At 63.4% G+C, this 86,197-nt stretch carries 88 protein-coding genes, 1 tRNA gene and 1 riboswitch (1 of these 90 running past the window's edge); of the genes, 42 read left to right on the top strand and 47 right to left on the bottom strand.

The annotated features are described in order from the left end of the window. Nucleotides 1–127: 127 nt before the first annotated feature. On the top strand, nucleotides 128–826 hold the full coding sequence (gene sfsA / locus GT748_RS05965) for a DNA/RNA nuclease SfsA (RefSeq protein WP_021660622.1): 699 nt from the start codon (nucleotides 128–130) through the stop codon (nucleotides 824–826). Between the two features lie 78 nt (nucleotides 827–904). On the opposite strand, the gene GT748_RS05960 is transcribed toward sfsA, so the two are convergent. Together GT748_RS05960 and GT748_RS05955 are read right to left on the bottom strand one after the other, a co-directional pair. Next, nucleotides 905–1,453 (bottom strand): helix-turn-helix domain-containing protein, encoded by a 549-nt coding sequence (locus GT748_RS05960; RefSeq protein WP_161213304.1) that lies wholly within the window; start codon nucleotides 1,451–1,453, stop codon nucleotides 905–907. A gap of 764 nt (nucleotides 1,454–2,217) precedes the next feature. After that, nucleotides 2,218–2,463, bottom strand: coding sequence for a helix-turn-helix domain-containing protein (locus tag GT748_RS05955; RefSeq protein ID WP_021660731.1), 246 nt, complete (start codon nucleotides 2,461–2,463; stop codon nucleotides 2,218–2,220). A 176-nt stretch (nucleotides 2,464–2,639) separates the two neighbouring features. Between GT748_RS05955 and GT748_RS05950 the strand changes: the two genes are divergently transcribed. Further along, nucleotides 2,640–2,870 carry a helix-turn-helix domain-containing protein gene (locus GT748_RS05950; RefSeq protein WP_052537707.1) on the top strand — a complete coding sequence of 77 codons (231 nt, stop codon included), beginning with the start codon at nucleotides 2,640–2,642 and terminating at the stop codon, nucleotides 2,868–2,870. 4 nt (nucleotides 2,871–2,874) lie between these two features. Here GT748_RS05950 and GT748_RS05945 read toward each other — a convergent pair whose 3' ends face one another. The 10 genes from GT748_RS05945 to GT748_RS05900 form a co-directional block, all read right to left on the bottom strand. Beyond that, nucleotides 2,875–3,141, bottom strand: coding sequence for a chorismate mutase (locus GT748_RS05945; RefSeq protein ID WP_021660734.1), 267 nt, complete (start codon nucleotides 3,139–3,141; stop codon nucleotides 2,875–2,877). Between the two features lie 42 nt (nucleotides 3,142–3,183). After that, on the bottom strand, nucleotides 3,184–4,254 hold the full coding sequence (gene aroC / locus GT748_RS05940; RefSeq protein WP_021660735.1) for a chorismate synthase: 1,071 nt from the start codon (nucleotides 4,252–4,254) through the stop codon (nucleotides 3,184–3,186). Next, on the bottom strand, nucleotides 4,244–5,521 hold the full coding sequence (gene aroA, locus GT748_RS05935) for a 3-phosphoshikimate 1-carboxyvinyltransferase (protein WP_073261069.1): 1,278 nt from the start codon (nucleotides 5,519–5,521) through the stop codon (nucleotides 4,244–4,246). Before aroA ends, aroC begins: the two co-directional genes overlap by 11 nt. Continuing rightward, nucleotides 5,518–6,576: a 3-dehydroquinate synthase gene (gene aroB, locus GT748_RS05930; RefSeq protein WP_044993093.1), complete on the bottom strand. Its 1,059-nt coding sequence runs from the start codon at nucleotides 6,574–6,576 to the stop codon at nucleotides 5,518–5,520. The genes aroA and aroB overlap by 4 nt, the downstream gene beginning before the upstream one ends. Beyond that, nucleotides 6,539–7,402 (bottom strand): prephenate dehydrogenase, encoded by an 864-nt coding sequence (locus tag GT748_RS05925; protein ID WP_021660739.1) that lies wholly within the window; start codon nucleotides 7,400–7,402, stop codon nucleotides 6,539–6,541. Before GT748_RS05925 ends, aroB begins: the two co-directional genes overlap by 38 nt. Next, nucleotides 7,399–8,415 carry a 3-deoxy-7-phosphoheptulonate synthase gene (gene aroF, locus GT748_RS05920; protein WP_073261161.1) on the bottom strand — a complete coding sequence of 339 codons (1,017 nt, stop codon included), beginning with the start codon at nucleotides 8,413–8,415 and terminating at the stop codon, nucleotides 7,399–7,401. Before aroF ends, GT748_RS05925 begins: the two co-directional genes overlap by 4 nt. Nucleotides 8,416–8,739: 324 nt before the next feature. Beyond that, nucleotides 8,740–9,879, bottom strand: a complete 1,140-nt coding sequence (locus GT748_RS05915) for an AI-2E family transporter (RefSeq protein WP_021660742.1) — start codon at nucleotides 9,877–9,879, stop codon at nucleotides 8,740–8,742. A gap of 191 nt (nucleotides 9,880–10,070) precedes the next feature. Then, nucleotides 10,071–11,240: a M20 metallopeptidase family protein gene (locus GT748_RS05910; protein ID WP_021660743.1), complete on the bottom strand. Its 1,170-nt coding sequence runs from the start codon at nucleotides 11,238–11,240 to the stop codon at nucleotides 10,071–10,073. Nucleotides 11,241–11,364: 124 nt separating this feature from the next. Next, a complete protein-coding gene (locus tag GT748_RS05905; protein WP_021660744.1) occupies nucleotides 11,365–12,531 on the bottom strand; it encodes a M20 metallopeptidase family protein in 1,167 nt (388 codons plus the stop codon). Nucleotides 12,532–12,593: 62 nt separating this feature from the next. Then, nucleotides 12,594–13,760 (bottom strand): M20 metallopeptidase family protein, encoded by a 1,167-nt coding sequence (locus tag GT748_RS05900; protein ID WP_044993098.1) that lies wholly within the window; start codon nucleotides 13,758–13,760, stop codon nucleotides 12,594–12,596. A gap of 243 nt (nucleotides 13,761–14,003) precedes the next feature. On the opposite strand from GT748_RS05900, the gene GT748_RS05895 reads away from it, so the two are divergent. Next, on the top strand, nucleotides 14,004–14,162 hold the full coding sequence (locus GT748_RS05895; RefSeq protein ID WP_021660747.1) for a hypothetical protein: 159 nt from the start codon (nucleotides 14,004–14,006) through the stop codon (nucleotides 14,160–14,162). A 70-nt stretch (nucleotides 14,163–14,232) separates the two neighbouring features. Here GT748_RS05895 and GT748_RS05890 read toward each other — a convergent pair whose 3' ends face one another. The 3 genes from GT748_RS05890 to GT748_RS05880 are packed head-to-tail and all read right to left on the bottom strand — an operon-like array spanning nucleotide 14,233 to nucleotide 16,658. Further along, a complete protein-coding gene (locus tag GT748_RS05890; protein WP_021660748.1) occupies nucleotides 14,233–14,970 on the bottom strand; it encodes an RsmE family RNA methyltransferase in 738 nt (245 codons plus the stop codon). Nucleotides 14,971–15,018: 48 nt separating this feature from the next. Beyond that, on the bottom strand, nucleotides 15,019–15,936 hold the full coding sequence (gene prmA, locus GT748_RS05885; RefSeq protein WP_044993095.1) for a 50S ribosomal protein L11 methyltransferase: 918 nt from the start codon (nucleotides 15,934–15,936) through the stop codon (nucleotides 15,019–15,021). A 59-nt stretch (nucleotides 15,937–15,995) separates the two neighbouring features. Continuing rightward, nucleotides 15,996–16,658 carry an HAD family hydrolase gene (locus GT748_RS05880; protein WP_021660750.1) on the bottom strand — a complete coding sequence of 221 codons (663 nt, stop codon included), beginning with the start codon at nucleotides 16,656–16,658 and terminating at the stop codon, nucleotides 15,996–15,998. Nucleotides 16,659–16,933: 275 nt separating this feature from the next. Between GT748_RS05880 and GT748_RS05875 the strand changes: the two genes are divergently transcribed. The 12 genes from GT748_RS05875 to GT748_RS05820 all read left to right on the top strand — a co-directional run bounded on the left by GT748_RS05875 (nucleotide 16,934) and on the right by GT748_RS05820 (nucleotide 29,136). After that, complete coding sequence (locus GT748_RS05875) at nucleotides 16,934–18,364, top strand: amidohydrolase (protein WP_021660751.1); 1,431 nt, start codon at nucleotides 16,934–16,936, stop codon at nucleotides 18,362–18,364. Between the two features lie 70 nt (nucleotides 18,365–18,434). Then, entirely contained in the window at nucleotides 18,435–19,172 is a 738-nt protein-coding gene (locus GT748_RS05870; RefSeq protein ID WP_021660752.1) for a DUF5058 family protein, read from the top strand. 21 nt (nucleotides 19,173–19,193) lie between these two features. Further along, entirely contained in the window at nucleotides 19,194–19,928 is a 735-nt protein-coding gene (locus tag GT748_RS05865; protein ID WP_021660753.1) for a hypothetical protein, read from the top strand. Nucleotides 19,929–20,088: 160 nt separating this feature from the next. Beyond that, nucleotides 20,089–21,237 carry an aldo/keto reductase gene (locus tag GT748_RS05860; RefSeq protein WP_161213305.1) on the top strand — a complete coding sequence of 383 codons (1,149 nt, stop codon included), beginning with the start codon at nucleotides 20,089–20,091 and terminating at the stop codon, nucleotides 21,235–21,237. A 3-nt stretch (nucleotides 21,238–21,240) separates the two neighbouring features. Next, entirely contained in the window at nucleotides 21,241–21,735 is a 495-nt protein-coding gene (locus GT748_RS05855; RefSeq protein ID WP_161213306.1) for an HNH endonuclease, read from the top strand. After that, nucleotides 21,732–22,283, top strand: coding sequence for a pyruvate kinase alpha/beta domain-containing protein (locus GT748_RS05850; RefSeq protein ID WP_021661014.1), 552 nt, complete (start codon nucleotides 21,732–21,734; stop codon nucleotides 22,281–22,283). Before GT748_RS05855 ends, GT748_RS05850 begins: the two co-directional genes overlap by 4 nt. A 429-nt stretch (nucleotides 22,284–22,712) precedes the next feature. Then, complete coding sequence (locus GT748_RS05845; RefSeq protein WP_073261075.1) at nucleotides 22,713–23,795, top strand: BMP family ABC transporter substrate-binding protein; 1,083 nt, start codon at nucleotides 22,713–22,715, stop codon at nucleotides 23,793–23,795. A 359-nt stretch (nucleotides 23,796–24,154) separates the two neighbouring features. After that, a complete protein-coding gene (locus GT748_RS05840) occupies nucleotides 24,155–25,237 on the top strand; it encodes a BMP family lipoprotein (RefSeq protein WP_073261077.1) in 1,083 nt (360 codons plus the stop codon). Between the two features lie 107 nt (nucleotides 25,238–25,344). Next, nucleotides 25,345–26,043, top strand: a complete 699-nt coding sequence (locus GT748_RS05835; RefSeq protein ID WP_021661007.1) for a formylglycine-generating enzyme family protein — start codon at nucleotides 25,345–25,347, stop codon at nucleotides 26,041–26,043. 1 nt (nucleotide 26,044) lies between these two features. After that, nucleotides 26,045–27,871, top strand: a complete 1,827-nt coding sequence (locus GT748_RS05830; protein ID WP_021661006.1) for a hypothetical protein — start codon at nucleotides 26,045–26,047, stop codon at nucleotides 27,869–27,871. A 199-nt stretch (nucleotides 27,872–28,070) separates the two neighbouring features. Beyond that, nucleotides 28,071–28,733: a tRNA (guanosine(46)-N7)-methyltransferase TrmB gene (gene trmB, locus GT748_RS05825; protein WP_021661004.1), complete on the top strand. Its 663-nt coding sequence runs from the start codon at nucleotides 28,071–28,073 to the stop codon at nucleotides 28,731–28,733. Between the two features lie 22 nt (nucleotides 28,734–28,755). Beyond that, nucleotides 28,756–29,136, top strand: coding sequence for a cytidine deaminase family protein (locus GT748_RS05820; RefSeq protein WP_021661003.1), 381 nt, complete (start codon nucleotides 28,756–28,758; stop codon nucleotides 29,134–29,136). Nucleotides 29,137–29,329: 193 nt separating this feature from the next. Here GT748_RS05820 and GT748_RS05815 read toward each other — a convergent pair whose 3' ends face one another. From GT748_RS05815 to GT748_RS05795, 5 genes are all read right to left on the bottom strand, one after another. Then, entirely contained in the window at nucleotides 29,330–29,668 is a 339-nt protein-coding gene (locus GT748_RS05815; RefSeq protein WP_021661001.1) for an ABC transporter permease, read from the bottom strand. A 227-nt stretch (nucleotides 29,669–29,895) separates the two neighbouring features. Then, nucleotides 29,896–30,681, bottom strand: a complete 786-nt coding sequence (locus GT748_RS05810) for a BtpA/SgcQ family protein (protein ID WP_021660999.1) — start codon at nucleotides 30,679–30,681, stop codon at nucleotides 29,896–29,898. Next, nucleotides 30,682–31,665, bottom strand: a complete 984-nt coding sequence (locus GT748_RS05805) for an initiation factor, subunit 2 family protein (protein ID WP_021660998.1) — start codon at nucleotides 31,663–31,665, stop codon at nucleotides 30,682–30,684. A 97-nt stretch (nucleotides 31,666–31,762) separates the two neighbouring features. After that, complete coding sequence (locus GT748_RS05800) at nucleotides 31,763–32,728, bottom strand: carbohydrate kinase family protein (protein WP_021660997.1); 966 nt, start codon at nucleotides 32,726–32,728, stop codon at nucleotides 31,763–31,765. A 34-nt stretch (nucleotides 32,729–32,762) separates the two neighbouring features. Continuing rightward, the gene (locus tag GT748_RS05795) at nucleotides 32,763–34,124 is read right to left on the bottom strand and encodes an aldehyde dehydrogenase family protein (RefSeq protein ID WP_021660996.1); all 1,362 of its coding nucleotides are present in this window, start codon (nucleotides 34,122–34,124) and stop codon (nucleotides 32,763–32,765) included. Between the two features lie 220 nt (nucleotides 34,125–34,344). Between GT748_RS05795 and GT748_RS05790 the strand changes: the two genes are divergently transcribed. Genes GT748_RS05790 through GT748_RS05780 form a run of 3 tightly spaced genes read left to right on the top strand, consistent with a single transcriptional unit; the run spans nucleotide 34,345 to nucleotide 38,572 of the window. Then, a complete protein-coding gene (locus GT748_RS05790) occupies nucleotides 34,345–34,851 on the top strand; it encodes a MarR family winged helix-turn-helix transcriptional regulator (RefSeq protein ID WP_021660995.1) in 507 nt (168 codons plus the stop codon). After that, nucleotides 34,848–36,584, top strand: coding sequence for an ABC transporter ATP-binding protein (locus GT748_RS05785; RefSeq protein WP_021660994.1), 1,737 nt, complete (start codon nucleotides 34,848–34,850; stop codon nucleotides 36,582–36,584). The genes GT748_RS05790 and GT748_RS05785 overlap by 4 nt, the downstream gene beginning before the upstream one ends. Next, a complete protein-coding gene (locus GT748_RS05780; protein WP_021660993.1) occupies nucleotides 36,581–38,572 on the top strand; it encodes an ABC transporter ATP-binding protein in 1,992 nt (663 codons plus the stop codon). The genes GT748_RS05785 and GT748_RS05780 overlap by 4 nt, the downstream gene beginning before the upstream one ends. A gap of 125 nt (nucleotides 38,573–38,697) precedes the next feature. On the opposite strand, the gene GT748_RS05775 is transcribed toward GT748_RS05780, so the two are convergent. From GT748_RS05775 to GT748_RS15165, 4 genes are all read right to left on the bottom strand, one after another. Next, complete coding sequence (locus GT748_RS05775; RefSeq protein WP_021660992.1) at nucleotides 38,698–39,099, bottom strand: RrF2 family transcriptional regulator; 402 nt, start codon at nucleotides 39,097–39,099, stop codon at nucleotides 38,698–38,700. Nucleotides 39,100–39,253: 154 nt separating this feature from the next. Continuing rightward, nucleotides 39,254–39,979, bottom strand: a complete 726-nt coding sequence (locus GT748_RS05770) for a hypothetical protein (protein ID WP_044993227.1) — start codon at nucleotides 39,977–39,979, stop codon at nucleotides 39,254–39,256. A gap of 105 nt (nucleotides 39,980–40,084) precedes the next feature. After that, nucleotides 40,085–40,435 (bottom strand): helix-turn-helix transcriptional regulator, encoded by a 351-nt coding sequence (locus GT748_RS05765; RefSeq protein WP_021660990.1) that lies wholly within the window; start codon nucleotides 40,433–40,435, stop codon nucleotides 40,085–40,087. A 239-nt stretch (nucleotides 40,436–40,674) separates the two neighbouring features. Continuing rightward, a complete protein-coding gene (locus tag GT748_RS15165) occupies nucleotides 40,675–41,082 on the bottom strand; it encodes a hypothetical protein (RefSeq protein WP_021660989.1) in 408 nt (135 codons plus the stop codon). A gap of 155 nt (nucleotides 41,083–41,237) precedes the next feature. Here GT748_RS15165 and GT748_RS05755 point away from each other — a divergent pair, with 155 nt between their 5' ends. From GT748_RS05755 to GT748_RS05745, 3 genes are all read left to right on the top strand, one after another. Beyond that, nucleotides 41,238–41,555, top strand: coding sequence for a helix-turn-helix domain-containing protein (locus tag GT748_RS05755; RefSeq protein ID WP_143161591.1), 318 nt, complete (start codon nucleotides 41,238–41,240; stop codon nucleotides 41,553–41,555). Nucleotides 41,556–41,737: 182 nt separating this feature from the next. Next, the gene (locus tag GT748_RS05750; RefSeq protein ID WP_052537714.1) at nucleotides 41,738–42,067 is read left to right on the top strand and encodes a helix-turn-helix domain-containing protein; all 330 of its coding nucleotides are present in this window, start codon (nucleotides 41,738–41,740) and stop codon (nucleotides 42,065–42,067) included. A 121-nt stretch (nucleotides 42,068–42,188) separates the two neighbouring features. Next, the gene (locus GT748_RS05745) at nucleotides 42,189–42,344 is read left to right on the top strand and encodes a hypothetical protein (RefSeq protein ID WP_021660986.1); all 156 of its coding nucleotides are present in this window, start codon (nucleotides 42,189–42,191) and stop codon (nucleotides 42,342–42,344) included. Nucleotides 42,345–42,740: 396 nt separating this feature from the next. On the opposite strand, the gene GT748_RS05740 is transcribed toward GT748_RS05745, so the two are convergent. The 7 genes from GT748_RS05740 to GT748_RS05710 form a co-directional block, all read right to left on the bottom strand. Then, a complete protein-coding gene (locus GT748_RS05740; RefSeq protein WP_021660984.1) occupies nucleotides 42,741–43,808 on the bottom strand; it encodes an NAD/NADP-dependent octopine/nopaline dehydrogenase family protein in 1,068 nt (355 codons plus the stop codon). A gap of 17 nt (nucleotides 43,809–43,825) precedes the next feature. Further along, nucleotides 43,826–45,502 (bottom strand): methionine synthase, encoded by a 1,677-nt coding sequence (locus tag GT748_RS05735; protein WP_044993225.1) that lies wholly within the window; start codon nucleotides 45,500–45,502, stop codon nucleotides 43,826–43,828. A 391-nt stretch (nucleotides 45,503–45,893) separates the two neighbouring features. Further along, complete coding sequence (gene rbr / locus GT748_RS05730; RefSeq protein ID WP_021660980.1) at nucleotides 45,894–46,436, bottom strand: rubrerythrin; 543 nt, start codon at nucleotides 46,434–46,436, stop codon at nucleotides 45,894–45,896. 243 nt (nucleotides 46,437–46,679) lie between these two features. Then, nucleotides 46,680–47,207 carry a DUF4358 domain-containing protein gene (locus GT748_RS05725; RefSeq protein WP_021660978.1) on the bottom strand — a complete coding sequence of 176 codons (528 nt, stop codon included), beginning with the start codon at nucleotides 47,205–47,207 and terminating at the stop codon, nucleotides 46,680–46,682. A gap of 141 nt (nucleotides 47,208–47,348) precedes the next feature. Beyond that, nucleotides 47,349–48,350, bottom strand: a complete 1,002-nt coding sequence (locus tag GT748_RS05720; RefSeq protein WP_021660977.1) for a nucleoside hydrolase — start codon at nucleotides 48,348–48,350, stop codon at nucleotides 47,349–47,351. 204 nt (nucleotides 48,351–48,554) lie between these two features. Further along, nucleotides 48,555–49,499, bottom strand: a complete 945-nt coding sequence (locus GT748_RS05715; RefSeq protein WP_161213308.1) for an AEC family transporter — start codon at nucleotides 49,497–49,499, stop codon at nucleotides 48,555–48,557. 68 nt (nucleotides 49,500–49,567) lie between these two features. Then, entirely contained in the window at nucleotides 49,568–49,816 is a 249-nt protein-coding gene (locus GT748_RS05710; protein ID WP_185915526.1) for a YdbC family protein, read from the bottom strand. A gap of 1,339 nt (nucleotides 49,817–51,155) precedes the next feature. On the opposite strand from GT748_RS05710, the gene GT748_RS05705 reads away from it, so the two are divergent. After that, a complete protein-coding gene (locus GT748_RS05705; protein WP_205301319.1) occupies nucleotides 51,156–51,737 on the top strand; it encodes a helix-turn-helix domain-containing protein in 582 nt (193 codons plus the stop codon). A gap of 5 nt (nucleotides 51,738–51,742) precedes the next feature. Next, nucleotides 51,743–53,395, top strand: a complete 1,653-nt coding sequence (locus GT748_RS05700) for an AMP-binding protein (protein WP_052537715.1) — start codon at nucleotides 51,743–51,745, stop codon at nucleotides 53,393–53,395. Between the two features lie 72 nt (nucleotides 53,396–53,467). Here GT748_RS05700 and GT748_RS05695 read toward each other — a convergent pair whose 3' ends face one another. Further along, nucleotides 53,468–54,847: an alanine/glycine:cation symporter family protein gene (locus GT748_RS05695; RefSeq protein ID WP_044993223.1), complete on the bottom strand. Its 1,380-nt coding sequence runs from the start codon at nucleotides 54,845–54,847 to the stop codon at nucleotides 53,468–53,470. A gap of 383 nt (nucleotides 54,848–55,230) precedes the next feature. After that, entirely contained in the window at nucleotides 55,231–55,401 is a 171-nt protein-coding gene (locus tag GT748_RS05690) for a hypothetical protein (protein ID WP_021660968.1), read from the bottom strand. Nucleotides 55,402–55,481: 80 nt separating this feature from the next. Between GT748_RS05690 and GT748_RS05685 the strand changes: the two genes are divergently transcribed. The 13 genes from GT748_RS05685 (at nucleotide 55,482) to GT748_RS05625 (ending at nucleotide 64,476) form a co-directional block, all read left to right on the top strand. Next, nucleotides 55,482–55,871 (top strand): hypothetical protein, encoded by a 390-nt coding sequence (locus tag GT748_RS05685; RefSeq protein WP_021660967.1) that lies wholly within the window; start codon nucleotides 55,482–55,484, stop codon nucleotides 55,869–55,871. 155 nt (nucleotides 55,872–56,026) lie between these two features. After that, nucleotides 56,027–56,353: a hypothetical protein gene (locus GT748_RS05680; RefSeq protein ID WP_161222318.1), complete on the top strand. Its 327-nt coding sequence runs from the start codon at nucleotides 56,027–56,029 to the stop codon at nucleotides 56,351–56,353. Nucleotides 56,354–56,423: 70 nt separating this feature from the next. Continuing rightward, a complete protein-coding gene (locus GT748_RS05675) occupies nucleotides 56,424–57,029 on the top strand; it encodes a major tail protein (RefSeq protein WP_021660964.1) in 606 nt (201 codons plus the stop codon). 12 nt (nucleotides 57,030–57,041) lie between these two features. Next, nucleotides 57,042–57,431, top strand: coding sequence for a hypothetical protein (locus tag GT748_RS05670; RefSeq protein ID WP_021660963.1), 390 nt, complete (start codon nucleotides 57,042–57,044; stop codon nucleotides 57,429–57,431). Between the two features lie 29 nt (nucleotides 57,432–57,460). After that, on the top strand, nucleotides 57,461–57,604 hold the full coding sequence (locus GT748_RS05665) for a hypothetical protein (RefSeq protein WP_021660962.1): 144 nt from the start codon (nucleotides 57,461–57,463) through the stop codon (nucleotides 57,602–57,604). A gap of 71 nt (nucleotides 57,605–57,675) precedes the next feature. Continuing rightward, nucleotides 57,676–59,727, top strand: a complete 2,052-nt coding sequence (locus GT748_RS05660; RefSeq protein ID WP_044993221.1) for a phage tail protein — start codon at nucleotides 57,676–57,678, stop codon at nucleotides 59,725–59,727. After that, nucleotides 59,724–60,569 carry a phage distal tail protein gene (locus GT748_RS05655; protein WP_021660960.1) on the top strand — a complete coding sequence of 282 codons (846 nt, stop codon included), beginning with the start codon at nucleotides 59,724–59,726 and terminating at the stop codon, nucleotides 60,567–60,569. The genes GT748_RS05660 and GT748_RS05655 overlap by 4 nt, the downstream gene beginning before the upstream one ends. Nucleotides 60,570–60,572: 3 nt before the next feature. After that, on the top strand, nucleotides 60,573–61,604 hold the full coding sequence (locus GT748_RS05650) for a siphovirus ReqiPepy6 Gp37-like family protein (protein WP_021660959.1): 1,032 nt from the start codon (nucleotides 60,573–60,575) through the stop codon (nucleotides 61,602–61,604). Between the two features lie 16 nt (nucleotides 61,605–61,620). Continuing rightward, complete coding sequence (locus tag GT748_RS05645; RefSeq protein ID WP_021660958.1) at nucleotides 61,621–63,153, top strand: hypothetical protein; 1,533 nt, start codon at nucleotides 61,621–61,623, stop codon at nucleotides 63,151–63,153. A gap of 12 nt (nucleotides 63,154–63,165) precedes the next feature. Then, nucleotides 63,166–63,450 carry a hypothetical protein gene (locus GT748_RS05640; protein ID WP_021660957.1) on the top strand — a complete coding sequence of 95 codons (285 nt, stop codon included), beginning with the start codon at nucleotides 63,166–63,168 and terminating at the stop codon, nucleotides 63,448–63,450. After that, the gene (locus GT748_RS05635) at nucleotides 63,450–63,683 is read left to right on the top strand and encodes a hypothetical protein (protein ID WP_021660956.1); all 234 of its coding nucleotides are present in this window, start codon (nucleotides 63,450–63,452) and stop codon (nucleotides 63,681–63,683) included. Before GT748_RS05640 ends, GT748_RS05635 begins: the two co-directional genes overlap by 1 nt. Before the next feature lie 13 nt (nucleotides 63,684–63,696). Beyond that, a complete protein-coding gene (locus tag GT748_RS05630; RefSeq protein WP_021660955.1) occupies nucleotides 63,697–63,885 on the top strand; it encodes a hypothetical protein in 189 nt (62 codons plus the stop codon). A 3-nt stretch (nucleotides 63,886–63,888) separates the two neighbouring features. Next, nucleotides 63,889–64,476, top strand: a complete 588-nt coding sequence (locus tag GT748_RS05625; RefSeq protein WP_021660954.1) for a M23 family metallopeptidase — start codon at nucleotides 63,889–63,891, stop codon at nucleotides 64,474–64,476. 74 nt (nucleotides 64,477–64,550) lie between these two features. Here the strand turns inward: GT748_RS05625 and GT748_RS05620 are convergent, their stop codons facing one another. Then, nucleotides 64,551–66,002: a TrkH family potassium uptake protein gene (locus GT748_RS05620; RefSeq protein ID WP_021660953.1), complete on the bottom strand. Its 1,452-nt coding sequence runs from the start codon at nucleotides 66,000–66,002 to the stop codon at nucleotides 64,551–64,553. Nucleotides 66,003–66,017: 15 nt separating this feature from the next. Further along, nucleotides 66,018–67,379, bottom strand: coding sequence for a Trk system potassium transporter TrkA (gene trkA / locus GT748_RS05615; RefSeq protein ID WP_021660952.1), 1,362 nt, complete (start codon nucleotides 67,377–67,379; stop codon nucleotides 66,018–66,020). A gap of 261 nt (nucleotides 67,380–67,640) precedes the next feature. Here trkA and GT748_RS05610 point away from each other — a divergent pair, with 261 nt between their 5' ends. Then, on the top strand, nucleotides 67,641–67,931 hold the full coding sequence (locus tag GT748_RS05610) for a hypothetical protein (RefSeq protein WP_021660950.1): 291 nt from the start codon (nucleotides 67,641–67,643) through the stop codon (nucleotides 67,929–67,931). Nucleotides 67,932–68,827: 896 nt separating this feature from the next. Here the strand turns inward: GT748_RS05610 and GT748_RS05605 are convergent. Beyond that, nucleotides 68,828–69,292, bottom strand: coding sequence for a hypothetical protein (locus tag GT748_RS05605; RefSeq protein WP_021660949.1), 465 nt, complete (start codon nucleotides 69,290–69,292; stop codon nucleotides 68,828–68,830). A 365-nt stretch (nucleotides 69,293–69,657) separates the two neighbouring features. Between GT748_RS05605 and GT748_RS05600 the strand changes: the two genes are divergently transcribed. Continuing rightward, nucleotides 69,658–69,918, top strand: a complete 261-nt coding sequence (locus tag GT748_RS05600) for a zinc ribbon domain-containing protein (protein WP_044993217.1) — start codon at nucleotides 69,658–69,660, stop codon at nucleotides 69,916–69,918. A gap of 59 nt (nucleotides 69,919–69,977) precedes the next feature. On the opposite strand, the gene GT748_RS05595 is transcribed toward GT748_RS05600, so the two are convergent. The 5 genes from GT748_RS05595 to GT748_RS05575 all read right to left on the bottom strand — a co-directional run bounded on the left by GT748_RS05595 (nucleotide 69,978) and on the right by GT748_RS05575 (nucleotide 77,463). Then, entirely contained in the window at nucleotides 69,978–71,090 is a 1,113-nt protein-coding gene (locus GT748_RS05595) for an ECF transporter S component (protein WP_073261081.1), read from the bottom strand. Then, complete coding sequence (locus GT748_RS05590) at nucleotides 71,009–72,715, bottom strand: ABC transporter ATP-binding protein (RefSeq protein ID WP_021657864.1); 1,707 nt, start codon at nucleotides 72,713–72,715, stop codon at nucleotides 71,009–71,011. Before GT748_RS05590 ends, GT748_RS05595 begins: the two co-directional genes overlap by 82 nt. Next, complete coding sequence (locus GT748_RS05585) at nucleotides 72,688–73,587, bottom strand: energy-coupling factor transporter transmembrane component T (RefSeq protein WP_021657865.1); 900 nt, start codon at nucleotides 73,585–73,587, stop codon at nucleotides 72,688–72,690. The genes GT748_RS05590 and GT748_RS05585 overlap by 28 nt, the downstream gene beginning before the upstream one ends. Beyond that, complete coding sequence (locus GT748_RS05580; protein ID WP_073261083.1) at nucleotides 73,584–74,924, bottom strand: DUF4430 domain-containing protein; 1,341 nt, start codon at nucleotides 74,922–74,924, stop codon at nucleotides 73,584–73,586. The genes GT748_RS05585 and GT748_RS05580 overlap by 4 nt, the downstream gene beginning before the upstream one ends. Before the next feature lie 94 nt (nucleotides 74,925–75,018). Further along, entirely contained in the window at nucleotides 75,019–77,463 is a 2,445-nt protein-coding gene (locus GT748_RS05575) for a hypothetical protein (protein ID WP_021657867.1), read from the bottom strand. A 146-nt stretch (nucleotides 77,464–77,609) separates the two neighbouring features. Continuing rightward, a riboswitch (cobalamin riboswitch) is annotated at nucleotides 77,610–77,811 on the bottom strand. A 174-nt stretch (nucleotides 77,812–77,985) separates the two neighbouring features. Between GT748_RS05575 and GT748_RS05570 the strand changes: the two genes are divergently transcribed. Beyond that, nucleotides 77,986–78,357 carry an iron chaperone gene (locus GT748_RS05570; RefSeq protein WP_044991680.1) on the top strand — a complete coding sequence of 124 codons (372 nt, stop codon included), beginning with the start codon at nucleotides 77,986–77,988 and terminating at the stop codon, nucleotides 78,355–78,357. A 198-nt stretch (nucleotides 78,358–78,555) separates the two neighbouring features. On the opposite strand, the gene GT748_RS05565 is transcribed toward GT748_RS05570, so the two are convergent. Further along, nucleotides 78,556–78,629, bottom strand: a tRNA-Gly gene (locus GT748_RS05565). Nucleotides 78,630–78,813: 184 nt separating this feature from the next. Here GT748_RS05565 and GT748_RS05560 point away from each other — a divergent pair. Next, on the top strand, nucleotides 78,814–79,254 hold the full coding sequence (locus GT748_RS05560) for an EamA family transporter (RefSeq protein WP_021657870.1): 441 nt from the start codon (nucleotides 78,814–78,816) through the stop codon (nucleotides 79,252–79,254). A 696-nt stretch (nucleotides 79,255–79,950) separates the two neighbouring features. Here the strand turns inward: GT748_RS05560 and GT748_RS05555 are convergent. From GT748_RS05555 to GT748_RS05545, 3 genes are all read right to left on the bottom strand, one after another. Next, entirely contained in the window at nucleotides 79,951–80,616 is a 666-nt protein-coding gene (locus GT748_RS05555) for a manganese catalase family protein (RefSeq protein WP_021657873.1), read from the bottom strand. 92 nt (nucleotides 80,617–80,708) lie between these two features. Continuing rightward, the gene (gene eno, locus GT748_RS05550; RefSeq protein ID WP_021657874.1) at nucleotides 80,709–81,995 is read right to left on the bottom strand and encodes a phosphopyruvate hydratase; all 1,287 of its coding nucleotides are present in this window, start codon (nucleotides 81,993–81,995) and stop codon (nucleotides 80,709–80,711) included. Then, the gene (locus GT748_RS05545; protein ID WP_021657875.1) at nucleotides 81,988–83,193 is read right to left on the bottom strand and encodes an amidohydrolase; all 1,206 of its coding nucleotides are present in this window, start codon (nucleotides 83,191–83,193) and stop codon (nucleotides 81,988–81,990) included. The genes eno and GT748_RS05545 overlap by 8 nt, the downstream gene beginning before the upstream one ends. A 145-nt stretch (nucleotides 83,194–83,338) precedes the next feature. On the opposite strand from GT748_RS05545, the gene GT748_RS15735 reads away from it, so the two are divergent. Further along, a complete protein-coding gene (locus tag GT748_RS15735) occupies nucleotides 83,339–83,467 on the top strand; it encodes a hypothetical protein (RefSeq protein ID WP_021657876.1) in 129 nt (42 codons plus the stop codon). A 147-nt stretch (nucleotides 83,468–83,614) separates the two neighbouring features. On the opposite strand, the gene GT748_RS15460 is transcribed toward GT748_RS15735, so the two are convergent. Beyond that, the gene (locus tag GT748_RS15460; RefSeq protein ID WP_368034021.1) at nucleotides 83,615–84,886 is read right to left on the bottom strand and encodes a LysM peptidoglycan-binding domain-containing protein; all 1,272 of its coding nucleotides are present in this window, start codon (nucleotides 84,884–84,886) and stop codon (nucleotides 83,615–83,617) included. A gap of 9 nt (nucleotides 84,887–84,895) precedes the next feature. Next, entirely contained in the window at nucleotides 84,896–85,030 is a 135-nt protein-coding gene (locus tag GT748_RS15725) for a hypothetical protein (RefSeq protein WP_279286051.1), read from the bottom strand. A gap of 542 nt (nucleotides 85,031–85,572) precedes the next feature. Here GT748_RS15725 and GT748_RS05535 point away from each other — a divergent pair. Then, nucleotides 85,573–86,197, top strand: partial view of a glycosyltransferase gene (locus tag GT748_RS05535; RefSeq protein WP_083546615.1) — the 5' portion only. Its footprint extends 194 nt past the window's final position; only the first 625 of its 819 coding nucleotides appear in the window; its start codon is at nucleotides 85,573–85,575; its stop codon lies off the right edge, out of view.

Below are 86,197 nucleotides of genomic sequence, written 5' to 3'. Positions count from 1 at the left end.
AAAACTGCTATTTTTTTCGGAAAAGCAGCGGAATTATGTACCTTGCACTAGCCGTCGCGCCAGCGACTTGGTACAATAAACACAGTCTGCCGACCGGCGGGAAGTACAGGAAAGAGGGGATGAGCGAATGCGCTATGAGACCGTCTGCCGCGCCACCTTTTTGGAGCGGCCCAACCGCTTTGTAGCCTGGTGTGACCTGGCGGGGGAGCGGGTGCGCTGCCACGTGAAGAACACCGGCCGCTGTGGGGAGCTGCTGCTGCCCGGGGCCCAGGTCGTCTTGCAGGACCGGCGGGGCCGGGCGGAGGGGCAGAAGACCCAGTTCTCCCTCGTCTCGGTCTACAAGGGGGGGATGCTGGTCAACATCGACTCCCAGGCCCCCAACGCCGTGGTGAAGGAGGCCCTCCTCTCGGGGGCCCTCGCCCTGCCCGGCTACCAGTCCCCCGACCTGGTGCGGGCCGAGTACCCCTTTGGCGCCTCCCGCATCGACTTCTACCTGGAGAAGGATGGCCGCCGTGCCCTGGTGGAGGTCAAGGGGGTCACCCTCGAGGAGGGGGGCGGCCTCTACTTCCCCGACGCGCCCACCCAGCGGGGGGTCAAGCACATCGAGGAGTTGGAGCGGGCCCATGCCCAGGGGTGGGACGCCTTTCTCCTCTTTGTGGCGCAGCTCTCCCCGGCCCGCTTCCTCTCCCCCAACGACCGCACCCACCCCCAGTTTGGGCAGGCCCTCCGCCGGGCCGCCGCGGCCGGGATCACCCCCCTCTGCTACGACTGCCGGGTGACGGAGGACAGCCTTGTGCTGGGCCGGCCGGTGGAGGTGCGGTTATAAAAAAACAGACAGCAAAAAAAGAGCGCCGGCGGCCAATGGGCCGCCGGCGCTCCTGCTTTTAAATCGCTGCAAAAAAGCCTATTTGAGAGGGAGGCCTTCCCCATCTGCGGACATCTCGCGCTGCGCCTCTAGCAGCTCTCTGGCAGATTTGACGAGATAGTCCTGCAAGGAGGGAGTGAGCTGCCCAAACGCTTCAAGGAGCTCTTTCTTCCGCCCTTCACCCGGCACAAACATCCCGCCACTCCCCGTGCGCAGCCAGGTTTCGCTGGCGCTGAACTGGCTGCAGATGGCCTTGATGTTCTGCTCGGTGACCGTCGAGCCGCTCTTTTCCAGATAGCTGACGGCGCTCTGCTTGCGCCCAATGCGCGCGGCGAATTCCTGTTGGCTGAGCCCCAGCGCCTTGCGCAACTGACGGATGCGATCGTTCACAGCATTTTCTCCTTTACTGTATCTCTTACCTGTCTTTGGGGTCATCCTCTCCTGCTTGACGACTTCCAGCCCCCAGCGAATCAGCTCCGCCGCGGTCTGTGAGCGGGTGGGGAAGCGCCGCTCAAAGCGAAAGGCCTCCATTTCTCGAAGCATCTCTTCGTCCACCGAAATCATGCAGCGGAGGCTCTTGGTCGCCATGTTGTCGCCTCTTTATATAGGCACCATAACACAGTGGGGTGCCGGTGTAAAGACCAGGGGGAAGGTGGTGGCGGACAGACTGGCGGTGCTTGGCATTCTGCCGCAGCGAGAGGACGCGCGGCGTTTTCACAGGGCGGAGAGGGGGTGTTCCAATGCGTACAATTGAAGTATCCCTGTCTATAAAATAGAGCCTTTCGCCCGGGCTGTCTCAAAATAATATTGTAAGTTTCTCCAGACCTCCTGTTCATGGAACATGGTGAGTAAAATTTGCCCCTCCAGTGCTTGAGAATCCTCTCTGTCCAATTCCTTCATAAAGAGCTGTAGAAATACCCTGTTTGCCGTCCGCCTAACAACAATGTCGCGGGAGAGCATCAGCAAGAGGGGGAGAAGCAGTTTGCTGTCACTAAGGGTCTCTCGAAAATACCGAACTTCTCGAAAGGTCTCCCCATCCCCCAATTGCAAAAAATCCTCCCTAAATTTTCGAGTTGCGACTTATGGGTCTCAATTATACCATTGAATCCCCTATATCATTAAGGAAAGGTTTGCGACTGATTGGTCACAACTGGTGAGAGGGGAAAAACTTGAAAAATATGATTATTCAGAATGTCAGTTTGTCTGACAATTTGAAGAGATTGCGCAAACGGGCAAACCTATCTCAAGAAAAGTTGGTGGGGAAGATGAACCTGTTGGGAAGTCGTCTGGACAGAAGTGCTTACTCGAAAATAGAAATAGGGATACTTCAATGGCGCACATCGAAATGTTTTTTACAGCCCCTCTTTTTCGGGGCTATTTGTCCCCTTTGCATTGCCGGGAATATAATTTATAATGCCTGATACATTACAAGCTAAAATGGAGCAGAGAGTATCCAGTGTCGTAGTTGTAATTGGCTTTCCTTGCTTTATGCGGTGTAGAGTATTGCTGGAGATTTTATAATAATGAATTAAGTCATATTCTTTTAAATTGCGCTTATTTAGCGTTTTGTAAAAAGGGGCATAGGAGATTATAAACATGCCTCCTTTCTAAATGAAACAATTTGTAAGTGTATTTAATATATTGAGCATATTTTGTAGATTGAGTATGGTGACCATGGGAACAAAAGTACCGGCTTTTGCCCCATCTGTGTATAGCGGCAGGACGAAAAGGCGCAAAAGTGAAAAACATGAACAGTGATAGGGAGGGAGCGCAGGTGAAAACCCAATACCCCGAAAATTTCAAGGCCCTGGGCCAGAACCTCGCCTATTACCGCAAGCGGGCGGGCTACACCCAGGAGGCCTTTGCAGAGTACATCGGCAAGAGCGCCAACTTTATCTCCCAGATAGAGGGTCCGGCGACCTTGAAGGGGGTGTCGCTGGAGACCCTCTTCAAAATGGCGGACACCCTGCACATCCCGCCCGGCCAATTGCTGGACGGGCGGTGAAGGGTTAGCCCCGCAAAATCTCCTCTTGGTAGGCCCGGCTCAGGCGGATGGCGGTGGACAGCAGTTCGCAGGCCGCGTCCCCCATCTCCGGCGGCACCTGGGCCCGGGCGCGGGCGAGGATAGCGTCCTCCCGCCCCTGGTTGAGCACCGGCAGCCCCTGCTCTTTTTTGTACTGCCCCACCTGGGCCACCACCGCCATCCGGCGGCAGAAGAGGGAGAGCAGCTCCCGGTCGATTTGATCGATTTCCTCCCGCAGTTTGTCCAGTTCCACGGCGTATTCCTCCCTGTTTGTTTTGGTTTGCCCCTCAGCCCTTTAGCCCAGCAGGTCTGCCAGGGCGATGGCGGCGGCCGCCTCCACGCAGACGGCGGCCCGGGGGACGATGCAGGGGTCGTGCCGCCCGCGGATTTCGGCGGTGAGGGCCTCTCCGGTGACAAAGTTGACCGTCTGCTGTGGCTTGGCGATGGAGGGGGTGGGCTTGAAGGCCGCCCGAAAGAGGAGCGGCATCCCGTTGGAGATGCCCCCCTGGATCCCCCCGGCGGCGTTGCGGCTGGTGCGGATTTTCCCCCCTTCACTGACAAAGGGGTCGTTGCTCTCGCTCCCCCGCATGCGGGCGGCGGAAAACCCGGCCCCAAACTCCACCCCTTTCACCGCGGGGATGGCGAAGAGGAGGTAGGCCAGCCGGCTCTCCAGGGTGTCGAAGAAGGGGTCGCCCACCCCGGCGGGCAGCCCGGTGACGGCGCACTCCACCACCCCGCCCACCGAGTCGCAGTCGGCCCGGGCAGCGGCAATGGCGGCCTGCATCCCCTCGCCGACGGCGGGGTCGAGCACCGGAAAGTCGCGGCTGTGCAGGGCGTCGAATTCCCGGGGCCCCACCGACACCGGGTCAAAGGGGGTGTCTGTCACCCCGGCGATCTCCGCCGCGTGGGCGCCGATGGCGATGCCCCGCTGCCGCAGCATCAGGCTGGCCACCGCCCCGGCGTAGACCAGGGGGGCCGTCAGCCGCCCCGAAAAGTGGCCGCCCCCCCGCACGTCGTTAAAGCCGCCGTAGCGCAGGTGGCCGGTGTAGTCGGCATGGCCCGGCCGGGCGATCTGCGACTGGGGGCCGTAGTCGCCCGAGCGAGTGGAGGTGTTTTCGATCACCACCGTCAGGGGGGTGCCGCAGGCCACCCCGTCCACCGCCCCGCTGACGATGTGGGGCAGATCGGGTTCGCGGCGGGCGGTGGAGTAGGCCCCCCGCGCCAGCCGCCGGGCGCAGTAGGCGCGGATGTACCCCTCCTCCAGGTGCAGGCCGGGGGTCACCCCCTCGATCACCGCGCCGATGGCCGGGCCGTGGCTCTCCCCAAAGAGGGTCACCCGAAACCGGCTGCCAAAACTAGAAGACATGAACGCTTCCCCCCAACATCTCGTAATCGCGGAAGAAGTCGGGGTACGACTTCTCCACGCACTCGGCGCAGTCCAGCTCCACCGGCCCCTCGCACCAGAGGGCGGCGATGGCCGCGCTCATGGCCATGCGGTGGTCGCGGTGGGTGGCGGCCGGCCCGCCGGGCCGCAGCCCTTCGGCCAGGGGTTGGCCCTCCACCGCGAGCAGGTCCCCCTCGCCCCGGCAGCGGCCCCCCAGGTCACTGATGAGGGCGGCGGTGGCGGCCAGGCGGTCGCACTCTTTGATGGTCAGGCGGGCGGCGCCGGTAAAGGCGGTCTCGCCCTGGGCGGCGGCAGCGGTCACCGCCAGGATGGACAGGATGTCGGGGATGTCCTCCCCCGCCACCGGGCCGCCGGTGAGGGGTGCCGACTGCACCCGCACAAAATCCCTGCCCCGGGTCACGGAGGCGCCCCAGCGCTCCAGCACGTCGCAGACCGCCCGGTCCCCCTGCAGCGAGAGGGGGGAGAGCCCCTCCACCGTCACGTCGCCGGAGATGGCCCCGGCGCAGAGGAAGAAGGCCGCGCCCGAATAGTCCCCCTCCACCGCGGTGTCGCAGGGGATAAACCGCTGTCCCCCGGGGATGAACCAGCCCAGGGGGGTGCGCCGGGCCCTCACCCCGAAGGCGGCCATGGCCTGCAAGGTCATCTCCACGTAGGGCCCGGAGTGCAGCGGGGTGGTGAGGAGGATCTCGCTGTCCCCCTCCAGGGCGGCCAGGGCGAAGAGCAGCCCGGTGATGAACTGGCTGGACACGTCCCCGGCGATCTCGTACCGGCCCGGTTTCAACTGCCCGCCCAGGGTGAAGGGGAGGGTGTTTTCGTAGTGGAAGGCGGCCCCGCCTGCCGCGAGGCAGGGGAGGATGGGGGAGAGGGGGCGGTTGGGCAGCTGCCCGGTCCCCGAAAAGGTGGTCTCCACCCCCAGGGCGGCGGCCACCGGCACCAAAAAGCGGAGGGTGGAGCCGCTCTCCCCGCAGTCGATGGCGGCCTGTCGGGGCCGCGTCCCGGTGGGGATGCCCAGGATGGAGTAGGCCCCCCCGTCCATCCGCCGCACCCGGGCCCCGAGGGCGGAAATTCCCCGCAGGGTGGCCTGCACGTCCTTGGAGGCGGGGACGTTTCGCAGCACCGTCTCCCCCTCGGCCAGGGCCGCGCAGAGGAGCAGCCGGTGGGCCATCGACTTGGAGGGCGGCGCGGCGATGGCCCCCCGCAGGGCCCGGGCGGCGACCCGCGCCCTCACGCCCGGCTCCCCCCGGCGGCCATGAACTGCGCGAAGGCGCCCCACTCCATCGACACCGGTTCACAGCGGCCGATGGCGCGGATGAGCACCGGGGAGATGCTCGTCCCGTCCCGCTTTTTGTCCCCGGCGGCGATGGCCAGCAGCCCTTCCAGGGGGGCGTCGTAGCGCCAGGCCAGGCCGTTTCGCTCCAGACAGTCGCGGATGGCGGCCGGCACCTCGGGGGCGCAGAGGCCGTTTTGAGCGCAGGCGTCGGCCATCATCTGCATCCCGATGGCCACCGCCTTGCCGTGGGTGACGGCAAAGCCCGAGTGCTTTTCGATGGCGTGGCCCAGGGTGTGGCCAAAGTTGAGGACCATCCGCTCCCCGGTATCCCGCTCGTCGGCCTCCACCACCGCCGCCTTGATGGCGATGCAGCGGGCGACGATGGGCAGCAGGTTGCGGCGAAAATCCCCCCGCATCTGCTCGAAGAGCTGCGCGTCGCGGATGGCGCCGTACTTGATGGCCTCCCCCACCCCGTCGGCAAAGGTCTCCTCCGGCAGGGTGTCGAAGAAGGCGGTGTCGCAGAGCACCGCCGAGGGCTGCCAGAAACAGCCCACCAGGTTTTTTCCCCCGTCGATGTTGACGGCGGTCTTTCCCCCCACCGAGGAGTCGATTTGGGCCAGCAGGGTGGTGGGGATCTGCACGTACTCCACCCCCCGCAGGTAGACGGCGGCGCAAAAGCCGGTCACGTCCCCGGGGATGCCGCCCCCCAGGGCCACCAGAAAGTCGCTGCGGGTGATGCCCTCACGGTGGAGAAACTCGCAGATTTCCAGGGCGGTCTCCATTCGCTTGTGGGGCTCCCCCCCGGGGAAGGCGAACTTGCAGCAGGGGATGCCCCGCCCCTCCAGTGCCCGGCGCACCGCTTCGCCGTAGAGGCCGTCCACCGTCTCATCGGTGACGATGGCGGCCCGCTTGCCCCGGTGGCGCGCGGCCAACTGGTCGTAAAAGGCGTCGGCGCAGCCGTGGCCCACCGTCACCTCATAGGCTCTCCCGGTTTTGACTGGTATGATTTCCAAGGGTCAGGCCCTCCTTTATTTTGCGCCCCTCCCGCAGTAGCCCCTCCAGGGCGCTGTCGTCCCCCTGGGCAAGGGCCGCCCGGTACCGGGCGAGGTTGTCGATGAAGATGTCCAGTTCGGCCAGCAGGGCCGCCCGGTTCTGGGAGAACAGGTCGGTCCACATGGCCTCGTTGAGTTTGGCCACCCGGGTCAGGTCCTTAAAACTGCCCGCTGAAAAGCCGCCGAAGTCCCCGGCGGTGGGGCTTTTGACAAAGCAGTTGCTGACGATGTGGCACAGCTGCGAGGTCAGGGCGATGATGCGGTCGTGCTCCTCGGGGGTGGAGAGGACCACCTGCCGAAAGTGCAGGGAGAGAAAGAGGGCCCGCAGCTTTTCGATCACCGCCTCGTCGCACCCGGGCCCGGGGGTCAGGATCATGCTGGCCCGGTGGAAGAGATCGGCCTGGCTGGCCCGGTAGCCCGAGAGCTCCCGCCCGGCCATGGGGTGGCCCCCCACAAAGGTGAACCCCTCCTCCCGGGCGATGGGCCAGACCTGGCGGCAGATCTCCCCCTTGACCCCGCAGCAGTCCACCACCAGCCCCCCTTTGGGGAAGGCGGCCCGGTTTTCCTCTATATAGTCTACCGTTTTTTGCGGCCAAAGGCAAACCAAAATCAGCTCGCACCCGCCAAAGCGGGCGGGGGTCAGCTCCCCCTGCGCCGCCCCGTCGCGCAGGGCGGCGGCCATGGTCTCGGCGTCCCGGTCGCAGGCGAGGACCCGGTGGCCGTGCTGGGCAAAGCACTTGGCCAGGCTGCCGCCGATGAGGCCCAGCCCCACGATCCCCACCGTCATCTGGCCCACTCCTTCCCGCACAGCTTCACAAAGGGCCGCAGCCCCTCCACCAAGTCGGCAAATTCCTGCGGGCGCAGGGACTGGGCGCCGTCGCAGAGGGCCTTTTCCGGCGCGTTGTGCACCTCGATGATCAGTCCGTCGGCCCCGGCGGCCACCGCCGCCCGGGACATGGGCTCGATCATCCAGGGGATGCCGGTGGCGTGGCTGGGGTCCACCACCACCGGCAGGTGGGAGAGCCGCTTGAGCAGGGGGATGGCCGAGAGGTCCAGGGTGTTGCGGGTGGCCGTCTCAAAGGTGCGGATGCCCCGCTCGCAGAGGATTACCTGCTCGCAGCCGCCGGCCATCACGTACTCGGCGCTCATCAAAAACTCCTCGATGGTGGAGGAGAGCCCCCGCTTGAGCAGCACCGGCTTGCCCATCTCCCCCACGGCCCGCAGCAGGGTGAAGTTCTGCATGTTGCGGGCCCCCACCTGGATGATGTCCACGTCGGCGAAGTGGGGAAGCTGCTCCCTGTCCATCACCTCGCTGACGATGGGCATCCCGGTCTTCTGGCGGGCGACCCGCAGCAGGTCCAGCCCCACCGGCCCCAGCCCCTGAAAGGCGTAGGGGGAGGTGCGGGGCTTGAAGGCGCCGCCCCGCAGCACACAGGCCCCGGCCCCCTTGACCGCCTGGGCCACCTCGGTGATCTGCTCAGCGCTCTCCACCGAGCAGGGGCCGGCGATCATGCAGAAGTGCCCGCCCCCCAGTTTGCGCCCGCTGACATCCACCACCGTGTCCTCGGGGTGGAACTTTCGGTTGGCCTTTTTGTAGGGCTCGGAGATGCGCTGTACCCGCTCCACAAAGGGGAGGGAGGCCAGCTGTTCGGCGTCGAGGGACGAGGTGTCCCCCACCAGCCCCAGCAGGGTGGTCCGGGCCCCCCGGGAGAGGTGCACCTCCATCCCCTGGTCGTGCAGCCAGTGGGTGAACTGGTCGATTTGTTCCTGGGTGGTTCCCTTTTTGCAGATGACGATCATCCTGTTTTCCTCCATTCTCGGCCGAGCCCGCTCCCCGCGCGGCGGCCCTCTTTGCGGCAAAGGCGCAAAAAAAGCCGGCACCTGGGAGGCGAAGCCCAGGTACCGGCAAAAAAATCGCTCTGTGGTTTTCTTTTACCCGCTCTACCCGCGGCCCCTCTTCACTTTTCCATACGACAAAACGCCCGCGCCATAAAAATAGCCCAGGTAGCGGTAGCCGTAATAGGAGACCGAAGAGAGGGAGACCGCGTTGTTCATGTTGCTTTACTCCTTTAAAGGGCGACTGCATCGCCTTTGTACTCAATATACGCCGCCGGCGGGGATTTGTCAACCGCCTTTTGCCGGTTTTTCCCCGCGCCCTTCCCGGTCGGCCCGGCCGCGGCGGCGCGCCTCCCGCACCCGGCCGGGCAGGCGGATCACCCCGTGGGCAATCAGATCTTGGGCGACAATGGCCCCCAGCGGCCCCAGGAAGATGCCCCAAAACCCCAGCACCGCCCCGCCCAGGTAGGCGCTGGACAGGGCCACCAGCGGGTGCAGCCCCACCTGGTTGCCCAGCACCTTGGGCTCCAGCAGGCTGCGCACCATCGAGATGACCGCGTAGAGAAGGGCCATCTGCAGCCCCAGCCCGGTGTTCCCCGAGAGGAGCAGGAAGGCCGCCCAGGGCACCAGCACCGCCCCGGTGCCCAGGATGGGCAGCAGGTCGACAAAGGCCACCAGCAGCGCCATCGAGACTGGGTGGGCGATGCCCAGCAGCCAGAACCCGGCCGCCAGTTCGGCGAAGGTCACGGCCATTAAAATCAGGTAGCTCTTGGCCATCTGTAAGGCCGAGCGCTGGACGCAGTCCTTCACCAGGTAGAGCACCTGCGCCAGCCGGGGCGGGGTGCAGCGGGCAAAAAAGCGGGTGATGCCCCGGTAGTCGGCGGCGAAGAAGAGCCCTGAGATCACCGCCACCGAGCACCAGAGAAAGACCGCGGGCAGGGCCGCGGCCAGCCGGGTCACCGCCCCCATGGCCCAGGCGGAGAGTTTTTGCAGGCAGGCGTCGATGGAGCCCCCCGCCAGGGCGAAAAAGTCCTCCCAGTAGACCGGGGCGCCGGGGGAGAAGCCCTCGATAAAGCCCAGCAGCCACTCCTGGAACCGGGACAGCAGGGGGGCTATCTCCTGGGCGTAAAACCCCGGCAGGGAGGAGAAGATGCTCCCCAGCGAGACCACCAGCCGCGCCCCAAAATACCAGATGGCCGCCCCCAGCCCCAGGTAGAGCAGGGCGGTGAGGGCGGTCTGGCAGCCCCGCTGGGGCAGGCGCCAGCGGCGGTGCAGCCAGCGGGCGGGCCGGGCGGCGACAAAGGCCACAAAAAAGCCTGCCAGCAGGGGGGAGAGCAGGGGCAGCAGCCAGTGCACCCCCAGCAGGCCGAGGGCCAGCACCAGGCCGAAAAAGAGGGTGTTTTCCAAAAAGGCGCGCCGCTTCTCCATTGCTATCCCCTCCTTTTTCCGCTTATTTTCAAGAGGATGGGCAGTTTTGGGTGGGATATGCAGGCCCGGCCCCCTGGCAGGATATGCGGGGGAGGGGGCAAAAAGAATCCCCGTGCGGCCGGAGACCGCACGGGGATCGCAAAAGCTATGTACGCGGGCGTGCCGCGCCCCAAAACCTGACGGAGGGGATCCTATTTGGTCAGGAAGTTGTAGGCGTACTCGCCCATAAAGGTGGCGCCCACCTTCAGGCTGGCCTCGTCGATGGCGAAGTTGGCGTTGTGGTGGTTGCCGGAGGTACCGGGCAGATCGCTCTTGGCGCCCACCACGCAGTAGAAGCCCTTGAAGGCGTGGACAAAGGCGGCGTAGTCGTCCGAGCCGGTGGCGGGGTCGCCCTGGGGCAGAACGGTCAGCCCCTGCTCGGCGGCCAGGGCGCGGCCAGCAGCGGCGGCCTCCTTGTCGTTGACCACCGGCAGCGGGGCCATGATCACCCGCTCCACCTCGGCGGTGCAGCCATAGGCGGCGGCCACGTTCTCGGCGATCTTGCGCATCAGGTCGATGACCTCAATGTCCTCGCCGGCCTTGAAGAAGCGCAGGTTGCCCTCGATCTCGGCGTCGTTGGGGATGATGTTGTTCTTGGTGCCGGCGTTGATCATGCAGGGGCTCACCACCACGGTGGAGAAGGGGTCGTGCCGGTTGACCGGGATGGCCTGCACCTTCAGCAGGATGTCGCAGGCCGGGCGGATGGGATCGACCGCCAGGTCGGGGCGGGAGCCGTGGCCGCCCACGCCGTGGACCTTGATTTTAAAGCCGGTGTTGCCAGCCATCATCGCCCCGTCGGGGATGCCGATGAGGCCGACGGGCATCTGGCCCATCAGGTGGGTGCCGATGGCCTGGTCCACGCCGCCGTGGGCCTGCAGGTACTCGACGCACTCCTCAGCGGCGCCGCCGCCGACCTCTTCCGCCACCTGGAAGCAGAGGTAGACCGAGCCGTTGAGCTCATCTTTGAGCTCGTTCAGGGACTTGGCGATGCCCAACAGCATGGCGGTGTGCCCGTCGTGGCCACAGGCGTGCATCACGCCGGGGGTCTGGGACTTGAAGGGCAGGTCGACTTCCTCGCAGACCGGCAGGGCGTCGATGTCGGCGCGGATGGCGATCTTCTTGCCCGCTTTGTTCTTGTTGATGATGCCGATGACGTTGCGGCGGCCGACGACCTCGTACTGGATGTTCATCTTCTCCAGCTCTTCGCAGATCCGGCGGGAGGTGCGCTCCTCCTGGTAGCTCAGCTCGGGGTGCATGTGGAACTCCCGGCGCATCTCGATGATGTAGTCCTCATTTTGGGCGATCAGTTCTTTAATGGTCATGGAAAGATACCCTCCTTGATGATGGTGAAATAGACTCACTACTTTGTATTATAGAGGCAAAAAATGGGGCTGTCAAACCAACTTTCTGTGAACAGCGCACAGAAACGGCGCGTCTGTTCCGGGGCTATTTCAAAAATGCAAAGGCGTATTCGGCCATGAAGGCAATGCCCAGTTTGATGCAGTCCTCGTTGAGGCAGAAGGTGGGGTTGTGGTGGTTGCCGGAGGTGCCGGGCATCTCGCTGTGGGCGCCCAGCATGGTGTAAAAGCCGGGGAAGGCGTTGAGGAAGTTGGCGTAGTTGTCCGACGCGGCCTGGGGGTCGGCGGGGGGCAGCACCGTCAGCCCTTGCTGGGCGGCCAGGGCGCGGCCCCGGGCGGCGGCTTCATTGTTGTTGATGACCGGGTAGGGGGCCATGGCCTCGCTGGTGACCTCCACCGTGCAGCCCTGGGCGGCGGCCAGGTGCTCGCTCATCCGGCGGATCTCCTCCACCGCGGCGTCGCCGTCGCCGTAGGCGAAGAAGCGGATGTTCCCCTCGATCTCGGCTTCGCCGGGGATGATGTTGTTCTTGGTGCCCGCGTGGATGGTGCAGGGGCTGACCACCAGGGTCTTGAAGGGGTCGTGCCGGTTGACCGGGATGGCGGCGATGGCCTGCAGGATCTCGCAGGCCGGGCGGATGGGGTCGACCGCCGCGTCGGGGCGGGAGCCGTGGCCGCCCACCCCGTGCACCACGATCTTAAAGCCCATGTTGCCGGCGTACATCGGCCCGTCGGGGATCCAGATGGTCCCCACCGGGGCCGCCCCGGCGATGTGGGTGGCGATCACCTGGTCGACCCCGCCCTTTTCCTGCAGGTAGGCCACGATGTCGTCGGCGCCGAAACCGGTCTCCTCGGCCACCTGGAAGCAGAGGTAGACCTTGCCGGAAAACTGCTCTTTGGTCTCGTTGAGGATGCGACTGATGGTCACCAGCATGGCGGCGTGGGCGTCGTGCCCGCAGGCGTGCATCTTTCCCTCAAACTGGGATTTAAAGGGCAGCTCCACCTCCTCGGTGAGGGGGAGGGCGTCGATGTCGGCGCGGATGGCGATGGATCTGCCGGCCCGGCCGGTGTCGATGAGGCCCACCACGTTGCGGGGGCCCACCACTTCGCAGGGGATGCCCAGTTTTTCCAGCTCCTCCACGATGCGGGCGGAGGTCCACTCCTCCTGCAAGCTCAATTCGGGGTGGGCGTGCAGCTCCCGCCGCAGGTCGATGGCATAGGACTCGTACTTCTCGCTCAGCTCTTTGATGACAGACATCTCAAAACACTCCTTTTTATTCTTGATACCTTTTGTATGCAAAAAAGTTGTCCCCTACTCCTTTACTCCTTGCCTCCCAGGAGATCAAACAGGCAGGCGGCAAAGAGGGCCAGTCCCTCTTCCAGGCACCCCTCGTCGATGCAGAAGGTGGGGTTGTGGGCGTTGCCGGAGGTGCCGGGCAGCTCGCTGCGGGCCCCCAGCATGGCGTAGAAGCCACCGAAGGCCTCGAGGAACTCCGCGAAGTTGTCCGACGCGGCCGAGGGGCCCTGGGCCGGGATGAGCGAAAAGCCCAGGTCGGCGGCCAGGGCGCGGCCCCAGGCGGCGGATGCGGGGTCGTTGAGGACCGGCTCGGTGCACTTTTCGCCCCCGGTGACCCGGGCGGTGCAGCCGTAGGCCGCGGCGGTGGGCCCGGCCAGCCGGCGGATCTCCTCCACCAGGGCGGGCCCGTCCCCGTAGCGGAAAAAGCGGATGTTCCCCCCGATGGAGGCGCTGCCGGGGATGATGTTGTTTTTGGTGCCGGCGTGGATCAGGCAGGGGCTCACCACGCAGGTGGCAAAGGGGTCGTGCCGGTTGACCGGGATGGCCGCCGCCTTGAGAAGGATCTCGCAGGCCGGGCGGATGGGGTCGGACGCCAAATCGGGGCGGGAGCCGTGGCCGCCCACCCCCTCCACCTCGATGTCGAAGCGGGTGGCGCCGGCGTACATCGGCCCGTCTTGCAGGTAGAGGCTGCCCACCGGGTAGGCGCCGTTGACGTGCAGGCTCACCGCCCGGTCCACCCCGCCCAGGGCCTTTAGGTGGGCGACGATGGGGCCTGCGCCCTCGCCGGTCTCCTCTCCGGGCTGAAAGCAGAAATAGGCTGTGCCGCACAGGTGCTGGCGCTGTTCCCAGGCGATGCGGGCGGCCCCCAGCACCATGGCGGCGTGGGCATCGTGCCCGCAGGCGTGCATCTTCCCCGCGATCTGGGACTGAAAGGGAAGCTCCACCTCCTCGGTCAGGGGCAGGGCGTCAAAATCCCCCCGAAAGGCCAGCCGGGGCCCCGGACGGCCGCTGTCCACCACCGCGACGATGCCCCGGTTTTGCAGCACGGTGTGGGGGATGCCAAGTCCCTCCAGCTCCCGGGCGATGCGGGCGGAGGTCCACTCCTCCTCCATCGAGAGCTCCGGGTGGGCGTGCAGTTCCCGGCGAAAATCGGTGACGTATCCGGCATATTGATGGGCCAGTTCTCTCACTTGCAACAAAATTCCCCCTCTGCGCCCCGAAGGGCGCCTCTTTTCTCAAAGTATAGCCTTTTCACAGAGGGCCGTCAATCGAGAGGGAGGCGCAAAAAGGGGCGGATCCCGGCGAATAGTCGCCAAAAATATCCGTTTAAAAATGTAATAGACGCCAAAAAAAGCTCCTACTGATGGAGTTTTGCACAGCAGGATGTTACCATAAAAGAAAAGGCGGCGCGGCGCAGTCCGCGCCCAAGGAGGATGGACGGCAACGTCTTTTATCCCTGGCCATTGCGTGTGGGGGCCGTCCTCCCCCTCTGGCAGGGGCCGTGGCGCTATCCCCTCATCGCCGCCTTCGGCCTGGCCTTTCTGGCCATCGGCTCTTTCGTCGAATGGCAGCGCTCCCTCCTCAAGCGCTGAGGGGTTCAAAATGAAGAGCGCCCGGCGAGGCCAACTCGCCAGGCGCTCTTCGTTTTAGATAAACAGTCGTTTACAGATTCCCCGTCAAATACATCACCACGGCCGCCGCCGCCAGGGGGGCGGTCTCACAGCGGAGGATGCGGGGCCCCAGGGAGGCGATGCCTACCCCGTGGCCCTCGGCCAGGGCCACCTCCTCGGGGGTCAGCCCCCCCTCGCTGCCCACCAGCAGCCCGCAGCTGCGCACCGGCCCGGCCGCCTGGGCCTGGGCCAGCAGCTCGCCGATGGGGCGGCCGCCCTTCTCGTAGAAGAAGAGGGGGAGATCCTTTTTCGCCAGTTCCTCCACCGCCTGCGCAAAGGGCAGGCAGGGCGAGACGGTGGGCAGCACCCCCCGCCCGCACTGCTTGGCCGCCTCCCAGGCGATTTTCTGCCAGCGCTCTATCTTGTTTTGCAGGCTCTTGGGATCGGGGCGGGAGACGCACCACTCGCTGGTCACCGGCACGATCTCCCGGCAGCCCAGCTCCACGCACTTTTGCACCACCAACTGCATCTTGTCCTGCTTGGGCAGGGCCATGTAAACGGTCAGGTCCAGGTCGGGTTCGGCGGGGCAGGGGCGCTTTTCCAGCACGGTGCAGACCACCTGGCCCTCCTCGACGGTCTCGATTTGGCAGTCGTAGTCAAACCCCGCCCCGTCGCAGAGGGTCACCACGTCCCCCGGGCCCAGCCGCAGTACCCGGGTCAGGTGTTTGACGTCCCCGCCGCGCAAAATTCCCCGCTGCCTGGCGATGTCTTCGGTAAAAAACTTGGGCATCCCGCATACTCCTTTAACAAAGCTGTCCACCACCCGCGCGGGCAGGCTTTAGGCCCGGCAGGTGATGGCGTACCAGCCTTTTTCCTCCCGCACGTCCAAAACGGTCAGCCCGGCCTGCTCCATGGCCGCCAGCACCTCGTCCCGGCGCACGTCCACGATCCCCGAGGCCACCAGCACCCCGCCCTCGTTCAGGTGGGGCTTCACGTCCGGCAGCAGCCGGATCACGATGTCGGCCACAATGTTGGCAAAGATCACGTCAAAGCGCCCCTGCACCCCTGTGGCCAGGTCCCCCTGCACCACGGTGCAGCGCTCGGCCACCCCGTTGAGGGCGGCGTTCTCCCGGGCCACCTTGACCGCCGTCTCGTCGATGTCGCAGAGCACCGCCGAGCCGGCCCCGCACAGCAGGGAGGAGATGGCCAGGATCCCGCTGCCGCAGCCCACGTCCAGCACGCTGCAGCCGGGGCGCACCACCTCCTGCAGCCGCTCCAGGCAGAGCTTGGTGGTGTGGTGGGTGCCGGTGCCGAAGGCCATCCCCGGGTCCAGGGTCACCACCACCTGGCCGGGCGATTTCTCGTAGTGCTCCCAGCTGGGGCAGACCACCAGCCGCTGGCCGATGGGCAGGGGGTGGTAATACTTCTTCCAGCCAAAGGCCCAGTCCTCCTCGGCGATCTCGCCGGTGGAGAGGGTGTGGCCGATCCCCTCCTCCTCCAGCCGCCCGGTCAAAAAGGAGACGGCCTCCATGGGCGCCTGGTCGGCGGGGATGTAGAGGTGGATGACCGCGTGCTCCCGGTCCCGGGCCAGCAGCTCCTCGTCGATCAAATCGATGTGGGCCACCTGGGGGGCGACCTCCTCCAGGTCCGAGTAGTCCTCGATGTAGATGCCGTAGGGCACCACCATGTGGGCGATGGCCGAGGCCACCTCCACGTCCCCGGCGGCGACGGCCACCTGAATCTCTGTCCAGTCCATCTTCTCTGTCTCCTCTCTCAAAGAGAGCGCCCGCGGCAGACAGCCTGCGGGCGCCCCGGTCAACTGTTTTGCAGGTAGTCGGCCAGCTCCTCCACGCTGTGTACCAGCGCATCGGCCTCGATCTGGCTCTCCTCCATCCCCAGGTAGCCAAAGCCGTAGGTGGCGGCGGCAAAGCGGCAGCCCACGGCGGCGGCCCCCTCTTCGTCATAGGGGCTGTCCCCCACCATCAGCACCTCGTCGGCGTCGGCCTCGTCGATCCCCATCTCGGCCAGCGCCTCCCGGATGATCCCCTCTTTGGAGGGGGTCTTCTCCGGCACCGACCCGCAGATGGCGTCGAAGAGGGGGGTCAGGCCGAAGTGGTCGGTGGTCTTGCGGGCAAAGCCCACGAATTTGAGGGTGGCCACCCCCAGCTTGACCCCCTGGGCCTTGAGGGCGGGCAACAGGGTCTCCCACCCGGGGTAGAGCCTGCCGGCGGCGATGTGCTCGTCCCGAAAATGGGCCTTGTAGCTGGCCACCGCCCGGTCCAGCAGCGCCTCGTCCTCCACCCCGGCGACAATGCGGAAGCACTCCTTCAGGGGCGGGCCGATAAAGCGGTGGAAGGTGTCCTCCGGGGGGATGGGGATCCCCAGCTCCTCCATGGCCTCTTTGGCACAGGCGATGATCCCCCCCGAGGAGTCGATCAGGGTCCCGTCCATATCCAGTAACAGCGCGCGATAGCGCATGGCAACGCCCTCCCCTTCTTTTCATGGGTTGATTCTACCATATTTCCCAGCAAATATAAATAGATAAATTCTGCAACATCCCTTTGGCCAATATTCATAAATCGTTAAAACACAATTGCTTGTTTGTTCATTTTATGTTACAATTCATAAACATAAAGGCGCTGTTCTGCAAGAAAAAGAAAGCATAGGTTGCATTTACCAAAAAAATCTACTGTTTTCCGTCATTATCACCAATGACTGGCAGCCGCGCATTAGATTAGGAGGCGATCAAAATCATGTCGGTACGGGACGACATCTGCAAGTTGGTGGACGACAAGGCCGCTCTCTTCACCCAGGTCAGCGACAAGGTCTGGTCTACGCCGGAGCTGGGCTTCAAGGAGTTCCAGTCCTCGGCTGCCCTCATCGAAGTGTTGAAGCAGGAGGGCTTCGCGGTGGAGACAGGGCTGGCGGGCATCCCCACTGCCTTCTCCGGCACATTCGGCAGCGGCAAGCCGGTCATCGGCATCCTGGGCGAGTTTGACGCCCTGCCCTCCCTCAGCCAGGAGGCGAGCTGCTCCTCGAAAAAAGAGGTGGTCAAGGACGCCCCCGGCCACGGCTGCGGGCACAACGCCTTGGGTGCGGGCAGTCTGGCGGCGGCCGTCGCCGTCAAGGACTACCTGCAGGCCACCGGCAAGAGCGGCACCGTCATCTACTACGGCTGCCCCGGCGAGGAGTTCGGCTGCGGCAAGGCCTTCATGGCCAGAGAGGGCTGCTTTGACGGCCTCGACTGCGCCTTCAGCTGGCACCCCGGCGACTGCTTTGCCCCCATGGGGATCAGCTCCCTGGCCAACATCAGCGTCTTTTTCAGCTTTGTGGGCAGGACCTCCCACGCGGCCGCGTCGCCCCAGCTGGGCCGCAGCGCCCTCGACGCCGCCGAACTGATGAACATCGGCGTGCAGTTTTTGCGCGAGCACGTCAGCCCCGAGGCCCGCATCCACTACGCCTTCCACGATGTGGGCGGCACCGCCCCCAACGTGGTGCAGGACCGGGCGAAGCTCCACTACTACATCCGCGCACCCAAGATCGCCGAGGCCAAAGAGCTCTTTGCCCGCATCGAGAAGATCGCCAAGGGCGCGGCCATGATGACCGAGACCGAGTCAATCGTTCAAATCAAAGACGGTCTCTCCGACTACATCCCCAACGAGGTGCTCACCACCCTGTTGACCGAGGCCATGAACGAGGTGGGCGAGGTCCCCTTTGACGAGGAGGACAAAGCCCTGGCCCAATCCTTCCGCGACACCCTCACCCCGGCCGAAAAGGCCGCCTCGGCCCAGCAGCTGGGGATGTTGGGCGGCCCGGAACTGGCGCAGAAATACGCCGACCAGGCCATCTGCGGCGAGGTCTTCCCCTACCGACCCATGGGCAACATCGCCATGCCGGGTTCCACCGATGTGGGCGATGTCAGCTATGTCACCCCCACCGCCCAGATGACCGCCCCCACCGCTTGTTTGGGCACCCCCGGGCACTCCTGGCAGCAGACGGCGCAGGCCGGCTCCCGCCTGGCCCACAAGGGGCTGCTGCAGGCCGGCAAGGCTTTGGCTCTGGCCGCCGTCAAGGTCATTGAGGACCCCTCCGTCCTCGCTCCCGCCCAGGAGGAGTACCTGAAAAAGACCGGCGGCAAGTACAACTGCCCCTTCCCCGACGACGTCAAACCCTATCTGGACTAACGGTTTCAAACAGCGAGCGGTAACTGCGCTGTTGCGATACACAATGAAACAGAAATGAGGAGTGAATCAAATGACATTCAAAGAACTGTCAAACAGCACCTGGCTGTGGATTCTGGTCATCGCCGGACTGCTGTACGTAGCCGGACTGGCCGCCGCCTTCATGGTGAAGGCCCGCAAGCGCTGCCTGGAGCTGGGCATCGAGAACACGACCATCAAAAAGGTCATCAGCTCGTCCTGCACCTTCTCCATCGTCCCCTCCCTGTCCATCGTCATCGGCCTGATTTCCCTGGCCGCCGTCATCGGCACCCCCTGGGCCTGGTTCCGGCTCTCCGTCGTGGGCGCCGTCTCCTATGAGCTGATGGCCGCCGACATGGTCATCCAGGCCATGGGCCTGAACTTCGCCAGCGCCGGTGCGCAGCCCGCCAACGTCTTTGGCGCCGTGATGATCGTCATGAGCATCGGCATTATGTTCGGCATCATCACCAACATCATCGCCGCCAAGAAGATCACCACCAGCATGGCCGACTACAACCGCAAGAGCGGCGGCTGGGGCGCTGTCTTCTCCGGCTGCTTCATGATGGCCATGATGTCCGTCATGATGCCCCTGCAGGTCTACAACCCCGCCACCGGCTGGAACTTCGTCGGCACCCTGACCCTGCTCACCAGTGCCGGCATCGGCCTGCTGATCGCGACCATCGCCAAGAAGACCGGGGCCAAGTGGCTCAACGACTTCAACCTCGCCATCGTGTTGATTTTGGGCATGGCTTCCTCCGTGCTCTGGACCAACGTGGTCGGCATGTTCGCTTAATAGGGAAAGGAGGACTATACAATGAACAACGAGAAATACATAAAGTCCATCCATCGCCTGGGCCGGCTCGGCAGTATTGGCGCCCTCGGCTTCATGGTGGGTATCCCCCTGGTCATCTGTGCCATCTACAGCTGCTTCCCGGACTTCGGCCTGGTTTTGCAGAGCGGCACCGGCCTGCTGGCCATGTTCATCCCCATCGCCATCTCTGAGGTGTTCAGCTACGCCCCCGTGCTCGGCTCCGCCTCTTACATCACCTTCATCACCGGCAACGTCATGAACCTGAAGCTGCCTGTGGCCATCAACGCCATCGACATCGCCGGCGTGGAGCAGTCCACCGACGAGGGCGACGCCGTTGTCACCGTGGCCGTCGGCGCCTCCTCCATCGTCACCATGGCCATCATCGCCCTGGGCGTCATCCTGCTGGTGCCGCTGCAGCCCATCTTCGCCATCCCTGCCGTCAAGACCGCCACCGGCTACATGCTGCCCGCTCTGTTCGGCGGCCTGGCCCTGGGCATCTTCAACGGCCGGTCCGGCAAGTACAACATCAAGGGCAAGCTGCTGGGCGCTGTCCCCGCCGTCATCATCGTCATCATCCTGATGATCATGGGCGTGCCGCTGAGCACCTACCAGGGCTTTGTCATCGTGGGCATGATCCCCGTCACCATCCTGACTTCCTGGCTGATGTACAAAAAGGGCATCATCAAAGTTTACGAGCAGGGCAAGACCGAGCCCGAGCCGGTCGCGTCCAAGAAGTAATTACCCCCTTTTCGCAGTTGAAAAGGGCCGGGGCAACTGCCCCGGCCCTTTTTTGCGCCCTGCTCCTTGCGCCCTTTTAAAAGGAGGGGTATACTGAAGTTACAACAGCTCCTGCCGGGCCGGCTCGCCGCGCCCGCAGAGGAGAGAAGGAGGCCTTTTCATGGAGATGGAATACAGACAGCTGGGAAACACCGGGTTTTCCGTCAGCGCCGTGGGGGTGGGGGGCGAGCACCTCTGCACCCGCGACTACCCCACCGTCGAGGCCACCGTGGGCGCCGCTGTGGAGCGGGGGGTCAACATCTTCGACCTCTTCATGCCCGAGGTGGAGTACCGCCGGAAGATGGGGGACGCCCTGCGCCCCTACCGCAAAAACGTCTACCTGCAAGGGCACATCGGCGCGGTGCTCCAGGGGGGGCAGTACGCCCGCTCCCGCAAAGTGAAAGAGGCCGACACCTATGTGCGCGATTTTTTAGAGAAGTACCACACCGACTACATCGACCTGGGGATGGTCCACTTCGTCGACACCCAGAAGGACTGGGACGGCGTCTTTGAGAGCGACTTTATCGACTACGCCCTCCGCCTCAAGGAGAAGGGGGTCATCCGCAAGCTGGGGGTCAGCTGCCACATGCCCGCCACCGCCATCAAACTGGTAGAGACGGGGATCTTCGACCTCCTCCTCTTCTCCATCAACCCCGCCTACGACTTTGAGCCGGCCGAGAAGACCCTCGACCAGCTCATCGCCGCCACCCCCACCCAGGGCCAGCTCTCCCCCGAGCGGGAGCGGCTCTACCAGCTTTGCGGGGCCCGCGGGGTGGGGATCACCGTCATGAAGGCCCTGGCCGCCGGCAAACTGCTGGACCCGGCCACCACCCCCTTCCACCGGCCCCTCACCGTCACCCAGTGCATCCACTACGCCCTCTCCAAACCCGGGGTGGCCAGCGTGCTGCTGGGGGTGCAGAGCGTGGCCGAGCTGGAGGACGCCCTTGGCTACTTTGATGCCAGCGAGGAGGAGCGGGACTTCTCCTTCCTCGCCCAGGAGATGCAGGGCTCCCTCTCCCACCGGTGCATGTACTGCAACCACTGCCTGCCCTGCCCCCAGCACATCGACGTGGCCGCCGTCCACAAATACCTGGACCTGGCCGAGGCGGGGGAGAGGCTGTCGGTCCCCGCCACCGTGGCCGCCCACTACGAGGCCCTGCCCGTCACCGCGGGGGAGTGCATCGCCTGCGGCTCCTGCGAGAAAAACTGCCCCTTTGGGGTGCCGGTCATCGAGAACATGGCCAGGGCCACCCGCCTTTTCGGGAAGTAGCCGGTGCGCCCCTACGTCTTTGACAAGACCAAGCGCCGCTACTGCTATCTGCGGGAAGGGGGCCGCTGCTTCTACTGCGGCAAACCCCTCTCCTTTGGCGGCGGCACCCTGGACCACCACCTGCCCCGCGCCCGCGGGGGTCCCTCGGCAGTCTACAACCTGGTCCTCTGCTGCCGGGCCTGCAACCGGGAAAAGGGGGATGCGGTCCCTCCCGACTGGGAGGGGACGGTCTGCGCCCTCTTTTCCCGGGCGGTGGGCGACGGGGCCCTTCCCCTCCCCCCAGGGGAGGGGAGACGGCTGTCCCCGGCGGTGGCGCAGGGGGTGGCGGGGGTGCGCCCCTGGTCGGAAGGGCTCTGCTTTTTCGGGCCCGCCTTTACCGCCTGGTGCGATGGACACCGGGTCACAAAAGTTCGCTATCCCCCGCCGCGGCGGGGGGAGAAGCGCCCGCCCGACACCCCTGCCGGCGGCGGGCGCACAGAATGGGAGGAAGACAATTGAAATTGGTACCAGTCGGCCCCGCCGGGGCAGAGGAAACCGCCCGCATTGCCGTTGAAGGTGCCAAGGCCCGGGGCATCCGCCACCTGGTGGTGGCCAGCTCCTCCGGCGCCACAGCCGAACTCTTTCGGGACTGCGGCTTACAGGTGACGGTGGTCACCCTGGCCTACGGCTCCAAGGAGCCGGGCAAAAACGTCATGGAAGAGGCCGAGCGCCAGAAGTTGAAGGACTGGGGCTTTTCGGTCTGCACCGCCGCCCACGCCCTCTCAGCGGCCGAGCGGGCCGTCTCCGGCGCCAACGGCGGGATGTATCCGCTGGAGATCGTCGCCAACGCCCTGCGGATGTTCTCCCAGGGCACCAAGGTCTGTGTGGAGTGCTCCACCATGGCCATGGACGGCGGCTACCTCCCCTTTGGTGAGGACGTGGTGGCGGTGGGGGGGACCAGCCTCGGCTGCGACACGGCCCTGATCCTGCGCCCCAGCTACTCGTCCAAACTCTTTGCCACCAAGGTCAAAGAGGTGCTCTGTCTCCCCGGCAAAGAAGGGGAGTAAGCGCCTCTAAAAGGCCCTCGGCGCCCGTTTGCGGCGGCGAGGGCCTTTTTTGGCGGTTTTCCCAGATTTCTCGGTGTTTTCCCCCGCATATTTTGTGCCGCCCCGTTCTTTATAGAGGAACTTCTAAAAAGAATGCGGTGTCGCTGTGAAGGCGGTACAAAAAAGTGCTTTATTGCGAGAAAGAGCAATATGTCTAAAAAATAAATAAATAGTAAAATTTAGTTGACAAATTCGATTGCTTTGTTTAAATTGGAAGGCGAGGAACAGTTTGGTATAGGATTTCTTTCGCCCTCAAAAAGGGAAAAAATCACACGAAAGGTTGGCATTGTTGACGCAATGTCGGCCTTTTTTGCTTTTTTCTCCCCTCTTTTGGAGTGAATGAAAATCTATACAATTCTGAATGAAAAAAGAGAGCGAGGGAAACGAGCAATGAAAAAAGCGTTGGCAATCCTGTTGGCCGCCCTGACGGTGTCATCCCTGCTGATGACCGGCTGCGGCGAAAAGGACGAGGGCAACAAGGACGGGGAAAAGAAGTGCCGGGTGGTGATGATCTGTTCGGCCCTGGGGGACAAGTCCTACTACGACATCGCCTACGAGGGGCTGAAAAAGGCCGAGACCGACCTGGGGGTCGAAATCAAGGTGGCCGAGATCGGCACCGACAAGGCCAAGATGGAGCCCGCCATCCAGGACGTGGCCGACGCCGGTTACGATATCATCTTCTTTGGCAGCACCGAGTACATCCCCATCATTGAAAAGCACCAGGACGAGTACAAGGAGTCCAAGTTCGTGGGCTTTGACATCGAGCCCAGCACCGAAATCAAGATGTCCAACATGTTCTGCATCACCTATATGCAAAACCAGGTCGATTTTTTGGCCGGCGCGCTGGCGCAGAAGATGTCCAAGTCGGGCACCATCGGCTTTTTGGGCGGCACCGAGGGCACCATCATCAACGACTTTTTGATCGGCTTCATCGAGGGCTCCCTTCTGGCCAACCCCAAGGGGAAGGTGGCCTCGTCCTACATCGGCAGCTGGACCGACGCCGCCAAGGGCAAGGAGATGGCCCTGGTGCAGATCAAACAGTTGGGGGCCGACCTGCTCCACCCCTGCGCCATGGGTGCCGGACTGGGTGTCATTGAGGCCTGCCGCGACAACGGTCTCTGGGCCATCGGCGTGGACGCCGACCAGCGGGAATTCTTTATCGACAGCAAGAAGGACATCGCCGACGCCATCCTCACCTCGGCCATGAAGCGGGGGGACATGGTGGTCTACAAGGTCATCAAAGACGAGCTGGCCGGCACCCAGACCTACGGCAGCCTGGAGAAGTGGGGCCTGAAGGAAGAGGCCGTGGGCCTGGCCAAGAACGACTACTACAAGGAACACACCCCGCAGGAGATCCAGGACTATGTGGACAAGGTGGAGGGCCAGCTCCTCGACGGCAGCCAGCAGGTCTTCACCGCCTACGGCATGAGCCAGGACGACTTTGTCGCCATCCGCGAGGGGGTCAAGCCCTAACGGCGAACGCGCCGTCTCCACTTAAAAAAAGAAAAAATTTTATTTTTTACTGCAAATGAAGCCCTTGGTCTGCCAGATTCTTCCTAGGTGTTTTTGCCAATAAAAAAAGGGGGCTTTTGTATCCCCGCACAAAAGGAGGGCCCACCTTCCGCCAAAAGGGACAAATCCCGCCATCTGCAATTGGGAGAAACGGCGAAAAAATAGGGTTTTTATAAGACTGCCAAAGTCTGAAAAAAACATCCTCCCGCGGGACAATTGTCCTGGCTCCCCCTCTTTTCAAGGTCTAGGATGGGATTGTGAAGGGCGGGTGAACGCCCGTCGAAATCGTGAAAATCCAAAAAAGAGAGAGAGGGAAAACTGTGAAAAAGGCACTGGCAATTCTGTTGGCCGCCCTGACGGCGTCATCCCTGTTGATGACCGGCTGCGGCGAAAAGGACGAGGGCAACAAGGACGGGGAAAAGAAGTTCCGGGTGGTGATGATCTGCTCGGCCCTGGGGGACAAGTCCTACTACGACATCGCCTACGAGGGGCTGAAAAAGGCCGAGACAGACCTGGGGGTCGAAATCAAAGTAGCCGAGATCGGCACCGACAAGGCCAAGATGGAGCCCGCCATCCAGGACGTGGCCGACGCCGGCTACGATGTCATCTTCTTCGGCAGCAGCGAGTACATCCCCATCATCGAAAAGCACATGGACGAGTACAAGGAGTCGAAATTCGTGGGTTTTGATATCGAGCCCACCACCGAGATCAAGATGTCCAACATGTTCTGCATCACCTACCTGCAAAACCAGGTGGACTTTCTGGCCGGCGCGCTGGCCCAGAAGATGTCCAAGTCCCACACCATCGGCTTTTTGGGCGGCAGTGAGGACACCATCATCAACGACTTTTTGATCGGCTTCATCGAGGGCTCGCAGCTGGTTGCCCCCAACGGCAAGGTGGCCACCTCCTACATCGGCAGCTGGACCGACGCCGCCAAGGGCAAAGAGATGGCCCTGGTGCAGATCAAACAGCTGGGAGCCGACCTGCTCCACCCCTGCGCCATGGGCGCCGGGCTGGGTGTCATCGAGGCCTGCCGCGACAACGACCTCTGGGCCATCGGCGTGGACGCCGACCAGCGCCAGTTTTTCATCGACACCAAAAAGGACATCGCCGACACCATCCTCACCTCGGCCATGAAGCGGGGGGACATGGTGGTCTACAAGGTCATTAAAGACACCCTGGCCGGCACCCAGACCTACGGCCACCTGGAGAAGTGGGGCCTGAAGGAAGAGGCTGTGGGCCTGGCCAAGAACGACTACTACAAGGAGCACACCCCGCAGGAGGTGCAGACCTACATCGACGGGCTGGAGAAGAAGCTCGTCAGCGGCGAGCAGAAGGTCTCCACCATGTACGGCATGAGCCAGGACGAGTTTGTGAAGATCCGCGAGTCTGTCAAGCCGTAGCGGACACCCCTGTTTTTCAACGCGCAAAACGCACCGTCAGCGGCGGCCAGGGCCATTGGCCGGGGCCGCCGCTGCGCTGTTCAAAACCAATTTGAGGGAGGTACCCCATGGAACGCGAAAACACCGTATTCATTCCCCAGACCACCTACATCTACCGGGTGGTACACCGGGTGATGGAAGGGGACTGCCAGTGCGAGCACGGCCCGATGCCGGTTACCGTCGGCCCCCTTTACGCCGACGTCTACCCCGTCACCAACGCCCAGTACTACCAGTTTGTGCAGGACAGCGGCTACCGGCCGGAGGACGACCGGGGCTACCTGCGCCACTGGGTGGACGGCTGCTACAAGCCCGAGGACGCCGACAAGCCGGTGGTCTGGGTCAGCCTGGAGGACGCCAGGGCCTACGCCGCCTTTTACGGCAAGCGGCTGCCAAAGGATTACGAATGGCAGTACCTGGCCGCCGGGGACGAGTGCCTCGAGTGGCCCTGGGGCAACAGCCCCGACTACAGCCGGGCCAATGTGTACAGCCACGGCCTCACCCCGGTGGACGCCTTCCCCCAGGGGGTGTCCCCCACCGGCTGCATGGACATGTGCGGCAACTGCTGGGAGATGGTCGACGAATTCCACTTTGACGGCAGCCACTACTTCCAGCTGCTGCGGGGCGGCAGCTTCTACCGGGCCCACCACTACTGGCACGCCGAGGGCGGGCCGCAGAAGAACAACACCCACTTGAAGATGCAGTTTTTGAGCGGCGCCATGAGCCGCAACGCCACCGTTGGCTTTCGCTGTGTAAAGGAGGGAGACTGATATGCTGCAGTACGACCAGAACACCAAGCGGGCGGTCATCCGCAACAACACCCTCCAGATGACCCTGAATTTTGCCGACGGCATCCTCATCGAGGAGTGTTCCAACCTCCTCACCGGGGACCTGCAAAACCCCCGGCGGGAGCTCTTCAACCTCACCTTTATGGGGGGACAGTACTCCTCCCGCGACTTTGCGGTGGGCGAGGTGCTCACCTGCCAGGACCGGGTGCACCAGCTGCTGACGGTCCCCCTGGAAAACGAGGCCCTGGGCCTCTCCATCCGGGTGCACTTCCTCAACGACAAAAAAGAGACCATCTCGGTCATCGTGCAGATCCGGGACCGCTACATCCACGGCGTCCCCTACGAGCTGTTCCTGCACAGCCCCTTTTTGGCCCAACTGTCCATGCGGGGGGAGGGGGACCGCTACTACTATCCGGCCAACGCCGTCGAGAGCCCGGACGGCACCCCGTTGCTGAAGATGATGCGGGAGAGCTTTTACAACAACGACGTCAAGCTGCCTCTGGTCTGCTGCGACAAGGGCGGGAAGAGCGGCTTTGCCGTGCAGTTCCCCTCCAAGGCCGACTTGGACGACTGCGGCGCCATCCAAAACCGCAACATGCAGTTTTCCAAGATCGCCAGCGCCGAGGAACTGCACACCCACCAGATCCTCTGCAACCCCGACAACACCTACAACGACACCTTCGAGTTCGAGATCACCGGCCTCTCCGGCGGCTGGGTGGAGGCCTTTGCCCGCTTCCGCCAGCAGTGGGAGAGCGGGTACGACTTCTCCGAGTACGAGAAGGAAGATCTGAAGTGGTTCAACGAGAAGTTCCTCCACCAGTTCTCCTTCCTCTACGGCACCGAGGCCTATGACGCCGAGAACCAGAAGATCGACCCCGAAAAGCTGCTCAAGGAGGGGGAGGCGTTCGGCGGATTCGACACCGTCACCCTCTGGAACCAGTATCCTCGTCTGGGCGTCGACAAGCGCAGCCAGTGGGATTTCTACAACGACTTCCCCGGCGGGATGGCCGCCTTTAAAGAGGCGGTGGACGCCTTTCACGCCAAGGGGGTACAGGTATTCATGCCCTACATCCCCTGGGATGCCGGGGCCGAAGAATCCCCCGAGACCCTGGGCGACCACTTTGCCGGGCTGCTGGAACAAACCGGCGCCGACGGCTACCAGCTGGACACCCTGGGCGACATCCCCGACTCCTTCCGCGAAAAGTGCGACGCGGTCCGCCCCGGGCTGGTGATGACCACCCAGCACCACCCCGACAAGAAACACCCAATCGAGAAGATCACCACCTCCTGGGATGAGTTCTGGGACACCCGCCCCATGCCCAAGGTGGACATCTTCCGCTTCCTCTGCCCCCGGCACATCGCCCCAGTCATCTCCCGCTGGTACCGCAAGGAGGACAAGGACCTACTCATCCAGTACAGCCAGTTCGGCGCAGCCCCCCTGGTCATCTGGCAGGACATCTTCGGCCGCTGGATGCCCTTCTCCGCCGAGCAGAAGGCCGCCATCAAGGGCTGGAAGGAAGTCTACCTGGCCCACCGCCTCACCTACCAGTGCGCCCTGCCCACCCCCTTCTACCCGGTGGCCCCGCGGGAGGTCTACTGCAACCTCTTCCCGGCCGACAGCGGCAGCGAGCAGATCTACTCCCTCTACAACGACGGCGATCTGCCCTTTGAAGGGGCCCTCTGCGAGCTCTTTGTCCCCGGCTCCACCGCCGAGGTGATTTTGGGCGGCGGCGAGGCGTCGGTCAAGAACGGCAAGCTCTACGCCCAACTGCCCCCCAAAGAGGTGGTGCACATCTCGGTCAAACCCTAGACACCCAGCCAAACCGATCCGCCGCGGCCGCCACACAGGCCGCGGAGAGGATCTCCATCCAAATGGGGAGGGGCGCTGCCGGCTTTTGCCGGCGGCGCCCCTCTGCGCTTTGGGGAAAGGGGGCTGGCAAGCGCCCGCCCGCTGTGCTATAATAGCCCAGGTAAACGACGCGAGAGAAGAAAGTGGGGAGCGATCGATCATGCGCATACGCAGAAAACCCTGGGCCCGCCCCGAATTGGAGGCCTGCCCCTTTTACGTCGCCCAGCCGGGCGAGAAACGGGGGCGCTGGCGGCAGCAGTTTGCCCGCCCCGACGCCCCCCTGCACCTGGAACTGGGCTGCGGCAAGGGGGGGTTCATCTCCCAGCTGGCCCCCCAGCACCCGGAAAACAACTATCTGGCCATCGACATCAAGAGCGAGATGCTGGGGCTGTGCAAGCGCAAGGCGGAGGCCGCCTATGCCGCCGCCGGGCGGCCGGTGGACAACCTCTACATCTTCGCCCAGAACATCGAGCTGCTGCCCCAGGTGCTGGCCCCCGAGGACAGGGTCGAGCGCATTTACATCAACTTCTGCAACCCCTGGCCCAAGGCCAAGCACCAGAAGCGGCGGCTCACCCACCCCCGCCAGCTGCAAAACTACCGGGCGCTGCTGGCCCCTGGGGGGGAGATCTGGTTCAAGACCGACGACGACCCCCTCTTTGCCGACACCATGGTCTATTTTGACGAGGGCGGGTGGCGGGTGCTCTACGCCACCACCGACCTGCACGCCCAGCAACTGCCCGACAACATCGTCACCGAGCACGAGCAGATGTTTGTCGAGATGGGAAAGACCATCAAGTTCTGTAAAGCGGCCCTGGACGGCTGAACACCGAGAGGAGGAATTTTTCGTGGAACCCGAATTCATCGCCCTTTACGAGCGGGCCAAGGCGGTGCTCTGTCCCCGGCAGCTCTCCCAAAACAGCTTTGCCGGCTCGGTGGCGGCCGCCATCGAGACCCCCAGTGGGGCGGTCTACACCGGCGTCTGTATCGACACCCCCTGTTCCATGGGCTTTTGCGCTGAACACGCGGCGGCCGCCGCCATGGTCACCGCCGGCGAGAGCCGGGTGGTCCGGCTGATCGCCGTGTACGAGGACGGCTCGGTCATCCCCCCCTGCGGCCGCTGCCGCGAATTCCTCTGCCAGCTCCACGACGAAAACCCCGCCTGTCTGGTCCAACTGGCCGACCGGGTGGCCACCCTGGAGGAACTGCTCCCCGACCGCTGGGGATGAGCTTGCGGCAAGCCCGCAAAAACGGCCGGGCTGGCAACCGGAAAAACGGTGACTTTGGCCGAGCCAAAGCCGCTGAAATCGCGAGATATGACCTGCCGCGCGACAGCCCTCTGTGCTGTCGCGCGGCTGTTTTTTTGCCACGTTTGGCGAAGGGCCCGGCTCTCTGTCTGTGCGGGAGGGGCAAAAGCATTTTTTAATTGCTGGGAAAACACCGCAGGCCCGGTCTGGCACCCGCCGCCGGCAGATGGCTTTTCGATGCCCCACCCCTGAAAAATTTCAGGGGCGGGCAGGTGCAGACCGCGGCGATGACAAGCATGACCGCCAGCGGCACAAGGGCGCTGCCGGCCGGGGTGTTGAGAGAGGCCGCCTTGAGCAGCTTGACCCCCTGCGTCAGCGGCAGGATGTCCGCCAGCCTTTGCGGGGCGGCGGGCATCCTCTCGTAGGGGAGGGTCGCCTCGGGGAAGAGCAGCATGGGAAAGTAGGGTGCGCCGGCAAGGACACCCTCCACCTCAGCTGTCTGGTAGGTTTTCATCGGCGGGAGCGCCTCCTTTTAGGATACCGTCATGCCGGGGCAGAGGGTTGGTGACTCAGTGGAGGGGTTTGGCGGGACAGCGGGTTGAGCCTTTGCACCGCCCCCGGCCGCCGCCCCGCTGCACACAGGAATAAAAAGAGAGGGGAGGACCGGCCGGTCCTCCCCTCCCGCATTCTGTTTTTTTATGGCCACCCGGCAGAGGCGGGCGGGTTTTCTTCGGCTCGCTCTTAAGCGCGGGCCCGCTCCACCTCGGCCATGTAGCGATTGGCCCGCTCGGGATCGACCGGGTTTTGCAGGCTGCCGTTTTTGATCCAGGCGCCCACGCAGACCCCGTCGTAGTGCTGCAGCAGCTCGTAGACGTTGTCGCCGGTGGTGCCGCCCCCCAAAATCAGGGGGACCTCCACCAGCCCCCGCACCGACTGGGCGTACTCGATGCTCTTTTCCGGGGTGGGGGCCGAGAGGAGCAGCCCGTCGGCGTGGGCCCCGGTCACCGTCTCAAAGGCATTTTGCGGCAGGGGGATGGGGTAGGCCGGGGTGCCGTGGAACTCGTAGATGTCGGCGTAGATGGGCATTTTGGAGCCCAGCTTCTTCTTGAGCTCCAGCACCTCGACACACTGGCCCTCGATCATCCCACAGAGGGTCATCTCCGCCCGGGTGTAGACGTGCTCCACCCGCACAAAGTCGCTGCCGGCGGCCTCGGCCACCGCCAGGGAGGCGACCCCGTCCCAGTTGACCAAAATGCCCTGGATCATCTCGGGAAAGGCCGCCTTCAGCCGGGTGGCCAGGGCGGTCATGCAGGCCACCGTCTCGGGCCCGCACCGCTGTTTGACCGGGCCATCGGCGAAGTTTTGCAGGATGTAGCCGTCAAAGCCGTATTTCTGCAGGGTGCCGGCCTCGTTCAGGGTGTAGTCCAGGATGGCCTCCATCCCGCGGCCATCGTAGAGATAGCTGCCGGGCAGCGGCGGCGGCTGCACCATCCCCAGGGCGATCTTCTTCTTTCCAAACAGCTCCATTTACAGCTCCCCCTTTTCCAACTTTGCGGCGTATTCCCGGGCGACGCCGAACATGGCCGTCCCCGGCACGATGCCCACCTCGGTGATGTAGCCGGTGATGTACTCCGGCCCGATGATCGAGAGGTCGGGGCAGGTGAAATCGGTGTGGGCGCGCAGATTTTCATCCCAGTGGGGGGCCAGCAGCCCCGACAGGTCCTGGGCCAGGTCCCGCTTCACGATCCCCTGCAGCCCCCGCATGTCCACCTTGATGAGGGTGGTGGGGATGTAGAAGGGGACCCCCGCCTGTTTGCAGAGGATGGCCAGCATGTCGGTGCCCACCGTGTTGGCGGCGCTGCCGTCGGGATAGAAGGTCTCCACCCCGATGAAGGCCATGTCGCTTTTTTTGAGGAAGTGGTAGATGGCCACGTCGGGGAAGAAGTGCACCCGGTGCCCCATCTCCACCGCCGTCACCGCAAAGGGTTTGCCCCCGTCCAGGACCCGGCTCTCGGGGATGTAGATGTCCATGATCTGCCCGTTCAGGGCCGCCTGCTTGGCGATGGCGTCCACCGAGGAGGAGTAGTCGAACACCAAGATCCCCTTGCAGCCCTTGATGAGGTTGTAGCCGTAGGTGACGATGTTGTCCATCCACTCCCGGGCCTTTTCGCCGTAGCGGTTGCAGCTGTCGGTCACCCGCTTGCAGGCCTCGGCCAGGGGGGCCTCCCGCAGGGCGCTCAGGCCGCCGGTCATCAGTTTGATGGCGTTGGTCACGGCCACGGTGCTCTCGCCCCGCAGCTTGTCAAAGTAGCCGGCGATCGCCAGCACCCGGTCGATCATCTCCCCGGCGGAGAGGCCGTTTTCGGCGGCGTGGGCGGCGATGTCCTTGAGCATGTTGCCGATGGAGACGATGTTGGCGCTGGCCCCCAGCTTTCGGGCGAGGACGATGTCGTCAAAATCGTCCTTAGCGCTGGGGGAGAGGTAGTCTTTTAAGGTGTCGGGTTGGTACATGGGGTTGTCCTCCTTTTTTAAAGGGAGCCGTCAGGCGGCGCCCGCAGTCAACAAAACCAAATATGTATTTGTTTTTATACAAAACGTATAATTTGAATTAGAGAACAGGGGGCGCGACCCGCAGGCCGGCGTGTTCGCGGGCAAAGGCCTCCACCTCGTCCACCGACACGGCCCCGGTGCGGGAGCCCACCGAGAGGATGGAGCGGTTGGCGGCGGCGGTGGCAAACTCCCCGGCCTCCCGCAGGGTCATCCCGCTGCAGAGGCCGTGCAGGAACCCGGCGTTGAAGGTGTCCCCGGCGCCGGTGGTGTCCTTGGGCTTGACGTCGTAGGCGGGGATGGCGATCTCCCCCTCCCGGGTCTTGACGATGCAGCCCTTGGCCCCCAGGGTCAGAAGGACGATCTTGTCGCTCCCGCCGATGAGCTCGTCGATGGCCGCCAGCCCCCGCCCGGCGCAGAACTTTTCCAGCGAGGCGTCGTTGAAGGAGAGGACGGAGGCGCGCTCAAAGTAGAAGCGGTCGTCCGGGTCGTCGTAGGAGGTGAAGGTGGAGCGCTCGGCGTCGTACATGATTTTGACCCCGTGGGCCACCAGACCGTCGATCAGCTCCCGGTTGCCTTCGATCTCCTTCATGTTGACCATGGTGGTGTAGATGTAGGAGGCCCCCTCCATCAGCTCCCGCTTCTGGGGGGTCATGGTGATGAAGGGCTTGTGGTTTTCGTAGAGGAGCACCGTCTTTTCGTTGCCCGAGAGGAGGATCTGGGCGCGGATGTTCTCCTCCCCCGGCAGCACCTCGATGTAGTCGGTGTCGATGCCGTGGCTGCGCAGGTCCTCCAGCAGCATGGGGGTGTACTGGTCGTCCCCCAGCGAGTCCAGCAGGTAGGTCTTGGTGCCGAAGGCGCTGAGGATGACCGCGCTGTTGGCCGTCAGTCCGCCGGGCGAGACCGACAGCTGGCGGATAAAGCACTTGTCCCCCACCACCAGCGGCTGCACGCACTCGTAGTACTCGTCGATGTCGTTGGGCCCCACGGCCACCACATAGCCGCCCGGGCGGTTTGTCTGATTCATGGCAGTTGCCTCCTTTTTATTGCAGCGCGCCGCGCTAGCGCAGCAGCAGTTTTAACAGGTCCAGCTTTTCGCCGTAGGGCGGGTAGCGCACCGGCAGGTCCAGGCTGCCCCGCAGCACCACCGGCTTTTGGTGGCTCATGGCCAAAAAGCCGTGGGGGCCGTGGTAGCGGCCCATCCCGCTGGCCCCCACCCCGCCGAAGGGGAGGGCGTTCCCGGCCATCTGCACCACCGTGTCGTTGACACAGCCCCCGCCGAAAGAGAGCTGCTCGCAGACCCGGCGCACCGTCCCCGCGCTGCGGGTGAAGAGGTAGAGGGCCAGCGGCTTCTCCCCCGCGCGCACCAGGCGGATGGCGTCGCCCAGCCGGTCAAAGGTGACCAGGGGCAGCAGGGGGCCGAAGAGCTCCTCCCTCAGCAGGGGGTCGCCCGGCTCCGCCTCGACGACGGTGGGCTCGATCTTCAGCTCCTCCCGGCAGACGCCGCCTCCCACCAGGGGGGTGCGGCCGATGAGCAGCCCCGCCAGCCGGTCAAAGGCGCGGGCGCTCGCCAGGCGGGGGTAGTCTCCGTTGTGGGCAAAGTCGGGGCAGAGCAGTGCCAGCTGCCGCCGCAGCTCTGCCACCAGCGCCTCCTTTACCGAGCGGTGCACCAACAGGTAGTCGGGGGCCACACAGGTCTGCCCGGCGTTGAGCAGCTTGCCCCAGAGGATGCGCCGGGCCGCCAGGGGGATGTCGGCGCTGGGGGCGACGATACAGGGGCTCTTTCCCCCCAGTTCCAGGGTCACCGGGGTCAGGTGTTCCGCCGCCGCCCGCATCACGATCTTTCCCACCCGCTGGCCGCCGGTGAAGAAGATGTAGTCAAACCGCTCGGCCAGCAGGGCTTGGGTGGTCTCCACCCCGCCGGGGATGCAGCTGACCCACCCCTCCGGTAGGGCCAGCCGCAGCAGCCGGCAGAGGGCCTGGGCAGTGGCGGGCGCCCCCTCGGAGGGCTTGAGCACCGCGCAGTTGCCCGCGGCGATGGCGTCGATGAGGGGGATGAGGCAGAGCTGCACCGGGTAGTTCCAGGGGGCGATGATCAGCACCAGCCCTCGGGGCTCGGGGCGGATGAAGGCCCCCGCCGGGAAGTGGAGGGGGGAGACCGCCGCCAGCTTGGGCCCGGCCCACCTTCGCAGGTGGGACAGGGTGTAGCGCAGGTGCTGCCGCACCAGCCCCACCTCGGTCTCGTACCCCTCAAAGGGGTGTTTGCCCAAATCCCGCTCCAGGGCGGCCAGCAGGTCGCCCTCACTCTGCTCCAGCGCCTGCAGCAGCCGGCGCAGGGCCGCCTCCCGCCGGGGCAGAGGGCGGGTCGCGCCGCTGTCAAAGTAGGCGCGCTGCCGGTCCAGCCGCTTTTCCAGATGGTTCATCGCTCTGTCTCCCCACTTGTCAAATCGTTTTTTTCACTCTGTACACCTAGTATAGCACAACCTGCCCCCTCTGTTTCGGCGCTTTCCCGGTTGTCCCCCATTCTCTGTGCAAGTTCACAAAAGATTCACAAAGAAATTGTTGCATATCGCCAACGACCGACGTATAATAAACCACATTGATAATTTACATACTGAACTATTTGCAGAGGGGGAACGGGAGATGCAGGATGACCGCGCGTTGGCGGTGCAGATTTTGAGGGAGGCCCACCGGTTTGGCTACCGGCGGATGGCTCGGGCGCGGGACGCCGCCCTCTTCCAGGGGGAGATGGCGGTGCTCGGCTGTCTCTACGGCTGCACCAAGGGGGCGGAAGGGCCCCTCTCCCCTTCTCAAATCAGCGCCGAGCTGGGGGTCAGCCGGGCCCAGGTGACCTCGGCCCTGAACTCGCTCGAGAAAAAGGGCCTGTTGCAGCGCCAGCCCAGCCAGTCCGACCGCCGCCGGGCCCAGGTCACCCTCACCGAGGAGGGGCGGGCCTTTATCCAGGGCCAGACCGACCTCTTTGTGGAGAAGGTGACCCACATCATCCGTCAGATGGGACAGGAGGACTTTTTGCAGATGGTCTCGCTTGTCAAGGCGGCCTTTCAGGCCGCGTTTCAATACGACCGGGAACACCCCGAGCAGTCGCCCAGGGGGCCCCGGCACACAGGTGAAGGGAGAGAGAGAGATTGACCAAACTGACAAGGTATTTCAAGGCCTACTGGTCGCAGATCCTGGCTGTTTTTGCGCTGCTGTTCCTGCAGGCCATGTGCGACCTGTCGCTGCCCGACTACATGTCGGACATCGTCAACAACGGGGTGGCCGCCCAGGACCTGGCCTACATCCTTCCCGCCGGCGGGAAGATGCTGCTGGTGGCCCTGGTGGGGGCCGGCTGCACCGTGGCGGTGGGGCTGATCGCCGCCCGCATCGCCGCCGGCATCAGCCGCGACCTGCGAAACGACGTCTTTGCCAAGGTGGAGGGCTTTTCCCTCGCCGAGTTTGACCGCTTTGGTGCCTCGTCGCTGATCACCCGCACCACCAACGACATCCAGCAGATCCAGATGGTGACGGTCATGCTGCTGCGCTTCGTCCTCTACGCCCCCATCCAGGGCATCGGCGGCGTCATCAAGGCCGTGGGAAAGAGCCCCTCCATGAGCTGGCTCATCGCCCTGGCGGTGCTGGTCATCCTCGGGGTGATCTTGGTGCTGTTCTCCATCGTCCTGCCCCGCTTCAAGGTGGTGCAGAAGCTGGTGGACCGCCTCAACCGGGTCACCCGCGAATCGTTGGTAGGGATGCTGGTCATCCGCGCCTTCAACAACCAGGGCCACGAGGAGGCGCGCTTTGACGAGGCCAACCGCGACCTGACCCGCCTCAACACCTTCGTCCACCGCTTCATCGCCGCCATGATGCCCACCATGATGCTGGTGATGAACGCCCTCACCGTGGGCATCGTCTGGTTTGGCTCCCACTATGTGGACGCCGGCAGCATGCAGATCGGCGACATGATGGCGTTCATCCAGTACGCCATGCAGATCATCATGAGTTTCCTCATGGTGTCCATGGCCTTCGTCCTCCTCCCCCGGGCCAGCGTCTCGGCCGAGCGCATCAACGAGGTGCTCACCTGTGAGCCCGCCATCCGCGACCCCGAGAGCGACCGCTCCGGCGAGGGCGGCAACACCCTCCCCGGCACGGTGGAGTTCCGCAATGTCTCCTTTGCCTACCCCGGGGCCGACGACGAGGTCATCAAGAACATCTCCTTTGTCGCCAAGCCCGGGCAGACCACCGCCTTTATCGGCTCCACCGGGTCGGGCAAATCGACCCTCATCAACCTGATTCCCCGCTTCTACGACGCCACCGAGGGCCAGATCTTGGTGGACGGGGTGGACGTGCGGGAGCAGAGCCAGCACGCCCTGCACGACAAGATCGGCTATGTCCCCCAGAAGGGGGTGCTCTTCACCGGCACCATCGCCGACAACCTGCGCTACGGCGACGAGGAGGCCGGCGAGGAAGAGCTGCGCCAGGCCGCCCAGGTGGCCCAGGCGCTGGACTTCATCGAGGAGAAGCCCGACGGCTTTGAGACCGAGATCGCCCAGGGCGGCGGCAACGTCTCCGGCGGGCAGAAACAGCGCCTCTCCATCGCCCGCGCCCTGGTGAAAAAGCCCGAGGTCTACATCTTTGACGACAGCTTTTCCGCCCTCGACTTCAAGACCGACGCGGCCCTGCGCCGGGCCCTGGCCCCCCAGACCAAGGACGCCACCGTCCTCATCGTCGCCCAGCGCATCTCCAGCATCATGCACGCCGAGCAGATCGTGGTGATGGACGACGGCCGGATCGCCGGCATCGGCACCCACCGGGAACTGCTGGAAAACTGTGAAGTCTACCGCGAGATCGCCCAGTCGCAGCTTTCAAAGGAGGAATTGGCATGAGTGAGAAAACCACCCACCGCCCCCGCCGCGGCGGCCCCATGGGCGGCGGCATCAAGCCCGCGGGTGAAAAGGCCAAGAACTTCAAGGGCACCATGGGTCAGCTGGCGCGGTACATGCGCCCCTACTACCTGAAAATCGCCATTGTCTTTCTCTTCGCCATCGCCAGCACCGTCTTCGTTGTCATCGGCCCCAAGATCCTCGGCAACGCCACCGACGCCATTGTGGACGGCTTTGTGGAAAAGGCCGCCTACGGCCAGATCATGGAGCACCTGCCCGAGGGTGCCCAGCTGCCGGAGGGCACCACCGCCGGCCAACTGCTGGCGCAGATGCCCGAGGAGGCCAAGGCCAAGATCCCCGAGGGCACCCTGGAAAAGATCCAGGAGATGGACCTCTCCCACGAGCCGGGCATCGACTTTGGCCGGGTGGGGAGCATCCTCCTCTGGCTGCTGGGGCTCTACGCCCTCAGCGCGGCCTTCAGCTATGTGCAGGGCTTTATCATGAACGGGGTCTCCCAGCAGGTGTCCTACAACCTGCGGCGGGACATCTCCCAAAAAATCAACCGGCTGCCCCTGGCCTACTTTGACCGCCAGACCCACGGCGAGGTGCTCAGCCGGGTCACCAACGACGTGGACACGGTGGCCACCACCCTCAACCAGTCCCTGACCCAGATGGTCACCGCCGTGGCCACCCTGGCCGGCGTCCTCTACATGATGCTGTCCATCAGCGTCTGGATGACCCTGGTCGCCCTGGTGATGCTGCCCATCTCGGTGGGGCTGATCTCCACCGTAGTCAAAAAGAGCCAGAAGCACTTTGTCGGCCAGCAGAAATACCTGGGCAACGTCAACGGCCACATCGAGGAGATGTACTCCGGCCACAACGTGATCAAGGTCTTCAACCGGGAGGACGTCTCGGTCAAGAAGTTCAAAAAAATCAACCGCAAGCTCTACGACTCGGCCTGGAAGAGCCAGTTCCTCTCGGGGCTGATGATGCCCATCATGACCTTTGTGGGCAACCTGGGCTATGTGGGGGTCTGCGTGCTGGGCGGTTACCTGGCGGTGCAGGGCTCCATCAGCATCGGCAACATCCAGTCCTTCATCCAGTATCTGCGGCAGTTCAACCAGCCCATCTCGCAGATGGCGTCCATCGCCAACGTGCTGCAGAGCACCGCCGCCGCAGCGGAGCGGGTGTTTGAGTTTTTGGCCGAGACCGAAGAGGTCCCCGAGAAAAATCCCCCCAAAGAGCTGGGCGAGGTGCGGGGCCAGGTGGACTTTGAAGACGTCTCCTTCGGCTACCGCGACGACAAGATCATCATCCACGACTTCACCTCCCACATCCAGCCGGGGCAGCGCATCGCCATTGTCGGCCCCACCGGCGCCGGCAAGACCACCATCGTCAAGCTGCTCATGCGCTTTTACGACGTCAACGGCGGCGCCATCAAGGTCGACGGGGTGGACATCCGCGACCTGCGGCGCAGCGACCTGCGGGACGTCTTTGGCATGGTGTTGCAGGACACCTGGCTCTACGGCGGCACCATCCGCGAGAACATCCGCTACGGGCGGCTGGACGCCACCGACGAAGAGGTGGAGGCCGCGGGCAAGGCCGCCCATGTGGAGCACTTTGTCAAGACCCTGCCCGGCGGCTACGACGCCGAGCTCAACGAGGAGGCCAGCAACGTCTCCCAGGGGCAAAAGCAGCTTTTGACCATCGCCCGGGCCATGGTCAGCGACCCGAAGATCCTCATCCTCGACGAGGCCACCAGTTCGGTGGACACCCGGACCGAGGTGCGCATCCAAAAGGCCATGAACAACCTGATGAAGGGGCGCACCAGCTTCATCATCGCCCACCGGCTCTCCACCATCAAGGACTGCGACTGGATCTTGGTGATGAAGGACGGCGACATCATCGAGCAGGGCACCCACGACCAGCTCATCGAGCAGGGCGGCTTTTACAAGACCATGTACAACGCCCAGTTTGAACAGACCGCATAGGAAACCGATTGACAGACAAAAAGGGGCCCGGCGCCATTGCGCGCCGGGCCCCTTTTTTGGGAAGTGGTGCCGGGAAAGAGAAAAAGCCGCCCCCGACAGGCGGGGGCGGCCAGGCAGGCCTTGCATCACATGGCCAGGATCTGGGCCAGGGTGTTGGCCTTTAATTCTGCAATCAAGACATTTTGGATGCGGCAGAGCTCTTTGTGGACGGTGCAGACCTTTTCCCCGCTGTTGTTGACACAGATATAGCCCCCCTCCAGGCACTCGTTGAGCAGCAGGTTGCCGCCGATTGCCCGGGCAATGTCCAGCAGGGTCGTCTCGTTGAGATCGCAGAGCAGGCGGTAGCCGCCGCCCTGACCGCGGATGACAGTTACGATTTCGCTGTGACTGAGCTTTTTGAGAACTTTGTAACCGAACTCGGTGGGGATGTCCTCCATGCTGCATATTTCTTTGATGTTGTGTTTTTCGCCGTCGGCCAGTGCGCGCACCGCCCGAATGGCATAGTCCATTTCCCGCGTGATTAACATGATACACCACCTTATTGTAGAACTGTTGTCTGCACAGCGGAGGACAGGCCCTCGCCGCTTAACTGTACCAACATTCTAACAAAAAAGGGAGAAATGGTCAATTCGCGGGGAAATCAATTGAAAAAGGGGGGCGAAAACGGCCTTGGCGCACCGGTCAGTTGCCGTATCTCTCCCCGAACTCCTCCTTCATGTCGATCAGCCGCCGACAGATGGCGCAAACCGGCGTCTCGTGCAGCCGGGCGTAGTTCAGGTGGTCTGGAAACTGGTAATCCTCGGCCCGCAGCACCCCCTCTTCCTCCAACTGAAGGACGGCCGCGACCCACCATTTGGGGTAGTCCCCCGAGCCGACTGAGTCCTTCCAAGCCATTGACAAAGGGGGCATTTCGTCCTGGGTATGCCGCGCAAAGTCCTCCCCCAGGGTGAGGTAGGTCACCTCCGTCAGGGCGTGCATGATGGCTGCCTGGGTGTAGCAGAGGGGGTGGTAGGTGCGCACCACAAAGCCAAAGCGCCCCCCGTGCAGGGTGTCGCCCAGGCAGTAGCGCAGCCCGTGGCGAAACATCGGGTCGTCAAAAGCGGAGAGGTTTGCCGTCACCACCCGCAGGGTGGCGGCGAACCGCTCCGGCAGGTCGTTTATGGGAACGGTCTGCTGGTAGACAAAGGTCACCATCCGGGTCAGGTGCCAGCGCTCGGCGATGATCCAGCGGTCGTGCACGGTGATGTGCTTTTGATAAATAAACGGGACCCGCTTGCCCGTCTGCGGCGGAAACGCAATTTCGGGGTAGATCTTTCGCGGCGGGGACGGGGGGTGGCTGGTGTCAAAGACCACCTTGTCCCGCAGGGCGGGCAGCAGGGGAATTAAGTTGGGGGGGACCTTTATCATCGCACTTCGCTCCTTTCGGACCATAAAATAGGGCGGCAGAAGGTGCTCCTGCCGCCTTTTCAAAATGGAAACGGAGAAAGGTCTTCTCCCGGAGACCGGCGGGAGCTAGCTGCCGTGCAGCTCCCGGAGAATGGCTTGCGCCTTGCGCTTGGTGGCGGCGGGCATGGCGTGGTAGAGCTTCAGCAGCGCCGCCTCGTCGTCGTCGGCGACGAGGTGGTCGCCGAGGTCGGGAACAGGGTATTGAAACGCCGTGCGCCCGAGAAGGTAGTCGGTGCTCACCTGAAAAAAATCCGCCAACAGCAGAAGGGTGGGCAGAGAAGGTGTCACTTTTCCGGCCTCGTAGGTGTAGACCGTCTGCGGGGTCACGTGGATGGCCCGGCCCATTTCAGCCTGGGACAGTCCGCGCTGCAGGCGCAGCTTTTTTAGGTTTTTCAGAAAGACTTTCTCGCCTGCCATCCGCGCACTCACCACCTGTTTCCATCTGCTATTATCATAAAGAGAAAAAGAAAATTTTACCACCAGTTAATCGCCGCAAAATTATGCGCCAAAACTGAAAAAACGGGGAAACCCAATCCCCGGCGTAGAGCGGCGCTTGGCCCGCGAGGACAAGACAGGGGCGGCGCGCCGGCGTGCCCCCCCTGCCCTGGCCCACCGGCGGCGGGGGAGGGGAGGTGATTGCTGGGAAAAGGCAGGCCCTAAGCCGTTTTTCCCGGCTTCCCTTTTTTCTGCCTTGCCGGATGGAGAGAAGCGACCACCGGGCGCTTCCTTCTCCCCGTCGGCGGGCGATGTCGGCGGGAGGGGAGCGTTAGGAGCCGCCGCAGGTATATCTTCGCCCGCTGTTGACGGCTGGCTTTAACCCGCCCCAGCTTGAGACGCCTGCGGACATGGCTTTGATTTGGTTGCAATGGAGATTCGGAAAACAGGTAGCCTACACTGTATTCAGGCAAAAGTTGAGTACAGGTTTTTCTGACCTCGGCATAGGTAAAATCACTTCTACTGTGAATTTTGTCATAGGCGCTTTGCGTATCTATTTCGAGGAATTCTGCGTATTGCCGGATGGATATACCCTTTTCGGAGAGCACCAATTGCAGGTTGGGGAACATTTAATTACCTCCTTAGATATACGAGTACACGTATGCGTAAATTAATTATATACGAGTACTCGTATGTTGTCAAATAAGTTTATACTACTGCAAGTAACTTTGTCTTGTTTTATATACTTAAGAATGTTAAAATGAAAAAAATGGAGGGACTTCTATTGAATTTTCTCGAAAAATTGTGTTATTTAATGGAAAAGAATAAGCTAAACAGACATTCCCTATCAGTAGCATGTGGCATCCCCTACAATACCATTAATAGTTGGTACAAACAGGGTTACGAGGGATTAAAATTGACTTCTTTGCGCAAACTGGCGGATTTCTTTGATACCTCTCTTGATTTTTGGGTAAAAGATGGACCAATTGAAGAGTTGGAATTGGACGAAGAGGTAGCGCGTTTTTTAGAGGAATACCGACAGTTGAGTGAAAGTGATCGAAAGGTTGTGCGAGAGACAGCACGAAGGCTTTTAAAAAAATAAAATACATTTTTATCTAGTGGCTGGCGGGCAAAGAGAAGTGAGAAGGGGCGGCTCGGCGTCCGCTGGGCCGTCCCTTTTTCACGTCACCGGCCAGACTGTGCTAGACTGAAAAAACAGATTGTCCCCTAGAGGCGGGGGCAGAACCGGCTGTGGCGATGAGGTTATAGGGGGGCGGCTTGGCGGTGAACTTTCTTGAAAAGCTGAATTTCATGATGGGAAAAAGCGGCTTGACGAAATATTCGCTGTCGAAAGCCAGCGGTATACCCTATACGACGGTTGACGGCTGGTATAAAAAGAAATGTGAGGGCCCCAAACTCAATACGCTGCGCAAGTTGGCAAAGTATTTTGAAACTTCTATTGACTTTTGGGTGGATGACGGCTCTGCCGAGGAGCTGCTGGATGATGAAATCCATCATTTGGCAGAGCAGTACCACCAATTGAGCGAGGAGAACAGGGCGATTCTCCGAAAGACCGCCGAGACCCTTTTAGAGGGGCAGGCCGCCTGCCGCTGACCGGCGGGGGGAGAAGGGGCGAAGGAGCGCCCCTTCTCTTTTTTGCGGGCTGGGGGCCGGTTGCAAAGGGCGTCGAATTTTGGTAGACTTGGAGTATCATTTCAGAAAGGGAGTATGGCCCATGTCTTGTTCCACCAGCGCTAACAAGGACACCTGCCCCTGCACCGCCGACTGCAAAAACCACGGCCACTGCTGCGAGTGCATCAAGTTGCACCGGCAGGAGAACATCCACGAGGCGGTGGCTTGCATGCAGTGCAAGTTTGCTGAGAAAAAGTAGGTCTTTCCGGCAGAAAGGGGCGGCCCGGCAGGTGCTGGGCCGCCCCTTTTTGCGCCGTTGGCCAAACTGTGCTATACTGAGCGAAACGACAGATTGCCCCCTGGGGGCGGGGAGGAGCCGGCTGTGATCAAGTGGTTTAAAAAGTTGCCCAACACCACCAAAATGCTGATGATGTCGGGCGTGGTGGCCCTGTTGGCCATTCTTTTGGTGACTGTCACCGTTTTGCAAAACGCATAAAAAAGGGCCCGCCGGAAGCGGGTCCTTTTTTTGTGTTTACGGGAGCGGGAACACAGGGGTTGCAGAAGGGCCCCGCCCAGGGGTCGACTGGCAGGAGGAGGCGGCAGACGACAAAAAGGGCGCCCGCGAAACCCGTTCGCGGGCGCTTCTTTATGCACGTCAGACCTGCGCCGCCTCCGGCAGGCGGATGCGGTCGAGGGCTGCCTGGTCGGCAATCATCCGCCCGGTCTGGCGGAAATCTACCCGGTAGATGGTGCAGGCCAGCTGGATCACCGTGTCGATAAAGGGGGTGGGGATCCCCAGCAGCCGCCCCACACTGGAGATGGGGACCAGGCCGGTGGGCACATCCTCCCAGACATAGCGGCAGTCGGTGGACTGGGGGGCGTAGACGTCGGCGTAGGCGGGGTTTTTCTGAATGGTCTCGTAGAGGTCGGCCCCCGGCTCGATGCCGTAGGAGCGCACCAGCCATTCCAGGGCAGTCTCCACCTCCAGTCCGAGGCCGGCGGCCACGGCCACCCGCTCGGCATCCACCTGGCTGATGTACTGGGCGACCATGGGGGTGATGGCCTCTTTGTAGTAGAGGAAGGTCTGCCCCGACTCGATGCGGGTGTAGTTGAGGAGGATGGGGGTGGGGTGGAAGATCATGCCGATGTTGGTCAGCCCGGTGTAGAGGATGGAGGGCACCCCGTGGATCCCGGGGAAGAGCTCCTGCATCAGCTCCACCGCCGCCGGGGTCCGCTCCGGCTCCAGGCAGGCGAGGCGGATGTCCTCTTTGATGGAGTAGATGATGGGGTGGTTGAACTCCTGGTTGCGGCAGGTGAACACCAGGGTGTCGGTCTCGGCCACGGTGACGTCGGCGGTGCAGCCGCAGCTCTCCAGGGTGTGGGCAAACTCGTAGGCGCCAAAGGTGCGGCCGGGGTTGAGCACCACCGTCTGCCCGCTCTTCAGGTAGGGGGCCATTTTGGTGGCAATCTCCTTGTGGGTGTTGGCCGGGGTGGCCACCATAATCAGTTCGCTGCCGCGAATGGCCTCCTCCATGTCCAGGGTCACCAGCCCCACCGGCACGGTGGCGTTCACCACGCCGGCCAGGTTGATTTCCGGCTGGGCGCGGTAGAGCTCCACCTTCTGGGGGGTGCGGGTGAACAGCTTGACCTGGTGGCCCAGGTAGGTCAGGTAGCCGGTGAAGGCGGTGCCGCCGTTGCCGCTGCCGATGACAGTAATTTTCATCCTGAATCCCCCTCTGCTTATGCGTGAAGGGGAGCGGGGTCCAAGTGTCCCTCAATCGGGATCCCCTCTTTTTCACAGAGGTGGGCCAGCCGTTCCCGCTCGGTCAATTCCCGACCGGCCTTCCGGTCGTACGCCACGCAGCGGCCGCCAATGATGGTGGTGAACAGGTCGCCGGTGAACTCGCCGCCCTTGACGATGTGCGGGGCGTCGATAAAGCCCCGCTTGATGCAGTCGGCGATGACGGCCGGCTCGCAGAGGGGGTCTTGGTAATCGCTGTAAAACCGCTCGATAAAGGAGAGGAGGAAGCGGGCCTCCTTGAGAAGGTGCTGTTTGCGGGTCTGCACCCGGGGGTCGTGCACCAGGTCGATCTGGTCTTCCAGGCAGGTCTTGATGACCCCGCGCACGATCTTGCAGCTCTCGATGACGTCTTTGGGGGAGGCGATGTGCTCCGCCTCGCAGAAGCCCACCACGTGGATGATGTGGGGGTGCACCGCCATCTGCATATAGGTGGTGGCCGCCAACTGGCCTTTGGCCACGTCGAGGTCGGCGCTGAGGAAGGGCAGGCCGGCCCGGGTCTCCCGGTAGAGGGTGAAGGTGTCGTCCTGCAGGCTTTCGGTCAGCTCGATCATGGCCAGCACCCGCGCCAGGTCCATGGGGAAGGAGAGGGAGTTGGGAACGTTGAACATGTACTGGCTGACGTAGTGGCGGACCCCCGCCTTTTTGGCGTTGCGGGCGCTCAGGTAGGCCATGACCACCGGGATGACGTCGTGGGCGTCGCGCAGGCCCCAGTGGTGGGGCTCGTTCGCCTCGACGGGGATGCCCCGCTCGGCGTGCCAGCGCATCAGCTCCACCGCCTCTTTGACCGAGGTGTCGATGTCCCGGTCGCCCCGGCCGTCGAGCTTGTTGTACCAGCACAGGGGGACGGCGCACCAGGCATTGTTGAGGGTGTCTTTGAGCAGCTGTGCCATGTCGAAGACATCGGCAGTGCCGCTGTAACAGCGGATGAGGGGCTGGTTACCAAATTTGGTGGCGGCCTTCAGGGCCTCGAATTCCTCCCTCGTGCGCAGGGGGACGCCGCCGGCGCCCTCGTACTCGGGTTTGCGCTTTTCGGGGTGGAAGTAAAACTGCTGGGTGTTCTGGTCGGGGCCGACGGAGATGACGTCGAGCACCCGGCTCTCGGCGATCTCGCGGATGCCGGCGACCGTCTTTTCCACCGAGGGCTCGCCGTAGTGGTGGCGCAGCAGGGGATAGGGGTACTTGGCGCCGATGCGGGCCACCAGGTCGTCGGAGAGGACTTCGTCTTTGGTGGCCTTTTTGCCGTTGCGCAGAAAGTAGAGGGAGTCGTCGATGTCGTCGCTCCCGTCGGAGATGTAGTCGAAGAAGTCAAATTCCTCCGCCACCCGGGCCACCGGGCCGGTGCCGCCGAAGGACCAGACGGTCTTGATCCCCCGCTCCTTCACCTTCTGCACCAGTTCGGCGATCAGGGGACGGGCGTTTTCGGGGGTGAGCCGGTAGCCGACGGCCACCATGGCGGGGTGGTGCAGCTCGATTTCCCGCAGCAGGTCGTCCACGGGGATGGCGGGCCCCAGGTAGATGGGGGTGTAGCCCTCCCGCTCGGCCAGCTGCAAAAAGTGGGCCACGCCGCCCACGTGCACGCAGTTGCCAAGGGACGCGCCGAGAACGATTTTTTCCATAGTCATTTCCTCCCTCTGAGAAGAGACAGGGCGGTCTTTCGACAAAAAGCCCCGCAAAACACCCGGGAGGGGCGTTTTGCGGGGCGGACCCGCTTCAGGTATAGCGCAATCAATGGATTTTTGGTGCCGGGTCATTCGCTTGTTCCGCTATCTGCTTCAAAACGCCTCCAGGTGTGTGTTCACCTCTGTTAACTGTTGTTTATATCGAAATTATTATAGCAGAATTGCCGGCCCTTAACAATCAATATTTTGTGAACAAAAGGGCCCACACAGAAAAGGCGGAGGAGAAATATTGGGGAATTTGACGAAAATTATGAAAAATCATTGTCGCGTTTCAACGATTTGGGCAGGGAAAGACCGGCGGATCGGCCGCTGCGGGCGGGGGAGAGGGTTACTTGTAGGACTCGCATTTGACGGCGAAAAAGCTTTGGGGGTGGTGGCAGGCGGGGCAGATGGCCGGGGCCTCTTTTCCCTCGAACTGGTAGCCGCAGGAGCCGCACTGCCACAGCACCTTTTCCCCCTTTTTGAAAACCGCCCCCTGGGAAAGGTTTTCGATCAGGGCGCGGTAGCGCTCCTCATGGGCCTTCTCCACTGAGCCGACCTTGGCGAAGAGGTCGGCGATCTCGGTAAAGCCCTCCTCCCGGGCCTCCTTCTCGAAGCGCTCGTAGAGGTCGGTCCACTCGGCGTGTTCGCCGCCGGCGGCGTCCAGCAGGTTTTCCATGGTGGAGGGGATGCCCGCGTGCAGCAGCTTGAACCAGACTTTGGCGTGTTCCAACTCGTTGGCGGCGATCTCGGAAAAGAGTTTTCCGTAGGCGTGCAGCCCGTCCACCCCCGCCTGGGTGGCGTAGAATTGGTACTTGGCGCAGGCCTGTGTCTCCCCGGAAAAGGCGGCCCGGAGATTTCGTTCGGTGGCGGTGCCTTTGAGTGATTTCATGGAATATTCCTCCTCGAAATGGTTTGTGGGCGCTTTTGCGAGGGAGCGCGAAAGCCCTTCAAGCCATTTGTATGCACCGCGGGCCGTTTTTGAACCGATTTGGTGCAAAAACGGGACAAAAGGGGCGGGAAAAGGGCCCTTTGGCCGGGTGTTTTGAAGGGTGAGGGGGAAAAGGACAAAAAAATCCCGCGGCGGGCGGCCGCGGGGAAGGGGCGCGGAAGAGGAGAGAGGGGAGAGGAGGGACTAGCGCTTGAGCCGGGCGGTGACGGCGTCCACCCCTTTGGCGATCTCCTCGCGGGCGCTCTCCAGGGCGGCGGTGGGGGAGGCCCCCTCGGCGGGCTCGGGCCCCAGGGCCAGGTAGAAGAGATAGTCGCCCACCCGCACCACCTGGGCGACCTGGGCCTTGGGGCTGTCGGGGTACTCGCGGGCGGCCTTGTCCCGGTAGGCGGCCAGCTCCTCTTCCAGGGCGTCGGCCTCTCCCTTCTTGGCCTTGACGGCGATGAAGGTGTCGGGGTGTTCGGAGAGGGCGGCCTCCTCGGCGATGACCTCGTCCATCTTTTCGCGGGTCAGGCCGTACTTGCGGGACAGGGTGTCGTTGTCGATGGCCAGGGAGGGGTAGTACTCCTCGCCGTAGAGGGCCTTGACCTCCCGGTGGATGGCCGAGAGGTCGGCGTCGCTGGAGGAGCCGTTGGAGTCGTTGCCGCAGCCGGTAAAGGCCAGCAGGGCGGCCAGGAGCAGGGGGAGCAGGCGGGTGAAGGGGGTGTGGCGCATGGCGGTCGTACCTCGATTCTCGATTTCAAGGCCGCCGGGAAAGGGCGGCCCTTTTTCCAGAGTGTTTCCCGGCCGGGCGCCGTTATGCGCAAAAAAGCCGCCGGCAAAAAGGCGGGCGGCTTTTTTGTGAAAAGCGGGGATTTAGCGGGAGTAGCGGGCGCAGATGTCGAGCAGCATCCGGTTGAATTTGTCGCGGTCGGCGTCCAGGGCGACCCAGCAGTTGTCCGGCAGGTTGTGGAGCTTGCGGGTGTCCACGATGGTCTGGCCGTCGGCAAAGCCGCCGGAGATGTCCACGTCCACCCGGGTGTGCAGCAGGCCGGGGAGGACGCTGGGGTCGATGACATAGGCTACGCAGAGGGCGTCGTGAATGGGGCAGAGGTCGGGCTCGTGCAGGGGCTGCAAGAGGTTGTAGGCCCGGGTGCGGATCTCGATGAGCTGGGCCACCATCTCCCCCACGGGGGTGTGCAGGTCGCGGTAGAGCTGGGCCTCCTCCAGCCGGGTGGAGGCCTTGTGGGTGGCGTCCAACGGCACCAGCACCACCTTGGCCCCGCAGGTGAGGACGATCTCGGCGGCCTCGGGGTCCTTCCAGATGTTGAACTCGGCCGCGGCGGTGGAGTTGCGCTCGGTGTGGCCGCCACCCATGATGACGATCTCCTCGATGTTCTCCACCACGGTGGGATCGGCCCGCAGCACCATGGCGATGTTGGTCAGCGGCCCCACCGGGATGAGGGTGACCTTTTCGGGGCAGGACTTGATGGTGCGGATGTACCAGGGGATGAAGTTTTCATCCACCGGCTTGAGGGTGGCCTTGGGCAGGTCGAACTCCTTGGGGTGGTAGCAGATCTCGCGGCCCTGGTCGTCGTACTGGGTGGTGGGGGTCATGGGCTGGTGCAGCCGCCCGGGGTTGAGCTCTTTGACCAGGGGGACGTCCATCCCCTTGACCACGGGGATGCGCTCCTGCGCCCCCAGCAGCTCGACGATGCGCAGGGTGTTTTCCAGGGTGTAGCACAGGGGCTGGTTGCCGTTGACCGCGCAGACCCCCAACAGGTCGATGTCGGGAGAGAGGTCGGCCATGATGATGGCGATGGCGTCGTCGGAACCGGTGTCCACGTCGAGGATGACTTTTCGGGGTGTCGATTGCATGGGAAAACCCTCCTTTTATTGCCTTGGCTTTGAATTTTAGTATAGGGGCAGCTTTTGGGGGAGGTCAAGGGGAAAGTGGGGTTTTCTCCCAAACGCTGCAAAGGGGCGGGGCGGCTTTGTGAAAAGGCCACAGTTGCCCACAAAAAAGCCCCCCGCAGCGCAGTGCTGCGGGGGGCTTACAGGCGCGGGGGAAACCGGCCGCCTTCACACGGGGATGAGGAAGGTGGAGAGGAAGAGGACGGCGGGGATGGTGATGACCGAGCAGATGGTGGTGACCGCCACGATCTTGCCGGCGTAGACGTCGTCGGCGCCGAAGATGTTGGCGAACATGGCCGTGGCCACCGCCGAGGGGGTGGAACTGGCAATCAGGTTGACCATCACCGCGAACTCGATGTTGTCGATGCCGGTCTGGCAGAGGAGCCACCCCAGCCCCAAAATCAGCAGGGGGCAGAGCAGCAGGCGGGCCACCGCCACCTGGAAGACCTCCCTGTTTTTAACCAGCTCTTTGGGCTTTACGTTGGAGATGAGGATGCCGATGATCAGCATGGAGGAGGCGGTGTTCAGGTTGGCGATGTTCTGAATGGCCCCGGTGAAGACGGTGGGCGGGGTGAAGCGGCAGATGTAGAGCAGAAAGCCGATGGCCGCCCCGATGTTGCTGGGGTTGATGAGGGCCTTTTTCAGGTTGATTTTATAGCGGCCGTTTGACACCTCTTTGGCGCCGTTGGTCCACATGAAGATGCCCGAGGCCGCCAGGAAGCCCACCAGCAGGAACACCCCGGTGGAGCCCAGACTGGCCTGCACCAGGGGGATGCCGATGAACCCGGCGTTGGAGTAGCCGGTGCCGTAGCGGTTGATGCCGTTTAGGGGGTCGCCCTTTTGGCGGAAGATCAGGGTGCCGGTGAGGACGCAGATGCCCTGCACCACCACCCCCAGCGCAAAGGCGTAGAGGAAGAGGCGGAACTCTGCCGCGTCAAAAGGGCGCAGGAAGGAGTTGATGATCAGCATGGGGGAGACCAGGTAGAGCAGGATGTTGCTCAGGGGGGTGGTGAGGGCGTCGCTGATCTTGCCGGTCTTTTTCAGCAGGATGCCGCAGACGGCGATGATGACCATCACCACGACCTGGCCGGATACTGCAAGGGCAATTTCCATAGGGGGTGCACTGTCCTCTCTGTGATGGGATTTGGGGCGGCCCGCCGCAGGGCCGAAAGGGGCGGGGTTTAGAGGGCGGGCTCGTCGTCCGGGGCCTCGATCTCCAGTTCCATCAGCAGCTCTTTGAGGGAGTAGAGCTCCTCTTTGGTGATGGTGACGCCCTTGCCCATCTTGCTGTGGTCGGGGGACCACTCGCGGATGTCGTACTTGGGCTCCCGCTCGTTCCAACTGATGAGGTTGAGCTCTTTGGTCCAGCCCTTGGCGTTTTCAGAGAGAACGCCGATCATGTCCACAATTTCGTATTTGAATTCTGCCAATTTGAAATACCTCCTGAAAGTCGGCAGGCGATCTTCGCCCGGCCGCTGTGTTCTCACTGATGCTGCGCCGGGGCGGGTGGTACCGCACTTCCCGGGCGCATCCATTTGTATATCATAGCACACTCCCGCCCGCAAAAAAAGCATGAAAACCAATTTTTGGCCCCTTTTTCGACCGGGGAAGGGGGGATGGTCTGGAGGGGGAGGAGGGGAGCGGGAAACTGGAGAAGTGGGGGAGGCGGACGCCTCGCCGTTTTTTGACTGGAAGAGGGGGCGGTGAGGGAGGGGAGGAGAAAAAACCGGCAAAAGGGGGATGGCAGTGGTCATTCTCTCTTTTTTGAGCGAGGGTAGAAGCGTTCTGGTGGAGGAAAGGGCGAGGGAAAACGGAGAAGTGGGGAGGCGGTGGTGCGTTCCCCTTTTTCGACCGGAGAAGGGGGGACTGCCTCGGCGGAAAGGGAGGGAGAAAATAGCGGAGCGGAGGTGACGGTGGCGTTCCCCACTTTGTCGCTCAGGAAAGGAGGTACCCGGCAGGGACGGATCGGGGGGAGTCGGTGAAGCGGGAACGGCGGCGGCAATGTCCCCCTTTTTCAATTGAGGATGAGAGGCGCTCCAGCGGGGAGAAGGGTGGGAGGAAACGGCGAAGAGGGGGGAGAGGCAACAGTGCCCTCTTTTTCGACCGGGGATAGGGGTGTTTTGGCAGAGGGCAGGATCGGGGAAATCGGTGAAACGGGGGTGACGGCGATGCCCTTTTTTAACCGAGGGAAGGGAAAGCGCCACAGCGCAAGGGGAGGGGGGAGAAAAACGGGCGGAGTGGCCGAGACAGCGGCAATACCCCTCTTTTGCCACCGGCGCGCAGAGAGGGCGAGGGGCGAAAAAAGATTGGCAAAGGGCGGTTGACAACCCTGGTGGATTGTGGTATTTTGGGGCTACAGCAAAGAGCAAAAAAGCCCAGAAGGGGACAGCGGACCAGACGGGACCTTACAGAGAAGCGCCGGTTGGTGAAAGGCGTGAAGGAAACCGTGTGGAAGGGCCTTGGCCCGGCGGACCGTTCCGCCGCCGATCACCCCGGAGCTGCGCAGTGAAACCCAAAAGGGGGAGTAAGTGTCGCCGGTATCCCACCGTTAGAGGGGAGCGTGTTGTTGGACACGGCTGAGCGGCCCTTTTGAGGGGCAACTGAGAGTGGTACCGCGGAGCAGCGATGAAAAACAGTCGGCTTCGTCTCTCTGAACCGATCCGCCCGGGAGGGCGGGTCGGTCAGGGGGGCGGGGCTTTTTTTCTTGCCTTCACGGCAGGGCCCACGTCCAACAGGGAAACAAAACCAGAGTCAGAGGAGGACATTGCAATGCTGCAAAATGAAATCAGCCAAATTGCCGAGAGACTGCGGGGCCTGCGCCAGATGACCGACACCACCCCCGAGGAGATGGCCCAGGTCACCGACACCGCGGTGGAGGAGTACCTGCGCCTGGAGGAGGGGGAGGAGGATTTCTCCTTCACCTTCCTCTACAACTGCGCCAAACACCTGGGGGTGGACCTGACCGAACTGATCACCGGCGAGATGCCGAAGCTGTCCTTTTTCACCGTGGTGCGCCGGGGCGAGGGGATGCCCATCCGCCGCCGGGCGGGGTTTGAGTACCAACACCTGGCCTATCTGCTGCGGGGGCGGATGTGCGAGCCCTTTTTGGTCAAAGCTCCCTATCGGAAGGAAGAGCAAAACCAGGAGATCGCCCTCTCCCGCCACAAGGGGCAGGAGTTCGATTTTGTCCTCAAGGGGAGCTTGAAGGTGCGCATTGAGGACCACTACACGGTGCTGCACGCGGGGGATTCGATCTACTACGACTCCAGCCACGGGCACGGGATGATCGCCGCCGAGGGCGAGGACTGCGAATTTTTGGCAATGGTTGTGGAAGGGCGTGATGAGAAGTGAGCGAGATGATCTACCAGAGATTTACCGAGGAGACGGTGGACGAAAAGGGGCGGCTGACCGGCATCTCCTTTCACCCGCCGGAACACTTTAACTTTGCCTTTGACGTGATGGACGAACTGGGGCGGACCAAACCCGACGAGCGGGCCATGGTCTGGCTGTCCGAGGCAATGGAGGAGCGGGTCTTCACCTTTGGGGATTTCAAGCGGGAGTCCTCTCGGGCGGCCCACTACTTTGCCAACATGGGCATCGGCAAGGGGGATGTGGTGATGCTGGTGCTCAAGCGCCACTACCAGTTCTGGTTTGCGGTGCTGGCGCTGCACAAGCTGGGGGCGATCGTCATCCCCGCCACCAACCAGCTGATGAAGAAGGACTTTGTCTACCGCTTCAACGCCGCCCGGGTGAAGGCCATCGTCTGCACCTGCGACGGGACGGTGGCCGACGAGGTGGACCTGGCCATGGCGGAGAGCCCCACGGTGGAGCTGAAAATCTGCGTCAACGGGGAGCGGCCGGGCTGGCGGTCCTTTGACGCGGAGTACGGGGCCTTCCCCGGCGAGTTCCCCCGCCCGGCCCCCGAGGAGGCGCCGGACAACGAGGACCCGATGCTGATGTTCTTCACCTCCGGCACCACTGGGTATCCGAAAATCGCGGCCCACTCCTTCACCTACCCGCTGGGGCATGTGGTGACCGCCCGCTGGTGGCACAACAACCGGCCGGGGGGACTGCACTTCACCATCTCCGACACCGGCTGGGGGAAGGCCATGTGGGGGAAACTCTACGGCCAGTGGCTGTGTGAGGACTGCATCTTCACCTACGATTTCGACCGCTTTGACGCCAACAAGATCCTGCCCCTGTTTGCCAAGTACCACATCACCACCTTCTGCGCGCCGCCCACCATGTACCGCTTCTTTATAAAGGAAGACCTGAGCAGGTACGACCTGTCCTCCCTGGTCTACTCCAACACCGCCGGCGAGGCCCTCAACCCCGAGGTGTTTCGCCAGTGGAAGGCAGCCACCGGCCTGACCTTGATGGAGGGGTTTGGCCAGACCGAGACCACCCTGACGGTGGGCAACCTGCTGGGGGCCGAGCCGCGGATGGGGGCCATGGGCAAGCCCAGCCCCCAGTACGACGTGGACATTGTGGACGAAAACGGTCGCTCCTGTGTGCCCGGCGCAGTGGGGGAGATCGTCATCCGCACCGACAGGGGGAAGCCCTGCGGGATGTTCATCGGCTACTACCTGGACGAGGCCCTGACAAAGGAGGCCTGGCACGACGGGATGTACCACACCGGCGACACCGCCTGGCGGGATGAGGACGGCTACTTCTTCTTTGTGGGGCGCACCGACGACGTGATCAAGTCCTCCGGCTATCGGATCGGGCCGTTTGAGATCGAGAGCGTCATCATGGAGCACCCCTCGGTGCTGGAGTGCGCGGTGACGGCGGCCCCCGACCCGGTGCGGGGCCAGGTGGTGAAAGCCACCATCGTGCTGGCCCGGGGCTATGCCCCCAGCGAGGAGCTGAAAAAGGAGATCCAGCAGTACGTGAAAAAGAACACCGCCCCCTACAAGTACCCGCGGATCGTGGAGTTTGTGGAGGAGCTGCCCAAGACCATCAGCGGCAAGATCCGCCGGGTGGAGCTGCGGCAGGAGGCACAGAAGTAGGCGACTGCCAAAAAGCAAAAAAGGGCCCGAGACCGAAGGCGCGGTCTCGGGCCTTTTTTGTTGTGGAATGGGTCACTGCCGCCCCTTTTTGGCCTTGGCGAGCAGGGGGGACCGGGCGTAGTCGCGGTAGAGGCGGGAGGCGGAGCCGGAGAGGGCCAACAGGCCCAGCAGGTTGGGGATGACCATCAGCCCGTTGAAGAGGTCGGCCAGGGACCAGACCAGTTCCAGCTTGAGCAGGGAACCCAGGACGATGAAGCCCACCACCAGCAGGGCATAGGGGAGGACGGCCTTTTTGCCGAAGAGGTAGACGATGTTCTGCTGGCCGAAGAAGAACCAGCCCACGATGGTGGAGAAGGCGAAGAAGAGCAGGCAGATGGCGATGAAGCTGTTGCCGAACGAGCCGAAGGTGGCGGTGAAGGCCGCCTGGGTCAGCTCGATCCCGTCCGCCCTCGAGCCGTACTGGCCGCTGGTGAGGATCACCAGGGCGGTGAGGGTGAGGACCACAAAGGTGTCGATGAAGACCCCCATCATGGCGACGACGCCCTGCTGGCAGGGGTGCTCCACCTGGGCCAGGGCGTGGGCGTGGGGGGTGGAGCCCATCCCGGCCTCGTTGGAGAAGAGGCCGCGGGCCACCCCGTAGCGCATGGCCTTTTGCACCCCGATGCCGCAGGCGCCCCCCAGCACGGCGGTGGGGGAGAAGGCGCCCACAAAGATCTGGCGGAAGGCGTCGCCGATGGAGCCGGCGTGAAAGGCCAGGGCGACGGCGCAGCCCAGGATGTAGACGACGGCCATAAAGGGGACGATCTTCTCGGTGAGGGAGGCGATGCGGCGGATGCCGCCGATAAAGACAAAGCCGGCCAGCACGGCGATGACGATGCCCACGACCAGTTTGTTGGCGCCAAAGGCGGTGGCGAAGGCCGAGGAGATGGAGTTGGCCTGGACCATGTTCCCCATAAAGCCCAGGGCGAGGATGATGAAGACCGAGAAGAGGACGGCCAGCACCCTGCCGAAGCGCCCCTTAAAGGCGGCTTTTATATAGTAGACCGGCCCGCCGATGACCGCGCCGTCCTTTTGGGTGCGGTGGGCCTGTGCCAGGCTGGCCTCGGCAAAGATGGTGGCCATGCCGAAGAAGGCGGAGAGCCACATCCAGAAGATGGCGCCGGGCCCGCCCATAACGATGGCGGTGGCGGCCCCCGCCAGGTTGCCGGTGCCCACCTGGGCGGCCACGGCGGTGGCTAGGGACTGAAACGAGCTCATGCCGTCATCGCCAGCCTTTTTCCCGCTGAAGCGGATCTTGCCGAAGACCTCTTTACAGCTCTGGCCGAAGCGGCGCACCTGCACGAATCGCAGGCGGAAGGTGAAATAGATGCCCGCCCCGCAGAGTAGAAAGAGGAGGAAGTAGTTCCAGAGATAGTCGTTTGCAACCGATACGAGAGATTCCAAAAATGACATGATAACGCCCCTTTTTTCTTTTGTCACACGTTTGGCAGTATACCAGAGAAAGGGGCGGTTGTCTACAATAAAAACGCAAGTGTATTCCATGCAGAGACAATCTGGCGGGCTGTCGGTTGGTGAAGGACAAAATTAAAAAGAAACAAAACGGTTAAAAATAGTTGCAAATTAGAAACAAAAGCGGTATACTGTACTTACGGAGTTGCGAAAAAGAAATAGAGGGCGTCGCCCAAAAGTGGCGTGGCGCCTGAATGGTGAACGGCCCTGCTCCCCCCTTTTTTGGCTGGGGTAGTTGCCGGCGAACAGGCTGGGAGAAAAGCACAGATGAAGAGGCGCTGCGCCAAGGGGGAGGTGCGCCTCTATCGTTTCTGAAAAGAAACGAATTATTCGGAAACCAGGTTGTCGCGGTAGTGCTCGGCAATCTGCTGCAACTCGCCCAGGGTGGAGACCTCGACGCCCGAGTCGAGGATGATTTTGCGGACGGCGACGGGGAGGGAGTTGAAGTAGGGAGAGAGGGCGGGGTCGTTGAGGTAGAAGTTGGCGTTGGCGGACATGAAAAAACCTCCTTTGGGATGAGATGATGGCTTGCTTTCAGTGTTTCCCAGCGGGGGCAAAGAATACAGGAGGACGGAAAATGACGGAGAGAGAATGGCGGGAGCTGCCCCATCTGCAGCGGGAGGTCAAGCTGCTGCAGGGGCAGTTGGAGCGGCTGCGCAGGGCGCAGGAGAGGTGGACGATGCGGCGGCCGTGTGAAGGGGAGATGGCGCAGGAGGAGATCGGCACCGAGATGCGGGAGCTGGAGCGCCGCCTGCAGGCCACCGTTCGCGAATATTTGATGCGGGTGGAAGAGGGCTACGCGTTTTTGGGCGAGGTGGAGGACAGCCAGATGCGGCAGATCTTGAATCTGCGCTACCTCGAGGGGATGAGCTGGCAGCGGGTGGCCTTTGCCATCGGCGAGTACGACGAGCAGTATCCCCGCAAAAAGTGCCGCCGGTTCTGGGTGAAGGAGGAGGGACGCATTTGACGAAAAGGACGGCCGGGGGGCGGTATACTGAAATTGTGAAAGGGGAGGACACTCCCCCGATGTGGCAGAGACACCGCAGCGAAGCGGCAGGGGAAGGGGCCGGCGGTGCAGGAAAACCAGGGCGGTGAGCCCAGACGATAAAGGGGGGACAGACGTTGACAAAAGCGGAGATCAAGGCCGTTTTGACCGGCGCGCTGCAGGATGGGGTGGCGCTGTACTGGCAGTTCCCGCCCAGCGGCACAGGGCGCTGCCTGGTGTGGGGAGAGACCGGCCCGGCCGGGGGGCGGGCCGCCGACAACCAGCCGGGGGAACGGGGGATGAAGGGGATGGTAGAACTTTACACCACCCTGGAGGAAGACCCCCTGTTTGCCGCGGTGGAAGAGGCGCTGCGCGGGGCGAGGCTGGCGTTTTCCTGGGAGAGCAGCGGCTACGACCGGGACGCGGGGCTGGTCAAGCACCGCTGGCGCTGGGTCAGCCTGTGAGGGCTTTTGAGAGGGTGCAGACCGCCGAGAGAGGCGTTTGCAAATAAATTTTTAAAAGGAGCGGATCAAGATGGCGACTATTGGCGTGAGCAAACCGTATTATGCCCTGTATCAGAGCGAGGGCGGCACCGTCAGCTACCAGGGCGGCGGCCTGATGGGCAAGGCGGTGGAACTGTCTGCCAGCATCGAGGCTGGCGAGGAGAACAACCTGTACGCCGACAACATGGTGGTGGAGAGCGACAGCTCGTTTGCCGGCGGCACCCTGACCATTACCACCGACGACCTGCTGCAGGAGGCGAGCAAAGTCCTGCTGGGGCTCAAGACCAACGAGGTGACCGTGGGCGAGGAGGAGGTCACCGAGCTGGTGTACGACGACGAGTCCGTCGCCCCCTATCTGGGGGTGGGGATCATCATCAAGAAAAAGCGCAGCGGCAGCTATGCCTACCGCGCCATCATCTTCACCAAGGTGCAGTTCAAGGTGCCGGAGGACAGCGCCACCACCCAGGGCGAGGCGGTGGAATGGCAGACCCCGGCCATCGAGGGGGCCATCTTCCGGGACGACAGCGCCACCCACGTCTGGAAGAGGGAGGCCACCCTGGACAGCGAGGAGAAGGCGGAGGCCTACATCAAGCAGGTGCTGCACATTGGGGCCCCCTCTCCCGAGCCCCAGGCGTAAGGGGGAGAGCCGATGGAGAGACTGAGTTACATTGAGCTGGCCGGCCGGCAGTGCCCGCTGAATTTCTCGCTGGGTGCGGTGGAGGAGATCGGCAGGCGCTACGGCAGCTTGGAGGGGATGCAGGAGGCCTTTTCGGCCTTTGACGAAAAGCCGATCCACGAGGCGCTGGGCGACATCCTCTGGATTTTGGCGGTCCTGCTCCGCCAGGGGGCCGAGTACTGCCGGGTGATGGAGGGGAGAGAGGAAGAGCCCTTCACCGAAGAGCAGTTGAAGTGCCTGCTGGGCGCGCAGGACGCCGGGCGGATCACAGAGGCCCTGACCGAGGCGATGCAGCTGGGCCAGGGCAGAGAGGTCGAGGTGCAGGCCGACCCAAAAAACGGGGAGGCCGCGCAGGGCCGGTAAGCACTGCGTGGTACTGGTTTTACGGGAGGATGCTGGGGATCCCCCGCCGAGAGCTGTGCGCGATGCCGATGGGGGAGCTGTGCGACTTGATCGCCTGCTGGCAGATCGCCCAGGGGGCAAAGGAGCGGCCGGTGCGGCCGCTGGATGAGGAGATGATCCCCGACCTCCCGTAGGGAAAAGAGAGAAGGGGCGGGGGGTCGTTGGCCGCCCGCCCCTTCTAAAGAGAGGGAAAGGAGGAGAGGATTTGGCGAATGCGATGACGTTTGACTTCAAGGTTGAGGGGAGCGACGCTGTGCAGAAGCAGCTGGATTTGCTGGGGCAGACGATGAAGACGATGCAGGCGCAGATGGACTACGTCTCACAGAAGTTCAAGCTGTTTGGCGGCACAATCGGCGTGACGACGAGCAAACTGCTTCTTCTCAACAGCCAGGCAAAAGAGCAAAAGAAGGTACTGGATATCCTGTCTGCCGAGCAGGGGAAGCAGATCCAAGCGCTCAACAGTGCCAGAGAGGCGCTTTCTGAGCTGACCAAGGGGAAAAAACAGTACACCGACTTGACGGAAGACGAGAAGAAAGCCGTAGACGATGCAAAAGACAAGATTTTGGAGCACCAGCTGGCCGTGAGCAAGTTGCAGGAGGAGTACCTGCACGCCAGGACCAATATGGACGGTTTTGCCGATGCAGCGAAGGGCAGCTTAAAGGAGGCATTTGACCAGTCGAGCGTGAACGCACTGGGGCAGAAGCTGGCCGGTGGGTTCCGAGTGGCCCTTTCGGGGATGCAGTCGGCATTGACCGGCTTTGGCGCGGCGATGGCGAAGTCGCTGCCCGCCACCATCGGGGCGGCCACCAAGGCAGCTGTCTCGCTGGTTTCCTACGCAAAGGACAAGTTTGTAGACTACGCCAAAAATATCTACAGCGCCGCCATGAGTACAGAGGTGGGAGAGGCTTTTAAAGAGCAGTTTGAGGAGGTGAAGGGGAGCGCCCAAGGCGTGCTCAACGAGGCGTTTGCCCCGATGTTTCAGGGGCTGAGCGGGCTGCTCACCGCCTTTGGGCCACAGCTCACAACCGCCCTTAGCAGCATCTTTCAGGGGGGAGACGGGAACCTGCTTGCAGATGGGCTCACCAGGTTGTTTACCGATGGGATCGTGTTGCTGTCTCAGCAATTGCCCACTATTTTGGAGGGCCTGAACACCGTGGTGGTCGCGGTACTGACGGCTTTGGGAGAATCCCTGCCGACGTTGATCAATATGCTGTTACCGGTCTTAGTGGGGGGATTTGTAGCACTTATTACCAGTATGGTCACCCTACTGCCGGATCTACTGCCCGTTGTACTAGAGGCCGGCATACAGCTGTTTTTACAGCTCATCAACGGTCTCAACACGGTGGTTCCCATTCTCATCGGCCAGCTGCCGGAAATCATTGGGCAGGTCAGCCAGGTGATCATCGAAAACCTGCCGCTGCTCATCAATGCCGGCGTCGAGCTGCTCTTAAATCTGATGGAGGGCGTCACGGTGGCCCTTCCAGAATTGATGGAGCAGTTCATGGCGATGGTGCCGACGCTGGCAAACCTCATCTCCGAGAATCTGCCCAAGATCATCGAGACGGGGATCGCGCTGCTGGTGGCCCTCATCAATGGGATTGTAGACGCCTTGCCGCAGTTGGTTCAACAGATTGTCGACCTGATTCCGACCATTGTCAATACGCTGCTCGACCATCTGCCGGAACTGATTGATGCGGGACTTGATTTGCTGCTTGCGGTGACCATGGGACTGGTGCAGGCGATTCCACAGCTCATCGATGAGATCCCCGGAATCATTGAGAAAATCATCGACACATTTTTGAACACCGACTGGCTGCAGGTGGGTATCGACATCCTAAAAGGACTCGCACAGGGGCTGATCGAGGGGGTCAAACACGCGATTGAAGCGGTGAAAAAGGTGGCCAAGATGATTCTCGACAAGTTCTTTGGCCTCTTTAAAATTCACTCCCCGTCCAGAGTTTTTCGGGACAAGGTGGGTGTAAATCTGGCCAAAGGCATTGGCGTTGGATTTGTAGATGAGATGGAACATGTCAGCAGGCAGATGGCTGCCGCCATTCCCACCCGCTTTGGCGGGATTGTGCTGGCGGGGGGAATCTCCCCCAGCACACTGGCCGCCGCCTCTGCCGGGGTGCCCGGCGGGGTGGTCCTCAACCAGACGGTGAATAACTACAGCCCCAAAGCCCTTTCGCCGGCGGAGACGGCGCGGCTCAACCGCAATGCAATGCGCCAGATGGTGATGGGGGTGAAATTCGCTTGATCACACAGAAGAAAATTACCTGTGAAAACAGCAGGGGGGAGAAGGTCTCCTTTGGGTATTTTCTGCCCCTCTGGCTCAAGGATGCCACCGGGCTGACCTCGGCTGCCTATGAGGTGAGCACCCAGCGGCAGGACGGAATGGACGGGGAGAGCTGGCAGAGCAGCTGCGCCCAGAAGAGGAACATCGTCATCACCGCGGCGATCAAAGGGGAGTACGCGGCCCAGAGAGAGCGGCTTTTCGGCTTCTTTCAGCCCCGGGAGAGGGGGACCCTCACCTACTGGGAACAGGGGGGCCGGGAGAAGATCATCGACTACCAGGTGGAGAGCGTGGAGTTTGCGCTGCAGGGGAAGACCCGGGATGTGAGCATCTCCCTCATCTGCCCCTATCCGCTGTTTCGCGCGCCGGAGCGGTCGGTGGTGAACATGGCCTATTGGGAGCCGCTGGTGCGCTTTCCCTTTGTGTACGGCGCCCCCATCATGACCGCCCGGCGGATCGCGGAGCGGATCGTGGAGGTGCAAAACGACCAGAACGTGGCCTGCGGCCTGACAATTACCTTTGTGGCCCGGGGGCCGGTCAAGGACCCCTCTCTCGCCGAGTTGGGGAGCGGGGGCAAGTTGGCGCTTGAACTGGAGATGGCGGAGGGGGACACGGTGGTGGTGACGACCGGGCGCGGCCAGAAGCGGACACTCCTCAACGGGGTCTCCCACCCGGAGATCTGGCCCCTGGCAAACGACTGGATCCAGCTGTACCCCGGGAAGAACACCTATCAGTACGGCGCGAAACAGGGGGTGGAACACCTGGATGTGAAGCTGGAGTACACCCTGGAATACTGGGGGGCTTGAGAGATGGAACTGTATGTGTACCCGCCCATCGGCCAAGGGCTTTCGTGGCACGGGGTGATCGACCAATTCGGCTCCCTGCGCTGGCGCCGGAAATACACCGAGCCGGGGGAGTTTGAGCTGCACCTCCCCGCCAGCAAAGAGAATGTCGCCCTCCTCCGCCCAGGGGCCCGGCTGCAGCGGCTGGACTGCCGGGAGCAGGGGGAGATTGCGGGGATCAAGCTGGAGGGGGAGGAGATGTCGGTGACCGGCCGCATGCTCTCCGCCCGGCTGGACCAGCACATCCAACCGCTGTTTGCCTGCTCTTGCAGCGCGGTCGAGGCCATGCGCAAGGCGGTGGCGGCCGGGGGGGTGAAGGCGCTGGTAGACCCCTCTGTTGGGGGCGGGGGAGCGGAGGAGACCGTTCAGCTGCAGGCGCGGTTCAAGAGCGACCTGCAGATCGTCTCCGCCCTGGCAAAGGCCTACAACCTGGGGTTTTACCTGGAGGTGCTGGGAGACGGCGCCCTTCAGCTGGCCATCTACCAGGGGACCGTTCGGACGCTGGAACAGACGGAGAACGCCCAGGTGATCTTCAGCGACCTGTATGACAATCTGCTCGCCCCGGTCTACACCTATTCGGCCACCGGCTACAAAAACGTGGCCCTGGTGGCCGGGGAGGAGGCCGAAAACGGCGAGCGGATGGTGGTGGAGGTGGACCGAAGCGGCGGGGGTGACCGGCGGATGCTCTACGTCGATGCCGGCGGCCTGCGGCGGGAGGAGCGCACAGAGGAGGAGTACCGGGCGCTCCTGCGCCAGGAGGGACTGCAGAAGCTGGCGGAGAGCCAGGTGGCGGAAAACTTCGACTCCTCCATTCTGCCCACCGCCCCCTTTGTGTACGGGGAGGACTGGGCGCTGGGCGATGTGGTGAGCGTCTACGATTCCCGGTGGGGGATCCGGCTGGACGCCCGGGTCACCGAGATAGAAGAGGTCTTTGAGGGCGGGGTGCACCAGGTGATCCCGGTGCTGGGGACCCCCCTTCCAGAGACGTTGCAGTTGTAAAAGGAGGGATTTGCAGATGGCGGAACAATACGGATATTTTAACGGGCTGGCCTATGACGAGGATTTTCCGGCCCAGCGAATTGCAGCTTTGGTGCCAAACGGCGTCTACCAAAACGGGTCGCAGGTACTGGCCGACGGGTCGATGAAGCTGCAGGTCACGCCGGGACGGGCCTGGATCAACGGGTATTTTTACCGCAGCGATGAGGCGGTCGAGGTCACCGTGCCCACAGCGCACCCCTCGCTGCCCCGCAAGGACGCGGTGGTGCTGCGGTGGGATCTGCCGGAAAAGGTGATGGGGGTGTGCGTGGTCGAGGGGACGCCTGCCAACAACCCGCAGCCCCCCGCCCTGCGCCGGGACAGCCAGGTGTACGACCTGCAGTTGGCGCTGGTGAAGGTGGAGACGGGGGCGATCGCCCTGACCCAGTCGGCGGTGCAGGATACCCGGACGGACAAGGCGGTCTGCGGGTACACCCAGGGGTTCGACCAGATGGATTTCAGCCAGCTGATGGCGCAGTTGGACGCCTGGGCAGAGGAGTACCGCACCGGCAAAAACGAGGAATTTCAGGGCTGGTTCGACACCATCAAGGACCAGCTGACGGACAATGTGGCGGGGTCCCTGCAGGCACAGATCAACCAGATCACCGAGAGCAAGGGGCAGCCGGGGGGCATTGCCGAGCAGGATGCGCTGCAGGCGCTGGCGGACAGCAGGGGACAGGCGGATGGGATCGCCACCCTGGACGGCGCGGGCAAGCTGGTGCAGATGCCGACGGCCGGCGATGTGGGGGCCGATGCGACCGGCAGTGCGGCGGCGGTGCAGGCGGCGCTGGGCAGCCACACCGGCAACAAGCAAAATCCCCACGGGGTGACGGCGGCCCAGGTCGGCGCGGCCCTTGCGGGGCACACCCACACGGCGGCCCAGGTGGGGGCGGTGCCCCTCTCGGGCGGAAACGCCAGTATTTCCGGGGGATTGACTGCCGGGGGAACGGTGCGCGCCAACTATTTTTGCGCCAGTGCCAACCAGGGGCTGCGCTATCAAAAGGACGCGGCCACGCAGACCGAGATCATCTTTGGAAATGGCGGGAACACCTATCTGCCGAACCAAAATGTCTACGCCACCTACCAGATGTTTCAGAACAACGGAAAGCCGGTAGGAGATTACGAGGTGGGCAGCTGGACGCCGAACTGCGCGCAGCTCAACATCGGCTCTAAGAGCGGGCGCTATGTGCGGATTGGCAAACTCGTGTACGCTCAATTTGAAATCCACATTTCCAGCACCAAGACCAACGGGGGGGAGATGGAGTTTTCCGGCCTGCCGTATACGAGTGATTCATTCGGCGTCGGCAATTTGTTCTACACAAATGTGTGCTTTTACATCAATGCCTCCAGCAACAATCCGGCGCCGTCGGTCTTCCCGGGGTGTTATGCTGGAAGCAACTGGTTTCGATTGATGGGGTTTTCGGGCGGGCGCCCCTGGACCCTGAGTGGGCGCGAAGTTTCGGGCAGTGGCGACGACGTGATTACCGGTGGCATTGTCTACCGAATTGCTTAGGAGGAGAGAGATATGGAACAGATCTACATTGCGGGACAGATGGTTGATTTACAGGACGAACGGCTGTCATTTCGACTGGACGCGGTCGACCGGGACGGCTGCCAGATCAAAGCGCAGTTGACGGTGGACCTGGGCGGGGCCAAATACACCATTCCCGAGGGCCACAGCGAGGCGCTGAAAAATTCGGAAGAGGGGCGGCAGCGGCTGATGAGCTACCCCAAGCAGGTGCAGGACTGGCTGATCCCCAACGTCTGGGGAGAGGCCCCCACTGTCAGCGAGAACAGAGGAGGGCAGTGATGTCGACCTGTCCCAACGAATACTGCACCGAGCGTTTTTCGAGGCTGGAGGGGCGGGTGGACCAAAAGAGCCAGGAGCTGGACCACCACGCGGTGCAGCTCGCCCGTCTCGAGGAAAAGTTCGACAGCCTGACCCATTCTTTACAGGGGCTGACCAAGGCACTGTGGGGGATGAGCGGGGCCATTGTCTCGGTCCTGCTGGGATTTTTTATCTGGTATGTCCAGACACTTTAAAGGAGGGGTACAAGTGCAGGTGAAGGAGAAGTTGGCGCGGCTCATCGATGTCAAGAGCATCATCACCCTAATGGTGATGGGGGTCTTCTGCGCGCTGTCGGCAGCGGGGAGGATCGATGTGCAGAGCTTTATGACGGTGGCCACAGCGGTGATCACCTTCTATTTTGCAAAACAGCCGTCCAGCGGCAAAAAGGGGGAGTGAGAGATGGCACAGAGACTGATCCAGCCCCTCAACCGGACGCGGGTGACCGCGTCTTACAAGTGGGGCGGCGCCTACCAGCGGGAGTTTGGGGCCCCGCACTACGGGCAGGACATGACCGGCGGCCCCATCGTCTACGCCCAGGGCGAGGGCACGGTGGCCTTTGCCGGCTGGGACAACGTCTGCGGCTACGTGGTGGGCATCGTCTACGACGACTGCGCCAACCACTTTGACGGTGGGCACCGGCCCCTGGTGGGGCGGTACTACCACATGGCGGACGTGCGGGTCAAAAAGGGGCAGCGGGTCACCAAGGACACCCGCATCGGCACGGTGGGGAATACCGGGAAGCTTACCACCGGCCCCCACCTGCATGTCGAGTTTGACACCGACACCCGCTACCCGGCCTACACCCCCACCCTGACGGGGCATTCCAATCTGCTCAAGAGGGGGCTGCGGGGGGCGAGGGACACCACGGTGGACCCCATGCGGGTGACCCACTGCAAGGCCTCCGGCCCCGACTGGCAGGCCATCGCCGCCGGCTACGGCCGGGATTGGGTCGACCCGCGGGACGCACAGATCCCCGAGATCCAGTAGCGGCAAGACCCCATAGAGGGGGAGAGGCCCGACCGGCAATCCGGTCGGGCCTCTCCCTTTGGCGCGCGGGGCATTCACGCCTGCCGCCGGTAGGTGGCGGGGCGCAGGAGGATGAGCATGGGGAAGATTTCCAGCCGCCCCAAGAGCATGTCCAGGCTGAGGACGATCTTTGAGAGGTCGGAGTAGGTGGAGTAGTTGTGGATGGGCCCCACGATGTCGAGCCCGGGGCCGATGTTGTTGAAACAGGAGAGGACGGCGCTCAGGTTGGTCACCAGGCTGAAGTTGTCCAGGGAGACGACCAGCAGGGAGGCGATGGCGATCAGGCAGTAGGCCGACATGTAGGTGTTGATCCCCTCGAGCACCGAGCGGCTGACCGGGCGGCCGTTGAGCTTGACCGTCTCCACGCTGTTGGGGTGGAGCAGCTTGCGAAAGCCCGCCTTCATGTTCTTGAAGATGAGGAGCAGGCGGATGGTCTTGACGCCGCCGCCGGTGGAGCCGGCACAGGCCCCGGCAATCATCAGCACCAGGAGAAGGGCCCGGGAGAGCTCCGGCCAGAGGTCGAAGTTGGAGATGGCAAAGCCGGTGGTGGTCATGATGCTGCTGGTGTGGAAGGTGGCCTCATGGATGCTCATCCCCACCGAGCCCATCTGGGGGTAGATGTTGCAGGCGATGACGGCCGAGACGCTGAGCATGATGGCGAAGTAGAGCCGCACCTCCTCGTCTTTAAGGGCGGCGCGCCAGTTGCGGAAGAGGAGGTAGTAGACGCTGAAATTGACCCCGAAGAGGGCCATAAAGACGGTGCAGACCCCCTGCAGGTAGATGGAGTAGCTGGCCATGCTGTCGTTTTTGATGCCGAAGCCCCCGGTGCCGGCGGTGCCGAAGGCGGTGCAGAGGCTGTCGAAGAGGGGCATCCCCCCTGCCAGCAGGAAGAGGACGCAGATGATCGTCAGCCCGACGTAGAGGAGATAGAGGATCTTGGCGGTCTGGCGCATCTTGGGCACCAGTTTCCCCACCGAGGGGCCGGGGCTCTCGGCGCGCATCAGGTGCAGGGTAAAGCCCTGCCCCTTTTGCCCGGGCGCGACGGCCAGCAGGAAGACCAGCATCCCCATGCCGCCCAGCCAGTGGGTGAAGCTGCGCCAGAAGAGCAGCCCCTTGCTCATGGCCTCCACGTCGGTGAGGATGGAGGCACCGGTGGTGGTGAAGCCGGAGACCGTCTCAAAAAAGCAGTCCACCAGGCTGGGGATCTCCCCGCTGAAGTAGAAGGGGAGGCTGCCCAGAAAGGACATGACCACCCAGGCCAGGGCCACCAACACAAACCCCTCTTTGGCGTAGAAGGTGGAGCCGGATCTCTGCCCTGCCCGCCGCAGGAGGAGCCCCAGCACCACGAGGATGCCGACAGTCAGGAGGATGCCGCGGCGGGCGGCCTCCTCCCCCAGGGAGGCGGAGATGGCGGCGGGGGGGACGAGGAAGGCCGCTTCCAACAGCAGGAGATTGCCCAGGTAGCGGCCGATGATCGCGCAGTTCATAGTTTCCTCCCCCGCCTATCCCGCGAAGATGTCGCCCAGGTCCCGGATGGTCTGCTCGGCGGTGGTGACGACGATGACGGTGTCGCCCAGGCGGATGCAGTCGGAGCCCTGGGGGATGATGGTCTTTCCCCCGCGAAGGATGCAGGAGAGGAGGATGTTGGGTTTGATGGGCACCTGGGTCAGGGGCTCGTCCAGATGGCGGGTGGCGGAGGTGGCCACGAACTCCAGCGCCTCCGCCTTCCCCTCGACGATGTAGTGCAGGGTCTGCACCGCACCGCCGGTGGTGTTTTCCATGGCGCGCACATAGCGGACAATGTCGGTGCAGCAGAGGTCTTTGGGGCTGATGACCGTGTCGATGCCCAGGTCGGAGAAGGTGTCGACGTACTCGGCCCGGTTGATCTTGGTGATGCTCTTGGGGACCCCCACATGGGTGGCGTACATCGAGATGATGAGGTTTTCCTCGTCCATGTCGGTGAGGGTGACCACCGCGTCGGTGGAGGTGATCCCCTCGGCCCGCAGGATGTCCTGCCGGCTGCCGTCGGCGTTGATGATGGTGGCCTTGGGCAGCAGGGCGGCCAGCTCCTCGCAGCGGGTGATGTCCTGCTCGATGATCTTGACGGTGATGCCGCTGGAGAGGAGGCGGCGCGCCAGGTAGTAGGCGATGCGGCTGCCGCCGATGATGAGGGCGCTGCGGGTGCGCTCGGTGGTGAGACCCAGATTTTTTAGCAGGGTCACCAAGTCCTTGCTGTCGGCGGTGACCGAGATCTTGTCCCCCTCTTCGAGGGTGAAGGCGCCGGAGGGGATGTAGACCATCCCCCGCCGCTCGACGGCGCAGACGAGCACCTTGACCCGGATGAGTTTGTAGAGCTGGGAGAGGGGCTTGCCCCGCAGGGGGGAGTCGGCGCAGATCTTCAGCTCCACGATCTCCACCCGCCCCTTGGCGAAGCGGTCGCGCTTGAGGAAGGAGGGGAACTGGAGCAGGTGGTCGATCTCCCGGGCGGCGGCCATCTCGGGGTTGATGGTCATGGAGAGGCCCAGCTCGTCCTTGAGGAAGTTGAGCTGGCCAGCGTATTCGGGGCTGCGCACCCGGGCGATGGTGTGGACATTGGCCATCTTGTTGGCCACCATGCAGCACAGGAGGTTGATCTCGTCGCTGCTGGTGGCGGCGATGAGGAGATCGGCGGTGTCGATGCCCGCCTCCTCCAGCACCGACTTGCAGGCGCCGTTGCCCTGTACCACCATCACGTCATAGGTCTGTAAACTCTCTTCCAGCACCCGGGGATCGCGGTCGATGACCACCACGTCGTGCCCGGCGCGGGACAGGCGGGCGGTGAGGGCCAGACCGACCTTGCCGTCGCCGACAATGACGATTTTCATTTCAACACCTCTCATCTTTCGTGAAAAGAAAAGAATTTTGTCGCGATGGGTATATCTTAACACATTATTAACAATAAGGCGAATGAAATTAACGAAATCTTTATATAAATCCCGCCCTGATTTTTTGGCGAAAAGGGAGAAAAACAGGGGGACAGGTCGGGGAGGAGAGCTACCGGGGGCGGCAAAAATCTGCTATACTGTCTGACAGGAGATCGCGGGGGACGGCTGGCCTGTCCCCTGGAACAAGGGAGGAAATGAGCGGTGGAAGAGCGGGTGTTGGAAGTCCCCAACCTGGACTACTTTGAGAGCGGAAACGACTATGTGGGCAGCCACAGGGGGTTTAACTACCGGATCTGGCCCCAGGAGGGACAGCTGCTCGCGGAGGTCTGGTACGGGTACTTTTGCCGGGCCAAGAGCGCAGTGGAGGGCGAGCAGTCCTTTCTCCTTGACGAGGAGGGGCGCACCGCCCTGGAGGGTTGGCTGAAAGAGGCCGACGCCGCCTTTGCGGAGAAAAAAGAGGCGGGGGAACTGGAAGAGAAGCTGCGCATCTAAAAGAAGGGCCGTCTGCGGACGGCTTGAAAAGAGAAAAAGAGCGGGTCGCCGGCAATTGTGTCGGTGACCCGCCCTTTTTGTGTGGGAGGGAGAGGGGCCTGCCCCAGATAGGGGGTGGGGGAGGCCCCTTTTCTTGTTGGTTTCCTCTGCCGGCGATAGAGGGGAAAAGGGGAAACCGGCTTTTTCCGGGGAGGCGAAAGCTGGCCCTGTCTGCTCCATGGGGGAAAAGGGAAGGGGACATAGGGACAGGGGGGGGGTGCTCGGTGGGTCGGGGGAAGTGGGGAGAGACGGCGCGGCCTTTTCTCCGGAGCTCGCGGCGAGGGAGGAAGAGACTACACCGTCTTTTTTCCAGGGTCTGCGTCGGGGCGGCCAAGGGAAGAGGCAGCACAGCCTTCCTCTCGGGACTTGCATTAAGAGAGGTCAGAGAGGTGGGCGCAGCCTTCTCCTCAGGACCTGTGCCAGGGGGGCTAGAGGAGAGCTGGGGGGACCTTTCTCCGGGGTCTGCGCTGTAGGAGGACGAGGAAAAAGGTGGGTGTGGTCTTTCTCTCGAGGCCTGCGATGGGGGAAGCCAGGGGGAGAGATAGATGCGGCCTTCCCCTCGAGGCCTGCGTTGGGAGAGGCAGGGGAGAGGTGGGTGCGGCCCTTCTTCCGGAGTCTGTGCCAGGAGGGGCCGGGGAAAGAGATAGCGCGGTCTTCCCCTCAGGACTTGCGTCGGGAGGAGCGGGGGGAGAACTGGGTGCGGCCCTTCTTCCGAAGTCTGCGTCAGGAGGAACGGGGGGAGAACTGGGTGCAGCCCTTCTTCCGGATTCTGCGCCAGGAGGGACCGGGGAAAGAGATGGCGCGGCCTTCCCCCCGAGGCCCGCCTGGGAGAGGGAGCTCTTCGGCAGAGCTCTCCTTTAATGGAGGTTGGGGGCGGCGGCGAGGATGGCCTCTTTCCACTGCGCCTGCTTGGGCAGGGTGAGTTTTAGCACCCCGCCGTCCGCCGCGACGACCACAAGCGCTTTTTGCAGCAGGCCGAGCTTGCCGTCCCGTACAGCCTGGATCTCCTCCAGCGGGATGGAGACGGCGCCGTACCGGCCGGTCATCTTGTTGACAGCGGCGGCGGTGAGCCCGGTCCTCAGATTGAATCCCTCCAGCTTTTCGGGGATCGCCAGCAGCCGCCGGTCGGTGAGATAGATGGACGCGCTTGTGCTCATCTTCCCGAAAAACTGCTTGTCCTCGGTCGTAAAGGTACCCGGCGCTTCCAGCAGCTTTTTCTCCCCTTCGCCGCCCGCGAGGCGGGTGCCGCAGCGGGGGCAGCAGTCCGCCCCGTCCGGCGTCTGTTCGGCAAAGCCGCAGAGGGGACATTTGATCTCTGACATAGGGTGTAGACCTCCTTTTTTTCTGTGCCGGTGCCGCCGAGAGGGGCCCGTTCGGCCGCGTGCCGGCAGATGCCCCCAAAAGAGGGGCGTATTGGCATGATTTGAGTATAGCACGGATGGGGAAGCGCCACAATGGTCCCCCTGGCGGCGGGTCGGGTGGAGGAGGGCCTGGCCGTCCCGTGCAGTCTTGACGACGGTCCGGCCTTTGCCCCCGCCGGGCAGTACCCCGTCCCCGGCAAAGAGGGGAGCGGCGGCAAAAGAAAAAAGGAATGGCCTTTTGATAGTGGACAGACTGCTGTCAGCTTTTTTGCGGTAGGATGGGGGCAGCAAAGGGGAAGACCCCCTTGGAGAGAGGAGCGTATCAAATGAGCGAAGCGTACTGCCAATCCTGCGGGATGCCATTGGGCGAAGGCGGGGAGATGAGGGGGAGCGAGGCCGACGGCAGCCCCAGCCGCGACTACTGCAAATACTGCTACGAAAAGGGCCGGTTTCTGGCCGACTGCACCATGGAGGAGATGATCGACTTCTGCGTCCCCCTCATGGCCCAGTCGGGGATGGACGCCGGCCAGGCCAGGAGGCAGATGGAGGCGGTCTTCCCCCAACTGAAGCGCTGGAAGCGGGATTGAGACAAAAAAGGGGGGCCCCGGGACAGGCAGTCTGTCCCGGGGCTCCCCTTTTTGCCGGTTTAGCGGTAGAAGCCGTACTTGACCTTGATGCGCTCCAACTTTTGGATGAGGGAGGGGCCGAAGAGGAAGAGGAAGAGGGCGGTCCCCGCCCCGTGGAGGGCGTCGTAGGGGACGCCGGAGAGGTAGAGGAGCCCCAGGGAGGGGAGGGTGAGCCCCATGCCCGAGGCGGGGAGGGCGCTGGCCATCACCAGGGCGGCGGCGTTCATGATCCCCCCGTAGACAATGAAGGTGGTGAGAAAGCCGAAGGAGGCGAGGGTCAATCCGTCCAGCGGCAGCCGCCTGCGCTGGATGACCAGCCCGCAGAGGAGCCCCAGGGCGCCGAAGGCGTAGAGCCGCCAGCCGAGAAAGCCGCCCCCGCCGTCCCAGCGGTCCGCCAGGAGGGCCAGGGGAACGGCCAGCCCCAGGCAGAGGAGGGCGGCGAGGAGGGGGAGGGTGTCCCCCGCCCGCTGCCACTGCCAAACGCCCAGGCCGAGGGCGGCGGCAACGGTGGTGAGGGCGGCCGCCAGCAGCGCCAGGCGGCCCCCGGCGGGGGCCCCTGTGCCCAGCAGGTGGACCGCCAGGGCCGCCGCCACCGAGAGGAGGGTGCAGACCACCGGCCCCTGCACCAGCTGGAATTGGCGGGAGTTGGTGCGGTTGGCGGCGGCGCGGTTGAAGACCAACCCCGCCAGAAAGCCCAGCAGCCCCCAGCAAAACATCTGCCAGGGGGTCCAGGGCCCCTGCATGGAAAAGAGGTTGGCGCAGAGCCGGGCCAGGGCCCCGGTGAGAAACCCCGCCTCGGGCCCGAAGGCGATGCCGGCGATGATGACCAGGGCGGTGCCCGGCTGCAGGGGCCCCGCCAGATAGCCCAGCAGGTTGCCGCAGACGGCCAGGGCCGCCATCATGGCGATCATCACGATCTCCCGCGCCTTGGGCCGCCGCTTTTCGTAGACGAGGAAGAAGGGCAGGGAGGTGTAAAAGACGATCAGCAGGCTGACCAGGAGATAGCGCTGGTCGTCCAGCAACGCCACCCCCGCGAAGATGGTGAGGGGGATCAGCAGAAAGATGATGGCGGCGGAGAGGAGGGTGCGCCGCTTTCTGGCCCGGAGCTGTTGGCGGTCAAATTCATTGCGCACAGTGTGATCACATCCTGACAGGTGACGGCCTCTGCAAACAGGTGGCGGGACATCCGGTTGGCGGAGGTGGTGTAAAAGCTGTTGCCGCCGAAGAAGCGGCGGGGCGGGTCCTGCGAGGCGATGCAGCCGTCGAAGAAGAGGGCGCAGGTGTCCCCGTATTCGGCGCAGAACTCGATGTCGTGGGAGACCATGAAGAGGGTGAGCCCCCGGGCCAGCAGAGACTTGAGCAGCTTGGCCAGAGAGGCCTTGAAGAAGGGGTCGAGGCCCTTGGTGGGCTCGTCCAGCAGCAGGATCTGGGGCTGGCGCAGGAGGATCTTGCCCAGGGCCAGCCGCTGCTGTTCCCCCCCGCTCAGGTCGTAGGGGTGGGCGGCGCGCCGGTCGGTCAACTCCAGCAGGGCGAGCATCTCCTCCACCCCCTCCCGGCGGGCGCGGTCGGTGCCGGGGAGGTCCGCCAGGGCGTCGAAGAGCTCCTCCTCGGCGCTCAGCTCGGTGAAGAGGGCCTGGGGGTTTTGGGGCAGCACCCCCAGGGCCAGCCCGTCGGCCACCTTTACCCGGCCGCGGTTTGGCTTGAGCAGCCCGGCGATCAGTTTGAGGGCGGTGCTCTTGCCCGCCCCGTTGCCCCCCAGCAGGCAGTACCACTCCCCCCGGCGCACCGTCAGGGAGAGCCCCCGCACCACCTCGTCCTCCCCCCGCCGGTAGCGAAACCAGACGTTTTCCAGGGTGAGGGCGGGCTCCGCCGGGGGCGGGGGGGCGGTGTCCCCCTCCGGCAGGGCGGGCCGGGAGACCCCCTGGGGAAAGAGACCGTCCAGCCAGAGCCGCCCCTCCCGCACGGTGACGGGGCAGGGGCCCTGGGGCTGCACCCCGGCGCAGATGCGCACCGCCGCCGGCAGGCCCAGGTACATGGGGTGTGCCTGCCCGGCCCGGCTCAACTGGGCGCTGACGGCCTGGGGGGTGTCGAAGGCGGCGATGCGGCCCCCCTCCATCACCATCACCCGGTCGGCCAGGGGAAATGCCTCCTCCAGCCGGTGCTCGGAGAGGAAGACGGTGGTGCCCAGCTCCCGGTTGATTTTGGCGAGGGTGGCGAGAAACTCCGAGGCGGCGATGGGGTCGAGCTGGGAGGTGGGCTCGTCGAGCACCAGCACCTGCGGCTGCATGGCCATGACCGCCGCCAGGTTCAGCAGCTGCTTTTGCCCGCCGGAGAGGGCGTAGACGTCCCGGTGGAACCAGTCCTGAATGCCGAAAAAGCTGGCCATCTCCGCCACCCGGCGGCGGATCTCGGGGGTGGGCAGCCCCAGGTTTTCCAGCCCGAAGGCCAGTTCGTGCCACACCTTGTCGGTCACCAGCTGGGCGTCGGGGTCTTGCTGCACAAAGCCGATGGCGCAGGCGGCGGTGCGGGGGTCGAGCCGGTCGATGGGGGTGCCGCGGTAGAGGACCTCCCCCCGGCGGTCGCCGTAGGGGGTCATGCTGGCCTTGAGGTGGCGCAGCAGGGTGGATTTGCCGCAGCCCGAGCGGCCGCAGAGGACGGTGAAGGAGGCGGCAGAGAGGGAGAAGCTGACCTCCCGCAGGGCGTCCTCCTCCCGGTCGGGATAGCAAAAGCTCAATCGCTCACAGCGGATCTCTTCCATTGGCGCTCTCCTTTCCAGTTGATCAGGGGGGGCAGCAACAGCAGCGCCCCGTAGGCGGCGGCAGAACAGACAAAGAGGGGGCTTGCGGGGGGAAAGACGATCTTGGGGTAGAAGGCCACCTCCCAGGCGCCGCTGAAGATGCCGGTGCAGGCCGCGGCAAAGAGCCCCCCGATCAGCCCCAGCAGGGCGCCGTCTTGCCGGGTGAAGCGGAAGGTGTGAAAGCTGGTGCGGCCCTTGAGGCCGTAGCCGCGGGCCTCCATCGAGTCGGAGGTGGCGATGGCCGCCTCCAGCGACCAGGAGAGGAGGATGGACAGCTCCCGCCCAAAGACCCGCAGCCGGGACAGGGGGCCGCCCTGTCCCCCTCTGCCCAGGCAGCGCTGCCCCATGGACACCTCCCCAAACCGGGCTTTGAGCAGGGGGACAAAGCGGAGACAGATGGAGAGGGTGAGGGAGAGGGCGGGGGAGACCCGGCCGAAGAGGTAGACCACCTTGTCGGAACGAAAGAGGGGCCCCATGCAGGAAAACCAGAGGAGGATGCCCCCCATCAACACGCCGGTGGCCAGCCCGTAGAGAAAGGCCTCGGCGGTCATGGGGTTGTCGGCCAGGTAGAAGAGGACGGTGGCCCCCCGGTGGTTGAAGAGGGGGTTGATCAGCGCCGTCAGCACCACCGCCGGCAGGAGGAAGAGGAGGGCCAGCCGCAGGGCGGCCGCCCCCCGCTGCAAGAGGGCGTAGAGGAGGGCCGAGCAGAAGGTCAGCCCCAACAGCAGCGGGTGGAGGGAGAAGACCGAGGCGACCACCAGGGCGGCAAAGTAGGCAAAGGTGACCAGGGGGTGGCAGCGGGCAAAGCCGCCCTCCCGCGGGGGGGCCCTCATCTGCCCCCCACGTCCTTGCCGAAGTCGCAGGTGTAGCACCAGACCAGGGTGTCCCCGTCCTTGAGCGGGTACTGGCTGCACCCGTAGTTGGGGAAGGTGCCGTTCACCTTGTACATCCACCCGCTGCCGCTGCCCACCTGTTTTTCGTAGAGGTGGCCGATCCCCTCGATATAGGCGCTGCCGTAGCCCGACTGGCTCTGAAATTCCATCTGGATGCGGTGGCTGCGGGTCACCCGCTTGAGCACCTCAAAGGCGCTCTCCCCCTCCTGGATCTCCACCTTGGTGGGGGGGAGGATGATCCCGTTTTGGGGGATGTAGGGGCGGAGGTTGTCGTCCACCTGGTCGAGTTTGTCCAGCAGGGTGGTGCAGACGATGGAGACGGTGACGGTGGAGGTCTGGGGGGCGCTGCTCCCCCCGGACGGAGCGCCCTGCGACGAGCCGGCGGAACTGCCGGCGCTGCTGGGGTCCGACGGGCCGGCGGGGGCGGAGGAGCTGCCGCCCGCGGGGGTGGTCGAGGGGACGGAGGGGGCTTCGGGCTGCTCCCCCTCCCCGCTGGGCTGGTCGGGAGCCTCCTCCCCCGCCGCGGGGAGGAGGACCCAGCTCCCCCCTTCCCCCAGGGAGAAGGAGAGGTTCCCCTCCTCCGCCTGCACCGGGCCGGCGTATTCCAGCGCGCCGCCGGTGTAGCGGTAGAGGGCGGCGTAGGCCGTCTCCCCCTCTGTTTTCAGGGAGAGGTCGGCCTGCACCGGCAGGGCCCCGTTGTGGCAGAAGGCGAGGGTGAGGGCAAAGGCGGGGTCCTCTTTCCCCTGCGCTGCCAGCAGTTGGGCGATCTCATCGCCCTCCGACCCGCCGGCGACCACCTGCAGGTTGACGGGGGCCGCCTCCCCCAGCTGGTCGCAGGGGAGGGACCAGGTCAGTTCCCCCGCCCCCTCGACGGAGAGGGTGCGGGTCAGGGGCGCGCCGCTCTCGGCGGCGGCCTGCAGCTCCTGCGGGGTCAGGCAGTTTTGGTTGGCGCCCTCGGCAAAGCGGGCCCCCTCCTCCGCCAGGGCCTGGGCGGCGGCCGCCCGCTCCTCCTCGGTGGCGCCGTCGCTCTGGGCCAGGGTCTGGGCGCTATTCAGCGCGCGGCGCAGGGCGCCCAGGGCGTTCCAGGAGTATTCGCCGGCGGCGTTCCCCTCCTGGGCGCCGTCGAGAAGGGCCTGGGCGGCCTCGATCTGCGCCCCCAGTTCCCCGCCGCGTTCGGCCGGTTCGATGGTGGTCAGTTTGAAGATCCCCGCCGCGGCGAGGAGGGCAAAAATGCCCACAACGGCCCACAGGCGGGCCTTTTTTTTCCAGGTGCTCATCGGCATCTCCCTCTTGGTTGGTCGGTGCGCGCAAAGGGCGACCGGCGACGGGGCCGGTCGCCCTTTTCAGCGGGTGGGTGCGAACAGTAGACGGTCAGGCCCGGCGGCGCTTGCAGGCGAGGGCCAGCGAAAGGGCGGCCAGCGCGGCGGCCAGCAGGGCTGCCGGGGCAGAGGCGTCGGCGGTGTTGGCGCTGGCGTCGCCGCCCGTCTCAGAGCTGGGTCCATCCAGCAGGGCGGCGGCCTGCTGAGCCACCTCGTCGGCCAGCCGGCCGTTTTGCAGGTACTTCAAGTCCCCTTCCAGGATGCCGTCGCGGTACCCCTGGATCTCTCGGGCAATCGCCAGCAGCTGGGCGGCGTTTTCGGCGGTGACGGGGATGGGCTGTCCGTCTTTCATCAACAACTGGGCGGTCATCAGGTTGACCAGGTCCACCTTGGCCGGGCTCAGGTACTGCTCGATCTCGGAAATTTTGGCCAGGTCGGCGGGGAGCAGTCCCTCCAGCGCTCGGTCCAGCTCCTGGATGAGGGGGCGGCTCTCCAGGGTGATCTCCGCCCCGCCGAGTTTGTCGGCAATCAACTGGGCGGCAGCGGCCATCTGCTCCTCGATGGCGGCCACCCGGGCGCGGCTGTCGGCCAGCCGCTGCCGGTTGGCCAGTTTCTCCCGCTGGGCGTCGGGGAGGGCCTCATAGCGCGATTGCAGGCTGTCCACCGCGGCGCGGTCGCCGGAGGTGAGGGCGGAAAGGGCGGGCAGGGCGGCGATGTCCTCGTCCAGCTTCTGGACGATCGCCTCCTGGCGCAGGGTCTCGATGGCGGCCGCCGCCTTTTGCAGGGTGTCGGCGCCGGTAATCTGTGAGCGCTCCTGGGCGGAGAGGGCCTCGTAGGCCGAGAGCAGGGCGCTCACCTTGTCCGCGTCTTGCAGGGTGAGGGACGAGAGGTCGAGAGAGGCGATGCCCTGGTTGATGCGGGCGATGGGGTCGGCGGTGGAGAGGGCCAAGATCTCCTCCAACTTGCCGTGGTTTGTCACCTTGGCCTGTTCGGCGGCAGAGAGGGCGCGGTAGCGGCTCTCCACCCGCCGGGCCTCCGCCAGGTTGATATAGCGGTAGGAGTCGGCGTCGGGCAGCCGCTCGATCTGGCGCTGCACATCGGCGGCGGTGATGGCGGTGTCCCCCTTGTTGCCGTAGCAGTAGAGGTAGCTGGCGTCGTTGTACCAGACCAGCGAGCCGTTGGGGGCGATGGCGATGCTCTGGGTGCAGTACTGGCGGCGGCCGATGCCCGGGACCACCTCGACCTGGGGAGCGGTCTGGCCCTCCCTGTCTTTTAAGATGAAGAGGTTGTCGGAATTCTCGTTGGCCACAAAGTAGAGATAGACCTGGTTGCCGTTTTCGGCGCTGGCGTAGGCGGTGGTCAGGGCGGCGGAGCCGGCGCTGTTGACGGTGCCGGTCTGGTAGAGGGTGGTCATGGTGTTGACGTCGACGACAAAGACCGGCATCTGCGCGCCAAACCCCTGGCCGGCCAGGTAGAGCCGGTCGTTGTAGATGACCGGGGAGGACTGGGTGTCGCCCCCCGAGATGCCGGCCGTCCACTCCCGCAGGCTGGCCTGGTCCAACTTGCCGTCGGCGCGCAGTTTGTAGCTGCGCACCGCCGCCCCCGCCGTGGGGTGGCCGGAGGAGAGGTAGACGCGGCCATCCTTTTCATAGTAAAAGGGGGTGGAGCGGGCGTTGTAGCCGCTGGGCAGCGAGAAGGTGTCGGCCACCGCGCCGGTCTTGTAGTTGACCGACCAGACGGTGCTGGAGCCGGTATAGTTGGCGTCGGTGAAGACGGCGTAGTCCCCGGCAAAGGCCACGCCGTTTGTGTTGAAGCCGGCGTCGGAGGGGGAGGCGACGGTCCAGTTTGCGGCCTTGACCTCGGTGGTGCTGGCGGGATTTTCGTCGGCGGTGTCAAAGCAGGCGTAGACCCCGCCGGTGCGGTAGGAGCCGGTGAACACCCGCCCGTCGTGGCAGATGACCGGGCTCTGCATGGCCGAACCCGGCAGCTCCTGGGTGACGTAGAGCTGCTCGAGGGTCTCGGCGTCAAAGACGCGCAGGAAGTTTTTCTGCACCCCGGTGGCGTCGGCATCCAGGTTGTTGATCTCGCAGGGGACGAAGATTTTGCCGTCCCCCGCGCCCAGGATCATGGTGTACTGGTTGTGGGCCGCGCCGAAGACCGGGGCGCTGGCCACCTCTTTGCCGCTGTCCAGCTCGTACTTGCGCAGGCGCTGGAAACTGTAATTGTAGACGTAGTTCCCCAGGATGACCGGGGTGCCCGACGAGTCGGTCCAGGAGGTGGAGTCGCCGACTTGCTTCTCCCACTTGCGTTCGATCTCGCCGGCGGTGGTGGGGGTTTTGGCGTCGGAGACGCCTTTGAGCCCGTCGGTCCCTAAAAACTGGGGCCAGCCCAGTTCTGTCGACGGCTCTGCCGCCAGGGCGGGCAGGCTGCCGGAGGCGCAGAGGCAGAGCGCCAGCAGCGCCGCTGTCGCCCGCTTTTTTACAGAGATGTTTCCCATTTTCTTCTCTTCCTCTCGATGGTCGCGGGGATGGCAGCCGGGGGAGGACGACAAAAAAAGACCGTCGTCCGACGGCCTTTCGTGCAAAAAGGGCGGGCGCAGGGCGGCCCAGCCTGTTTTGGCACTTTTGTCCTCGGCCGGAACTACTCATACACCCTGTTGCGGCAGGTCTCCTGACTCGGATGTCTCCCTACTCTCCAACCCGCCTTCCCAGGCCCAGATGCCCAGTGGCGGCAGCGAAGCTGCCGTTGGATTTCGCCATCCTCACAGTAGCGGCGACTGTCACGGATTTTCACCGTGTTCCCTCTTGCTCGCCCCCGAGGGGCGACCACAACGAACCATTCTGTTTTTGATGAGACCACTATACCACGGCCCTGGCCCGCAAGTCAATTTGAAGGGGGACTTTGCCGGAGATGCGCGCCTGGAAAGTTTTGTTCCCGGCTGGACGGGCCATCTTGCCGCCGGCTGGATAACGGCGGGGCGGCTGTGAAAAATAAGGGGGAGGGAAAGGAGGGGGCGCGTTTGACCCCATTCACAGCCTATTTGGAGGGGCTCGAGACGGTGTGGCAGCGGGCGGTCCTCGGTGAGGTCCTGCGCTGGGTGGGGGAGAAGTTTCCCGATTTGACCCCTAAAATTGCCTGGAACCAGCCGATGTTCACCGACCACGGCACCTTTATCATCGGCTTTAGCGCCGCAAAGGCCCATCTGGCGGTGGCCCCGGAGAGGGCCGGGATCCTCCGCTTCTCCGGCGCGATCGAACGGGCGGGGTACCGCCACAGCAAGGAGCTCATCCGCATCCCCTGGGGGCAGGCGGTGGACTTTGCGCTGCTGGAAGAGATCATCCGCTTCAACGTAGAGGACAAGCGGGACTGCGCCGCGTTTTGGCGGGGGTAAAGCCGCTCGCCGCGCCGATTCCCCTGCGGGGGCAGAGAGGCGGGGGCCTGCACAGGGGAAAAAGAAAAAAACCGGCGCAAATCGCGCCGGGCGTTGCCGTCGGGGTCTATACCGTGAAAAGATGCCCGCCGCACACCTGCGAGAAACGGCAAAATAAAAAAATGAGCCCGAGCGCGAATGCGCCCAGGCTCAGACTGGTGGAGCAGGCGATGGGAATCGAACCCACAACCTCAGCTTGGGAAGCTGATGTTTTACCACTAAACTACGCCTGCACCTGTAAGTGCTTTACTATTATAGTACGGCTTGCCCCCAAACGTCAAGCCCCGGGCGAGAAATTGCAAAAAAATTCCCCTTTCCCGCCCCTTCGACAGGGCGGGGGGCAGCTGTGGGAAAAAGGGCGTTGTGCGCGGGCGGAAAAGGTGCTATTTTAGAGGGGAGAAAGAGGGGGATCGAGCGATGAAAGAGGCAAAGGGGGAGAAGCGGGTGTGGATTTTGTATGCGGTGTTGTCGGCGGTGTTTGCCGCCCTCACCTCGATTTTGGCCAAGGTGGGCATTGAGAAGATCGACTCCAACCTGGCCACCGCCATCCGCACGGCGGTGGTGTTGGTGATGGCCTGGGGGATCGTCTTTCTCACCGGCGCCCAGGCGGGGCTGCGGCAGATCGGCGGGCGCAGCATGGTCTTTTTGGTGCTGTCGGGGCTGGCCACCGGGGCCTCCTGGCTGTTTTACTACAAGGCCATCCAGATGGGGGAGGTCTCCCGGGTGGTGCCCATCGACAAGTTCAGCGTGGTCATCACTATGGTGCTGGCCTTCGTCTTTTTGCACGAGAAGATCACCCTGAAGACCGCCCTGGGCGGGGTGCTGATCACCGCGGGGACCTTTGTCATGATCTTGTGACCCGGCCTCGGCCGGGAGAGCGGTCGGGCCGCCCCTGACAAAGGCGGGCAAAAGGCGGGAGAGGAGCGACGCGGCTCCCTCCCGCCTTTCTCTGTGCCCTGCGGGCGTGTGGGGGCGGCGCGCCGCGGCCGGGGAAGGGGGAAAACGCCCCCCTTTTACAAGGCGGGCGCACGGTGCGGTTGCCTTTTTGCCGGCAAGCAGTGTTGCCGGCCTTTCCCCAGGGGCGGAGAAACCGCCGCCCACAAGGGGCTTGCCGTTGTCCAAAGGCGGACCGGATCCTTTCGAGCTCCCCCTCGGCCTCCCCCCGTTTTCCGCGCAGACGCGATCTGTGACGGGGGCCTTTCCCCATGGGGGGCTGGTGTCGGGGCATAGGTGCTGTTGCCGCCGGCATGGCGGTCCGGCCCGTCTGGGACGCGGACGGTGTTTTGCGGATCGCGTTTGGGGCATCTCCGCCCATTTTTCGCTTTTTTGTCCCCCCTATCCCCACAGGATGGGACGGAGCGGGGGAAAATGCGGGGAGAAAGGGAAAACACCTTCTGAACGCCTGCCTGTTTGTCCCGTTTTGTGCTTCCATGCGCTGTTGGAGAGGCGGCTGCCGGTCGGCGGGAAAAGGGAAAGCGGCACCGCCAAAGCGATGCCGCTTTCCGACAGGGGGGAGATTTTCCTGTGGGCTGCCCTCGCCCCCCTTTGCGGGGACTAGATGTTGAAGCTGGGCGGCTGCTTTTTGGCCGGGTCAAAGGACTGACCGCCGGGATAGGACAGGTCAAAGTAGATGCGGGAGTCCACTGTGGTGCCCCACTCCTTCTGGCTGCCGGTGTCCTGAATGCGGTTGAAGGCCTCGCGGAACATGGTGTTGTGGGCCTCCTCCCGGTTGAGGAGGAAGTCGATGGTGTCCCGCACCCCCTTGTCGTCGATTTGGCGGTAGAGGTACTGGTAGACCACCTTGGCCCGCTGCTCGGCGGCGATGTCCGAGAGGATGTCGGCTGCCAGGTCGCCGGTCTCGTTGACGTAGGCGGCCGTCCAGAGATAGCCGGAGGCGTTGGCCAGCATGGGGGTCAACCCGGTGAGGACGTGGGCCTCCACGTTCCCCACGGTGGCGTGGGCGGCGTCCAGGTCATGGCCGTTGAGCAGGTTGACCGCGGTGGCCACCATCTCCATGTGGCAGAGCTCCTCGGCGGCCACGTCCAAAAACAGGTCCTTGATTTCCGGGTCCTTGATGCGCATGCTCTGGGACAGGTACTGCAGGGCGGCCTTCAGCTCGCCCTGGGGCCCGCCCAACTGCTCCTGCAGCATGGCGGCGTAGTTGGGGTTGGGCCTGTCCACCTTTACTTCGTGAAGCAACTTTTTGTCGTGTTTGAACAACGTTTCTTCCTCCTTTGGCGCCAGGGGCGCAGCTTTTTTAATGGGGGGACGGTCCGCTCTGCCGGCCCCCCCACCGGTATAGAGAGGGGCGCTTACCGGCCCAGGCGGCCAAGGGTCGCCCGGCGGCCCAGCTCCTCTTCAATGGCGAGCAGGCGGTTGTACTTGCAGACCCGCTCGCTGCGGGCGGGGGCGCCGGTCTTGATCTGCCCGGCCGAGAGCCCCACGGCGAGGTCGGCGATCGAGGTGTCCTCGGTCTCGCCACTGCGGTGGGAGAGGATGGCCCGGTAGCCGTTTTGGCGGGCCAGGGACACCGTCTCCGCCGTCTCGCTGAGGGTGCCGATCTGGTTGGGCTTGACCAGCACCGCGTTGGCGGCTCCCACCTCGATGCCCTGGCGCAGCCGGGCGGGGTTGGTGACAAAGAGGTCGTCCCCCACGATCTGCACCCGGCCGCCCAGGCGGGCGGTGAGGGCGGCAAAACCGGCGAAGTCGTTCTCCCCCAGCGGGTCCTCCAGGGAGACGATGGGCCAGCGCCCGCAGAGGCCGCACCAGTACTCGGCCAGCTCTCCGGGGGTGAAGGGCTGGCCCCGCTTGGGCAGCCGGTACCCATCGCCCTGGCTCCACTCGCTGGCCGCCGCGTCCAGGGCGATGGACAGGTCCTGCCCCGGGCGGTAGCCGGCGGCCTCGATGGCCTGGCAGAGCAGGGCGAGGGCCTCCTCGTCCCCCGGCAGGTCGGGGGCAAAGCCCCCTTCGTCCCCCACGGCGGTGGAGAGGCCCCGCTCCCGCAGCAGGCGGCCCAGGCTGTGGTAGACCGCGACGCCCATCTCCATGGCCTGGGAAAACCGCTTTGCCCCCACCGGCACGATCATGAATTCCTGTACGTCCAGGTTGTTGCCGGCGTGGGCGCCGCCGTTTAGGATGTTCATCATCGGCAGCGGCAGGGTGCAGGCGGCCGCCCCGCCCAGCCAGCGGTAGAGGGGCAGCTCCCGCGCGGCAGCGGCGGCCTTGGCGCTGGCCAGGGAGAGGGCCAAAATGGCGTTGGCCCCCAGGCGGGACTTTGACTCGGTGCCGTCGGCGTCGAGCATGGCCCGGTCCACCGCCAACTGGTCGTCGGCGTCCAGGCCGGTGAGGGCCTGGGCCAGCGCCCCCTTGACATGGGAGACGGCCCGGGTCACCCCTTTGCCGCCAAAGGGCTCTCCGCCGTCCCGCAGCTCCCGCGCCTCAAAGGCCCCGGTGGAGGCGCCGGAGGGAACCATCGCCTCCCCTGTCGCGCCGCAGCGCAGCCGCACCTGGGCGGCGACGGTGGGGTTGGCCCGGGAGTCAAAGACCTGCCGGCCGCTCACCCCGCAGATGGCGGTGGGAAAACACGCTTTTTCATCCATTTTTTCGTCCTCCTTGTGTCGTGTCCTGGCGCTCCTGCCGGTGGTCGTAGAGCACTTCGCCCCCGATGAGGGTGTAGAGGGTCTCGGTGAACACCTCCATGGGGTTGCCGGAGAAGACGGCGATGTCGGCGTCCTTCCCCGGCTCCAGGGTGCCTAGCCGGTCGTCCACCCCGCAGATGGCGGCGGCGTCGCAGGTGATGGCCCGCAGGGCCCGCATGACGCCCAGCCCCTCCCGGGCGGCAATCCCCGCATAGATGGGCAGGTACTGGAGAAGGGAGACCGGGTGATCGGTGGTGATGGCCACCGTCACCCCCTCGTCGGCCAGGAGCCCCGCGGTCTTGAAATCGGCGTACTGCACCTCCACCTTGTTGCGCGAGGCGATGGAGGGCCCGACGATGGCGGGGAAGCCCGACGCTTTGACCTGCCGGGCGATCAGGTGGCCCTCGGTGCAGTGGTCCAGGGTGAGGCGGAGGCCGAACTCCCGCGCGATGCGGATGGCGGTGAGGATGTCGTCGGCCCGGTGCGCGTGGGCCTTGAGGGGGATCTCCCGGCGGAGCACCGGCAGCCAGCACTCCTTGCGAAAATCCTCATCAAACCCGTCGCCGCTTTTTTGGGCGGCCTCCTTTTTGGCCAGGTAGGCCCGGGCGGCGGTGAGCTCTTCCCGCAGCATCCCGGCAATGCTCATGCGGGTGGCGGGCATCTTGCTCTGGCCGCTGTAGTTGGTTTTGGGGTTCTCGCCGAAGGCGACCTTCATGGCCGCCGGGGCCAACACCACCATCTCGTCCACACTGCGGCCGTCGGTCTTTAAAAAGGCGAACTGTCCCCCCACCACATTGGAGCTGCCCGGGCCGATCATGGCGCCGGTGATGCCCGCCCGCACGGCGTTGTGAAAGGCCGCGTCCATGGGGTTGATGGCATCGACGGCCCGCAGGTAGGGGGTGATGGGGTCGGTGGTCTCGTTGCAGTCGTCCCCCTGCAGCCCGGTCTTCTCCTCGCTGATGCCCAGGTGGCAGTGGGCCTCGATGATGCCCGGCAGGACCCAGCCGCCGCCGGCGTCCAGCACGGTGGCCCCCGCCCGCTCTTTGGCGGTGCAGTGGGTGTCCACCCGCAAAATTTTGCCCTCCTCAATAAGGACACAGCCGTTTTCAATGGGGTCTTCGCACATGGGGAAGACCCGCCCATTTTCAATGATCAGCACGCTCTCGCCGCCCTTCGAGTGATTCCTTGTTTTGGCAGTATTAGCATGGCTTTTTCCCCCTCTTTTATGCGGTGGCGGCTGCATAAAAAGGCGGCGAGGGGCGGATACTAACAGCGTACTTTTGAGTGGAAAGGGGGGTCAATTCATGTACGAGCAGAACCAGCAGAACCAGCAGAGCCAGCAGCAGAAAAAGCAGCAGCAGAACCAGCAGAATCAGCAGCAGAAAAAGCAGCAGCAGAATCAGCAGAACCAGCGTCAGAACAACAACGACTAGTTGCCTGACGATTTGAGGGCCGGAGCCTTGAACCGCTTTTTTGTGAGGGCGGCTCAGGGCTCTGACTATTTTTTCCTCCTTTTAAAAAAGAAAAGGGGTATGTAGGGGGGCGGCGTTTCGCCCCCCTATCGCCTGTTCTTCTGCGCCTCAGTTGAGCTTGAGCACCTGTCCGGGGTAGATGAGACGGGGATTTTGCAGCTCGTTGATCCCGGCGAGGCGGTTGACGGTGGTGCCCAAGCGGGTGGCAATGGCCCAGAGGGTGTCCCCCCGCTGTACGGTGTAGGTGATGGCCCCGCCGCTGGCGGCGCTCGCCTGGCCCGCGGAGATCCGCAGCACCTGCCCGGGGTAGATGCGGTTGGGGTTTTGGATGCCGTTTTCGCTGGCAATGGCCGAGACGGTGGTGTCAAAGCGACGGGCGATGGCCCAGAGGGTGTCCCCCCGGCGCACGGTGTAGGTGGCGGCGGACACGGAGGAGCGGTCGACCGCCGCGCCGGAAGAGGCGGCCCCGACCCGCAGCACCTGCCCGGGGTAGATGCGGCTGGGGTTTTGGATGCCATTTTCGCTGGCAATGGCCGAGACGGTGGTGCCGAAGCGACGGGCGATGGCCCAGAGGGTGTCCCCTCGGCGCACAGTGTAGGTGATGGGCCCACCGGAGGCGCCGACGGTGCCGCTGCCGGCGTGGCCGGGCAGGCGCAGCACCTGCCCGGGATAGATGAGGTTGGGGTTTTGAATGCCGTTGAGGGAGACCAGTCTCCCCATGGTGGTGCCGAAGCGGCGGGCAATGGCCCAGAGGGTGTCCCCCCACCGCACGGTGTAGCTGCCGCCGTCGGGCACCGGTGTGGGGGCGGTGACGGTGGGCAGAGGGTCGCTGTCGCTGCGCAGCAGGGCCTGGGTGAAGCGGTCTAGGTCCACCCGGCCGGGGATGCCGGGCACCTGGCCGTCGTCGGCGTACTGCCAGCCGGCCCAGTAGGTCCAGACGTTCCCGGCGTTGGGCCGGTCGACCCCGTACTCGGCGACCCACAGCGGGTAGGAGGCAAAGCGGCTGTCGAAGACGTCCCGGGCGTTGGAGGCGTCGGCATAGATGGCGCAGGGCTTGCCGGTGACCGCTTCCAGCTCCTCCAGGAAGGCCAGACCGACGGCGCCGATCTCCTCCCGGCTCAGGGAGCCAAAGGCCTCAAAGTCCATGGCCAGCAGGCAGTCCGGCTGGGTGCCCCCGGCCAGCGAGGCGAAGTAGCGGGCCTCCTGCCGGGCCTGGTCAGGGGTGCGGGCGGTCACATAGTGGTAGAGGCCCACCAGCAGCCCGGCGTCCTTGGCGCGGCGGTAGTTTTGCCGGTAGAGGGGGTCTTGGTAGTCGCCCCCCACCCCGGCGCGGATATAGACCATCTCGACGCCGGAGGCGCGGACGGCGTAAAAGTCGATGTCGCCTTGCTATTCGCTCACGTCAATGCCGCGGTATTCCCGGCCGGGGGCCGGGTCCAGGGCAAAAGCGGGCAGCGCGCAGCCCAGACAGAGCAGCGCGGCGAGCAGGGCGACAGCCCATTTGCGTAAAGGGCGGTCAAACACGATCGATCCCTCCCGTTTGGTGTAGATTTGAGGTGCGCGCTCGGCGCACACCACCAGTTTATGAGCGGGGGGAGGGGCGGGTGTTTTTGCAGTACAATCCGTTATACCTGATAAAGTTTTGAAATACATAGCTAAACGGTAAAAGAAAAAGAAAAAACTAATTTGAAGTGAGTCAATAGTACGGAAAAATATATCGTGGGCTATGTAGCAGTTGGGGCGAGCTCCTAAGATTAAATCGGCTGGAGAATATAGGAGGCTGCGTCGAGTTAAAGGCAGTAGGATTTTTTAGCGGATGTCCTGGGATAAAATAAATCCTGTTGGTTAGCAAAGTTCTGGATCGATTTACAGGCCAATCCTTATAAAAGTGGGTATGGGACTTTTATAGACAATAAGAAATAGTAATAGCTATATGATTTTTCATTAAAATCATCGTTGCTAGACAAATTTCGACAGAGGCAAATGCTTGATGCCAAGCGTGGTATCTATTGAAAAAAGAGGTTAAGTGTAGTACTATGATTAAAATATAAAAGTGGGGGAATATCGTGAGCTATTCAGTATTGATGACTGTATACAGAGGAGAAAAAGCTTCAAACTTAGATGCTGCGATACAAAGCATGCTTAAACAGTCTGTCCCAACGGATGATTTTGTTATTGTTTGTGATGGTGAATTGACAAAGGGGTTAGACAAGGTAATTGACAAATATGTAAAAATGTACCCAGAGACTTTTAATATCGTTCGATTCCCTAAGCGAGACAACTGGGCGGCTGTCTTAAATGACGGGCTCTTGCTATGCAAAAATGAACTGGTGGCCCGTATGGATAGTGATGATATTTCTTTAGAAATGCGTTGTGAAAAGCAGCTAGAATGGATGGATGAGTACCCCACTACTGCTGTTATCAGTGTAGGTATTGCAGAGTTTGGAAATGATGATCCTTCCAGCATTTTGTCTAGTAGAATCTTACCTACAAGAAAGCAAGGTCTTGTGCATTTTGCAAAATATAGGTGTCCCCTCAACCACGCAACAGTAATTTATAAAAAAAGTGCTGTACTTGAAGTAGGGGGGTATGAAAATTTTCCGCAATATGAAGATTATCAACTTTGGATGAAAATGGTAAAAAAAGGATATATTATAGACAATATACAAGAACCACTTTACTTAATGAGAG

Origin of the sequence: Bittarella massiliensis (ex Durand et al. 2017), from assembly GCF_009876955.1 — a bacterium.
Classification (GTDB): Bacteria; Bacillota; Clostridia; order Oscillospirales; family Ruminococcaceae; genus Bittarella; species Bittarella massiliensis.
The sequence above is the reverse complement of the archived record's forward strand: the minus strand, read 5'-3'. Positions and strand labels throughout refer to the sequence as shown.

What these genes read in the sequence shown, in the direction of transcription:
- sfsA (WP_021660622.1), top strand. Translation starts at nt 128, where the DNA reads ATGCGCTATGAGACCGTCTGCCGCGCCACCTTTTTGGAGCGGCCCAAC.
- GT748_RS05960 (WP_161213304.1), bottom strand. Translation starts at nt 1,453, where the DNA reads ATGGCGACCAAGAGCCTCCGCTGCATGATTTCGGTGGACGAAGAGATG.
- GT748_RS05955 (WP_021660731.1), bottom strand. Translation starts at nt 2,463, where the DNA reads ATGTTTATAATCTCCTATGCCCCTTTTTACAAAACGCTAAATAAGCGC.
- aroC (WP_021660735.1), bottom strand. Translation starts at nt 4,254, where the DNA reads ATGTCTTCTAGTTTTGGCAGCCGGTTTCGGGTGACCCTCTTTGGGGAG.
- GT748_RS05925 (WP_021660739.1), bottom strand. Translation starts at nt 7,402, where the DNA reads ATGACGGTGGGGATCGTGGGGCTGGGCCTCATCGGCGGCAGCCTGGCC.
- aroF (WP_073261161.1), bottom strand. Translation starts at nt 8,415, where the DNA reads ATGATCGTCATCTGCAAAAAGGGAACCACCCAGGAACAAATCGACCAG.
- GT748_RS05915 (WP_021660742.1), bottom strand. Translation starts at nt 9,879, where the DNA reads ATGGAGAAGCGGCGCGCCTTTTTGGAAAACACCCTCTTTTTCGGCCTG.
- GT748_RS05910 (WP_021660743.1), bottom strand. Translation starts at nt 11,240, where the DNA reads ATGACCATTAAAGAACTGATCGCCCAAAATGAGGACTACATCATCGAG.
- GT748_RS05905 (WP_021660744.1), bottom strand. Translation starts at nt 12,531, where the DNA reads ATGTCTGTCATCAAAGAGCTGAGCGAGAAGTACGAGTCCTATGCCATC.
- GT748_RS05895 (WP_021660747.1), top strand. Translation starts at nt 14,004, where the DNA reads ATGGACGGCAACGTCTTTTATCCCTGGCCATTGCGTGTGGGGGCCGTC.
- GT748_RS05890 (WP_021660748.1), bottom strand. Translation starts at nt 14,970, where the DNA reads ATGCCCAAGTTTTTTACCGAAGACATCGCCAGGCAGCGGGGAATTTTG.
- prmA (WP_044993095.1), bottom strand. Translation starts at nt 15,936, where the DNA reads ATGGACTGGACAGAGATTCAGGTGGCCGTCGCCGCCGGGGACGTGGAG.
- GT748_RS05880 (WP_021660750.1), bottom strand. Translation starts at nt 16,658, where the DNA reads ATGCGCTATCGCGCGCTGTTACTGGATATGGACGGGACCCTGATCGAC.
- GT748_RS05875 (WP_021660751.1), top strand. Translation starts at nt 16,934, where the DNA reads ATGTCGGTACGGGACGACATCTGCAAGTTGGTGGACGACAAGGCCGCT.
- GT748_RS05870 (WP_021660752.1), top strand. Translation starts at nt 18,435, where the DNA reads ATGACATTCAAAGAACTGTCAAACAGCACCTGGCTGTGGATTCTGGTC.
- GT748_RS05865 (WP_021660753.1), top strand. Translation starts at nt 19,194, where the DNA reads ATGAACAACGAGAAATACATAAAGTCCATCCATCGCCTGGGCCGGCTC.
- GT748_RS05860 (WP_161213305.1), top strand. Translation starts at nt 20,089, where the DNA reads ATGGAGATGGAATACAGACAGCTGGGAAACACCGGGTTTTCCGTCAGC.
- GT748_RS05845 (WP_073261075.1), top strand. Translation starts at nt 22,713, where the DNA reads ATGAAAAAAGCGTTGGCAATCCTGTTGGCCGCCCTGACGGTGTCATCC.
- GT748_RS05835 (WP_021661007.1), top strand. Translation starts at nt 25,345, where the DNA reads ATGGAACGCGAAAACACCGTATTCATTCCCCAGACCACCTACATCTAC.
- GT748_RS05830 (WP_021661006.1), top strand. Translation starts at nt 26,045, where the DNA reads ATGCTGCAGTACGACCAGAACACCAAGCGGGCGGTCATCCGCAACAAC.
- trmB (WP_021661004.1), top strand. Translation starts at nt 28,071, where the DNA reads ATGCGCATACGCAGAAAACCCTGGGCCCGCCCCGAATTGGAGGCCTGC.
- GT748_RS05815 (WP_021661001.1), bottom strand. Translation starts at nt 29,668, where the DNA reads ATGAAAACCTACCAGACAGCTGAGGTGGAGGGTGTCCTTGCCGGCGCA.
- GT748_RS05810 (WP_021660999.1), bottom strand. Translation starts at nt 30,681, where the DNA reads ATGGAGCTGTTTGGAAAGAAGAAGATCGCCCTGGGGATGGTGCAGCCG.
- GT748_RS05805 (WP_021660998.1), bottom strand. Translation starts at nt 31,665, where the DNA reads ATGTACCAACCCGACACCTTAAAAGACTACCTCTCCCCCAGCGCTAAG.
- GT748_RS05800 (WP_021660997.1), bottom strand. Translation starts at nt 32,728, where the DNA reads ATGAATCAGACAAACCGCCCGGGCGGCTATGTGGTGGCCGTGGGGCCC.
- GT748_RS05795 (WP_021660996.1), bottom strand. Translation starts at nt 34,124, where the DNA reads ATGAACCATCTGGAAAAGCGGCTGGACCGGCAGCGCGCCTACTTTGAC.
- GT748_RS05790 (WP_021660995.1), top strand. Translation starts at nt 34,345, where the DNA reads ATGCAGGATGACCGCGCGTTGGCGGTGCAGATTTTGAGGGAGGCCCAC.
- GT748_RS05780 (WP_021660993.1), top strand. Translation starts at nt 36,581, where the DNA reads ATGAGTGAGAAAACCACCCACCGCCCCCGCCGCGGCGGCCCCATGGGC.
- GT748_RS05775 (WP_021660992.1), bottom strand. Translation starts at nt 39,099, where the DNA reads ATGTTAATCACGCGGGAAATGGACTATGCCATTCGGGCGGTGCGCGCA.
- GT748_RS05770 (WP_044993227.1), bottom strand. Translation starts at nt 39,979, where the DNA reads ATGATAAAGGTCCCCCCCAACTTAATTCCCCTGCTGCCCGCCCTGCGG.
- GT748_RS05765 (WP_021660990.1), bottom strand. Translation starts at nt 40,435, where the DNA reads ATGGCAGGCGAGAAAGTCTTTCTGAAAAACCTAAAAAAGCTGCGCCTG.
- GT748_RS15165 (WP_021660989.1), bottom strand. Translation starts at nt 41,082, where the DNA reads ATGTTCCCCAACCTGCAATTGGTGCTCTCCGAAAAGGGTATATCCATC.
- GT748_RS05745 (WP_021660986.1), top strand. Translation starts at nt 42,189, where the DNA reads ATGTCTTGTTCCACCAGCGCTAACAAGGACACCTGCCCCTGCACCGCC.
- GT748_RS05740 (WP_021660984.1), bottom strand. Translation starts at nt 43,808, where the DNA reads ATGAAAATTACTGTCATCGGCAGCGGCAACGGCGGCACCGCCTTCACC.
- GT748_RS05735 (WP_044993225.1), bottom strand. Translation starts at nt 45,502, where the DNA reads ATGGAAAAAATCGTTCTCGGCGCGTCCCTTGGCAACTGCGTGCACGTG.
- rbr (WP_021660980.1), bottom strand. Translation starts at nt 46,436, where the DNA reads ATGAAATCACTCAAAGGCACCGCCACCGAACGAAATCTCCGGGCCGCC.
- GT748_RS05725 (WP_021660978.1), bottom strand. Translation starts at nt 47,207, where the DNA reads ATGCGCCACACCCCCTTCACCCGCCTGCTCCCCCTGCTCCTGGCCGCC.
- GT748_RS05720 (WP_021660977.1), bottom strand. Translation starts at nt 48,350, where the DNA reads ATGCAATCGACACCCCGAAAAGTCATCCTCGACGTGGACACCGGTTCC.
- GT748_RS05715 (WP_161213308.1), bottom strand. Translation starts at nt 49,499, where the DNA reads ATGGAAATTGCCCTTGCAGTATCCGGCCAGGTCGTGGTGATGGTCATC.
- GT748_RS05705 (WP_205301319.1), top strand. Translation starts at nt 51,156, where the DNA reads ATGCTGCAAAATGAAATCAGCCAAATTGCCGAGAGACTGCGGGGCCTG.
- GT748_RS05700 (WP_052537715.1), top strand. Translation starts at nt 51,743, where the DNA reads ATGATCTACCAGAGATTTACCGAGGAGACGGTGGACGAAAAGGGGCGG.
- GT748_RS05695 (WP_044993223.1), bottom strand. Translation starts at nt 54,847, where the DNA reads ATGTCATTTTTGGAATCTCTCGTATCGGTTGCAAACGACTATCTCTGG.
- GT748_RS05690 (WP_021660968.1), bottom strand. Translation starts at nt 55,401, where the DNA reads ATGTCCGCCAACGCCAACTTCTACCTCAACGACCCCGCCCTCTCTCCC.
- GT748_RS05685 (WP_021660967.1), top strand. Translation starts at nt 55,482, where the DNA reads ATGACGGAGAGAGAATGGCGGGAGCTGCCCCATCTGCAGCGGGAGGTC.
- GT748_RS05675 (WP_021660964.1), top strand. Translation starts at nt 56,424, where the DNA reads ATGGCGACTATTGGCGTGAGCAAACCGTATTATGCCCTGTATCAGAGC.
- GT748_RS05670 (WP_021660963.1), top strand. Translation starts at nt 57,042, where the DNA reads ATGGAGAGACTGAGTTACATTGAGCTGGCCGGCCGGCAGTGCCCGCTG.
- GT748_RS05665 (WP_021660962.1), top strand. Translation starts at nt 57,461, where the DNA reads ATGCTGGGGATCCCCCGCCGAGAGCTGTGCGCGATGCCGATGGGGGAG.
- GT748_RS05650 (WP_021660959.1), top strand. Translation starts at nt 60,573, where the DNA reads ATGGAACTGTATGTGTACCCGCCCATCGGCCAAGGGCTTTCGTGGCAC.
- GT748_RS05645 (WP_021660958.1), top strand. Translation starts at nt 61,621, where the DNA reads ATGGCGGAACAATACGGATATTTTAACGGGCTGGCCTATGACGAGGAT.
- GT748_RS05640 (WP_021660957.1), top strand. Translation starts at nt 63,166, where the DNA reads ATGGAACAGATCTACATTGCGGGACAGATGGTTGATTTACAGGACGAA.
- GT748_RS05635 (WP_021660956.1), top strand. Translation starts at nt 63,450, where the DNA reads ATGTCGACCTGTCCCAACGAATACTGCACCGAGCGTTTTTCGAGGCTG.
- GT748_RS05625 (WP_021660954.1), top strand. Translation starts at nt 63,889, where the DNA reads ATGGCACAGAGACTGATCCAGCCCCTCAACCGGACGCGGGTGACCGCG.
- GT748_RS05620 (WP_021660953.1), bottom strand. Translation starts at nt 66,002, where the DNA reads ATGAACTGCGCGATCATCGGCCGCTACCTGGGCAATCTCCTGCTGTTG.
- trkA (WP_021660952.1), bottom strand. Translation starts at nt 67,379, where the DNA reads ATGAAAATCGTCATTGTCGGCGACGGCAAGGTCGGTCTGGCCCTCACC.
- GT748_RS05605 (WP_021660949.1), bottom strand. Translation starts at nt 69,292, where the DNA reads ATGTCAGAGATCAAATGTCCCCTCTGCGGCTTTGCCGAACAGACGCCG.
- GT748_RS05600 (WP_044993217.1), top strand. Translation starts at nt 69,658, where the DNA reads ATGAGCGAAGCGTACTGCCAATCCTGCGGGATGCCATTGGGCGAAGGC.
- GT748_RS05590 (WP_021657864.1), bottom strand. Translation starts at nt 72,715, where the DNA reads ATGGAAGAGATCCGCTGTGAGCGATTGAGCTTTTGCTATCCCGACCGG.
- GT748_RS05585 (WP_021657865.1), bottom strand. Translation starts at nt 73,587, where the DNA reads ATGAGGGCCCCCCCGCGGGAGGGCGGCTTTGCCCGCTGCCACCCCCTG.
- GT748_RS05580 (WP_073261083.1), bottom strand. Translation starts at nt 74,924, where the DNA reads ATGAGCACCTGGAAAAAAAAGGCCCGCCTGTGGGCCGTTGTGGGCATT.
- GT748_RS05575 (WP_021657867.1), bottom strand. Translation starts at nt 77,463, where the DNA reads ATGGGAAACATCTCTGTAAAAAAGCGGGCGACAGCGGCGCTGCTGGCG.
- GT748_RS05560 (WP_021657870.1), top strand. Translation starts at nt 78,814, where the DNA reads ATGAAAGAGGCAAAGGGGGAGAAGCGGGTGTGGATTTTGTATGCGGTG.
- eno (WP_021657874.1), bottom strand. Translation starts at nt 81,995, where the DNA reads ATGGATGAAAAAGCGTGTTTTCCCACCGCCATCTGCGGGGTGAGCGGC.
- GT748_RS15735 (WP_021657876.1), top strand. Translation starts at nt 83,339, where the DNA reads ATGTACGAGCAGAACCAGCAGAACCAGCAGAGCCAGCAGCAGAAAAAG.